The sequence below is a fragment of the Streptomyces odontotermitis genome, assembly GCF_050510915.1.
GTDB lineage: Bacteria > Actinomycetota > Actinomycetes > Streptomycetales > Streptomycetaceae > Streptomyces.
The window spans coordinates 112,347-226,570 of record NZ_JBNJLS010000009.1; the positions used below are offsets into that span (position 1 = coordinate 112,347).

The following is a 114,224-nucleotide window of genomic DNA, read 5'->3' on the forward strand; positions in this document are numbered from 1 at the left end:
GGCTTGAACCCCTCACCTCAGGGTCGCGGCCGCCTCCAGGGATGAGATCACGCCACCCCGGTTCACCGGACAGCACGACGAGGACCACCCCGCCCCCGCCCTAGCTTCAGGGCCATGGGGAATGTCATGGGCAAGGCACACCGCGATACGCGGGACACACGGGTACGGGGGTTCGCCGCGCGGGCCGGGGGCTGGAGCGCCCGGCACCGCTGGGCGGCCGTGGGAATCTGGGTGCTGTTCGTCGTCCTGGCGATGGGGCTCGGCTCGGCCGCGGGCCGGGTCGACGCGGACGACGACGGCGGGCTCAAGGGGGAGACGAGCCAGGCGTCCCGGATCGTCGACGACGCGGGACTCAAGGAGCCCGCGGGCGAGACCGTGCTGATTCAGGCCAAGGGTCGACTCACCGCGAAGGCACCGGAGTTCCGGGCGGCCGTCACCGACGTGATGGAAGCAGTGGACGCCACCGGCAAGGTCGCCTCCGTGACCTCGCCCTACAAGAGCGGCAGCGTCTCCAAGGACGGCCGCAGCGCCCTCGTCCGCTTCGACGTGCGCGGCGACGCCGACACGGCGGGCGACCGGGTCGAGCCGGTCCTCAAGGCCGTGGACGGGGTGGAGAAGAGGCACGACGGACTGCGGATCGAGGAGATCGGCGGCGCCTCCATGCAGAAGACGTTCGACGACGCCTTCGGCAGCGACTTCCAGCGGGCCGAGTACTCGGCCGTGCCCGTCGCGTTCGGCATCCTGCTGATCGCGTTCGGGGCGCTCGTCGCGGCGCTGCTCCCGGTGGCCCTCGCGGTCACCGCGATCATGGCGACGATGGGCCTGATGGGCGTGGTCAGCCACCTCCAGCCGATGAGCGAGACCGCCAACTCCGTGATGCTGCTCGTGGGTCTGGCCGTCGGCGTCGACTACTGCCTCTTCTATCTGCGCCGCGAACGCGAGGAGCGCGCCAAGGGCCGCGACCCGCAGGCCGCGCTGCGCATCGCGGCGGCCACCAGCGGCCGCGCCGTGGTCGTCTCCGGCGTCACGGTGTGCGTGGCCATGGCGGGCATGCTCTTCACCGGCATCACCGACTTCGTGGCGATGGGCCTGGCCTCGCTGATGGTGGTCGCGGTGGCCATGGTCGGCTCGGTGACCGTGCTGCCCGCGCTGCTCTCGCTGCTCGGCGAGCGGGTGGAGAAGGGCCGACTCCCGTTCCTGCGGCGGCGCGCGCAGGGCGCCCCGAGCGAGAGCAGGCTGTGGCGGGCGGTCGTCGGCGGCGTCCTCAAGCGCCCCGCCGTCTCCGTGGCCGTGGCGGCGGGCGTCCTCGCGGCGATCGCTCTGCCCGCGCTCGGCATGAAGACCCAACAGCTCACCCTGGACCAGGAGTTCGGTGACTCGCTGCCGATCGTGGCGACGTACGACCGGGTCAACGAGGCGTTCCCGGGCGGCACGGAACCGGCCGAGGTCGTCGTCAAGGCGAAGGACATCGACTCCCCCGAGATGAAGCGGGCGATCGCCGACTTCCGCGCCCAGGCGGTGAGTTCGGGCGCGACCCGCGGCCCGGTCGACGTGACCGTGCACAGGGCGCAGAACGTCGCGACCCTCTCGGTGCCCCTGGTCGGCGGCTCCGACCAGGGCAAGGCGGAGAAGAGCCTCGATCTCCTGCGGGACGAGGTGCGTCCGGCGACGCTCGGCAAGGTCGACGGGGCAGAGGCGCCCGTGACCGGGCAGGTCGCCGGGTCGAAGGACTTCAACGACCAGCTGAGCTCGGCGGTGCCGCCGGTCTTCGCCTTCGTCGTCGCGTTCGCCTTCCTGCTGATGCTGCTCTCGTTCCGCTCGCTGACCATCGCCCTCACCTCGATCGTGCTCAACCTGCTCTCGGTGGGCGCCGCCTACGGGATCCTGGTCATCGTCTTCCAGCACGGCTGGGGCGCCTCGCTGGTCGGCGCGGAGGGCGTGGGCGCGATCATCGCGTGGCTGCCGCTGTTCCTCTTCGTGATCCTCTTCGGGCTCTCCATGGACTACCACGTGTTCGTGGTGTCCCGGATCCGGGAGGCGCGCCTGCAGGGCCGTACGACGAAGGACGCGATCACGCACGGCGTCGTCACCACGGCGGGCGTGGTGACGAGCGCCGCCGTCATCATGGTCGCGGTCTTCGCCATCTTCGGGACGCTGTCCATGCAGTCCATGAAGCAGATGGGCGTGGGCCTCGCGGCGGCGGTCCTCATCGACGCGACGGTGATCCGTGGGGTGCTGCTGCCCGCCGTGATGGCGCTGCTCGGCGAGCGGAACTGGTATCTGCCGCGCTGGATGCGGAGGTTGCCGGACCTGACGCACGACGAGTCGGCCCCCGAGGCCCCCGAGGCCCCCGCGCCCCCGCGGGTCCCGGTCCCCTAAGGGCGCGCCACCCGCAACAGAAGGGTGTGCAAGGTCTCGCGCTCCTCGGACGACAGCGACGAGGTCAGCTCATCGGTCACCCGATGGCTGGCCTCGTCGCTGTCGCGCAGATACGCCCGCCCCTTGTCGGTGAGGACGACGACGCGGGCGCGCCGGTCGGTGGGGGCCGGGCGGCGCTCCACGAAGGCGAGCTTCTCCAGGTCGTCCACGAGCCCGACGATCGCGCTCGGGTCGTAGCCGAGCACGGTGCTCAACTCCCGCTGCGGGGCGCCCTCGACGGTGGCGAGGTAGCGCAGCAGCGCGTAGTGGCGCAGGCGCAGGCCGGACTCCTGGAGCGCGGCGTTGAAGAGCTGCCCGGAGCGCAGGCCGAGCCGGTAGAGGAGGTAGCCGGTGTCGGCGTGCAGCGCACGCATCCACGGCTCGTCGGCGTCGACCGGTTCAGGGATGTGGCGTGACGTCATGGTCCCAGGATGCCTCAACATCCATTACGACGACAATCATTGACGTCAACAATAATCTGCCTTAGCTTCCTTTCGCAGATCGACCCGGCACGGGGCGTGACCACGCCGCCGCCGTGAACTCCGGGGATGCCGCGGCCCGTTGTGCCGCCCGTCGAAGGGAAACCCATGCTCGACCTCACCGGAAAAGCCGCCGTCGTCACCGGCTCCGGCCGGGGCCTCGGCCTCGCCTACGCCCACGCGCTCGCCGCGCACGGCGCCTCGGTCGTCGTCAACGACGTCGACGAGGACGCCGCCGAAGCCGCCGCCACCTCCATCACCGAGGCGGGCGGCACGGCCGTCGCCGAGGTGGTCCCGGTCGGCACGGCCGAGGCCGCCGACCGCCTCGTGGCGCGCGCGGTGGACGCCTTCGGGCGGCTCGACGCGCTGGTCACCAACGCGGGCATCCTGCGCGACAAGGTCCTGTGGAAGATGACCGACGACGACTTCGACGCCGTCGTCACCACCCACCTCAAGGGCACCTTCACCTGCGCCCGCGCCGCCGCCGTCCGCATGCGCGAGCAGGGCGAGGGCGGCAGCCTGATCCTGGTGGGCTCGCCCGCGGGCCAGCGCGGCAACTTCGGACAGACCAACTACGCGGCGGCCAAGGCCGGGATCGCCGCCATGGCCCGTACGTGGTCCATGGAGCTGGCCCGCGCGCACATCACGGTCAACGCGATCGTGCCGGTCGCCGCGACCGCGATGACCGAGACGATCCCCGCCTTCGCCCCGTACATCGAGGCCCTGAAGAACGGCGCGCCGCTGCCGTCCTTCCTGCGCAAGGGCGAGGGCTTCGGCACCCCGGAGGACTGCGCGGCCCTCGTGCCCTTCCTCGCCTCGGCGGCCGCCCGCGACATCACCGGCCAGTGCGTCGGCATCGGCGGCGACCGGCTCACCCTCTGGTCGCACCCCCAGGAGGTCAACACGGCCTACGCGGACGGGGGTTGGTGCCCCGAGACGATCGCCGAGGCGTGGCACTCCAGCGTGGGCAGCGCGCCCCAGTCGGTCGGCATCCCCGCGCCGAAGGTCCCGGCCGCGTGAGCGCCGCCGCCATGGACGTGAGCAGGCTGGCCGCCATCGACGTCCACACCCACGCCGAGGTCTCGTCCCGGGGCGCCGCCTCCCTCTCCGCGGAACTCGACGCCGCCTCCAGCTCGTACTTCAAGGTCGAGGGCCGCGACCGCAAGCCCACGCTGCCCGAGATCGCCGCGTACTACCGCGAGCGGAAGATGGCCGCCGTCGTCTTCACCGTGGACGCCGAGTCGGCCACCGGCACCGAGCCCGTCCCGAACGAGGAGGTCGCCGAGGCCGCCGCCGCCCACCCGGACGTGCTCATCCCGTTCGCCTCCATCGACCCGTTCCGGGGCCGGGCGGGGGTGCGGCGGGCCCGGCGCCTGGTCGAGGAGTACGGGGTGCGGGGCTTCAAGTTCCACCCGAGCATCCAGGGCTTCTTCCCCAACGACCGCTCCGTGGCCTACGCGTTGTACGAGGTGATCGAGGAGACCGGCGCCATCGCCCTCTTCCACACCGGCCAGACCGGCATCGGCGCGGGTGTGCCCGGGGGCGGCGGCATCCGCCTGAAGTACTCCAACCCCCTGCACGTCGACGACGTCGCCGCCGACTTCCCGCACCTGAAGATCATCCTCGCGCACCCGTCCTTCCCCTGGCAGGACGAGGCCCTCGCCGTCGCCACGCACAAGCCGGGCGTGCACATCGACCTCTCCGGCTGGTCGCCCAAGTACTTCCCGCCGCAGCTCGTCCAGTACGCCAACACGCTACTCAAGGACAAGGTCCTCTTCGGCTCCGACTACCCGGTCCTCACGCCCGACCGCTGGCTGGCCGACTTCGAGAAGCTGCAGATCAAGGACGAGGTCCGCCCCAAGATCCTCAAGGAGAACGCCGCCCGGCTCCTCGGGCTCGCCTGAAAGGGGCATCCCATGCGCAACGAGGGAACCGGCTCCTGGCCCGCACGCCGGGCCCGCAGGACCCCCCACCACCCCGCCCTCCACCACGAGGGCACCACCACCTCGTACGCCGAACTCCACGCCCGCACCGTCCAACTGGCCCGCGCCCTGCGGGAGTCGGGTGTGCGGCACGGCGACCGGATCGCCCACCTCGGCCCCAACCACCCCGCCTTCCTGGAGACGTTCTTCGCGGCGGGCACCCTCGGCGCGGTCTTCGTCCCGCTCAACACCCGTCTGGCCGTCCCCGAACTCGCCCACCAGCTCACCGACTCCGGCGCGGGCACTCTCGTCCACGCCCCCGCACACGGGGAGGCCGCAGGCGAGCTGCGCGGCCTCGTGCCCACGCTCCGCCGCACCGTGCAAGTCGGCACGGAATACGAGGAGTTGCTGGCCTCCGCGAGCCCGGAGCCGCTCGACGAACCCGTCACCGGCGACGACATCGCCCTCATCATGTACACCTCGGGCACCACGGGCCGCCCCAAGGGCGCCATGCTCACCCACGCCAACCTCACCTGGAACGCCGTCAACGTCCTCGTCGACGCCGACCTCACCTCCACCGCCACCGCCCTCGTGACGGCCCCCCTCTTCCACACGGCGGGCCTGAACATGCTGACCCTGCCGATCCTCCTCAAGGGCGGCACCTGCGTCCTCGTCGAGTCCTTCGACCCGGCCGCGGCCCTCGCCCTCGTCGAACGCCACCGCGTCACCGCGATGTTCGGCGTCCCCACGATGTACGAGCAGATGGCCCGTCAACCCCTGTGGCCCCGCACCGACTTGAGCACCCTGACCGTCCTGATGTGCGGCGGCGCCCCCGTCCCCCGGCCGCTCATCACCACGTACGCGGAGCGCGGCCTCGCCTTCCAGCAGGGCTACGGCATGACCGAGGCCGCGCCCGGCGTGCTCTACCTCGACGCCGCGCACGCCGTCGACAAGGCGGGCTCGGCCGGGGTCCCGCACTTCTTCACCGACGTGCGGGTGGTGCGCCCCGACCTCACCGAGACGGACACCGGCGAGGTGGGCGAGATCCTGGTGCGCGGGCCCCATGTCATGCCCGGCTACTGGGGACTGCCGCAGGAGAGCGCGGCCGCGTTCGCCGACGGCTGGCTGCGCACGGGCGACGCCGCGCACCGGGACGCCGACGGCTGCGTCACCATCGCCGACCGCCTCAAGGACATGATCATCTCCGGCGGCGAGAACATCTACCCGGCCGAGGTCGAGAGCGCCCTGCTCGCCCACCCCGACGTCGTGGAGTGCGCCGTCATCGGCGTGCCCGACGCGAAGTGGGGCGAGGTGCCGCGCGCCGTGATCGTCCCGCGCGCGGGCACGGCCCCCGACCCGGCGGAGCTGCTCGCCTCGCTCACGGGCCGCCTCGCCAAGTACAAGATCCCGAAGTCCGTGGCGATCGCCGCCGAGCTGCCGCGCACCGCCTCCGGAAAGCTCCTCAAGCCCGCGCTGCGCCACCGCTACGGCAACCCCAACCACCTCTAGGAGTACGTGAGATGAGCACCCCCGCGACCCACACCACCACCGTCGACGGCCTCGACGCGCTCAAGAAGCTGGCCGGCACCGACCTCGGCGCGAGCGCCTGGACCGAGGTCACCCAGGAGCGGATCGACACCTTCGCCGACGCCACCGGCGACCACCAGTGGATCCACACCGACCCCGAGCGCGCGGCGTCCGGCCCCTTCGGCGCCCCCATCGCGCACGGCTACCTCACGCTCTCCCTCTTCATCCCCCTGTTCACCGAACTCCTCGACGTCCGGGGCGTCACCACGAAGGTCAACTACGGCCTGGACAAGGTGCGTTTCCCCGCCCCGGTGCCGGCCGGCTCGCGCATCCGGCTGGTCGGCCGCCTGGCCGCCGTCGACGAGGTGCCGGGCGGCGTGCAGATCGCCGTGGACGGCACCGTCGAGATCGAGGGCGCCGCCAAACCCGCCTGCGTGCTGCGCAGCCTCTCCCGCTTCTACCAGTAGCCCCCACCCACCAGCCGCCCTCAGGAGCCCGCCATGCCCGTCGCCCAATCCGCGCACGGCACCCGGCAGTTGCGCAGAGTCGCCCTCTCCGGCCTGCTCGGCACCGCGGTGGAGTTCTACGACTTCCTGGTGTACGGAACGGTCGCCGCCCTCGTCTTCGGCGACCTGTTCTTCCCCGAGGCCGACCCCGCCGTCGGCACCGTCGCGGCCTTCGGCACCTTCGCCGCGGGCTATGCCGCCCGGCCCCTCGGCGGCATCCTCTTCGGACACTTCGGCGACCGGCTCGGCCGCAAGTCGATGATGCTCCTGACCATGGTCCTGATGGGCACGGGCAGCTTCCTCATCGGCCTGCTCCCGACGTACGACGCCATCGGCGTCTGGGCGCCCGTCCTGCTCGTCCTGCTGCGCGTGGTGCAGGGCGTCGCGATCGGCGGCGAGTGGGGCGGCGCGACCCTGATGGTCGCCGAGCACGCGGGCGACCGGCCGCGCGGCCTGTGGACCAGCTTCACGCAGCTGGGCGCGCCGCTCGGGACGGTCCTGTCGACGTCCGTCGTCACTCTCGTGTCGACGCTGCCCGACGAGCAGTTCCGGGCGTGGGGATGGCGCGTCCCCTTCCTCCTCAGCCTGGTGCTGCTGGCCGCCGGGCTCTACATCCGCCTGAAGGTGGACGAGAGCCCCCTGTTCACGGCCGAGAAGAACCGCCGACGGGACGCCCCGCGCCTCCCCCTGCTCGACGTGCTGCGCACGCCGCGCACCGTGCTGCTCGCCGCCTGCGTCGGCATCGGCCCGTTCGCGGCCCAGTCCCTGATGACCACCTTCATGATCTCGTACGCCGTCGACTCCGGGTACGCGCGGCCGCAGGTCCTGACCGGCGTCACCGTGGCCTCCTGCACGGCGCTGCTCGTGATGCCGCTCGCCAGCGCGCTCTCCGATCGGGTCGGACGCCGCCCCGTGGTCCTCACGGGCGCGCTGCTCTCGGCGGCGACCGCCTTCCCGGTCTTCGCCCTCGCCGACTCCGGCCGCCCGGGCCTCCTCGTCCTGGCCTGCGTGCTCGGGCACGGCATCGCCCAGTCCACGATGTACGGGCCGCTGGGCGCCCTGCTCACCGAGATGTTCGGCACCCGCGTCCGCTACACCGGTGCCTCGCTCGGCTACCAGACGGCGACGCTGCTCGGCGCCGGGTTCTCCCCGCTCATCGCCGGCTCGCTGCTCGCCACGTACGACTCGAGCACCCCCGTCGCCCTCCTGCTCACCACCGGGGCCGCCGTCACGGCGCTCACCGTCTGGCGGCTGCGGGAGACGAGCGGCACCACGCTCGGCGACACCCCCACCGACGTCCGCCCCACGGAAGGAGCGCACCCCTGATGCGCACGGCTTCCCCGGCACTCCAGACTTCCCCGGCACTCCAGACATCTCCGACATCCTCCCGCATCCAGCGCGTCAGAGGCACCGTGGCGGCCCTCGCCGTCCTCGCCACCCTCGCGTCGGTGACCGCCGGGGCAAGCCCAACTGCCCTCGGGGGCACCGCTGTCGGCCACTTCGAGGGCACCCTGCCCTCCGGCGCCGCGTACACCATCGACGCCCCGGAGCACTGGAACGGCACGGTGCTCCTGTTCAGCCACGGCTACCGGCCCGCGGGCTCCCCGAACCCGGCGCAGAACGCCCCCGACGACGCCGCCAGGAAGCTGCTCCTGAAGGAGGGGTACGCGCTGGTCGGCTCCTCGTACGCCACCACCGGCTGGGCCGTCGAGCAGGCGGTGCCCGACCAGCTCGGCGCCCTGGACGCCTTCACCGCCAGGGTGGGCGCGGCCCGGCGCACCCTCGCCTGGGGCCAGTCGTACGGCGGCCTGGTCACCACGGCGCTCGCCGAGCGGCACGCGGACCGCGTCGACGGCTCCCTCTCGATGTGCGGCCTGGTCCACGGCGGCGTCGCCAACTGGAACTCCACGCTCGACCCGGTCTTCGCCCTGCGCACGCTCCTGGCACCGCACTCCGGCATCCGGCTCACGCGGTTCTCGGACCCGTCGCAGGCCACGGCGAACGCGCGGAAGATGAGCGCGGTGCTCACCGGGGCCCAGTCGACCCCCACGGGCCGCGCCCGCATCGCCCTCGCCGCCGCCCTGCACGCCGTCCCCGGCTGGAACGACCCGAAGCAGCCGCGCCCGGCCCCCGGCGACCACGCGGCCAGGCAGGCAAACCAGTACGCGGCGTTGACGGGCCTGGTACAGGCACCCGCGTTCTCCTGGCGCCAGGAGGCCGAGGCGCGGGCCGGCGGCTCCATGTCCTGGAACACCGGCGTGGACTACGCGGCGATCCTCGCCCGCTCCTCCCAGTACGAGGAGGTCAAGGCCCTTTACAAGGCGGCGGGCCACTCCCTGGAGGCCGACCTGAACGCCCTCGCCTCGGCGCCGCGCCTCCAGGCCGACCGGCGCGCCGTCTCCTACATGAAGCGGAACGTCGCCTTCACCGGCCGCCTCACCAAGCCCCAACTGGACATCCACACCACGGGCGACGCCCTCGTCCCGGTCCGCGCCGAGAGCGCCTACCGGTCCGCGGTCACCAGGGCCGGACGCGGCGGCCTGCTCCGCCAGGCGTACGTGGGGAACGCGGGCCACTGCACCTTCAGCCCCGCCGAGGAGCTCGCCGCCGTCCACGTCACCGAGCGGCGGATCACGACGGGCCGCTGGGGCGACACGTCCCCCGCGGCCCTCAACGCCGAGGCGCGGCGCGCGGACCCGACGACGGCCGCGCGCTACGGGCCCTTCCGTCCGGGCCCGTACCCGCGGCCGTACGACCTGGCCCCGCCGCCGCGTACTAGGCAGCGGTGACGACCTTCTCCGCCTCCGCCTCGGCCGCCGCCTTCTCCTCCTCGAAGGAGTCGATGGTCCGCGTGAAGTCCCGCGTCGACAGCAACAGCTTGTAGACGATGGCGAGTTCGAAGACGAGGAGCAGCGCACCGGACACGATCGTCGCGGGCAGCACCACGTCGAAGAGCGGGCCGATGATGAAGACGCCCATCTGGAACTCGATGCCGCTCACCAGGTGGGCGCGGATGCGGTGGCGCAGCAGGAAGGAGCGGGCCCGCAGGTACGCGGGGAACTTGCGCCGGAACTCCTGGTGCAGGTCGATGACCTGGGCCTTGGGCTTGCCGGTCGTGCCCTCCGCGGCACCCTCGCCGGGCACCGGACCGGCGGCCTCGGGCTCCCCCTGGCCCTGAGCCTGCGCCTCGGCGTCGACCTGCGCCTGCGCCTGGTCCTGCGCCTTCTGGAGGTCCTGCTCCACATCGGCCTCGGGGTTGTCCCGCAGCAGGTCCTCCATGAAGGCGAGCTCCGCCTCGTTCTGGGCGCGGCGGGCCGCCTTCATGCGGGCCTTGATCTGCTTCCGCATGGAGTGCCGGATCTTGAAGATCTCCAGCGAGTTGATGTAGCGCAGCGTGTCGAGCCCGACCACGGCGAGCGCGAGCCAGATGTAGAGGGTGTCGCCGGTGCGCTCGTACTGGCCGCCCATCAGCGCGACGCCGCACACCATCACGCGGATCCGGTCGAAGACGAAGTCCAGCCAGGCGCCGAACACCGAACCGGTGCCGGTGAGCCGGGCGACCTTGCCGTCCATGCAGTCGAGGATGAAGCTCAAGTGATAGATGACGGCGCCGAGGACCAGCCACTTCCAGTCGCCGAACGCGAAGCAGGCCGCGGAGCCGAGCCCGAGCAGGAACGCACCCCAGGTGATCTGGTTCGGAGTGATCCTCGTCCGCATCGCGGTCAGCCGCACGAGCGGCGTGGCGACCGGGTCGACGAGCAGCACGGTCCACCACGCGTCCCGCTTCTTCTGGGTGATGCGGCGCACCTCATCGAGGGGCGGTATGTCCTGTCGCATGGCTGCTGCACGCATGGGGGGTCAACTTCCTGGCGTTCGACTCGAGTTCACCTCACGCTAAGAAGCAGTTCGCGCAAGGAACAAGAAGCCGGGCGTGCAACCTTTGAGCGGGGATAAGGGTCCAACGGGGCAGAAGAGTCAATGGCGTTTCCAGGATGCTCCTGCGTTACCTGAGCGTTATGGAGCGACCGGTCCGTTATCCAATCACCACGCAATCACCTCCGGGAGCACCACAACCACCCCCGGAGGCCCCTCCCCCCCCCACTCACTGTCGCTTCGCGAGCTCCGCCTCGATCAGATCGGCGGCCCGCCGCGTGCCGCCCTCCGCCGCCATGTCCCGCTGGATCTCCGCGAGCCTCCGCGCGACCTCCGGGTCGTCGACGAGTGCGAGCACCGCCTCCCGCAGACCCTCCGCCGTGGCCTCCTCCATCGGCAGATGGCGGGCGACACCGAGCCCCTGCAGCATGTCGGCGTTGCCGAACTGGTCCACGGCCTGCGGCACCGCCACCATCGGCGTCGCGGTGGCGAGCCCTTCCTGGCTGCCGCCCGCCCCGGCGTGCGTGATGAAGGCGTCGGCCTTCTTCAGGACCGCCAACTGCGGTACCCACTGGCGCACTTCGACGTTCGCGGGGACCTCCCCGAGCTCGTCCGCCGTGACGTGCTTGCCGACCTGGAGCACCACGTGCCACCCGGGCAGCTCCCCGAAGGCCCGGATGCACGCCCGGTAGAAGTCGGGCTGCTTGGTGAAGGACGAGCCGAGCGAGACCAGCAGCACCTTCTCCGCCCCGGCGGGCCGCTCCCAGTCGCCCTGCGCCGCCCGGTCGCCCTGGCAGGCGCCGACGAAGGTGTGCACGCTCTCGTCGACCCGGTCGGCGTGCGGCTGGAGCGCCTTGGGGATCAGCACGAGGGAGCGCGGCGGCCGCCCCACGAACGGGTCGGGATGCTGGTCGACCCCGTTCTCCGTCAGCCAGCCGGTGAAGCGCTCGTAGTACGCCTTGCCGCGCTCGCTCTCCTTGAGCTCCGCGTACATCGGCTCGGCGACCTCCTCCTCGTACCCCTCCCAGGCCACGAGGTTGGGCGAGAGGGAGATCTCGGGGACGCCCCAGCGGCGGGCGAGCACCCGGGCCGGGTAGGAGGTGATGTCGTACAGGACGAGGTCGGGCTCGTCGCCCTCGTACGCCTTCGCCAGCTGCGGCAGGGCGCCCACGGCGTCGGCGAGGAACGGCTCGATGTTGTCGATCAGTTCGGTGCCCCACGCCTCGGGGTCGTCGTCCGGGCCCGGCAGGGTGGTGGTGTAGAGGACGGGCTCGGCCCCGGTCTCGGCGACCTTCTCCTCGAAGAGGTGCGGGATCGCGTACGTGACGCGGTGGCCCCGCGCGACGAGCTCACGGATCACTTCGAGGCTGGGGTTCACATGGCCGTGGGCGGCGATGGAGAACATGGCGACATGGGCGCGCGGGCGGCTGGTCATGCCGCCACACTAAGCGAGACGATACGTCTCGTGCAACCAATCTCCCGGCCGTGCACCCCCGCCGCCCCCTACCCTTACTCGATCACTCGATCTCGTCCGCCGACTCCCCCGCCGCCCGGTTGTAGCGGAGCAGATACTCGGCGAACCGCTCCAGGTCCGGCCCGCCCCAGTCCGCGAGCCGCTCCCGGAAGGCGACCCGGCGCGCGGCGGTGACCTGACCCAGGACCTCGATGCCGCGCTCGGTGAGGTGCAGCACGTGCACCCGGTGGTCGGTCGGGTCGAGCCGCCGCTCCACCAGCCCGGCCTTCTCCAGGGCGCCGACCTGTCTGCTGATCGTCGACTTGTCGAGGGTGTAGTGCGCGGCGAGATCCGTGGCCCGGCAGCCGCCCTGGTACTCGAGGTGGCTGAGCAGCGTGAAGGACACGAGCGAGAGCTCGGGGTGCATCCGCGCGGCGGTGGCGCGGGCCCGCCGGGCGAACGCCGTCATCTCCCGCTGGATGATCTCGATGGACTCGTCGCGTTCGGCCACGATTTCTCCCTTCCGAGCAATGGTTGTACAGTACAACATCGAAAGAGAGTTGCATAAGCCAACCATCTGGAAGTGATCCCCGCCATGGCCGAGCGGCCTGCCCCCACCGCACCCGCACCCTCATCCGCATCCGCATCCACCGCACCCGCCCACGCGCTGCGCGGTCCCCTGCGCCACGTGCTCCTCCATCTGGTCACGCCGCTGCTGATGTGCCTCGGCATGGGCCTGGCCTACATGGGGGCGTTCGTGACGCCGGAGCCTCATGAGCTGCCGATCGCCGTCGTCGGCTCGGGCCAGCAGACCCAGGTGCTCGCGCAGACCGTCAAGGACCAGGCGGGCGACGCCCTCGACGTGCGCACGGTGAGCTCGCGCGCCGCCGCCGTCGACGCCCTCAAGTCCCAGTCGATATCCGGTGCCTACCTGCCCGACAAGAAGGCGCCCGAGCTGATCGTGGCGTCCGCGGGCTCCGACATGAGCGCGCTCGCCGTCGAGAAGCTCTTCACACCCGTCGCCGCCGAGCAGGGCGTGCCGCTGAAGGTCACCAACGTGGCGCCCCCGGTCGACGACGACCCCACGGGCCAGGGCCTGTTCTTCCTCCTGGTCGCGGTGAGCATCGGCTCGTACGCCTCGGTCGCGGTCCTCGGCGCGGCGGGCGGCGCGCTGCGGATGCGGGCCCGCGCCGGCCTGGCCGTCGGGGTCTCCTTCGTGGTCAGCCTCATCGGCGCCGCGCTCGCCGGGCCCGTCTTCCACCTGGTGCACCAGGGGCTGTGGGGCGTGTGGGGCATGGCGTGGCTCTACTCGGCGGGCATCCTGCTGATCGGCGTCGGCCTGCACCCGTTCCTGAAGCGCTGGACGACGCTCGCCATGATGGTGCTCTTCGTGATGCTCAACTTCACGTCGTCCGGCGGCCTGTTCCGCCCCGAGCTCCAGAACGGCTTCTTCGGCTCCCTGCACGCCTTCTGGAACGGCGCGGGCTTCGTCGAGGGCATGCGCACCCACGTGTACTTCGGCGGCCACGGCCTCGCCCCGCATGTGTGGACGCTCGTCGCGTGGCTGGCCGTCGGCGTCCTGCTCACGGCGGTGGCGGGCCTGTCGGAGCGCCGGGGCCGGGTCGCGGAGAGCGCGGCCACCGCTCCGGCCCACAGCCACAAGCGGCTGCCCGTGGAGCCGACTTCGCAGGCCGAGGCCGAAGCCGAGGAGGAGGAGATGGAGGAGGAGATGGAGGAGATGGAGGAGTCGGTCGCGGTCTGACAACCGCCTTGTCCTGTCGGCACGTTGAGGGCCCCGCACCTGAGGTGCGGGGCCCTGGCCGTTGGTCAGCGAGTCGGCTGCTGGTGCCCCTGGTGCACGAGGCCCTCGGAGGCGGCCGCGAACGCCCCGTACGGCTCGGAGGCGTGCGCACCGTCCGGTGTGTCGTGGCGGCCCCGCGTCCGGCCCGACCTGCGCGGCCACCACAGCCCGCGCCCGAGCATCGCGGCCAGGGCGGGCACCAGTACGAGGGAGAGGATCAGCGACGACAGGATGATGCCCAGACCGGTGGCGAAGCCGATCTCTTGTGTGGCGGGGCTCGCGGCCAGGCTCGCGAAGGAACCGGCGAGCACGACGCCTGCCGTGGCGATGGCGGGCGCCGTGTGCCGCACCGCCTCGGCCACCGCGCGCCGGGCCGGTACCGGCTTCGCCATCTCCTCCCTGATCCGGTCGGTGATCAGGATGTTGTAGTCGGTGCCGAGCGCGACGACGAACAGGAAGAGGACCAGGGGAAGCGTGAAGGAGACCCCCGGCCGGTCGAGGCCGTGCTGGAAGAGCAGCGTGCTCGCCCCGAGGGTGGCCACGAAGCCGAGTCCGACGGCGATCATCAGCACGACCGGCGCGAGCAGGGAGCGCAGCAGCAGGAAGAGGATCACCGCGATCAGCAGGGCCGCGACCGGGAACACCAGGCGCAGGTCCTTCTCCACCGCCGTCGAGATGTCGGCGAAGACCGCGGCCGTCCCCGTCACGTACGCCTCGCTGCCCGCGGGGGCGCTGCGCGCCGCGGCCGACCTGATGGGTCCCGAGAGCAGGTCGCGCGCCTTCTGCGTATCGGACTTGACGCTCAGGAACAGATCGACCCGCGCGGCCGTGCGGTCCTTGCTGAGCACCGGCCTGCCCACCTCGCCGACGCCCTCCGCCCCGGCGAGGGCGCGGGTCATGCCGGTGAGTGAACTCTCCTTGATCTCACCGCCGTTCGCGCTCCGCACGTACACGGTGTGCGGGTCGGACACGCCCGCGGGCAGGCTGCGGGAGATCTGCTCGGCGGTCCTGACCGCGGCGGTCTCGTGCCGGCCCTGCTGGTCGTAGCTCATCTTCAGGCCGATCGCGCCCGCGCCGAGCGCGCCGAGCAGCACCAGGCTGCCGAGGGCGTACCGCAGCGGCCGGCTGCTCACCGCGTGCCCCAGGCGTGCGCCGAGCCCGTCGGTGCGCTCCTTCTTCCAGGCCCGAGCGGGCCAGAACATGCCGCGCCCGAGCACCGCGAGGAGAGCGGGCATGAAGGTGAGGCTGGCGAGGAGCATCACGAGCACAGCGATCGCGATCGCGGGGCCGAGGACCCGGAACTGCCCGAAGCTCGCGAGGCCGAGCGTCGCGAAGGCGGCCACGATCGTCAGTGCCGCGGACGTGATCGCGGTGCCCACCCGCCCGGTCGTCTCGGCCGCGGCCGTACGGGCGTCCTGCCCGGGATGGTTCCGCAACTGCTCCCGGAACCGGAACATCAGGAAGAGGAAGTAGTCGATGCCGATTCCCAGGAGCACGACACCGATCAGCGAAGGGGTGGACGGGTCGAGGCTGATGCCGAGGAGCTTCGCCGCGCCGACCACCGCTCCTGAGGCGACTCCGCCGATCAGCGCCACCGCTATCAGCGGCACGACGGCGGCCGCCAGGCTGCGGAACACCAGCACGTTCAGGAGGATGATGAGGCCCATCGTCAGGGCGGCGACGACTTCCCCCGTGGTCTTCTCGGCCTCCAAGTCGTCCACGGTGGAGGCGATGCCTCCGGTGAATCCGACCCGCATGTCCTCGCCGCGGAATTCCTTCTTCGCGGACTCACGGAATTTCTTGTAGACGTCCTGAAGCCCCGGGTCCTCGGGATTTCCGTCGAGCGACATCGTCAGAAGCCGGAAACTCCTGTCCGGGGCCGTGGCGCCCGCCGCGACGCGCGGGATCTGGGAATGATCCTTCATCAAGGGTTCCGGCTTCTGCGCGACGATCCGCCGATGCCCCAGACCGGCCGCGGTGTCGGCGATCCGCCGCTGGTCGCCCGGGGTGAGCTTCCCTCCGTCGTCCCTGGCGACGAGCACCGTCACGGCATTGCCGTCGGGCTTCGCGCCGAACTTCTCGTCGGCGATGCGCAGCGCCACGGCCGAGTCGTACTGCTTGGGCAGGAAGTTCCCCGACTGGGAATCGGTGACGTCGTACATCATCGATTGCCCCACGAAACTCAGCGCCGCGCCGAGGATGAGCCAGACGAGAACCGTCATCCATCGATGTCGGGTGGAGAACGAGGTCAGCTTGCGGATCATGGTTCCTTTTCCCTGCTTTCGAAGTCCTCAACAGGTCATCACGCACAGGCCCTTGAGAACGTCGGCCGCCGGAAGGGGAACCGTCCGGGACCCGGGTCCGGTACTCCGCCACGGGCAGTACTCCAGTACTGGTCGAAAGAACCGCCCCCGCGCCGATTCCCGGCCCGGCGGACCGGGATGTAATGGTGCGACCGACTGCTCGACCGCTCGTTTTGGAGGCGCCCGGATGGGACGCGACTTCTTCCCTCCGGTGCCGCCCACGGACAGGGCGCGGCCCACTCCGGGCGACGCGCTGGTCGCCGTCGTCGCGGTGGGGCTCGACGTACTGGCCTACCTCGCCCCGGGCGACGAGGCCCCGAGCGCTCGCGTCACCGTGTCCGGCGTCCTGCTGGTCGCCGTCTCCGTGTTCCCGCTGCTCTTCCGGCGCCATCACCCCGCCGCGGCGCTCGGCGCGGTCCTCGCCGTGCAGTCGGCCGCCAACCTGGGCCTCGCCGTCGACCCGGGCACACCGATGTCCAGCAGCTACGGCGGCGCCGTCGCGGTGGCGCTCTACACCGTGGCCAGGTACGGCGGGCGGCGCACCGTGGCGCTCGGAGTCGCGGCCACCGTCCCCGTGCAACTCGTGCGGTACGCCTACAACGACGTGCCCTTCTGGGGTGTGGGCATCACCGACGTGCTGGTCACCCCCTGCGTCATCGTCGCCGTGGGCCTGGCCGTGCGGCAGTGGAAGCGGCAGCTGGACATCAACAGGAAGCTCCTCGCCGACCGTGCGGTGACCGAGGAGCGGCGCCGCATCGCACGGGAGCTCCACGACATCGTGGCCCACCACATCACCACCATGTACCTGATGTCCGGCGGGGCCAGGTCGACCCTGGACCGCGACCCCGAGACGGCCCGCGAGGCGCTGGTGACCCTGGAGGAGTCAGGACGTACGGCACTGCACGAGATGCGGCAGCTCCTCGGGGTCCTGCGCAGCACCGACACCCCGGACGAGACGCCGTCGGAACCCCAGCCAGGGGTGGACGGCATCAAGCAGCTCGTCGCCGATTCGAGCGCCGCGGGGCTGCCGGCCGAACTCCACGTCACCGGGCGGCCGCGGCCGCTGCCGATGACGGTCGGCCTCACCCTCTACCGCATCGTCCAGGAGGCGCTGACCAACGCCCGCAAGCACGCGGGTCCCGCCCGCGCCACGGTGCGGCTCACCTATCTCGAAGGCCGCATCACCGTCCAGGTGACCGATGACGGTGCCGGTGCCGCCAAGGCACCCGGCGGGCTCGGCGGGGGCGACGGCGGCGGATACGGTCTCCTTGGCATGCGGGAACGCATCGCCCTGCACGACGGCACCCTGCACGCCGGCAGCCGTGCGGAAGGCGGGTTCGAGGTGGCCGCGAGCGTGCCGCTGCCCGCGGACACCTACGAGAACGACGGGACCCGATGACCTCTCCCACCGAGCCGAAGCCCGAGCCCGAATCCGAGCGGATCACCGTGCTCATCGCGGACGACCAGCCGCTGGTGTGCCGGGGCCTGTCGCTGATCCTGCGCTCGGACCCCGCCATCGAAGTGCTCGGCGAGGTGGGCGACGGCGAGCAGGCCCTGGCGGCGGCCCGCGAACTGCGCCCCGACGTGGTCCTGATGGACATCCGCATGCCGGTGCTCGACGGAGTCAGGGCCACCGAGCGGCTGACCGCCGAGCTGCCCCGGTGCCGGGTCCTCGCGCTGAGCACCTTCGACATGGACGAACACGTGGTCGGCGCGCTGCGGGCGGGCGCCTCGGGCTTCCTGCCCAAGGACGTCTCGCCCGAGGACCTGGTGGCCGCGCTGCGCACCGTCCACCGTGGCGAGGCCGTGGTCGCGCCTCGCCTGCTGACCCGCCTGCTCGCCACGTTCGTGACCCCGGCCCCCGCCGCGCACCCGCTGGGCTCGGACCTCTCCGAGCTCACTCCGCGCGAGGTCGAGGTCCTCCGTCTGATCGCCGCGGGCCTCGACAACGCCGAGATCGCACTGCGGATGGAGATCGGCGTCCAGACCGTGAAGAACCACGCCACCGGCATCTTCGCCAAGCTGGGCGTGCGCGACCGCGCGCAGGCGGTCATCGCGGCGTACGAGTCGGGCCTCGTCCGGGCCGGGCAGGGCAACGGAGCCCGACCCTGACACCGCCCGACGCCGATACAGCTGCCTCTGACACTGACCTCGACACTGCCTAACGCTGATACCTCGCGAGCACCAAGTTGCCGTCCTTCACGAGGCGTTTGCGCAGCTCGTCCAGGCCGATCGCGCCGCTGTAGTACTCCTGGAGCGCGGGCGTCGCGATCTTGTCCTTCCACTCCGCGTAGCCGCGCACCGACTGCGCGGGCGCCGAGCGGAGGTCGGCCGCGAGGGCCGTGCCCGTCGCCCAGTCGTCCTTGGCGGTGTGCAGGGCCGGGTCCTTCAGGGCCTCCTTGCCCGTCGGGAGCATCCAGTCGCCGCGGGCGAGGCGGACCATGTTCTCCGGCTGGAGGAAGAAGTCGATGAACTCGGCCGCCTCCTTCTTGTGGTCGCTGTCCTCGGCGACCGAGAGCGTCTGCGGGCTGACGCCCTGGGCGAGCCCCTCCGATCCCGCCGGGGCGGGCAGCACCTGCCAGTCGAAGCCCTTGGGGGCCTGCTGGACGATCTGCTGGCGGTAGGAGAAGCCGAGCGGCACCATCGCGTACTTGCCGCCGAAGAAGCCGGGCAGGGTGTCCGAGCCGCCCACGCCGAGGGTCGTGCTCGACGCGCTCTTGTCGGTGTTGACCTGGTCGTGGATGGTGCGCGGCACCACCTCGTCCGCCGCGTCGAAGCGGATCTCCACCTTGCCGTCCGCGCCCCGGTGGAACATCTGGCCGCCCGTGGAGAGGCTCAGGTTGAGCGTCGCGGAGACCGGCTCCTTGAGCGGCCAGGCCACCCCGTACTTCCCCTTGCCGTCGCTCAGTTGCCCGGTGATCTCGCGGAACTCGTCCCAGGACCACGGCTTCTCCGGCGTCGGGATGCGCACCCCCGACTCCTTGAGCCACTTCGCGTTGGCGATGAGGACGCGCGGCTCCTGGAGGAACGGGACGCCGTACACACCGTCGCCGCCGTCCTTCTTGGGGAACGTCGTGGTGTCCCAACTCCGCCCGGGGATGTCGGACTTGAGGCGATCGGGGAGCAGCGTCCGCAGATCCGCGAGGTAGCCGCCGTAGGCGAAGTCCGCGAGGTCGTCCGAGGCGTCGTGTATGATGTCCGGCGCCTCGCCGCCCTCGAAGGAGGTGAGCAGCTGGTCGTGGACGCTGTTCCAGTCGCCCTGGACGTACTCGACCTTGACGTCCGGATGGCTCGCGTTCCACTCCTTGACGAGCTCCTTGTTGGCGTCGACGGACTCCTTCTGCCAGGCCAGGGACTGGAAGCGGAGGGTCACCTTGCCGTCGTCGCTCCCGGAGCCGGAGCTGCACCCCGCGAGCAGCAGCGAGAGGACCGCCACCGCGGTCGTCAGCAGGCGTGCCGTGTGCCGTCGTCGCATCAGCTCTTCACCGCCCCGGCCAGCATGCCGCCCGTGATCCGCTTCTGGATGAGGGCGAAGACGACGAGGGACGGGAGGGTCGCGAGGAACGCCGCGGCCGCGAGCGGGCCGAGGTCGGCGACGCCCTCCGCACCGATGAAGTGCGTGAGGACGACCGGCAAGGTCTGCTTCTCCGGGGTCTTGAGCAGGACGAGGGCGAAGAAGAACTCGTTCCACGCGGTGATGAAGGCGAACAGCGCCGTGGCCACGATGCCGGGGGCGAGCAGCGGCGCCGTGATCGAGACGAGCGTGCGCGCCTTCCCGGCACCGTCGACCGCGGCCGCCTCCTCCAGCTCCGTCGGTACGGCGCGCACATAGCCGACCAGCATCCACAGCGCGAACGGCAGCGACCACACCACGTACACCATGATCAGCCCCGCAAGGGAGTTGATCAGGTGGAGGTTCTTCAGGACGAGGAACAGCGGGATGATGATGAGTACGAACGGGAACGCCTGGCTGACCACCACCCAGCCGGTCGCCGCCCGTGCGAGGAGCGTGCGGTGGCGCGCCATCACATAGGCCATGGGCGTCGCGATGACGACGGCGATGACGGCCGCGCTGACCGCCGCGATCAGGGAGTTGGCGGCGGCGTGCAGCAGCGGCTGCTCGTCGAACGCCTGCCGGAAGTTGTCGAGCGTCGGGTCCTCGGGGATCCAGGTGGGGTGCAGGCTGCCGAGCTCGCGCGGCGGCTTGAACGCCGTGGAGATCAGCCACAGGAACGGGAAGGCCAGGAAGACGAGATAGCCGAGCAGCGCGAGGTACTGCCCCACGCGCGCGGGCCTGCTCGCTCTCCGGGTGCCGGTGCTCATCGGTCCTCGCCTCCCCTCAGGCGGCCCACCAGGTAGACGGCGAGGCACACGGAGATCACGGCCACCATCACGCAGCCCATCGCCGCCGCGTAGCCGAACTGGCCGTAGCGGAACGCCTCTTCGTACGCGAAGAGCATCGGCAGCCGGGTGCGGCCGCCAGGACCGCCGTTGGTCAGGACGTAGACCAGGGCGAAGGAGTTGAAGTTCCAGATGAAGTTGAGCGCCGTGATGGCCAGGGCGATCGGCTTCAGGGCGGGCCAGGTGACGGTCAGGAAGCGGCGCCAGGCGCCCGCGCCGTCCATCTCTGCCGCCTCGTGCAGCTCGCGCGGCGTGTTCTGGAGCCCGGCGAGGAGCGCCACCGTGGTCTGCGGCATGCCGGCCCAGACGCCGACGACGATCACGGCGGGCAGCGCCGTGCCGAGCCCGGTCAGCCAGTCCCTGCCGTCGCCCAGGTGCAGATCGCGCAGCGTCTCGTTGAGGATCCCCGCGTCCGGGTTGTAGACGAGCCGCCACATGATGCCGACGACGACCTCGGGCATCGCCCACGGGATGATCGCGAGCGACCGGGCCAGCCAGCGGAAGCGCAGATTCTGGTTGAGCAGCAGCGCGAGCCCGAGCGCGAGCAGGAACTGCGGCACGGTGACGCCGACCGCCCACAGCAGGCCGATGCGGAACGAGTCCCAGAACAGCGTGTCGTGCAGCAGGTCCTGGAAGTTGAGGAGGCCGATCCACTGCGTCGGCTCCGTGCGGCCCGACTGGGAGTCGGTGAACGACAGCGCGATGCCGTAGAGGAGCGGCCCCACGCTGAGGACGAGGATCGGGATCAGCGCGGGCAGGACCAGGAACCAGGCTCCGTGGTCGGTGGGTCTGCGCGCGGGCGCGCCGGGTGTGGGCCGCTTCGTCGCGGCCGCCAATGTCACGGGATCGGCTCCTTCGGGCGGTTCGTCGGCAACGGCCGCCCCGGCGGCCCCCGTCATGATGCTGACGTGATCGTGCTGACGTGATCTTGATACGTCAAGCGTCCGCGCAGGCCCGGTGGCCTGTGGGAATGCGAGACTTGTGGCCGTGCGCGAGCCTGGCGGCGGACGCACGGGTGCCGTGCGAGAGCCGTGCGGCACACGGTGGCGCGGGAGGCGACAGATGGACGAGGCGCGGGCGCGCGAGGTACTGGCCGCGGCGGCCCTGCCGGCGGACGCTTCCCTGCTGGCGCTCGGCGAGAACGCGGTGTTCGCCGACGCCGAGCTGGTGATCAAGGTCGGCCGGGCCGCGCCCGAGCTCCTGGAGCGGGCCCGGCGCGAGCTGCGGATCGCGCACTGGCTGGAGGAGAGCGGTGTCCCCGCCGTGCGCGCCGCCGAGCCCAAGGCCCGTCTGGTGGACGGCCATCCGGTGACGCTCTGGCACCGCCTCCCCGACGCCGTGCGCCCGGCCGAACCCGCCGACCTGGCCCCGCTGCTGCGCCGCGTGCACACCCTTGCCTCCCCCTCCTTCGACCTGCCCCGGCGCGAACTGCTCGGCGGCGTCGAGCGCTGGCTGCGGCTCGCGGGCGACGCGGTCGACCCGGCCGACGCCGACTATCTGCGCGAGCGCCGCGACGGCTTCGCCGCGGCGGCGGCCGCCCTCACCCCGCATCTGCCGCCCGGCCCGATCCACGGCGACGCGCTGCCCCGCAATGTGCACGTCGGCCCGGACGGTCCCGTCCTCGTCGACCTGGAGACCTTCTCCGCCGACCTGCGCGAGCACGACCTGGTGGTCCTCGCCCTCTCCCGCGACCGGTACGGCCTGGACCCCGACGCCTACGACGCGTTCACGCGCGCGTACGGCTGGGACGTGCGCGAGTGGGACGGCTGCGCGGTCCTGCGCGGCGCCCGGGAGACGGCGAGCTGTGCGTGGGTGGCACAGCACGCGCCGGGCAACCCGAAGGCGCTCGCCGAGTTCCGCAGGCGCGTGGCGTCGCTGCGGGACGGGGACGCGACGGTGCGCTGGTACCCCTTCTGAGCCGCGGGCCCCCTCGCGGGGCCGATGCTCCCCCCGGCGCTCACACCCCCCTGGCGCTCACACCCGCGTAGCGCTGAACTCACCGCGCAGCGGCCACGTCCCGTCGACCACCGCGGCCGGGTCGCCCTTGCCGCGCAGGAACTTCTGGAAGTCCGCCGCCCACTGCGCGTACCACTCGATCTGGCGGCGGTGCAGCTCCGCCGGGCCGAGGGCCGCGACCTTCGGGTGGCGGTCGGCTATCGCACAGGCGAGCTCGGCCGCGGCCTGCGCGTCCGCCGCCGCGTCGTGCGCCGAGGACAGCACCACCCCGTACTCCCTGCAGACCGCCTCCAGGTTCCGCTTGCCCTTGCGGTAGCGCTCCACGGAGCGGTCGATCGTGTACGGGTCGATGACCGGGGCGGGCTCGGTGCCGAGGCGGTCGCGCAGCGACGGCAGGCCGTGCCGGTGCAGCTCGGCGGTCAGCAGGCTGAGGTCGAACGTCGCGTTGTACGCAACGACCGGGACGCCCGACTGCCAGTACGAGGTGAGGACGCCCGCGATCGCGTCGGCGACCTCGGCGGCGGGGCGGCCCTCCGCCGCCGCCCGCTCGTCCGTGATGCCGTGCACCGCCACCGCGTCGCCGGGGATCGGGACGCCGGGGTCGGCGAGCCACTCGCGGCGGCCGAGCACCTGCCGCGCTCTGACCTCGATCACCGCGCCCGTCACGATGCGCGCCTGCGCCGGATCCGTCCCTGTCGTCTCCAGGTCGAACCCGATCAGCAGCTCCCGGTGCCAGCCCATGGCCGCCCCCTTCTTCGGTGGTGCGTTCCCCCAATGACCACCACGATCCCATGCGCCACTGACAATCCGAGGGGCCCCTTCCGCTTGGCTCCCGCACAGCGGTTCAGGACACCGGCCGCGAGTCCGCCCAGGCCAGCTCGAACTCCTCCCGGTACGTCTCGAAGAGCCCGCCCTCACCCTGCTGCTCCGCGCGCACCACCCGGCCGCCGCCGCGCAGCACGAGCACCGGCGCCTCCATGCCGCGCGTCCGGCGCAGATACGACTGGACGACGGCGATCCCGTCCGCGCCGTCTCCGTCGACCAGATACGCCGTGAACCGGGGCGTCTCGTCGAAGACCTGGATCTCGAACGCGCCCGGGTCGCGCAGCCGGGCCCGCACCCGGCGCATGTGCAGGATGTTCATCTCGACGCTGCGGCTCAACTCACCGCGCTTCAGACCCAGTTCCCGCTCCCTGCGCTTGACCGCGCTGCTCGCCGGGTTGAGGAAGAGCAGCCGCACCCGGCAGCCGGACTCCGCGAGGCGGACGAGCCGGCGCCCGGAGAAGTTCTGCACCAGGAGATTGAGACCTATCCCGATCGCGTCCAGGCGCCGGGCCCCGCCGAAGAGATCCTCGGCCGGAAACTGACGGAGGAGGCGCACCCGGTCCGCGTGCACCCCCACCACGTCTCCGTAGCGGTCCCCGACCAGGTCCTCCACGGCGTCGACGGGCAGCCGGCGCGCGGAGGGCGTGTCGGAGCCCGCGCCGAGTATGTCCAGGAGCCGGGCCGAGGCGCGCTCCGCCTGGGCGAGCACGGCGGTGGACAGGGCGCGGTTGCGGGAGACGACGTTGCGCGTCACCTCCAGCTCGTCCAGGGCGAGTTCGACGTCGCGCCGGTCGTCGAAGTAGGGCTCGAAGCACGGCCAGTGCTGCACCATCAGCTCGCGCAACTGCGGCAGCGTCAGAAAGCTCAGGACGTTGTCGTCGGCCGGGTCGAGCAAGTAGCCCTTGCGGCGGCTGACTTCCCGCACGGCCACGGCGCGCTGGACCCACTCCTGGCCCGCGGGCCCGGCGGCGGCGACCACCCAGTCGTCGGCGTGCACCGGCTCATAGATGGGGCGCAGAACAGCGGCCACGACGGCGCGCAGCCGCTGTTCCACCAGGTTCAGCCAGATGTAGGCCCGCCCGGCGCGCTGCGCGCGCGTGCGCACCTCGCGCCAGGCGTCGGCGCCCCAGTCCAGCTCGGGGCCGATCTGGGCGCCGATCTCCATCGGCCGTGCCAGCGACACCGCTCCGGGCGGTCCGTCCGCGGAGCTCCCCTCGTGACCCTCGTCACCAGGGGGCAGCTCCCGTCCACCCGAGCTCACTCGCGCTACCCCTTCCGGTTCCCCGGTATACGCCGAATACCCCGTACCCCCGTTCAACGATCAAGGAAGGGTACTCCGGGAGCGGCGGCCGGTGCAGCCGGATGGGGATGAGCATTTCTCAACTTCCGCCCTGCGTATTGCCGTTCTGGTTCGCGAGGTCGGCCGGAGTGAGCGGATTCATAGCGGTCACGTCCCGCGGAGCGAGCGAGAAGCCCTGCCAGTGGACCGGCATCGGCTGCTGGTCCTCGTCCCGCGCGATGTGGTGGAAGCCGATGTTGACCCAGGTGATCGGGTGCGTCAGCGTCTGTCCGTTCACCCACTTGTCGACGCTCTTGGGGCCGCAGTTCTCGCTCAGATTGTCGCTGGCGTACTTCTCGCACTTCTTGTACTGCGTGAAGTACACGTCGTGGCTGGTGTAGCTGCGCCCGGGGAACTTGACGGTGTGGCCCGGCACGATCTCGTAGCTGCGCGGGTGGCCGTCCTTGTTCTTGCCTGCCGTGCTCACCACGCGCCACCAGCGCGCGCCCTTGGCGTCGCCGGCCAGCTCCTTGGTGATGGGCGTCCGCGTCGTCTTCGTCTTCGGGTTGCCCCGCCCGCTGGGCGCGGTCACCTTGGAGTCGTACTGCTCGACCTTCGACTTCGAAGAGCCGTCCAGGCCGAAGTTGAGCCTCCAGAAGACGTTGTGGCTGTGGCTCTCCGCGTAGTCGCGGGCGCCCTTGCCGATCGGCCAGCCCTTGCCGTCCGTGCCGTTGTAGTCGTACGGGGAGAGGCTGCCGGTGGCGCCCACGTTCGACGTGATCGTGCCGTCCGAGGAGAAGCGCCACTCGGTGATGTACTCGTACCAGGACGCCTTGTTGACCGTGTAGACGAGCAGGTCCTTGGCCTGGGCGCTGTAGGTCTTTCCGTTGCCGCCCGTGCTCGCGTCGTTGTAGAGGTGGTAGGCGTGGCCACGCGCGCGCGTGGTGGTGCACAGCCCGCCCTTCACGTTCTGGCCGTCGACGCCGACGGTCTTCAGGGTGCCGCCGGGGCAGTCACCGGGCTTCAGGGGCAGCAGATTGGACATCATGCTGGCCTCGGTCATGTCCTGGTACTCGTTCTCGCCGTCGTCGTAGGGCACGTGGACCTGCGCGAGGCGCGCGTCGGTCAGCACGGCTATCGGCTTCGGCTCGTTCTTCGGCTGGTACGAGATGTTGTCCAGGATCAGGCCCGCGGTGCTGTCGTAGCGCCAGCACATGCGCCACGTGGTGCCCCCGTCGACGGTCTGCTCGATGCGGTAGGCGGCACTGCAGGACGGGGCGGCCGCGGGGGCCTTCTTCGCGGCCTTGTTGGGCGCGGCCCCCGCCGGGCCCGCCGCGACGACGGCGGCACCGAGCAGCGCGGTGACCGCAAGGGCGGTGGCGGCGCGCTTGCGGGCGCGCACAACTCTTCTGACGTGCATGCGAGATGACTCCCTTGTACGGGAAAACTCGTGCGAATGGTGGTCTGTTGGCGGTCGGCGGCGGTCAGGGCAGCCGGGTGACCGAGCGGGCGCTGAGGTCGACGATCAGCTTCCTCGTGTCGATCCAGGGGCCGTTGACGACCTTGGTGACGAGGCTGATGCACCGGTGGTCGCCGCACTTGGACAGGGCGGCGGGCAGCTGCTCCACGTTCTGCTTCTTGAAGACGAAGGAGCTCAGGCTCAGCTGGTCGGGCGAGGTCAGCTCCTTGCCCATGGCGTGCTTGTAGTCCTTCTTGAGGTCCGCGCCGAGCGGATCGGCGATCAACAGCTGCGCGGCCTCGGTCTGTTCGTCCTTGGCGGCGGGTGGCTGCACGCCGTGCGACGTGTCCGTGTTCTCGACCTTGCCGGTGGAGAGGTTGACCGTCTTGGTGACCAGGACGTCGTCCTTGTAGTCGTAGTAGACGATGTCGGCGCGACGCGCTGCGGCGGTCCCCGCGGCGGCGGCCGGATCGGCGTCCTCGGTCAGGTTCGTGGAGAGCAGCTGCGGGCCGCGGTCGCCCTCCACGTCTCGGGCCGACAGGCGGACGTTGCCCGCCGTGGCGATGCTCTTCGCGCGCTTCACCTCGTCGGGCGTCAGCGGGTCGCTGCCGACGCCCTTGGCGCCCTCCGCGGGCGCGTCCTCGTACACACCGTCCTTGGGAATCGCGTTCTGTTCGGCCGATCCGGCGCCGGTCGTGCGGTCCCCCGACCCGCCCGAACCCGGCAGGACCAGGCCCACCGTCACCGCGGCGGCCGCGACCGCCACCGCCGTGCCTGTGATCAGCTTCCCGAGGTGGCGTCTGACTGTCTCGCGCACATCCTCCCCCTACTTCCCCTGTTACCCCATTGAATGGGCATAACGAGTATGTGGTCGGACGGTTAGACGGACGGAACTCGTGGGTGGTTGCCCCACTTTCGGGGAGACTCTGGCCAAAGTGGCCCCAAGCCGAGGGGGCGTTAGTGGAAGAGTCGAATCCATGCAGGTCTGGCCAGGACAGCCGTACCCACTGGGTGCCGCGTACGACGGCGCCGGCACGAATTTCGCGGTCTTCTCCGAGGTCGCCGAGCGCGTGGAGCTCGTGCTGCTGCACGACGACGGCTCGGAGACGGCGGTGGAGCTGCGCGAGTCGGACGCGTTCGTGCGCCACGCCTATCTGCCCGGCGTCATGCCCGGCCAGCGCTACGGCTTCCGTGTGCACGGCCCGTACGCACCCGCGCGCGGGCACCGCTGCAACTCCGCGAAGCTGCTGCTCGACCCGTACGCGCGCGCGGTCAGCGGCGCCGTCGACTGGGGCGAGGAGGTGTACAGCTACCACTTCGGCGCCCCGGACAAGCGCAACGACCTGGACTCGGCGCCGCACATGATGACGTCGGTGGTGGTCAACCCGTACTTCGACTGGGGCGACGACCGGCCGCCGCGCACCCCGTACCACGAGACCGTGATCTACGAGGCCCATGTGAAGGGCCTGACGATGCTGCACCCGGAGCTCCCGGAGGAGGCACGTGGCTCGTACGCGGCGCTCGCGCACCCCGCGGTCCTCGAACACCTCACGGAACTGGGCGTCACCGCCCTGGAGTTGATGCCGGTCCACCAGTTCGTGAACGACCACCGGCTCGCCGACGCGGGCCTGTCGAACTACTGGGGCTACAACACCATCGGCTTCTTCGCGCCGCACAACGCGTACGCCTCCTGGGGCGACCGCGGCGAGCAGGTCCTGGAGTTCAAGCAGGCCGTGAAGGCGCTGCACGAGGCGGGCATCGAGGTCATCCTCGACGTCGTCTACAACCACACGGCCGAGGGCAACCACCTGGGCCCGACGCTCTCCTTCAAGGGCCTCGACAACGCCTCGTACTACCGCCTCACGGACGACCCCCGCTACTACATGGACACCACGGGGACGGGCAATTCACTCCTCATGCGCTCGCCGCACGTGCTGCAGCTGATCATGGATTCGCTGCGGCACTGGGTGACCGAGATGCACGTGGACGGCTTCCGCTTCGACCTCGCGGCCACCCTCGCCCGCCAGTTCCACGAGGTGGACCGGCTCTCGTCGTTCTTCGACCTGGTGCAGCAGGACCCGGTGGTGAGCCAGGTGAAGCTGATCGCCGAGCCCTGGGACGTCGGCGAAGGCGGCTACCAGGTGGGCAATTTTCCGCCGATGTGGACGGAGTGGAACGGCAAGTACCGCGACACCGTACGGGACTTGTGGCGAGGCGAGCCGCGCACGCTCGCGGAGTTCGCGTCCCGGCTCACGGGTTCGTCGGACCTCTATCAGGACGACGGGCGGCGCCCCTTGGCGTCGATCAACTTCACCACCTGCCACGACGGCTTCACGCTGCACGACCTGGTCGCCTACAACGACAAGCACAACGAGGCCAACGGAGAGGACAACCAGGACGGCGAGAGCCACAACCGCTCCTGGAACTGCGGCGCCGAGGGCGAGACGGACGACCCGGACGTACTCGCCCTGCGCGAGCGGCAGATGAGGAACTTCACCGCCACGCTGATGCTCTCCCAGGGCGTGCCGATGCTCAGCCACGGGGACGAGTTCGCCCGCACCCAGGGAGGCAACAACAACGCCTACTGCCAGGACAGCGAGATCTCCTGGGTGCGGTGGCCGGAGGCGGCCGACGGCGACGGCGCGAGCGCGGAGGACGGGCGCGCGCACTCCCAACTGGCCTTCACGCGCGCGATGGCGTGGCTCCGGCGCGACCACCCCGTCTTCCGAAGGCGCCGCTTCTTCCACGGCCGCCCGGTCGAGGGCACCCACGACGAGCTGTCGGACATCGCGTGGTTCACGCCGGAGGGCGAGGAGATGACGCAGCAGGACTGGGACGCCACGCAGGCGCGGGCCCTCACGGTGTTCCTGAACGGCAACGCGATCTCGGAGCCGGGCCCGCGCGGCGAGCGCATCACCGACGACTCGTTCCTGCTGATGTTCAACGCCTCGGACCAGCCACTGGAGTTCACGGTTCCGGTCAACCACGGGCGGCAGTGGAAGGTCGTCGTCGACACCGCCCACGCGGACGGGGTGCCGCCGGAGGCGGGGCAGAAGACACGGGCCGGTGAGCGTCTGACGCTGCCCGACCGAAGTCTCACGGTGCTGCAGCGCCCGGCGTAGGAGTCCCGGAGGGCCCGGGTGGCACGAAGGTGACCCCGGTGGCACGAAAGCCGCGCATCCGGGTACGTACGTTCGCATGACGTCCACGCGCTCTGAGTCCCCGGTGTTCCCGGTGCCCGCGCCCCCGACGGCCACCTACCGCTTGCAGCTCCAGCCCGGCTTCCCGTTCCGGGCCGCCGCCGAGGCCGTCCCGTACCTGGCCGGCCTCGGCGTCTCCCATCTGCACCTGTCGCCGGTCCTGGAGGCGGTGCCCGGCTCGACACACGGCTACGACGTGGTCGACCACGCGCGCGTGCGGGCCGAGTTGGGCGGCGAGGACGGCCTGCGCGCCCTCGCCCGCACCGCGCGCGAGCACGGCCTCGGCCTGGTCGCGGACATCGTGCCGAACCACATGGCGGCCGTCCCGCGCCACAACCACGCCCTGTGGGAGGTGTTGCGGGAGGGCCCGCGCTCTGCGTACGCGCGCTGGTTCGACATCCGCTGGGGGGCGGGCCGCGGCCGGGTGCTGCTGCCGTTCCTCGCCCACCGGATCACCGACGAACTGGAGCACTTCAGGGTCGACGGCGACGTACTGCACTACAAGGAGCACACGTTTCCGCTGCGCGCGGGCACCGAGAAGCTGCCGCTGCCGCAGCTGCTGTCCGCGCAGTGGTACCGCCTGTGCTGGTGGCGGCTGGCCCGCACCGAGCTCAACTACCGGCGCTTCTTCACCATTTCGGACCTCATAGGAGTACGGGTCGAGGACCCGGAGGTCTTCGACGCGACCCACGCCACCATGCTGCGGCTGCTGCGCGAGGGCGTCCTGGACGGGCTGCGCGTCGACCACCCCGACGGGCTCGCCGACCCCGGCGCGTACCTCCAGCGGCTGCACGACGCCACCGACGGGCGCTGGACGACCGTCGAGAAGATCCTCGCCGACGGGGAGAGACTGCCCGCCGCCTGGCCCGTCGCGGGCACCACCGGCTACGACGCGCTGCGCCACGTCGACGGCGTCCTCACCGACCCGGCGGGCGCCGCCGAACTCCTCGACCACTACCGGCGGTTCGCCGCCCCGCCCGACGACCGGGGCGGCGACTGGCGGGCCACGGTGCGCCGGGCCGCGTACAAGGTCCTCACCCACGAGCTGGCCACCGAGGTGGCCGCCCTCACGCGCGCGGCGGCCTCGTTCTGCGCGGCGGACCCGGCGCTGCGCGACCACGCTCCGTGGGCGCTGCGCACGGCCCTGTGCGAGCTCCTGGTCCGCCTGCCCGTCTACCGGCCGTACGCGCGCGGGGGCGACGACCCGGCGGCGGTCCTCACCCTGCGCGACGCCGACGAGGCCAAGGCCGTGTTCGCGGTCCGCGAGGAGGCCGAAGCGGTCGACGTCGTACGGGACCTGGCGCTCGGCAGACTCGGCACGGGGGCCGGGCACGGGATGTTCCGGACCCGGTTCGCGCAGACCGCGTCCGCGCTGCGCGCCAAGTCGGTCGAGGACACCGCCTTCTACCGGTACACGCCACTCCTGTCGGCCACGGAGGTGGGCGGCGCCCCGGAGCGGCCCGCGCTGCCTCCGGAGGAGTTCCACGCGTACTGCGCGCGCGTGCAGCGCGACTGGCCGTACTCCGGCACCGTCCTGACCACGCACGACACCAAGCGCAGCGCCGACGTACGGGCGGGCATCGCCGTCCTCACCCAGTGCCCCGAGGAGTGGGCCCGCCTCCTGGCCGACGTCACCGGGCGCACCGCGCGCGACGGCGGCACGGCCGCGCCCGACCTCCAACTGGCGTGGGCGGCCTGGCAGACGGTGGTCGGCCTCGGCCCCGACGCCCCGGCCCCGGACGCGTACCGCCCGCCGCAGCCCTACGAAGAGCGGCTGCGCGAGGCCCTGTTGAAGCATGCGCGCGAGGCGGGCCTGCACACCAGCTGGACCGAGCCGGACGAGGCGTACGAGAACGCCGTACGGGACTTCGTCGGGGCGTGCCCCGGCGGCCCGCCCGGACGCACCGTGGCCGAGTGGGCGCGACGCCTTGACCCCCATGTGCGGGCCAACGTCCTCGGGGCGGTCCTGCTGCACCTGACGATGCCGGGCGTCCCCGACCTCTACCAGGGCACGGAGCGCACGTACCGGGCCCTGGTGGACCCCGACAACCGCGCCCCCGTCACCTTCGAAGGGCCGGTCCCCGCGGACGCCCGGGAGGCCGGGGGCGACTCCGCGCGCAAGACGGCCGTGACGGTGGCGGCACTGCGGCTGCGGGCGCGGCGGCCGGAGGTGTTCGGCGGCACGGGGAGCTACGAGCCGCTGGCGCCGGACGGTCCGGGCGCGGCGCACTGTCTGGCCTTCACGCGCTCCGGGGCGGTGCTCACGGCGGTCACCCGGCTCTCGCTGCGGCTCGCCGAGGCGGGCGGCTGGCGGGACACGCTGCTGCCGCTCCCGGAGGGCCGGTGGGTGGATCTGCTGTGTCCCGGGCGGGAGTTCACGGGGCACGCGCGCGTGGCGGAGCTGTTCGCGGAGCTGCCGGTGGCGCTCCTGGAGCGGGCGTGAGACGCCCGGGCGTGACGGCCCGCCCCGTGACGGCCCGCCCCGAGGCGGCCGAGGCGTCAGCGGGGACGTATCGACAGCAGGCGCGGAGCCCGCGCCAGGAGCCCGCGCGGGACCGGCCTGAACCCCGGCGTCCAGCGCAGCCCCGGCAGGGCGTCCAGGAGGGCCCGCAGCCCCCGCTCCGCCGCGAGCGCGGCCAGGTCGGCGCCGAGGCAGGCATGCCGGCCCGCGCCGCCCGCGAGCCGGCCCGTGTCGGCACGGAAGACGTCGTAGCGGTCCGGGTCGGCGAACCGCGCGGGGTCGCGGCCCGCCGCGCCGATCAGGCAGGCGACGCGCGCCCCCGGCGGCAGCGGCGTCCCGGCCACGGTCACGGGGGCGACGGCGCGGCGCAGCACGACGGGCCGCGGCGGGTCGCGGCGCAGCGACTCCGCCCAGGCCGCCGGTATCAGCCCGGGCCGCTCCCGCACCAGCTCCAACTGCCCCGGATGGTCGAGGAGGTTGGCGAGGAACGAGGCGAGCCCCAGGGCGGCCGCCTCGCCGCCCGCGCCGAGGACCTCCCCGACGAGGCCCGTCACGGCCTCGTCGGACAGCGGCCGTCCGCCGGGCTCCGCCGTGCACAGGACGGACAGCAGGTCGGTCCCGGGGTGGGCGCGGCGGCGCGCGATGTGGGGACGCAGGCAGGCGTCGAGCCCGGGGTGGCGGCCCGCCGCGTGGGTGAGGCCGGTGCGGCACCACTCCTGGAGGCGTGCGGTCTCTTCGTAGGGCAGCCCCAGGGCGGCGACGACCGCGGCGGCGGGCAGCCACTGGCAGAACTCCGCGACGAGGTCGGCCTCCTGGCGGGCGGCGATGCGGCGGGCCAGCACATGGGCGGTGCGCTCCACGCCGGGGGCCAGGGCGGCGAGGGCGCGCCCCCGCAGGGCCGGTTCGAGGAGGGCGCGGTGGGCGTCGTGCGTGGCGCCCTCCTGGTGCACGAGGGTGCGCCCCGGGGGCGGCGCGAGCAGCCGGGGCTCCGCGAGGGCGGCGCACACCTCCGCGTACCGGCTGACCAGCCACGCCCCGAAGGGCTCGTCGTGGCGCAGGGGGTGTTCCTCGCGGAGGGTGCGGAAGAGCGGGTGCGGGTCGCGCTCGACGGCGGGGGCGAGGAGGCTCGGGACGGCCCTGCGTACGGGGGGCGGCTGCACCCTGCGCACGGGGAGCGGCTCCGGCGCTCCCGCGCCCGAGGGGGCGCGGGAAACTCCAAGAACTCCGAGACCACCAGGAAGGCACAGCACCGCCGGGCTCCCACCTGTGCGTCAGCGCGCCTGATGCCCGCGCCGGTGTGCCCTCAGCGGACCATTCCGAGGCTCCCGCAGCAGCTCACGTACGCCCGAACGGGTGAGGCACGGGGTGGCTGTGACCTCCCGGATCCCACCGGGCGGCCGGGGGTGCCGGCACTCCGGCACAGCCTGCGGCAGCCGCTTGACACTCGTCCCGGCGCGTGGCGTACTGCGGATTGCGTCAGTGGGCGGACCAGACGGGGGTGAGTCAACTGACGACTCAGCGCTATCTCAATGTGGCCGAACTACTGCTGTCCGCCCGCGCGTTAGCGGCACACCGGCCGGAACTGACCGCCCTGCGGCAGATCGGCACCTCACGGGCGGGGCGGCCGCTGCATCTGCTGTCCATCGGCCACGCCCCGCGCGCGGTGCTCGTGGTCGCGGGCGCGCACGCCAACGAGCCCACCGGGGGCTCGACGCTCCTGCACCTGGCCGAACGGGTCCTGAACGAGCGGGAGTTGCTCGACGGCACGTCGTGGCACTTCTTGTTGTGCGCCGACCCGGACGGCGCGAGCCTGCACCGCACTCCGGCGCCGCGCACCCTGTTCGACTACCACCGCCACTTCTTCCGTCCTGCGGGCCCGGAGCAGCCGGAGTGGTCGCCCTCGGTGCTGCCGCCCGACCGGCTGCCGCCGGAGACCCGCGCGCTGACCCGCGTCATCGACGAGGTACGGCCCTACCTGCAGGTGTCCCTGCACGGGACCGATCTCGGGGGCAGCTGGGTGCAGTTGACCAAGGACATCCCGGGGCTCGCGGAGCCGTTCGCCAAGTCGGCGGCGGAGCTGCACATTCCGGTGGAGACGGGGGCGTCGGACGCGGCGGGCTGGCCGGTCTCGGGGCCCGGGGTGCACGTCCTGCCGGGGCCCGGCTCCGGCGCCGCCTACCCGAGCCTCCCGGAGGACGCCCGGCACACCACCTGGCACCACGCCCACCGCTACGGAGGGCTCACCGCGATCGTCGAAGTGCCCATGTGGGCCAGCGATCTCGTGGACGACCGGACCGCGCACCCGGCGCCCGGCACGGCGCTGCGGGCCGTCGCGTGGCGGCTGCGCCGGGACGCCCGCGTCGTCGAGGACGTGTTCGCCGAGGCGCTGCCACGCCTGCCGAATGCCGAGGGGCCGCTGCTGCGGGCCGCGCGGTGGGCGCTGGACCTGGTCCCCGGGCTCGTGCACGACTGGGCGCGGCTGCCGCCCGCGGACACGACGCGGGCGTACATCGGCAGTGTCGACGCCTTCGGGCGGCGCCTTCCGCTGCGTGCGGCGGCGATGCTGATGCGGGTGCTCGAGGAAGCGGACGACCGGGCCGCGCCCCGCCTGGAGAGGCTGGTCGCGCACTGGAGCGAGGGGTTCGCCGAGCGGTTCAGGGCCCGCTGGGTGCCGTTGGAGCACCAGGTCGAGCACCAGTCACGGACCACGGTGGCGGCGGCGCGGCACGCGCGCGTGCGGACGTGAACGGCCGCACGCGCGCGTGAGGGACGGAGATGCCCTCCCTGGGCGCCTACTTGTCGTGCGTCCCGAAGATCCCGCCGGTGCGGTCCTTCATCACGCAGGAGTTGGGGAAGTTCTGCGCGAAGACCTGCCGGCGGCCGTTCCAGACGCCGTACGCGACCGCCGTCACCGGCTTGTAGATCATGGGGCAGGCGATGTTGAGCGGCTCGGCCCTGCCGATGTCGCCCTTGGCCTTCTTCAGCGCCGCGCAGGCCGCCTCGTCCCCGGCGGCGTGGTCGCCCTTCGGCGGGCAGCGCAGGAGGTGGCCGTCGAGGTCGCCGATGACGCTCTCGCCCTGCATGACCGCGAGGTACATCCAGTTGCCCGGCAGCGACTGCCCGGCGGGCGGCTCCTGGGTGTCCGCCTGGGCCGGGCCCGCGCCCGTCGCGAGCAGGGTGCCCGCCGCCGCGGCCGCCAGCAGAGCGTTCCGTAGCGCCTTCGCCTTCACCATGTCCGTTCACCGTTCCTTGCGTTCGGGGTGCGCGCGGACGTGCGTCCGCACCGCTGCATCCATCGGCACAGCGGGGCCCCGAGCGCACCCGTGGTGCCCCCGGACTCACTCGAACGGGATCATGTGACGGCGAGGCGGAACGCCATCCGGCCGAAGCTCACCTGGTCGCCCTCGCGCACGACGGCGGCGCCGACGACCCTGCGGCCGTTCACGGACGTGCCGTTGGTCGAGCCGAGGTCGCGCAGCACCCACATGCCGCCCTGGCGGCTCAGCTCGGCGTGCACGCGGGAGACGGTGTCGTGGCTCAGGCGCAGGCCGTTGGCGGGGTCGCGGCCGATCCGCAGCGGGTAGGGGCTCGGCGTCGGCAGGAGCAGCTTCGGCAGGCGCTCGGCCTGCCAGGCCCGGCGCAGCCGGACGGTGAACCCGGAGACCGCCTCGACGGCCCCGAAGAACCGCCGCGACCAGCCGCCCTCGCCGGCCAGATCGGCGGTCAGGACGGCCAGTTCCTCGGATCTGCGGGCGGCGAGCGCGAGCTCCATGCGGCGCACGAACGTCTCGTGCGACAGCTTGCCCAGGGCCGCGCCCTCCCTGAGCACCTCCAGGGCCCGGTCGCGCTCGGCATCCGACACGCGCGCGGGATAGGTGTGGAACTCGTAGGAGGACGTCACCCGCCGATTGTCGGGCAGGGGGTCCGGGGTGTCCAGAAACCTTCTTCCGACCACGTGGCGATCACATCTGTCGCACCATGGACGGGCGTTGGGGGCAACGAACGGATCGACGAGCGGACCTTCGAGGGGGAACGTCAGTGGAGTTCGAGGTGTGGGCGCCGGACGCGGGACACGTGACGCTGGTGTGCGAGGGCACCACGCGCGCGTTGGAGCGCGATCCAGGGCGGGACGGCTGGTGGACGGGCGAGGCGGAGGCGGCGGACGGGGCGCGGTACGGCTTCGCGCTCGACGGCGGGCCCGAACTGCCCGATCCCCGCTCGCGACGGCAGCCGGACGGGCCCGACGGGCTCAGCGCCGTGGTCGACCACGAGCGGTACGCGTGGCGGACCGAGTGGGCGGGGCGCGGCCTGCGGGACGCGGTCCTGTACGAGCTGCACGTGGGGACGTACACCCCGGAGGGCACGCTGGACGCGGCGGCACAGCGCCTCGGCCACCTCGCGGAACTGGGCGTCACACACGTCGAGTTGATGCCGCTGTGCCCGTTCCCGGGGCGGCACGGGTGGGGGTACGAGGGGGTGTCCCTGTGGGCCGTGCACGAGCCGTACGGCGGCCCCGAGGCGCTGAAACGATTTGTCGACGCGGCGCACGCGCGCGGCCTCGGCGTGCTGCTCGACGTGGTGCACAACCACCTGGGCCCGTCCGGCAACCACCTCCCCGCCTTCGGGCCCTACTTCACCGACACGCACCAGACGCCGTGGGGCTCGGCGGTGAACCTGGACGCGCCGGGCTCGGACGAGGTGCGCGCGTATCTGATCGGCAGCGCCCTGGCCTGGCTGCGCGACTACCGGATCGACGGACTGCGGCTCGACGCGGTGCACGCGCTGCGCGACACACGCGCGTGCCACTTCCTGGAGGAGCTCAGCACCTCCGTGGACGCGCTCGCCGAGGAGCTGGGCAGGCCGCTGGCGCTGATCGCCGAGTCGGACCTGAACGACCCGCGGCTCATCACCCCGCGCGCGGGCGGCGGTCACGGCCTGCACGCGCAGTGGAACGACGACTTCCACCACGGCCTGCACACCGCCCTGACCGGTGAGGCGCAGGGCTACTACGCGGACTTCGCCGCGGCGCCGCTCGCCGCGCTCGCCAAGACGCTCACGTGCGGCTTCTTCCACGACGGCACGTACTCCAGCTTCCGCGGCCGCCACCACGGCCGCCCCGTGGACCGCGCCCGCACCCCCGCCCACCGCCTCCTCGGCTACTCCCAGACCCACGACCAGGTCGGCAACCGCGCCCAGGGAGACCGGCTCTCCGCCGCGCTCTCCCCCGGCCTGCTCGGCTGCGCCGCCGCCCTGACGCTCACCGCGCCCTTCACGCCGATGCTGTTCATGGGCGAGGAGTGGGGCGCGGGCACCCCCTGGCAGTTCTTCACCGACCACACCGATCCGGAGCTCGCCGAGGCCGTACGCCGGGGCAGGCGGCGGGAGTTCACGGCGCACGGGTGGGCGGAGGAGGACGTGCCGGACCCGCAGGACCCGGCGACCCGGGACCGCTCCGTGCTCGACTGGTCCGAGCCGGAACAAGAGCCCCACGCGCGCGTGCTCGCCTGGTACCGGAAGCTCATCGCACTGCGCCGCGAGCGGCCGGACCTCCTGGACCCCGATCTCGCGGCGGTGCGCGTCGCGTTCGACGAGCGGGCCCGCTGGCTCGCGTTCCGGCGCGGGGACCTGCGGATCGCGCTGAACCTCGGCAAGGAGGAGGCCGCGATCCCCGTCGGCGGCCGCCGCGCGCGCGTACTCGCCTCCTGGGAGGAGGTCGAGCCGCCCGGCGCGGACGGCGTGCTGCGGCTGCCTCCGGAGTCGTGCGCCGTGCTCGCGACGTCCTGAGAGCGGCCGCCGACGGGCGGGCGCCGTCGGTCAGTCGACGACGGCCAGCTCGCGCGCGGTGGCGTTCAGACGGCGGCCGCCGTCCTCCGTGACGGTCACGATGTCCTCGATGCGCACGCCGAAGCGGCCCGGCAGATAGACGCCTGGCTCCACGGAGAAGCACATGCCCGGGACGAGCGGCCGCTCCTCGCCCTCGATCATGTACGGCGGTTCGTGCGTGGTGACGCCGATGCCGTGGCCCGTGCGGTGGATGAAGTACTCGCCGTAGCCGAACTCGGTGATCACGGCGCGGGCGGCGCGGTCGACGTCCTGGCAGGCCGCGCCGGGGCGGACCGCCGCGCAGCCCGCGGCCTGCGCCTCACGCACCACGTCGTGGACGCGCTGCTCCTCCGCGGTCGGCTCACCGACGTGCACGGTGCGGGAGGTGTCCGAGCCGTAGCCGTGCTTCAGGCCGCCGAAGTCGAGGACGACCATGTCGCCGTGCTCGATGACGCGGTCGCCCGCCTCGTGGTGCGGATTGGCGCCGTTCGGCCCGGAGCCGACCACCGTGAAGTCCACCTGGGAGTGCCCGAACTGCCGCAGCAGATCGGCGAGATCACCCGCGACGTCGGTCTCCCTGCGGCCCGCGAAGGAGACCTTCTTGATCTCCTCGTACGTGGCGTCGGCGGCCGCCCCCGCCGCCGCGAGCCGCTCCAGCTCGGCGGCGTCCTTGACGGCGCGCAGCATCGGCAGGGCCTCCGTGAGCGACACGTACGACGTGGTGGGCAGCGCCTTCTGGAGGCCGAGAAGGTGCATCGCCCAGGCGTTGTCGCTCACTCCGAAGCGGCCCGCCACGTCCAGGAGGGGCGCCGTCACCGCGTACGGGTCCTTGCCGTCGGTCCAGTCGCGCAGCGTCAGGGCGGGCGCGCCCGCGGCCTTCTCGGCGTCGGGGGCCTCCAGGGTGGGCACCACGAGGACGGGGTCCTGTCCGGCGGCGAGCACGAGGAGGGTGAGGCGCTCGGTGTCGGCGGTCGGCTTGTAGCCGGTGAGCCACACCATGTCGGGGCCGGGCGCGACGAGCACCCCGGCGAGTCCCTCTTCGGCGGCGGCCCGGGCCGCGCGGTCCATGCGCGCCCGGTAGTCGGCGGCGGTGAAGGGGGCGGGGGCGGACGTGTCCGGATTGCGGGGCGTGTTGTCCATGAGCCGATCCTCCCTGAACACGGCTCAGCTCTCCAGCGCGAGCCGCGCACCGAGGAGCAGCAGCACTCCCCCCGGAGACCTGCTCCGGCCTGCGCCGCACCCCGGCCCGCGAGAGCACGCCCTTCATGCGCGCGGTGAGCCCGAAGGCCGCGCACAGGCCCCGGATGAAGACCCCGGTCTCCTTGCCGGGCACGGCCGGAAAGCCCGAACACCTGCTGCGCAGCGACTGCTTGACGATCAGGACGGTGCCCGTCCCGGCCGGTGGTTTCCGGTGGGCCGCCCCGACCAGTGGTTTCCGGTGGGCCGCCCCGACCAGTGACTCCCGCACCGCCCTAATGGTTAGATGACGTCAATCCATTAGCAATGAGTGGACCATGAGCGATGAGCGGACGGAAGGCGGCCACGACGATGCTCGTGCTGGCGCAGATCAGCGATCTCCACCTCGACGGCACTCCGCGTGCGACGGAGCGCGCGGAGCGCGTCATGGACCATCTGCGGGCGCTCCCGGGCCCCCTGGACGCCCTCCTGGTCACCGGCGACATCGCGGACCACGGCGCTGAGTCCGAGTACGCCGAGGCGGCCGCCCTGCTCAAGGCCCCCTTCCCCGTCCTGACCTGCCCCGGCAACCACGACCGCCGCGGGCCCTACCGCACCGCGCTGCTCGGCGAGCCCGCGGCGGACGGGCCCGTCAACAGCGCCCACCACGTGGGCGGTTGCGTGATCCTGATGCTCGACTCCACCGTCCCCGGGCGCGACGAGGGCCTCCTGGACGGGGAGACGTACGCCTGGCTGGAGGCCACGCTCGACGAGCTGGACGGCGAGACGCCGGTCCTGCTCGCCTTCCACCACCCGCCCGTCGCCCTCCACCACCCCTTGCCGGACTCCTACCAGCTGGGCCGCCCCCACGCGCTCGCCGCCCTGTTGGAGCGCCGCCCCGAGATCGTCGCCGTGCTCACCGGGCACGCCCACTCCCCCGGGGCCACCACCTTCGCCGGCCGGCCCCTCCTTGTCGGGCCCGGCGTGACCTGGACGCTGCGGCTGCCCTGGGAGGGCGAGGCCGCGGCGGACCGGGACGCCCCGGTGGGGCTCGCCTTCCATGTGCTCGACGACGAGCGGCGGTTGACGACGCACTTCAGGGTGGTGTGAGGGTTCCGCTTCAAGGTGAGGTGAGAGCTCCGCTTCAGGGGGGTGCGAGGGCCCCGCGCGCGAGGCGGCGTCAGGTCACCACCCCGGGAGTCACCGAAAGGGCCTGGTGGTCACCGCTCTTGTGGCGGACGGTCAGCGTGACGTCGCGGCCGGGGCGCGCTGCGGCGACGGCCTGCGCCAGGTCTCCGGCCGAGCGGATCGGGGTCTTGCCGAACGCCACCAGGACGTCGCCGCGGACCAGGCCCGCGGTGTAGCCCGGTCCGGGGTCGTGCACGCCGACGAGCAGAGCACCCGCGCGCGTGGGGGCGTCGACGGCCTCCACTCCGAGGGTGAGCCGGGCGCTCTTGCGGGCGGGCTGTTCCGGGGCGCCGCCACCGGGCGGGGCCTGGCCCGAAGCGGCGCCTTCGGAGGGCGACTTGCTGCTCCCCGGGGACTGGCTCGCCCCGGGCGGCTGCCCCGTCCCGCCCGGCTGCGCACCCTGCTGCTTCTGCATGTCGGCGAGCTTGCTCATCCCGATGACGGTGGCGCCCACGGTGCCGAGGCCCACCCCGGAGAGCACCAGGACCGTCGCGAAGAGCAGGCCGAAGCCCAGGGTGAGCAGGCGTCTGCCGCGGCGCCGGGCGGCGTGCGGGCGGCGCCCGGACGGGGGCGGGGGGTTCGTGTTCGTAGGGGAAGTGCCGGACGTTCTGGCTGAGTTGGCCTTGCCGAACCTGCTGAACTTTTTGCCGTTGCGGGGCTCTCGGCCCGGCATCGGCTTGGGACGCAACGCGGTCTGTTCCATGGCTCGCCTCCGGCCACAGCTCTACCCGGCGTGACCCCGCGCGACGATTCACGAACGAGTGACGTCCCCGCGCTCCCCGGCCATCAGTTCGGCCAGGGCCGCGGCGGGCCCGCGCACCACTCCGGAGTGCACGAGTTCGGTGCGGTGCACGACCCGGGGCGCCGTCAGGGGCACCGCGACCGCCCCGCCTCCGGCAGCGCCCCCTGCGGCACCCCCTGCGGCGCTCTCGGCGGCCAGCGAGGACGGCAGCAGGGCCAGCCCGTGCCCGGCCCCCACGAGCGCCACCAGCGTGCGCAGATCGCCGCCCTCGTAGCGCAGGGCCGGACGGAAGCCCACAGCCCCCGGGGAGCCGTGCGCGGCCCGCAGCTGCTCCAGGCAGACCCCCGCGTCGGGCGCGTCCAGCCAGCGGGCGTCCACGAGGTCGCCGAGGCGGAGTCCCGCGCGGCGGGCCAGGGGGTGCGCGGCGGGCAGCAGCACGGAGACGGGCTCCTCGGCGACGCCGCGCACGGTGAGCGGTGCGACGTCGGGCAGGCGCAGCGGGTCGGTCGGCGCGGCGAGGCCGTCCACAAGTCCCAGGTCGGCGGCGCCCGTTGCGACCGCCGCGGGCATCTCCGCGCGCGGGAGGACGCACAGGGTCACGCCGGTGGCGGGCAGGGCCTCGGCCGTACGGCGCCGCAGCGCCGTCGCGGTCGTCGCGAGGGTCAGGCCCGGCGCGGGCTCGCCCGCCGACCGCGCGACCTCCGCCCGCGCCGCCTCCAGGCGCAGCAGCAGCGGACCCGCGTGCTCCAGGAGCCGCTCCCCGGCCGGGGTCGGCGCGACCGGGCGGCGGGTGAGCAGGGTCGCGCCCAGGTCCTGTTCCAGCGCCGCGATGTGCTGGGAGACGGCGGACTGGGTGTAGCCGAGCTCCCGCGCGGCCTCCGAGAAGGAGGCGAGGCGGGCCACCGTGACGTACGTGCGGAGCAGGTGCGGATCCATGCCTCCATGATCGCGCGGCCCATCAGAGATGCTTATGGAGGGTGCAGATTTCATCGTTGGACGTGAACGGGGATGCCCGCCCAGGATGGTCGGCATGGCACAGAACACCCACTCCGTGGGACAGCACACCGGCCCCGACGGACAGCACAGCAGCCCCGTGGCCCGCATCGCCCTCGTCGGCGACCGCTCCCCGAACGTCGTCTCGCACACCCGCGTCCCGCTCCTCCTGGAGGCGCTCGCCGCCCGGGAGGGGCTGGTCCTCGACGCCTACTGGATACCGACCGAGGACGCCGAGCAGGAGGGCGCCGTGCGCGGCTTCGACGCCGTGTGGGTGCTGCCCGGCAGCCCCTACCGGAGCGAGGCGGGGGCGCTCGCCGCGATCCGCACCGCGCGCAAGGACCGCGTCCCCTTCCTCGGCACCTGCGGCGGCTTCCAGCACACGCTCCTGGAGTACGCCCGCGACGTCTGCGGCCTCACGGAGGTCGCCCACGCCGAGAACGACCCCGACGCGGACGACTTCCTCATCGCGCCCCTGTCCTGCTCCCTCGTGGGCCACGAGGGCACGGTGACGCTCGCCCCCGGCTCGCTCGCCGAGTCCGTCATCGGGGCCGACAAGTCCCTCGAGCGCTACCACTGTTCGTACGGCCCGAGCGCCCACACCGAGACGCTGAGCGCCCACGGACTGCGCTTCACCGGGCACGACGAGGAGGGCCTGATCCGCGTCGCGGAACTCCCCGGCCACCCCTTCTTCCTGGCCACGCTCTTCCAGCCGGAGCTGTACGGCGACGGCACGCGCCCGCACCCGGTCGTGCGCGCCCTGGCCCGTGCGGCGGTGGACCACGCGCGCGTGTCCACCACCGCCTGAGCCCAGGAGCGACCCGCCCGGCGGTCAGCCCGCGTGACCACCCCCGTGGCCGCCGTCGTGCCCGCCGTGGCCCGCCCCGTGGTCGAACTTCATGGCCTCCGCGGGCATCACCACGAAGGGCCGCATCATGCCCATGTCCTCGTGCTCAAGGAGGTGGCAGTGGTACATGAAGCGGCCGTACGCCCCGTCGAACCGGCCCATCACGCGCAGCAGTTGGCCGCCGGGGACGCGGAAGACGTCCTTCAGGCCGCGCTCGTTCGGGGCGAGCGGGATGCGCCGGGCGGGGTCGAACGCGATCGGGGCGCGGGTGCCGCCGACCGCCGCGTCGAAGCCCGAGGCGTCGTACGCGTCACGCCCCATGAGCTGGAAGTCGGCGAGGTGGATGTGCATGGGGTGGGTCACCTCGGGCTGCACCGCGAGGTTGAGGAAGCTCCACTGCTCGTAGCTGCCCTCGGCGATGGTGAAGCCAAGTCCGTCGTTGAAGGTGCGCGAGATGCGGCGGTAGGTCTTCACCTTGCCGTCCTCGCCGCGCAGTTGGATCACGCCGTCGGTCGGGACCTGGACGTCGCCCGGGTGCTCGACCTCGACCATCTCCCAGATCTCCGGGTGGCCGCCGCCGCCCTTCGTGGCGGGCGGGGTGAGGACGATCAGGCGGTGGCCGTGCGGAATGTCGTGGGTGATCGGCCGGAAGGAGCCGGACAGGATCTCCGGGAGCTCGAAGGAGTCCTCGCACCCCCCGCTCTCCCCCACCCGGAACTCCATGACGTGCGGATACCGCACGTCGTTCGCCAGGTCCGGGACGCCCGGCGCCTCGCCCGCGCCCTTGTTGACGAGCCGCAGACGGCGGCCCGCGAAGGCACGGAAGTCGATGAGCAGGTCCATGCGTTCGGCGGGCGCGACGGTGAGGGTGGGCAGCGCCTCGTCGAAGTCGACCGGCACGGGGCGGGGCAGCAGCCCGCCGTCGCTGCCGATCTGCTTGATGGCGCCCGGCACCGGGTTGTCGTCCTCGTCGATCAGGACCAGGTCGTAGATGCGGGCGTTGGACGCGTTGACGAGGCGGAAGCGGTACCAGGCGTCATCGACGTCCGCGTACGGCCAGATGCGCCCGTTCACGGTGGTGTACGGGCCCGTGAAGGGCAGGGAGACGGGCTTGCCCGTCTCGGGGTTCTTCGGGTCGATGATGACGGTCTTGTGCAGCAGCCGGCCGTTGAGCCGTCCGTCCTCGTCCGTGTCCAGGTTGCGGTCGGCGAGCAGCAGCGGGATCTCCCGCTCCCCGGAGGGGAGATGGAGGGCGTCCTCCTCGTCGTCGCGCACCAGGTAGGTGCCGTACAGGCCCGTGTGGACGTTCCACCGCGTGATGTTCATGGCGTGGTCGTGGTACCACCACTGCACCGCCTGGTGGTCGTTCGGATACTCGGAGAGCTGTGCGTCCCCGAAGCCCACCGCGTTGTCCGCCCAGCCGTCGTTGCCGCCGCCGGTCTGCGCGCCGTGCAGGTGCGTCACCGTCCACGCGGGCAGCGCGGCCACGTCCTTGTTCGGCTCCACCCCGTCGCGGCCCGCCTGGGTGCTCGGCCGGGGCGTGCCGTTCGGCACCTCGACCGAGGTGACCGGGAACTCGCTCTCCTTCGGGATGCGGTTGGTCCACGCGATGCGGATGCGCTCGCCGCGCCGCACCTCGATGGTGGGGCCCGGCACCGAGCCGTCGTACCCCCACATCAGGGTGGGCGGCAGCTGTGGGTGCAGCCGCACCCACGTCGGCCGCAGCGCGATCTCGGTCTCCTGTCGTACGTCGTCGGAACCTGGGCGCAGCACCGGCGGCACGGTCAGCGGCGCGACGTACGGAGCGAGCTCCCCCGAAGCCCGTGCGTCCGTCACCAAGTCCGCGAGTCCGTCGGCGATACGTCCGATGATGTCGGTCACGTGTGAACACCCCCGTGTTCGGCCCGGTCGGGCGGTCCCCCTTCGCGCGGCACCTCAACGGCCGCGCCCTACACATCAGAAGACCTGTCCCGCATCACCGAGGTTCCCTGAATGTCACCTTCCGTGTAGGAAGCGACGAAAATCGGACACACCCCGGATTCGCCCCGCTTGGCCCGGTCGGGCGCGGAGATCCGGTTGTCAGTGGGCGCTGTTACGTTCTCGGGCATGAACGATCACGCCCTGCGGCGGCTGAGGCAGGACCGACACCTGGCCGAACTGGCCGCGTTCCCCTTCAACTTCGACCTGGACCGCACGGACCACGTCGAGCCGGTCAGGCTGGCCTCGGGCGGCCCGCTGGAGCCGATAGCGGGGGACGACACGGGCGGCACGTACTTCGCGTGCGCGGACGGCGCCGTGCTGTACGCGGACTCCGAGGGCTCGGCGGGCGTCGTCGGCCTGAGCGTGGACGAGGCGATCGAGCTGACGATCGGCACGCTCGGCTGGGAGGACTGGGCCGGATTCCCGCCCGGCGCGAGCGCGGACGAGGAGGCCGACCTGCTCGCCGGGATCGCCGAGACGGAGGCGGACCTGCGCGAGATATGCGCTCCCGAACTGGACGCGCAGCGGGCCGAGTTGCAGGCGGCGCTCGGCTTCCCGGACCGCCCGGTGGTCGAGCTGGTGCGCCGCCTGCACCGCGCCCTGCTCACCACGGAGCCCGACCACCTCCTGCTGAACGCGGAGGAGGGCGTGGCCTACGAGCGCCTCGACCCCTACCCGCGCCCCGCCCTGTGGGAGCAGGTCCTCTCCCCGGGCCGCGCCGACCTCGCCGCGATGCGGTCCGGCCGCGCCGCGTGGGACGCGGTGGTGGCCGACCCGGTGCGGCTCCTGACGACGCTGCGGGCCGCGCAGTACGACCGCCGGGACACCGATCTCCCGCTCCTGCGCCACCTGTTGCGCCACCAGGCGCGCACGTGCGCGATGTCCGACGACCTCCGCCTCGCCGTCGTCCTGGTGGGCCTGCACGGCCGCGAGGAGGACCTGCCCCTCCTCAGGGAGGTCCACGAGACGACGTACGACACCTGGTGCGGCCTCGCGGGCCTGCCCGACCGGGCCGACCAGGTCCGCACCTGGGCGCAGGAGTTCGACGCGTCCCACCACGGCACGGACCCGGCGGACGAGGGCGAGGACACCTGGCTGGAGCTGGCGCGCGAGCAGGGACGCCCCGAGGTGGCCCGCGTCCATCTGATCCGCGAGCTGGACGTGCAGGACCGCCGCGCGTACCGCATCGCGAGGGGCCGCACCGGGACGGCCCCCAGCAGCCCCCGACTCCGCGAGCTCATCGAGGAGTTGACGGCCCTGGGCGACTACACCCAGGCGATACGGGCGCAGCGCCTGCACCTCACGCTCCAGGACGCGGAGCACAACGCGGCGGCGGCACGGGCGAACCTGGAGCGCCTGACGGAGCTGGAACGGGAGGCGAAGCTGGAGCGGGAGGCGGAGCGGGAGGCGGAGCTGGAGCGGGAGGCGGAGCGGGAGGCGGAGCTGGAGCGGGAGGCAGGCGACGCGCGCTGACCGCGCGGGCCCACTCGCATCGCCTGACCAACCAGAAGCCCCAAGCCGCACATCCCGAGCACTCAGCACCGAGCACCGAGCACCGAGCACCGAGCACCGAGCACCGAGAGGAGAAGCCCATGGACCTGTTGTCCCTGCGCTACTTCCGCACCGTCGCGCGCCACGAGCACATCAGCCGCGCCGCCGACGAACTCCGCGTCGCCCAGCCCTCGGTGAGCCGCACCATCGCCCGCCTGGAGGCCGAGCTCGGTGTCCCGCTCTTCGACCGGCGCGGCCGCCGCGTCCACCTCAACCGCTACGGGAGGCTCTTCCTGCGCCACGTCGAGCGGGCCCTCGGCGAGCTCGACGACGCCCGCCGCGCGGTGCGGGACGCGGCCGAGGCGGACGCGGGCAGCGTGACCGTGGCCTCCGAGGCGCTGGTGACACTCACCTACGCGCTGGCCCGCTTCCGCACCGCGCACCCGGACGTCGAGGTCCGCCTCTCCCAGGCCGGCGCCGAGGAGATGAGCCGCCAACTGCGCGCCCGCGAGGTCGACTTCTGTGTCGCCTCGCAGCCTCTGACGGGGCCCTCCCTCCAGACGCTGGAGCTGCTGCGCGAGGAGGTCCTGCTCGCGCTGCCGCCCGGCCACCGCCTGGCCGGACGCGACCGCGTGACCGTCGCCGACGTGGCCGACGAGCCGTTCATCACGACCCGCCCCGGGCTGTGGCCGCGCGCCCTGCTCGACCGGCTGTTCACCGAGGCCGGCCTCACCCCGCACATCACGTGCGAGAGCGACGAGCCGAGCGCCACCGGGGACCTGATCGGCGCGGGCCTCGGCGTGGGCCTGGTTCCGGCCATGTCCCGCGCCTCCACCCTGCGGGCCACGGGCGCCTGGGTGCGCCTCGACGCACCCGGCTGCGAGCGGACGCTGACCCTCGTATGGCGCGCGGACGGCTATCTGTCGGAGGCGGCACGGAAGTTCAAGGAGTCGATAACCGGGACGCCGCTGACCTCACCGGAGCCCGCGGGGCCCCGCCCGCTTCGGCCGGACTGAGCGCCCGCACCCTTGCGGCACAAGGGAGTTGCGGCAACTGTGGTCGCGGCCCGAGTACCACCCCGCGCGCCGGACCGATTCGACAGGAGTCACCGTGGCCTCCTTCCACCTCCCCCACGAACTGCGCGGGCACGGCCCGCACAAGGTGATCGCCGTGCACGGCTGGTTCGCCGACCGCACCGCCTTCGCCCCCGTGCTGCCCGACCTCGACGGCGAGTCCTTCCAGTACGCCGCCGTGGATCTGCGCGGCTACGGCGCGGCCAAGGACGCGGTGGGCACGTTCACCACGGCCGAGGGCGCATCCGACGTCGTGGACCTCGCGGACCGGCTCGGCTGGGAGCGGTTCTCGCTGATCGGCCACTCCATGGGCGGCAGCGTGGCCCAGCGCGTCCTGGCGCTCGCCCCGCACCGGGTCCGCCGCCTGGTCGGCGTCTCACCGGTGCCCGCCTCCGGCCTCCAACTCCCGCCCGAGCAATGGGAGTTGTTCTCCGGCGCCGGACACCTGCCGCGCAACCGCCGCACCATCCTGGACATCACCACCGGCGGCCACCGCCCCGCGGCCTGGCTCGACCGCATGGTGGACCGCTCGCTGAGCCACAGCGACGCGAAGGCGTTCCGCGCGTGGCTGGACTCCTGGGCGACCGAGGACTTCCACGCCGACATCGAGGGCTCGACGGTGCCCGCCCTCGCGGTGGTGGGCGCGCTCGACCCGGCGCTCTCCGCCGAGCTGATGCGCACGACGTGGCTGCGCTGGTACGCCCGCGCCGAGCTGGTCGAGCTGCCCTCCGCGGGCCACTACGCGATGGACGAGACGCCGCTCGCCCTGATCCGCACGGTGGAGGACTTCCTGCGCGCCGACGAGGGCGACGGATGAAGGCACACACATCCAAGGCCCCCGACGTCCCCGACGTCCCCGACGTCTTCGACCCCCGCCCGTACGCACACGGCGTCCCGTACGACAGCTACCGCACCCTCCGCGACCACCACCCCGTGGCCTGGCAGGAGGAACCGGAGATCATGGGGTGGCCCGCCGGGCCCGGCTTCTGGGCGGTCACGCGCCACGCCGACGTCGTCCGCGTCCTGAAGGACTCCGCGACCTACTCCTCCCACCTCGGCGCCACCCAGATCCGCGACCCCGACCCCGCCGACCTGCCCTTCATCCGCCGCATGATGCTCAACCAGGACCCTCCGTCACACCAGCGCCTGCGCACCCTCGTCAGCCGCGCCTTCACCCCCCGGCGGGTCGACCGGTTCGAGGCCGTGGCGCGGCGCCGGGCCCGCGACCTCCTCGGCGCCGCGGTCGCCTCGGCCCGCGACAGCGACGGCACCTGCGACCTCGTCCCCGCCGTCACCGACGACTACGCCCTCCTCAACCTCGCCGACCTCCTCGGCGTACCGGAGAGCGACCGCGGCCTCATGCTGCACTGGACCCGGCGCGTCATCGGATACCAGGACCCGGACGAGGCGGGCGCCGTCGTGCGCGACGCCGACGGCAAGCCGGTCAACCCGCGCTCGCCCGCGCTCCTTGCGGACATGTTCGCGTACGCCCAGTCGCTCGCCGCCTACAAGCGGCGCCACCCCGCGGACGACGTGATGACCTCCCTGGCGACCGCCGCCGAACTCTCCTGCCCGGAGCTGGAGATGTTCTTCTTCCTGCTCACGGTCGCGGGCAACGACACGGTCCGCAGCGCGGCCCCCGGCGGCCTGCTCGCCCTGGCCGAGGCCCCCGACGAGTACGGCCGCCTGTACACCGGCGCGGCCGCCCTCGCCCCGGCCGTCGAGGAGTTGCTGCGCGCCCATCCGCCGGTGCTCAGCTTCCGGCGCACCGCGGCCCGGGACACGGTCCTCGCCGGTACCCGTATCAGCGCCGGGGACAAGGTCGTCGTCTTCCACGCCTCGGCCAACCACGACGAGCGCGTCTTCGCCGACCCGCACCGCCTCGACCTGTCCCGCGACCCGAACCCGCACGTCTCGTTCGGCGACGGGCCGCACGTCTGCCTCGGCGCCCACTTCGCCCGCCTCCAGCTGCGCGTCCTGTACGAGGAGGCCCGGCGCGCCCTGCCGCCCCGGCTCCGTCTCGCGGCCCCGCCCCGGCGGCTCGTCTCGCACTTCATCAACGGCCTGAAGTCGCTCCCGGTCCACCTGTCCGGGCCCCCGTCCGGCCTCCCGTATCGTTGACGTACCCAAAACGACGTACGCGAAGGTGAGCAGAGGGGAGGGGCGATGACACCGGGACCGACGCCGGGGCCGACACCAGGTCCGACGCCGGGACGCGACGCGCACGTGGGCGCCACCGTCGCCCTGCGCGCCGTGCTCGCCCTGCTCGTCGCCGTGGTCACGCTGCTCTGCGTGTACGGGCAGGTGGGCAGCCGCTCCACGGCTGAGGCGCCGCGGCGGACGGTCGCCGCAGCGTCGACGGCGCCGCAGCACGCGTCGGCCGACACGGCGATCACCACCGCCTCCGCCCCTACCTCCGTATCCGCATCCACCTCCGCATCCACCTCCGCCTCCACCTCCGTCTCCGTCTCCACTTCCGTCTCCGGGCACACGGCGATCGCCACCGAGGACGACCGCCACCCCGCCCCCTGCAAGACGAAGATCGTTTCCGAGTCGAACGGCGGCGGCGCCCTCCGCGGCGACGGCCACCCGACGCAGTCGGGCCCCGCCCTGTCCCCCGCGACGGACCCGGCGACCACGCCCCTCGCCACCCGCGCCCCGCCCGGCATACCGTCCGTCTCCTCCGGGCCCCTCGCCCCGCCCCCGCGCGAACTGCTCTCCATCCTGCGGATCTAGGACACCGGCCACGCCCCCACGTCCTGGTCCATCCCTCGCATGCCCACACCCACGCACGCACCCGCGCACGCGCGCGTGCCCGCATGCACCACCGCACGCAGGAGAGCTCTGCCATGCCGAAGCCCGGCACCACCCGCACGTCCACCACCCGCACGTCGACGTCCCGTTCCCGTACCCGCACCAAGGTCATCGCCTCGGTGGTCCTCGTCGCCGCCGCGGCCACCGCCGTCTTCGCCTTCACCCTCGACTCGGGCTCGGACTCGCCCGGCGCGAAGAGCGAGGACCCGGCCGTCACCGAGGAGGGCCCGGCGGTGCCCGAGGCCGTCCCGGAGCTGGTGGGCCTGGCCCGCCGCGACAAGGGCGACGCGCTCGCCACCGGCCCCGCCGACGCCCCGGTCGTGATGATCGAGTACTCCGACTTCCAGTGCCCCTACTGCGGCCGCTTCGCGCGCGAGACCGAGAAGGAGCTGATCCGCAAGTACGTCGACAAGGGCGTCCTGCGCATCGAGTGGCGCAACTTCCCGATCTTCGGCAACGAGTCGGAGCAGGCGGCGAAGGCGTCCTGGGCGGCGGGGCAGCAGAAGAAGTTCTGGGAGTTCCACGAGGTCGCGTACGAGAAGCAGCGCAAGCGCAACTCCGGCGAGTTCAGCAAGGACAACCTGGTGGCGATGGCCAAGAAGGCGGGCGTCCCCGACCTCGACCGGTTCCGTGACGACCTCGCCTCCGACAGGGCCGGCGCGGCGGTGGACAAGGACCGCAAGGAGGGCTACGGCCTCGGCGTCTCCAGCACCCCGGCGTTCCTGATCAACGGCAGGCCGGTGCTCGGGGCGCAGCCCACGGACATGTTCACGCGGACCATCGAGGCGGCGGAGCGCGCGGCGGCCCAGAAGGACAACAAGAAGACGGACGAAAAGAAGACGGACGAGAATCAGCCGGACGACAACAAGGGCGACGACAAGGGCGACAACAGGGCCGACCACAAGGCGGGCGACGGCCGATGAGCGACGCAAGCCTGCTCATGGCGTTCCTCGGCGGGCTGCTCGCCCTGCTCAGCCCGTGCAGCGCCCTGCTCCTGCCCGCGTTCTTCGCCTACTCGTTCAACGGCGGCCGCCTCCTCGGCCGCACCGCCCTGTTCTACGCCGGTCTGTGCACGACGCTCGTGCCGCTCGGCGCGGCCGGTTCGTTCGCGAGCAAGCTCTTCTACGGCAACCGGGACCTGCTCATCACCATCGGCGGCTGGACGGTGATCGCGCTCGGCGTCGCGCAGATCCTCGGCCTCGGCTTCGGCTCGCGGCGGCTCCAACAGGCGGCGGGCGCGCGCCGGTCGGGCTCCGCCGTCTCGGTGGTGGCGCTCGGCGCGGTCTACGGCCTGGCCGGGTTCTGCGCGGGCCCGATCCTCGGCAGCATCCTGATGGTGGCCGCGCTCGACGGCGAACCGGTGCACGGCGGACTGCTGCTCGCGGTGTACGCGCTGGGCATGGCGCTGCCGATGTTCGTGCTCGCGCTGCTCTGGGACCGCTTCGACCTCGGCCACAGGCGCTGGCTGCGCGGCCGGACGCTGAACCTCGGCCGGCTGCGGCTGCACACGACGTCGCTCGTCGGCGGTGTCCTGTTCATCGCGCTCGGCGCCGCGTTCCTGCTCTTCGACGGGACGTCCGCGCTGCCGTCGCTGCTGAGCGTGGACACCGAGTACAGCCTGGAGGAGCGGTTCCGCGAGATCGGCGCGGCGGTCCCGGACAAGGTGGCGCTGCTCGTCCTGGCGGGGGCGGTGGCGATCCCCGCGCTGATCGTGCTGCTGCGCGGGGCGCGGACCAAGGAGGAGAGCGAGGAGCCGTCACCGGACGGCACGTCGTAGGCGACGGGCCGTCCGGGTCATGCGGGTCATGCGGGTCATGCGGACCAGACCCTAGTCCTCGATCCAGCCGTGGTTCTCGGCGTGCCGGAGGAGGCGGTCGCGGGCCTGGAGGATCTGCGCGGAGGTCATGGTGGGAACCGCGGCGAGGAGCACTTCGGTGACCTCGTCGCGGTACTCCTTGGCGGAGAGCGAGTCGCACAGGACGTTGTCGTCGTAGTCGACGCCGCGCGCGGAATGGCCGCCGCCGGACCGCACCGGGATTCCGGGTTCGCTCACCAGACGCACCTCGGACGCCTTCAGACCGCGGTCGCCCTCCTCCACCCGGAACTCCACGATGGCCCCCGGGGTGAGCAGACTCTTGTCCACCTCGAGGTCGTTCGCGTGCACGAAGACGTCCTCGCCGCCGGTCTCCGCGGCGACGAACCCGAAGCCGCGCACGGTGTCGAACCTGATGATCTTGCCCTGAACCCTCACAGCACCCTCACCCTCGAACCCACAAAGCAGTTGAACGCCTCCCCTAATTCTACGGAGTTGCCGTAGCGTCGTTTGACCAGCACGTAACTGGAGGACGCAGTCACATGAGCATCGCCGCAGTCACGGACAAGTCCCAGTGGATCCGCCACTACGCCGTCGCTTCCGTCAACGCGCCCCGGCTGGTGTGTCTGCCCCACGCGGGCGGCTCCGCCAGCTACTACCTGCCGACCGCGAAGGCCCTCGCCCCGCACGTCGAGGTGCTCGCGATCCAGTACCCGGGCAGGCAGGACCGCCTCCTGGAGGACTGCGTCGACAACATCCACGATCTCGCGGCGCTCATAGCCCAGTTCGTGCAGCCGCTGGCGGCGGAGAAGCCGCTCGCCCTGTTCGGCCACAGCATGGGCGCGGGCGTGGGCTTCGAGGTGGCCCGGCTGCTCCAGCAGGCCGGGACCCCGGCGGCCCATCTCTTCGTCTCGGGCCGCCAGGCCCCGCACCGCCACGAGGTCACCTACGCCCACCTCCTGGACGACCTCCAGTTCGTGGCCGAGATCCGCCAGCTGAACGGCTCGGACGACGACGTCCTGGACGACCCCGACCTGCGCTCCCTGGTGCTGCCCGCGATCCGCTCGGACTACAAGGCGGCGGAGACCTACGAGTACCGCCCCGGCCCCCGGCTGACCTCCCCCATCACCGCCCTGACCGGCGACAGCGACTCGGGCATGACCCTGGACGCGGTCCGCGCCTGGTCGGACCACACGTCGGGCGCCTTCAACTTCAAGGTCTTCGCCGGCGGCCACTTCTTCCTCAACGACCACCAGGGGGCGATCCAGCGGGGGATCAGGGCGGCGCTGGGGGTCTAGCGGCCCCAGGGGATCAGAAGAAGGAACTGTCCCCGAGCTGCTGCACCGCCGTCAGCATGATCGTGGAGTGGTTGTGGCACTCCTCCCACACATCGGGCAGCCCCTCGTACTTGTCCTTGCAGATCCGGTCCATCTCCTCGCCGAAGCGCGCGTCGATCCAGTTCTTGGTCTCGCGGGTCGGGCTGAGCTTGAGGGCGTAGTGGTTGCCGAAGTTGCGGTAGCCGAAGTCGTGCAGGTTGCACGCCGGGATCATGTCTGGGTCGTAGATGGGCGCACTGCAGCCGTCCGCACTCCACTCGAAGGGCGGCTCGTGCGGGGTGGTGGCGAACTGCTGATAGGTGAGCCCCATGATCTCCCTGGCCCGGACGGCCGGATCGGGGTCGGCCGCCGCCGGTGCGGCGTGCACGGGCAGGGCCGCGAGGATCAGCCCCGCACAGACACCGAGAACACGAGAACCACGCATGGACGCACACTCCCTCAAGTCACCGAACGTCGGTAACTGCCTGCATCGGCAGGCCGGCCACGGGACTTGAGGGAGACGGCGGGGGCGTCAGCCCTCGTCCGGAACCAGCGTCAGCGAGATCGAGTTGATGCAGTACCGCTGGTCCGTGGGCGTCGGGTAGCCCTCGCCCTCGAAGACATGGCCGAGGTGCGAGCCGCAGCGTGCGCAGCGCACCTCCGTGCGCACCATGCCGTGCGACGTGTCGGAGATCAGCTCGACCGCGTCGGTGTCCTTGGGGTCGTAGAAGCTCGGCCAGCCGCAGTGGGACGCGAACTTCTCGTGGGACGTGAAGAGTTCGGCGCCGCAGGCGCGGCAGGCGTAGACGCCCTTGGTCTTGGTGTCGGTGTACTCGCCGCGGAACGCGGGCTCCGTGCCGGACTCGCGCAGCACCGCGTACTCAGCGGGGGTCAGCTGAGCGCGCCACTCCTCGTCCGGCTTCTCGACCTCGTACGGCATGACGCGCCATCCCTCACTTCGGCTGGTTCGACAGGTGGTCCAGGATCTGCGGGCCCAGGTCCGTGACGTCGCCCGCTCCCATGGTGAGAACGAGATCGCCGGGCTTCGCCATTCCCGCGATCGCCCGCACGGCCTCCGCCTTGTCGTGCGCGGCGGCCACCTCGGCGCCCGCGGCGCGCGCGGCGTCGATGATCACGGCGCTGGTGATGCCGGGGATCGGGTCCTCGCGCGCCGGGTAGATGTCGAGGACCACCGAGGAGTCGGCGAGGGCGAGGGCGTCGCCCATCTCCTTGCCCAGCTCCTGGGTGCGCGAGAAGAGGTGGGGCTGGAAGAGGACCAGCAGGCGCGCGTCCCCGGCGGAGGAGCGCATCGCCTCCAGGTCGGCCGTCATCTCGGTCGGGTGGTGGGCGTAGGAGTCGATGACCTGGACGCCCGCGGCCTCGCCCTTGAGCTGGAGGCGGCGCTTGACGCCGGTGTACGACTTCAGGACGGCGGCCAGGTTCCGGGACGGGATGCCGAGCGCGATGCCCGCCGCGAGAGCGGCGACCGCGTTGCCTGCGTAGTGACGGCCGGGCACCGAGACGGTGAAGGTGAGCAGCTTGCCGTCGAGCAGGACGGTGACCTCGCTGGTCAGACCGCGCGCAGTGATCTTGTGGATGCGCAGGTCGGCAGCGTCGGACTCGCCGTAGGTGACGACCTTGAGCTCACCGAGGTCCCGCACGCGCTTGGTCAGCTCGATCGCACCGGGCTGGTCGGCCGAGATCACCAGCGTGCCGCCCGGCTTCACCTTGCCGACGAACGTCTCGAAGGACTCGTAGATCTCGTCCATGGACGCGTAGTTGGCGTGGTGGTCGAGCTCCACGTTCAGGATGATCGCGACCTCGGGCGCGTACTTGTGGAAGCTGCGGTCCGACTCGTCCGCCTCGGCGACGAAGATCTCGCCGTCGCCGTGCAGGGCGTTGGAGCCGGGCGCGTCCAGGTCGCCGCCGATCGCGTACGAGGGGTCGAGGCCCAGGGAGGAGAGGGCGACCGCGAGCATCGAGGTCGTGGTCGTCTTGCCGTGGGTGCCCGCCACCGCGATCGGGCGCAGGCCGTCCATCAGGGAGGCGAGGGCGTCCGAGCGGTGCACGACGGGGATGCCGAGCTCGGTGGCGCGGGCCAGCTCGGGGTTGTCGGCGCGGATCGCGGAGGAGACGACGACGCTGGAGGCGTCGGCGGCCAGGTGCGCCGCGTCGTGGCCGATGTGGACCGTCACGCCGAGCGCGCGCAGGGCCTCGGCGGTGGCGGAGTCGCGGGCGTCGCTGCCCGCGACCTTGGCGCCGCGCTGGGCGAGGATCTTCGCGATGCCCGACATTCCGGCGCCGCCGATGCCGATGAAGTGCGGTCGGTCCATGGCGGTAGGAAGGCCGGGTGCCATGCGTGTGTCTCCCCTGGTGTAACGGCGAACGAGCGCCGCCCAGCCTAGTCGGTCGGACCCGGGGGCCTCACGCCTCGCTGTGCGGGAGTCTCACGCCTCGCTGTGCGAGAACAGCTTGAGGACGGGGACGCCGACCTTGTGCCGGGCGCGCGAGGCCCAGTCGCGGTGGAAGAACTCCTCCACGTAGTGGGGGTCGGTGAGCACGATGACCTCGTCGGCCCTGACCTCGTCGACCAGCTCCTTGAGGGCGTCCAGCGGGTGGTCCTCGATGAGCCGCCCCTGGGCCTCGCAGCCCGCCGCGCGCAGCGCCGTGAGGGAGACCTGGAGGGCCTTCTCGCCGGGTCCGGTCGCGTCCTGCCCCTCGGGGGTCTCGCCCTCGCGTACCGCCTCGTCGAGCTCGCCGAGCGCCACGTCGTCGATCGCCCGCAGCAGGCGGTCCGCCTGGTCGCCGCGGGGCTGCAGCAGGACGTGGAAGACGACCGTCTCCTCGCCGTGCAGGGTCGTGACGAACTCCACGTCGGCGGACGTCAGGGCCTTCTCGATCATCAATACGCTCGTGAACACGCCAGGCGCCCTCTCGTCCGGGGGCCGTTCCCTGGCCCCTGCGGAAACCATCCTGCCCCGTGCCCGCACGGGGTCTGCGAGTTTTAGTGTGCCCAACCGACGGCAAACGGAACGGCACATTCCGCTGATTGTCAGGTTCGACGGTAACGGGTGTAGAGGAACCCGGCCTCCTCCAGTACCCCCGCGAGCCCGAACCTTTCCGGCACCGCCATCGCCGGCCCGCCCGCGATCCGCTGGGCGTCCCCGGCGACGAGCATCGGCGAGACGGTCAGGCACAGCTCGTCCAGGACCCCCGCCGCCACGAACTGGCCGAGCATCCGGGGCCCGCCCTCGGTGAGCTGCCGCGTCAGGCCGCGCTCGGCCAGGGCGGCCACCACCCGCGCCGGGTCCGCGCCCGCACCCTCCCCGGCGAAGACCACGACGGCGCCCGCCTTCTCCGCGGCGGCGACCCGGTCGGCGGGGGCCGCGGCGCCGGTCACCACGAGGGTGGGCACCAGGGGCGAGGCGAAGAGCGGAAGGGAGAAGTCCAGTTCGAGGCTCGCGCTGACGACGGCGATCGCGGGCACCGCAGACTGCCCGGCCGCCGCCCTGCGCCGCGCGAACGCGTCCCGCGCGCGGGCGGGTCGGTACCCCTCCAGACGTACCGTTTCGGCGCCGACGACCACGACGTCCGCGAGCCCCCGCAGGGTCCCGAAGATCCGCATGTCCGTGGCGGTGGAGATGGGCTGCGAGCGGCCGTCGTGCTGGGCGGCGCCGTCGAGCGTGGCGACCATGTTGGCCCGCAGCCACGCGCGCGCGGCCGGGCCGCCGGGCTCCCCGCCCGCCACGACGTCCTGCGGACGCACGCCGCTCGCCGCAAGGTCCTGCGGCCGCACCCCCGTGTCCTGCGGAGACTCCCCCGCGTCCTGGGGATACGCGTACGCGTCGGCCAGCTCCTCCAGCTCCCACTCGCGGTCCGTCTCGGCGGCTGTCTGATCGGTCACAGGGAACAGGCGTCGCATGTCCAGCAGTCTGGCACGGCGCTTAGAGTTAGGAACCGTGTCGTCCTCCACCGCCGCCTCCGGGCCGAGTTCCATAGCCGAAGCGGCCCCGCTGTCCCTGTGCGCCCGCGAACCCCACGTCCCCGCGGACCGGCTCGTCGCCGAGATGGTGCCGCCGCCGCGCTTCGACTCGGTCCGCTTCGACACGTACATCCCGGACCCGAACCAGCCCAGCCAGACCGAGGCCGTGCAGGTCCTCTCCGGCTTCGCGGCCGGGCTCGGCGGGGCGCACTCGAGCGGCGCGGGCAAGGCCGCCAAGCGGCGCTGGTTCGCGAAGAAGGAGACCGTCCCGAAGGGCCCGCGCGGCGTCTACCTGGACGGCGGCTACGGCGTCGGCAAGACCCACCTCCTCGCCTCGCTCTGGCACGCCACGCCCGCGGCCCCCGAGCAGAAGGCGTTCGGCACCTTCGTCGAGCTCACCAACCTCGTGGGCGCGCTCGGCTTCCAGCAGACGGTGCGCACCCTCAGCGGCCACCGGCTGCTCTGCATCGACGAGTTCGAGCTCGACGACCCCGGCGACACCGTCCTGGTGTCGTCGCTGCTCGCCAAGCTGGTCGAGCAGGGCGTGGCGCTCGCGGCGACCTCCAACACGCTGCCGGGCAAGCTCGGCGAGGGCCGGTTCGCGGCCGCCGACTTCCTGCGCGAGATCCAGGGCCTGTCCGCCCACTTCCGCGCGCTGCGCATCGACGGCGAGGACTACCGCCACCGGGGCCTGCCCGAGGCTCCGGCGCCGTACACCGACGAGCAGGTCACCCGCGCCGCGTACGCGACGGACGGCGCCTCGCTCGACGACTTCCCGCACCTGCTTGCGCACCTCGCCCGCGTCCACCCGAGCCGGTACGGCGCGCTCACCGACGGCGTCCGGGCGGTCTGCCTCACGGACGTCACCCCGGTCCCCGACCAGTCGACCGCGCTGCGCCTGGTGGTCCTCGCCGACCGCCTCTACGACCGCGAGGTGCCCGTGCTCGCGTCCGGGGTGCCCTTCGACAAGCTGTTCAGCGAGGAGATGCTGAACGGGGGCTACCGGAAGAAGTACTTCCGAGCCATCTCCCGGCTCACGGCGCTCGCGCGCGACGGCAAGTCGCTCGTCGGCGCATAGCGCCCGAAGTTACGCGTGTAACCGTTCTGTGCACCGCAAATGACGGAGCGCGGTAACGAAGCTCTGCGCGCGTAGTTCCCGCGCCCCCGATCGCGTGGTACACACATCCGGTCATTTCCTGTCCGCCAGCAGGAGGTAGTTGCCGTATGTCTGCTACACGACGTCAAGTTCTCGCTCGCACCGGTGCGTTGGGGGCCGGGATAGCCTTCACGGGAGCCCTCTCGGAGCTCTTCGCGGGCACCGCGACCGCCGCCGCGCAGGGCAAGGCCGGATACGGCCCGCTCGTGCCCGACCCGGACGGCCTGCTCGACCTTCCCAAGGGCTTCCGCTACAAGGTCCTCTCCCGGGAGGGGGACGACCTCAGGTCCGGCGAGGGCAAGGTGCCCAGCAACCACGACGGGATGGCCGCCTTCGCCGGCAGACACGGCCGCGTCCACCTCGTGCGCAACCACGAGAACCGCGTCACCGGCAAGATCCCGGTGCCGACCGTCGAGGGTCTCACCTACGACCCGATGGGCAAGGGCGGCTGTACGGCGCTCGCGCTCGACCCGCACAACGACGTCCTGTCGGAGCGCGTCGCGATCGCCGGGACCGCCGTCAACTGCGCGGGCGGGCCCACGCCTTGGGGCACCTGGCTCACCTGCGAGGAGACCGAGGACAAGGCCGGCACGAACGGCTACACCAAGGACCACGGCTTCATCTTCGAGGTCGACCCGGTGGATCCGCGCCGCACCGGCGCCGTACCGCTCACCGCGATGGGCCGATTCCAGCACGAGGCGATCGCCGTCGACCCGCACCGCGGCATCGTCTACGAGACTGAGGACGCCTTCCTCAAGCCCTTCGGCCTCTTCTACCGCTTCCTGCCCAAGAAGCCGGAGGGCGGCCGCGGTTCGCTGCGCGCGGGCGGCAGGCTCCAGGCGATGCGCGTGCCGGGCGTGCCTGACCTCTCCTCGATCCAGGAGCCGGGCGCGACCTTCGACCGCATCGAATGGGTCGACGTCCCCGACCCGCTCGCCGCCCAAACCCCCATCCGCCTCCAGGACTTCGGGCCCAAGGGCATCACCCACGCCCAGAAGCTGGAGGGCTGCTACTGGGGCGGCAGCTCCGTCTACTTCGTCTCCTCCTTCGCGCACAGCGCCGAGGGCTCCGCCGCCGACCACTTCGGCCAGATCTGGAAGTACGACCACGCCCGGCGCCGCCTCACCCTGGTGATCGTCTTCGGCCCGGACACCGACGTGCAGCTGCCCGGCGAGTCCCCCGACAACATCACCCTCGCACCCAGCGGCGGCCTGATGGTGTGCGAGGACGGCGAGGGCGCCCAGCACGTGTTCGGCGTGACCCGGCGCGGCGAGGTGTACTCGATGGCCCGCGGCGCCCAGAACATCGGCACCCCCGACAAGCCCGAGTGGGGCGAGTTCGCGGGCGTCACCTTCTCGCCCCGCAAGGACACGATGTACGTGAACTGCTACACGCCGGGGACGACGTTCGCGGTGACGGGGCCGTGGCACCGCTAGCGCCTCACCCAGCGCCTCGCGCGCACGAGTAGCGGCCCCCGGTCCCCCGTCGCACGATCGAGGGACACGACCGGAAGGGGTGCGCGGTGGCGAAGGCCAAGAAGGACACGAAGAAGCCGGGCAAGAGCGCCAAGCGGAGCACCGGGCGGAGCACCGAGAAGGGCGCGAAGAAGGGGACCGCGAAAAAGGGGGCGAAGAAGGGCCCGGCTCCCCTCCGTGACCTGCTGCGCATCCCCGAAGGCGAGCGCGTGGACCTCTCGTCGTTCGACGCCGCCGCGACCCCCGCCGGCCCCCGGGACAAGGCCGCGGGGCTCGCGGCGACCGCCCAGATGGGTGAATCCCTCGCCGACCTCCAGGAACGGCTGTGGGCGGCGAGCACGGCGGGTGACCGGCGGCGGCTCCTGCTGGTCCTCCAGGGCATGGACACCAGCGGCAAGGGCGGCACGGTCAAGCACGTCATCGGCCTGTTCAACCCCAGCGGCTGCCGCATCCGCGCCTTCAAGGCGCCCACACCGGAGGAGCAGAACCACCCCTTCCTGTGGCGCATCATGAAGGCTCTCCCGCAGACCGGCGAGATCGGCATCTTCGACCGCTCGCACTACGAGGACGTGCTCATCGCCCGCGTCCGCGAGCTGGCCCCGCGCAGCCAACTCGGCCGCCGCTACGGCCAGATCAACCGCTTCGAGAAGTCCCTCGCCGACGACGGCGTCACCGTCGTGAAGTGCTTCCTCCACATCTCGTACGAGCAGCAGCGCCGCCGCCTCCTCGAACGCCTCGACAACCCCGACAAGCACTGGAAGTTCAACCCCGGCGACATCGACGAGCGCGCGCTGTGGCCCGACTACCAGGAGGCGTACGAGATCGCCCTGGAGCGCTGCTCCACGGAGGCGGCCCCCTGGTACCTGATCCCGGCCGACCGCAAGTGGTACCGCAACTGGGCCATCAGCAAGCTCCTGTTGGAGCACCTGGAGGCGCTCGACCCCGCGTACCCGAAGGCGGACTTCGACGTGGCGGAGTGCAGGAAGCGGCTGCTGAGCCAAGGTTGAGGCTCCCGTCCTCCCGTCCTCCCGTCCTCCAGTCCTCCCGTCCTCCCGTTCTCCCGTCCTCCCGTTCTCCCGTCCTCCCGTTCTCCCGTTCGGCCTGCCCCGAGTCGCCACCCCGCGGTCGCGCTCCTAGCGTCGGTGAAAGGCACGACGCCGTCAGCGTCGAGCCGTCAGCAACGAACGGAGGGGTGAGCCGCTGTGCGCTCCCTGCAGTCCCTGTCCTCCCGTACCGTCTCCACCGCCTCTGCCGCCCTGCTCGCCACCGCCGCCCTCTCCCTGTCCGCCCCGGCCGCCCTCGCCGACAACGGCCACGCGGGCAACGCAGGCCACGCGGGCAACGCAGGCCACGCGGGCAACGCAGGCCACGCGGGCAACGGGAGCAACGACAGCGGCGGGGTCGACTTCAGCTTCGCCGACGGCGGGAATGACGGCGGCTCGGTGCCGGGCGTCACCTCCTTCGGCTACACCGTCACGCCCGACAAGGTGGGGCCCGGCGGCACCGTCACCCTCAACACCACCGGCTGCGAGGTGCCGAGCGTGAGCGTCGAGGCCCCGGTCTTCGACAACGTCACCCTCAACGAGGGGCACTCGGCGACCGCCACGGTCTACCCCGACGCCAAGCCCGGCGCGCAGTACGACGTGACCTTCGACTGCAAGGGCGAGAAGGGCGTCGCGAAGCTCACCATCGCGGACGGCGGCGCCTCCCACCACCCCGGCCTCGCCGACCACAAGGGCGTCAAGGCGGGCTCGGGCGCCGCACTCGGCGCGGGCGACGTGACACAGCTGGCGGCGGGCGCCGCGCTCGTCGTGGGCACGCTCGGGGCGGGCGTCTACTTCGCGGTACGGCGGCGGGGCGGCGGCAGCGGTGGCAGTGGCAGTGGCAGTGGCAGTGGCAGCAACGGCGGCAGCTGAACAACGGGAGTAGGAAACCGGGAATCGGAAACCGGGAATCGGGAGTCAGGAGTCGGGAGATGGCCAAGAAGTCCGGGATATCCGGGGCGGCCCGCGCCTCCGGCCCACCCCAGCGGCGCGGCTCCTGGCTGCTGGTCGCCCTGGCCCTGCTGGCCGGGATCCTGCTCGTACGCAATGGCGCCTCGCACGCGGGTGAGGGTCCCCCGCAGCCCGAGCCCGGCGCCGCGCGGCTCGGCACCACGACCCCGCCCGCCGACCCGCTGGCCCGCTCCGTGCCGCGCCGGGTCCGCATCCCCGAGCTGCGCGTCGACGCCCCGCTGACCCGCGTCGGCCTGGACGCCGAGGGCTGGCTGGACGCGCCGCCGCCCACCGAGCGGAACCTCGCGGGCTGGTTCGGCGGCGCCGTCACGCCCGGCGAACGCGGCACCGCCGTGATCGACGGCCACGTGGACAACGCCGCGGGCCGCGCCGTCTTCTACGGCCTGGGCGCCCTGAAGAAGGGCCAGCACATCGAGGTCGACCGGGCCGACGGCCGTACCGCCGTCTTCGAGATCCACGGCATCGAGGTCGCCCCGAAGCGGAACTTCCCCGCCCGCCGCGTCTACGGCGACACGGGCCTGCCGGAGCTCCGCGTGATCACGTGCGGCGGCACCTTCTCGAAGCGGTCCGGATACGCGGGCAACGTGGTGCTGTACGGGCTGCTGACGGACGTGCGGTGACCACCCGAGGGCGGAGAGCCCGGGACTTTGGTCCCTGGATCGAAAGGGCCACACTGCCCAATATGGTGCGAATAGCCTGATTCCCGATCCGGAGACGTTCCCGCCTTATGCGCCGCAACCCCGCCAGCAGCACCACCCGCCGCATACCCATGGCCGCCCGTGTGGGCATCGCCGCGGGCCTCGGGGTCGGCGGCGCCTACGTCCTGGCCCTCGCGTCGGCCGGGAACGAGATACCCGACGGCACGACCGTACGGGGCGTGAACATAGGCGGCCTGAGCCAGAGCGCGGCCGCGGACCGGCTCGACACCCAGCTCGGCCCCCGCGCGAACGACCCGCTGAAGGTCAAGGTGGGCGACGGCGACGCCACCGTCGACCCGCGGACCGCCGGACTCTCCCTCGACAGCGCCGCGACCGCGGAGCGCGCCGCGCGCCCCGGCATCAGCCCGGTGGCGGTCTTCAACCGCCTCTTCTCCGACGGCGACGAGATGGACCCGGTCGTCCGCGTCGACGAGAAGAAGGCCCGGACGGCGCTGGCCGCCGCGGCCAGGAAGCACGAGCGGAAGCCCCAGGACGGCGCCATCTCCTTCAAGCAGGGCGAGGCGACGGCGAAGGCGCCGCAGAACGGGCTCCGCCTCGACGTCGACGCCGCCGTGGGCGCGCTGCGCGAGGCCCATCTGAGCACCGACGGGCGCCCCGCCCAGCTGCCCGTGAAGGAGACCGAGCCCAAGGTCGGCAAGGACCGCACCGAGCACGCGCTCAAGAACGTCGCACGGCCCGCGGTGTCCGCGCCGGTCACGCTCACCGTCGAGGGCAAGAAGGTCACGATCAGCCAGGCGCTGCTCGGCACGTACCTGAAGATGAAGCCGAACGCCGAGGGCGACCTCAAGCCCCAGCTGAACGCGAAGGGCCTCCTGGCGGACCCCGCCCTCTCCTCGCAGCTCTCCTCCGTCACGACGAAGGCCACGGAGGCCACGCTCGGCGTCGAGGGCAACCGTGTGGTCGTGCAGAAGGACGGCAAGGCGGGCCGCGAGATCACCGAGAAGGCGCTGCGCGAAGCCGTGCTCCCGCTCCTCACCAAGACCGGCGCCGAGCGCACGGGCACGGTGGCCGTCCAGACCGTGCAGCCCAAGGTGACGAGCAAGACCATCGGCAAGCTCGGCATCAAGGAGAAGATCTCGGAGTTCACGGTGAACTTCGAGCCGGCCCCCTACCGCACCAAGAACATCGGCCGCGCCGCCGAGCTCCTGAACGGGTCGGTGGCGCTTCCCGGGCAGACCTGGAGCTTCAACAACACCGTGGGCGAACGCACCAAGGAGAACGGCTTCGTCGACGGCATCATGATCAACAACGGCCGGTACGAGCGGGCCGCGGGCGGCGGCGTCTCGGCCGTGGCCACCACCGTCTTCAACGCCATGTTCTTCGCGGGCGTCAAGCCCGTCGAGTACGGCGCCCACTCCTTCTACATCGAGCGCTACCCCGAGGGCCGCGAGGCCACGGTCGCCTGGGGCAGCCTGGACCTGCGCTTCCTCAACGACTCCGGCAACGCGATCTACGTCCGGACGAAGGCCACCGACCGGTCGATCACGGTGACCTTCCTCGGCACCAAGAAGTACGACGAGATCAAGTCCGAGAAGGGCCCGCGCACGAACGTGCAGCAGCCGAAGAAGCGGGACGGCGCGAAGGGCGCCAAGTGCGAGCCGCAGACGCCGCTCGAGGGCTTCGACGTCACGGTGCAGCGGATCTTCATGAAGGACGGCAAGGAAGTGAAGCGGGAGCCGTTCCGCACGCACTACACGCCGCGCGACGAGATCTCCTGCTCGTGACGGCTCGTCGTCCTTCAGCCGCCCCTGACGGGTTCCCGTTCTTCAGCCGCCTCTGACCGGTTCCCGTTCTTCAGCCGCCTCTGACCGGTTCCCGTTCTTCAGCCGCCTCTGACCGGTTCCCGTTCTTCAGCCGCCTCTGACCGGTTCTCGTTCCTCAACTGCTCCTGACAGCCCTTCTCGTCACTTGTCCCGTACGAGAAGTCGCTTGCCAGGTACCGGGATCCGCTTGCTCAGCACGGGAACTCGCCTGATCCGTACGGGAATCGGGGCCAGCACCTGCGCGAATCCCCACCACACGAACAGCGTCATCCCCGCCCCGGCCAGCGCTCCCGCCGCCGTGTCCGAGAGCCAGTGGGCGTGCAGCCAGGTGCGGCTCCACATCATCGCCAGGGTGAGCAGCACACTCACCGGCCACCACCAGCGGCGGCGGGCCGCCGCCGGGACGAACAGGGCGCCCAGGACGATCACCGTCATGGCCATGGTGGCGGCGTGCCCCGAAGGGAACGAGCCGTGGTCGACCGTGACCAGCGGGTGCGCGGGGCGGGGGCGGTCGACGAGGTGCTTGAGGGACTGCACCGCCAGTTGTGTGGCGAGGACGGCGGTGAGGAGGAAGAGGGCCGGCCACCAGCGCCGCAGCGCGAGCAGGAGGACGAGGAGCGCGAGCGGCACCAGCGAACCGGCGGGCCCGCCGAACCAGTTGAGCCCCGAGGCCAGAGCTTGCGGCGCTCCGTCGTGCGGGCCGCCCATCCAGTCGAGCCAGGTCTCGTCCAGGCCCTGAAACGGGGGGTGCGCGGTGCGGGCGCGGACGATGAGGCCGACGGCCACGGGGAGGAGGAGCAGGAGCGCCGCGAGGGCGAGGGTTCGCCGGGGTCGGGCGGGTGAGGGCGTGGTCATGGGCAGAGATAGTGACACGTGTAATCAGCGCTGACTAGGTACCTGCTTCAACTAAATGCGGGGCTGTGGGCGAGCTGGTGGGGGTGGGGTCCGCTGGTGGGTGCGGGTGGTGGGCGGGTGCGGGTGGGCGGGTGCGGGTGGGTGGTGGGGCGGGGTGGGGACGCGGCGGTATGTCCGTCCTCGAAACGCCTCGGGCGCTGTGCGAGTACACGAGTACTGGCCTGGGTGGGGTGCTGTACTGCGGGCGGACATACCGCCGCGTCCCCACCCCTCCCGCCGGTCCTCCGTCTGCAGGCCGTCCCAACCTTCCCGCGCGAGGCCCTCCCCCAGTCCCGCGCGAGGGCGGGCCCTTCAGCCTCGGGGGGGTGCCTATTCAGCCTCAGGGGGTGCCCTTCAGCCCGTCCGGCGTTTGAGGACGAGGCCGTTCAGGCCGATGAGGGGTCTGGGGGCGCAGCCCCCGGGTGGGTGCGCCAGGGCGACGGAGGCGCCGTATCGGGAAGGGGCGCCCGCGCGCGGAGCGCGCTAAAGGATGCAGCGGGGAAAAGACCCCGCAGGGACCACCCGCGCTAGCGCGAAGACTCCCGCTCAACGATCCGCGCCGAAGACCCGAAGTGCACCACCGGCTCCGCCTCCGGCTCCCGGATCAGCCGGTCCACCAGCGCCGCCACCTCCGCAGGAGTGGGCAACTCGAGCCGCACGGACGTGAGACGCGGCCGCAGCAGACGCCCCAGGAGCAGGTCGTCCGCGCCGACGACGGCGGTCTCGCCGGGGATGTCGACGCCCGCGTCCTGGAGGGCGCGCATCAGAAGCATCGCGTACTCGTCGTTGTAGGCGAAGGCCGAGTCCAGGCCCAACCGACCCCAGCGGGAGGCGAGTTCGGCGGCGGACTCCTCCGTGTAGTCGAGGGGCAACGGCTCGACCCTGGCGCCGGGGAACGCCGCCGCCGCGGCCCGCACCCCGGCCAGGCGCGGCCCGCTGAACATCTCCAGGCCGGGCTCGGTCGGCGTCACGACGCCGATGGCGCGGCGCCCGGACGAGAGGAGGTGCGCCGCCGCCACCGCGCCCGCCTCCTCCTGGTCCATGGCGATGCCGTGCGCACCGGGCGCGGGCGGCGGGCCGTAGGAGAGGACCGCCGAGGTGCCCGCACGGCGGAGCAGCGCCACCGACTGCTCGGTGAGCGGGCTGCCGAACAGGGCCATCACCACGGCGGGACGCAGCTCGGCCCAGGTGCGGGCGGTCTCCAGCGCACTGGTGCCCGTGCTCGCGCCGTGCAGGACGCCCGTGTACCCGTACGACTGGAGCTCCGTCTGGAATCCGGCGAGGAAGCTCGCGAAGAGAGGGCCGAAGGCCGGGACGGTGTCCGCCGGCACCGCGATCAGGACGATGCCGCTGCTGCCGGAGCGCAGGGAGCGGGCGGCGGCGTGCGGGACGTAGCCGAGCTCCTCGGCGGCGGCGCGGACCTTGTCCTGGGTGGCGGCGCTGACCCGGCCCGCCGCCAGGCCGTTGAGGACATAGCTGACCGTCGCGCGCGAGACACCGGCGTGCCGGGCCACGGCCGTGCTCGTGGGGGGCGCCGTCGAAGCCGCCGAAGCCGCCGAGGAGGGGGACTTCGGTGGGTTTTCGGGGTTCGGAGTGTTGTTCATCCTGCTGTGGATCCTTTCACAGCAGCCAATTCGGGTCGGGGTCTGGTGGTGGCCGCGGGGCTAGTGCTACACATCAGTTACACGTGTCAGGTTACACGTGTCATGAATCGCCTTCGGTCACCCCTGTCGTGCGTGACCGACCATCCGACGAGGAGGGCACCGTGGCCCTTTCCGCCCGCCGGGACCAGCGTCCTCCGGTCTCCATCAATACGGTCGATGTGGCCGATACGGCCGATATGGCTGATGCGACGGCAGCAGACAGTTCGGGTATCCCTGGCTCCGCAGCGTCCGGGCCCGATCGCGCACCCCGTGGCCTCATGCCGCTCCTCATGCTCGGCAACACCGCCATGTTCACGCTCTACATCGGCGTCGGCGGCGTGCTGCTCCCCCTGCAGATCGAGCACATCGACAAGGCCGACAAGGTCGCCATGCTGGGGCTCGTCTCGGGAGTCAGCGCCGTCTTCGCCACCCTCTTCAACCCGGTGGCGGGGGCCCTCTCCGACCGCAGCGGGCGGCGCAATCCGTGGATCCTGGGCGGTGGGCTCGCCGCGGTCGGTGCGATGGCGCTGCTCGGTGGCGTGAAGACGGTGCTGCTCGTCGCGATCGCCTGGTGTATCGGGCAGGCCGTGATGAACGTCTACCAGGCCGCCCTCACCTCCGTGGTGCCCGACCGGGTGCCGCTGGGCGCCCGCGGCAAGGCGTCCGCCGCGGTCGGGCTCGGCATGCCGATCGGCTCGACTCTGGGCGCCGTCATCGGCTCGGCCTTCGCCGACCACATCTCCACCGGCTATCTGGTGCTCGGGCTCTTCGTCGCACTGGCCGGGGTGCTCTTCACCTCGCTCGCCCGGGAGACGCCCCGGAGCGCCGCCGAGCGTGGCCGACAGGTGCCGCTGAAGGGGCAGTTCGCCGCCTTTCTGGGGGCGCTGCGCAACCATGACTTCCGGTGGGCGTTCATCGGGCGTGCGCTGCTGGTGCTCGGCTACTTCTGCGTCTTCGGCTATCAGCTCTACATCCTCCAGGACCACATCGACCTGCCCTCGGGCATCGAGCCGGAGGGCGCCGTCGCGATCCTCACGCCCATCTCGTCGGCGGCGATGGCCGTGTCGACCGTCGTCGGCGGGCTGCTCTCGGACCGGCTCGACCGGCGCAAGCTGTTCGTCGGCGCCTCCGCGCTGATCTCCGCCGTGGCCCTCGCCGTCCCTGCCGTCTCGCCGACCTGGCCCGCGATGCTGGTCTTCGCCGCCCTCAACGGCCTGGGCTTCGGCTGCTTCATGGCCGTCGACAACGCCCTGGTCTCGATGATCCTGCCGAGCGCCGAGGACGCCGCCCGGGACCTGGGCGTCCTCAACATGGCCCAGTCGGGCCCCCAGATCCTGGCGCCGTTCGCCGCCTCCGTCATCGTCTCGGTCTGCGGCGGCAGCGGTGGCGGCGGGTACACGGCGCTGTTCGTCGTCGGCGCGGCGCTCTCCGTCCTGGGTGCGCTCGCCGTCCGTCCGATCCGTGGCGTGCGGTGATCCGGTTCCCGAAACCCCCGGGTACCGTCGCGTCGTCGCGGCCGGACCAGGGCCCGACCCACGAGGCGGGCCCTGGGCTCCCACTCCGTAAGAAAGGCACCACCATGAAGCTGCACACCCACACCTGGGGCTCCGGCGACCGGGTCGCCGTCCTGGTCCACGGGATCATGTCGGACCACCGGAGCTGGCGTCGGGTGGGACCCGCCCTCGCCGACCGGGGCTACCGGGTGATCGGCGTCGACCTGCGCGGCCACGGGGCCAGTGGGCGTGGACCGTACTCCGTGGAGAGCTTCGCGGACGACCTCGTCGAAACCCTGCCGGTGGGCGTGGAGTTGGCGCTCGGGCACTCCCTCGGCGGCCTCGCCCTGTCGCTCGCGGTGGAGCGGCTCGGCCCGCGCCGGGCCGTGTACGTGGACCCGGCCTGGGCGCTCGGGCAGGCGGAGGTCGACCCGGCGCTGTTCGCCGAGTTCAAGTCGGCGCCGCGGCAGGCCATCGTCAACTTCAACCCGCGCTGGGAGGACGAGGACGTCGACATCGAGCTGGCCACGCTCGCCGCCTGGGACGCCGACACCTCGGCGGCCGTCGGCGGCGAGCACGCCGTCGACCGCATCCCGGACGTGCCCGTCGTGCCCTCCCTCGTGCAGGTCGCCGACCCGAGCTTCCTCATCTCGGACGCCCTGAAGAAGGACCTCGCGGGGCGCGGCTTCGAGGTGCGCACGGTCACGGGCGCGGGCCACGTCATCCACCGCGACGACTTCGCGGGCTTCATGGACGCCCTGGACGGCTGGGTGTGAGCGACATCAGCGATACGCGCGACATGAGCGGCCCGAGCGACGCGGGCACCCGGACCGAGGTGACCGTCCTCACCGTCGGCGGCACCGTACGCGGAGAGCAACTCGGCCCCGTACAACGGTACTTGGGCATACCGTACGCCGCCGACCCGGTCGGCGACCTGCGGCTGCGGCCGCCCGCGCGGCCCGCCTCCTGGGACGGCGTGCGCGACTGCCGCGCCCCTTCGCCCGCCCCGCCGCAGGGCGGTGACCCGCTCCTGGAGTCCGTCGTCGGCTATGAGCGGATCGTCTCCGACGAGGCGGACTGTCTGACCGTGAACGTCTGGACGCCCGGCGCCGCGGGCCGCCGCCCCGTCCTGGTGTGGGTGCACGGCGGCGGCTATGTGCAGGGGCGCGGGCTGCAGGTGTGGACGGACGGGGCGCGCCTGGCCGAGCGGTACGACATGGTCGTCGTCTCCTTCAACTACCGGCTGGGCGCGCTGGGTTGGCTGTACGTGGCGGAGCTGCTCGGGGAGGAGTACGCGCAGTCGGCCAACCTCGGTCTGCAGGACCAGATCGCGGCGCTCGGCTGGGTGCGCGACAACATCGCGCGCTTCGGGGGCGACCCGGAGTGCGTGACGGTGGCCGGGGAGTCGGCGGGCGGCGGCAGCGTCGCGATGCTGCTCGCGGCCCCGGCGGCGCGCCCGCTGTTCCACCGGGCGATCCTGCAGAGCCCGCCCGCCGACACGCTGCGGAGCCCCGCCGAGGGCGCCGAGGTGGCGGCGGACTTCGCGGCGGTGCTGAGTGAACTCGCCGATGGCGACCCGGAGTCGGGGGACATCCGGACGGCTCCCGCTGAGTTGCTGCTCGCCGCGCAGGAGCGGCTGGCGGCCCGCTATCCGCTGGCCCGCATCCCCTTCGCCCCGGTCGTCGACGGCGCCGTCCTGCCCCTGTCGCCGGTGCAGGCGCTGCGCAACGGCGCCTGCGCGCACATCCCCGTCCTCGCGGGCACGACCGAGCACGAGGGCCGCCTCTTCACCGGGCTCGGGCCGCAGGTGACGCCGGAAGCGTTCGACGCCGCCTTGGCCGACGCCTTCCCGGACCCGGAGCGGGCGGCGCGGGCCCGGGAGGTGTACGCGGCCCACGAGGGCACGGACTCCCCCGCGCGCTCACTGGCCGCCCTCATCACCGACCAGCTGTTCCGCTCGCAGACGGACGCGCTGCTCGACGCCCAGGCGGCCGGCGGCGGCCCGGCCTGGTCGTATCTCTTCCGGGAGCCGACGCCCCGGCTCGGCGGCGGGCTGGGGGCCGCGCACACCGTCGACATCCCGTACGCCTTCGACCTCCTGGACGCGCCGGGCCTCGACCGCTGGATCGGCGAGGCCCCGCCGCAGTCGCTCGCCGACGCGATGAGCGGGGCGTGGGCGCACTTCGCCCGGCACGGTGAGCCTCGGCATCAACTCCTGCCCGACTGGCCGGAGTTCGAGCCGTCCGGGCGCCCGGCCATGCAGCTCTCGGCCCGGCCGGAGGTGGCGTACGACCCGCTCTCCGACCGCCGGAGGCTGTGGCAGGGCTGACCGGGCGGGCGGGGCGGCGGGCACAGGGGGTCCGCCGCCCCGCCATCAGGGCCTCCTCGTGTCGCCCCGCCGTCGGCCCTCCCCGTGACGGCTCACCCGTGCCCCGCACGACCCGGCGGTGCCCCGAGCGGCCCAGCCGCGTCCTGATTTGCGGCAATTGCGCTCTTCATACGGATACGGTCGCCGCGTGATCACTCTCGTACGCCGATGCGCCGCCCTCTGCGCGCTCGGGGCCCTCACCACCGCCCTCGCGGCCTGCGGCGCCGACACCGCACCGCAGCAGCCGAGCCCGCACGCCCGCCGCCTCGCCACCGCCGCGCCGTCGAAGCCGGCCGCGCCGCCGACCCTCGCCCCCGGCCCGGCGGGCCTCACCCCCGTCTTCAAGAACGGCCCCCGCGCCCAGGCCGCCCGCACCGTCGCGCTCACCTTCGACGCCGACATGACCGCGGACCAGGGCCCGCGCGCCGCGTCCGGCGAGCACTTCGACAACCCGCAGCTCGTCGCGACGCTGCGGCGCCTCAAGGTGCCCGCGACCTTCTTCATGACGGGCCGCTGGGCCGAGGAGTACCCGGACCAGGCCAGGGACATCGGCCGCGACCCGCTCTTCGAGGTCGCCAACCACTCGTACAGCCACTACGCCTTCACCGGCAGCTGCTACGGCCTGCCGACCGTCCCCGCCGCCAAGATGCGCGCCGACATGGAGCGCGCCTTCGCCGCCTTCAAGAAGGCGGGCGTCGAGCACCGGGTGCCGTACTTCCGCTTCCCCGGCGGCTGTTACGACCGGCGGGCGCTGCGCGCGCTCGCGCCCGGCGGCGTGACCGCGGTCCAGTGGGACGTGGTGAGCGGCGACGCCTTCGCGACGGACGCGGCGGCGGTGGCCCAGCAGGTGCTCGACGGGGTGCGGCCCGGCTCGGTCGTGGTCATGCACTGCACCCGCAGCGCGGCCCCCGCCACCGAGCGCGCCCTGCGCACGGTCGTGCCCGCGCTGCGCGCGAAGGGGTACCGCTTCGTGCGGGTCTCGGAGCAGATCGGGGCGGTCCGGGGGCGGAGTTAGCCTGAGGGCATGCCCAAGGAATCGCCTCAGGACCCGCCTCAGGACCCGCCTCAGGAGACGGACGACGACGGCGCTTACTGCGCACCCGCGGACCGGCCGCACCCCGCGGCGGCGGCCGGTCCGCCGTACGCGGAGTGCGTGCTGTGCCGGGAGCCCACCGAGTACCCGGAGTCGGTCAGGGGCGCGACGCTCTGCCCGCGCTGCGACTGGCAGGAGGCGCAGCGCACCGCCTGCTCCGGCTAGCCCCGCCGAGCCTCGGAGTCCCCGTCTCAGCCGCGTCGCCCGCTCAGCGCGCACGCCGCCCACGTCGCGAGCGCCGCCGCTGCCGCCGCGCCCGCCAACGGCAGCAGCGGCACCGGCACCACCCCGTCCCGCGACCCCGCGGTCAGCTGGGTGAGGACGACGCGCGCCGGGGAGCCCACGGTCACCAGGGCGAGGAGCGCGACGATCAGCATCGCGGGCACCGAGCGGCCCGGTGAGCGCAGCAGCGGGCGGTTGGTGAGGGCGCCGATGGCCGTGCCGAGGAGCGCGGAGACCAGCATTGCGAGCAGCCCGGCGGCACCCGCCGCGAACCGGTTCAGGTCCACGCGGTGGTCGATGTCCGAGGCGTCGCTGATGGCCGTCACCACGACCGTGCCTGCGGCCCCGAGCGCGGCCGCCGCGAGCAGCGCGGCCAGCAGACAGGCGAGGTGCGCGCGGCCCGGACCGGCCGCGGCGGCGGTGCAACTGCGCGCCGCGTCCGGCTCGTTGGTGGCGCAGATCCGCACCAGCCAGGCGGTCACGGGCAGCAGCGCCGCCGCCGCGTACGCGAGCGAGTCGAGCACCGGCTGCCCGCTCTGTACGCCGATGGCGAGGAACGCCCCGTACAGGATGACGGGCGGCAGCCAGCGCTGGGAGCGCAGCAGGAGCGCGCAGTGATAGCGGAGCAGGGCGGTCACCGGGCCTGCCCTCCTTGGGAGTCGGCGGTTTCGAGGGCGCCCACCGCCACCACGTGCCAGGGCGGCCGCGCCGTCAGCAGGGCGCGCAGCACGACGTCCGAGTGCGTGGCCGGGACGGTCAGGCGCACCGCTCCGCCGAGGCCGCCGCCCACCGTCGCGGCGGCGGAGGCTACGGGCTCGGGCAGCGCGGCGTCCGGCGGGCCGAGCACGTCGATGACCGTCACCGGGCCGGGTGCGGGATCGGCGGCCGAACTCTCCGAAGGCGTACGGAGGTTGAGCCCCGTACCGGATATGGCGTACGTGGTGTCGGGGGCGCCCGCGAGGCGGCGCGGGTCGTGGTCGACGAAGACGACGGCGCCGCCCGCCGCGGTGCGCTCGGCGACGGCGCGGTCCAGCTCGTCGCGGGCGGCGGCGTCCAGGCCCGTCCACGCCTCGTCCAGGACCAGCAACTCCGGTTCCCCGAGGAGGGCTTGGGCCACCGCGACCTTCTGGCTGCTGCCCTTGGACAGCTCGGACAGGGGCGTGCCCGCATAGGCGGCGGCGCCGAAGCGCTCCAGCCACTCCCCCGCGGCCCGCTCCGACGCGGCGGCGCCCAGGCCGTGCACCCGGCCGAGGTGGGTGAGGTAGCCGGTGGCGGTGAACGGCAGGGCGGCCGGGAAGCGTTCGGGGACGTAGGCGGTGCGCGGGCGTCCGGTGGCGCGGCCCTCGGAGGGCGCGTCGATCCCGGCGAGCAGCCGCAGCAGCGTCGACTTGCCGGTGCCGTTCGCGCCCTCGATCCGCACCAGGGTGCCGCCGCGCACCGCGAGGTCGACGCCGCGGAGCACCCAGGGGCCGCCGAGTCCGTAGCGGCGCCCCACCCCTTCCAGGGCACGGAGCGGCGGCCGCCCCGTGCCTCCCCCATGATCACTGGTCATGCGGGCCATCCTCCCGCATGCGCCGGCCACCCGGACAGGGCCCGATCTTGGGCCTGGCAGACTGGACGGGTGAGCAGCGACGACGGCACCCACGGCGCCACCCCGACCGGCGACAGCCCCTTCCGGACCGAGCCCACCCCGCGCGACGAGGCCCCGCAGTTCGTGCTGCCCCTCGTGGTGCGGATCGAGCGGGCCGAGCCGCCGTCGCGCACGGACGCCCTGGAGACCGCCGCCCGCGCGGTCCTGGTCATGCTGAGCGACGAGCGTTCGCTCGGCGAGGGCGAGTGGGCGCAGGCCGTGCGGGACTGGGAGGACGCCCGGATCCGCAAGGTCGTCCGGCGGGCGCGCGGCGCCGAGTGGCGCCGGGCCGAGGCCCTGCCCGGCATCACGGTCACGGGCAAGTCGGCGCAGGTCCGCGTCTTCCCGCCGGTCCCCCTCGACGGCTGGCCCAAGGACCTGGCCCGCCTCCAGGTCTCCGGCACCGACCTCACCGATCCCGAGCCCCCGCAGGACCCGGACCCCGCGGCCCCGACCCTGTGGCTGAGCCCCGGCGTCGAGATGTCGGCGGGCAAGTCCATGGCCCAGGCCGGGCACGGCGCCCAGCTGGCCTGGTGGGAGCTGTCGGACACGGAGCGCGCGGCCTGGCGCGGCGCGGGCTTCCCGCTCTCGGTGCGCACCGCGGACCCGGCGTACTGGCGGCAGTTGGAGACGAGCGGCCTCCCGGTGGTCCGGGACGCGGGCTTCACGGAGATCCCGCCGAGCAACACGGTCGTGTCGGAGGGCCCGAGGCTCGGCGACGCGATGCCGGGCCTCGGGCACCTCTGAGCACCCGGGCGGGTCAGACCGCGCCGCCCCACACACAGAACGTGTGCCAGTCGATGTTGCTGACGCAGACCCGGGCCTTGTAGCCGCGGTGGTCCCAGTAGTACGCGGTCTTGGCCTGGCCGTAGCGCCCGCTCGTGGTGGTGGTCAGGACGGTCCAGCGGCCGTTGTGGTAGCGCTCCAGGTCGACCGCGCACCGGGAGCCGCCGGCCTGGACGACCCCTTGGGCGTACCAATGGCCGTTGCGCTTCGTGGTGTTGATCCATGCCTTGCAGTCGGCGGTGTCGTACGTGACGGTGCTCGGTTCGTAGCCCGCCGGCCGCACGTCGGCGGAGGCGGCCGGGGCGGTCGCGATCCCGGCGACGAGTCCGGCCGTGACGGCGGCCATGGCCAGGGCCTTCCGTGTCTTGCTCACCGTGCTCGCCGTGTTCTCCGTGTTCTCCGTGTTCGCCATGTCGAATCCCCCGATTCGTCAGGAGTGGTGGTGAGTGGCGCGGAAGCCGAATGTAGGGACGCGCGCCGACCGCGTCAGTCAACGAGCGGTGGATTCCCGGGCCCCGGCTACAACCAGCGCGGTACGCGCCGCGCCCGCCGTGCGACACTGACCGACGCCCGCGAGCGGTGGGCCACGGGCACGAGAGGGGCGGTCATGGCGGCGGAGACGACCCGGATGGACGGCAGGGTCGAGCGCGGCAACCAGACCCGGCGCCTCGTCCTGCGGCGCACGGTCGACATCGCGTCCGTGGAGGGCCTCGACGCCCTGTCCATCGGCCGCATCGCGACCGAGCTGAGCCTCAGCAAGAGCGGGGTCTTCGCCCTCTTCGGCTCGAAGGAGGAGCTGCAGCTCGCCACCATCAGGGCGGCCTCCCGCATCTACGACGACACGGTCGTCCGCCCGGCCATGGAGCTCCCCGAGGGCGTCGGCCGCGTGACCGCGCTGTGCGCGCACTGGCTGGACTACTCGCAGGGGCGGGTCTTCCCCGGAGGGTGCTTCTTCTACGGCGTGCTCGCCGAGTACGACGCCCGCGAGGGCGCCGTCCACGACGCGCTGGTGCAGGCCGAGCGGTGGTGGGTGGCGCACATGGAGCGCTGCCTGGCCGAGGCGCGCGCCTGCGGCGAGCTGCACGCGGACACGGACGTGCCCCAACTCGCCTTCGAGCTCATCGCGTTCATGGAGGCGGCGAACGCGCACTCGGTGCTGCACGGCGCGGGCGACTCCTACGTCCGGGCGCGCGCGGCCATCGTGGGGCGGCTGCGCGGGGCGGCGACGGTTCCGGTGGAGCTCTGAGTCCAGCAGACGGAGACACGAGGCCACTTGTCGCCGAAAACTACTAGCACGACCGTTCGCACAGTTTTATGCTCGCGGGTATGTCCACACCCAAGTCCCGCCTCCTGCGCTCCCCTTGGCGCCCCGGACCGGCGCACGCCGCCTCCGGCACCCCCGTCCTCGTGAGCGTCACCGACTTCACCGCCCTCGGCCACGGGCAGGCGGGAGCCATCGCGCTCGCCGGGCTCCGGCTGCGCCGGACCTGGGCGCGCACGCCCGGCGCCGTCGGTATGTGGCTGTGGGCGGACCCGCGGGGCAAGCGCTCCGGGTCCGTCTCCGTCTGGGCCGACGAGCGGTCGCTCGGGGACTTCGTCGCGCGCCCCGACCACCTGCGGACCGTCCGCGCCCACCGCGGCCGCGGCACGATGCGCGCCACCTCCTGGACCACCGAGCGCTTCGACCCGCAGGACGTCTGGGCCGCCGCGCGCCTCTTCCTCACCCGCACCGCGAAGGGCATCTCATGACCGACGCCGGCCACGACCGCACCACCGCCTCCCACGACCGCACCACCGCCCCCCCCTCGGTCACGTCGCCGCCTCCACCGACCTGATCAAGCTCGACCACCTGGCCGTCGAGGAGTCCCTGCGCCTCCTCGCCGCCGCCCGCGGCGACGACTGGGACCGGCCCACCCCGTGCGCGGGCTGGACGCTGCGGCGGCTCGTGGCCCACATGACCGCCCAGCACCACGGGTTCGCGGCCGCCGCGCGGGGGTCGGGGGCGGACCGGACGTACTGGTTCGAGCCCGATCTGTCGCGCGAGTACGGGCAGGATCCGCTGAAGATCTACGAGGAGTCGGTGCGGCACGTGCTGGCCGCGTTCGCCGAGGACGGCGTGCCGGAGCGGCTGTTCGTCCTGCCGGACTTCGGCGCGAGCTTCCCGGGGCGGATCGCGGTCGGCTTCCACTTCCTCGACTACGCCGTGCACGCGTGGGACGTCGCCGTGACCGTCGGCGGGGAGCTGCGGCTCGCGGACGACGTCGTCGAGGCGGCGCTCGCCGTGGCGCTGCGGGTGCCGACGGACCCGGAGCGGCGCGGGCCTGGCGCGGCCTTCGCACCGCCCCGCCAACTCCCGGACGACGGCGGCCCGTTGGCGCGCATGCTGGCCCACCTGGGCCGTGACCCACATCACGGCAGGAACCCCACCGCTCACTGAACACCGCCCCCTCCTCCTCCGTACCACGGGTATGCGGAGCGAGGGATCACAGCGAGCACAGGAGTCACGAGGGTTACGGAGATCACGGGGGTCACGGGGGTCACGGGGGTCACGGGCAGCGCAGAGGCCACAGGGATTGCGGGTCAACAGCACGGCTCTGATCATCGTCGCCCTCGTCGCCACGCTCGGCGCGCTCGCCTTCCCCGTCTGGTCGTACGCGGACCGCTCCGGGACCGGGCAGGCCGATCTCGCCGCCGGGACCGTGGCCACCCGGTGGGGTCCGCTCTCGGCGGCCGACCGCGATCTGCTGGTGAAGGTGCGGCTCGCCGGGCTGTGGGAGATCCCGGCCGGCCAGCAGGCCATGGAGCGCGCGCCCACCAAGGCGATCGCGGCCGCGGGCGACCACCTGGTCGTCGGCCACACCGACCTGGACCAGCGGGTGCGGGCGGCCGCCGGGCAGCTGGGCGTGGAGCTGCCGAGCCAGCCCAACGCCCAGCAGCAGGGCTGGCTGCGGGAGTTGACGGCGGCGAGCGGCGAGACGTACGAGCGGAAGTTCGCGAACCTGCTGCGCTCCTCGCACGGCAAGGTGTTCGCCGCGATCGCCCAGGTCCGCGACAGCACCCGCAACTCCCTGGTGCGCCAGCTCGCCACCGACGCCAACCAGACCGTGCTCGACCACATCACGATGCTGGAGGCCACCGGCCTCGTGGACTTCGACGACATCGCGACCGGCCGCGCCGCCACCGCCACCGCGAGCCCCACCGGACCGCCCCCGCCGTCCGGCGCCGCTCCCGCACCGGCCGCGCCCGCGCACCCCGGCGACGGCGTCACCCCCACCTCCCGGCCCTCGCCCGCTCCGCCCGGCGAGGTCGACACCGACCGCCCGGCGCCCGGGGAGAGCCCGCTGCCGTGACCCCGCCCGCGGAACCTCAAATAATCCTCTGAAGCCGCCCACCACATGATTCGGCGGACCCCTGCGTGGCATGAGAACGAACGACGACACCGGTCCGCACATCGGCGGTGGAGGAGGGGGACCATGCGGCATCTGGAGCGGAAGAGGGACCTGGGGCGGCTCGGTACGGGGACGGGCCCGCGGCTCGGTACGGGGACGGGCCTGCGGCTCGGTACGGGGATCGGCTGGCGGCCCGAGATCGCGGACGCCGTCGAGGCGATGCCCGGCATCGACTGGGTCGAGGCCGTCGCGGAGAACGTCTGTCCCGGGCACATACCCGAGTCGCTGCTGCGGCTGCGCGAGCGCGGCGTCACCGTGGTGCCGCACGGGGTCTCGCTGGGGCTCGGCGGCGCGGACCGGCCCGCCGACGCGCGGCTCGCGGACCTCGCGGCGCGCGCCGAGGCCCTCGGCTCCCCCCTGGTCACCGAGCACATCGCGTTCGTACGGGCCGGGGGCACGCTGACCGCGTCGCAGGCGCTGGAGGCCGGTCATCTGCTGCCCGTGCCGCGCACCCGGGACGCCCTGGACGTGCTGTGCGAGAACGTCCGGATCGCCCAGGACGCGCTGCCCGTGCCGCTCGCCGTGGAGAACATCGCGGCCCTGTTCTCCTGGCCGGGCGAGGAGATGACCGAGGGGCAGTTCCTGTACGAGCTGGTGGAACGGACCGGCGTCCGGCTCCTCATCGACGTGGCGAACCTGCACACCAACCACGTCAACCGCGGCGAGGACCCGGCCGAGGCGCTCGACGAGCTGCCGGTCGAGGCGATCGCGTACGTCCACGTGGCGGGCGGCTTCGAGCGGGACGGCGTCTGGCACGACAGCCACGCCCACCCCGTGCCCGAGCCGGTCCTCGGCATCCTCGCCGACCTGGCGTCCCGGGTGACGCCGCCCGGCGTGCTCCTGGAGCGCGACGAGAACTTCCCCGAGCCCGCCGAGCTGGAGCGGGAGCTGGCGGCGATACGGGAGACGGTGGCGGCGCCGCGCGAACTGGTGGGGGCGGGGGTCGGTGCCTCCGTCACGAAGGGCTCGGCCACCCGGCAGGCGCCCGCTCCCCGTGCTCCGGAATCCGCGCCGCACGTCCGGGAGAAGAACGGGATGGACGGGGAGAGCAGGGAGAGCAGGGTTAACGGGGAAAGCGGGGAGAGCAGGGTGAACGGGGAAAGCGGGGCAAGCGACGGCCGCGGCACCGAGCCCGCCCGCCAGCGCCTCGCCCTCGCCCAGGTCGCGCTGCTCTCCGCCCTGGTCGCGGGCACCCCCGCGCCGGAGGGGTTCGACCGGGGGCGGCTCGGCGTGCAGAGCCGGGCGCTCGCCCGCAAGCGGGCCGACGTCGTCGCGAAGGTCGCGCCCGAACTCCCCGGCATCCTGGGCGAGTCGTACCGCGAGCGCTTCCTCGCGTACGCGCAGGACCGGCCCATGACGTCCGGGTACCGCCGTGACGCGCTCTCCTTCGCCGAGCACCTGCTGCACGCCGGGCAGCCCGAAGAGGCGGGCGCCCGCGAGGAGTTGACGGACTGGTGGCTGGCCCGTTCGGGGCCCGCGCCGCTCGACGGGCGGCCGCTGGCGCGGTGGCTGCGCCAGGCGCGGTTCGCACTGCTGCGGCGGTAGGACACGGGCGTGGACGTGGAGGCCGTCGCCGTCTGCTACCTCGTCCTGGTCGCCGCCTCTTCGGTGGCACTCGTGCGGGGGCTCGTGCGCGCCCGCAGGTCCCGCGTCGCCCGCCCCGGCATCGACCCGGGCTCGGTGACCGACCCCTACGACGCCGCGTTCCTCGCGGGCGGCCCGAGCCGGGTGGTGGACGCCGCGATCGCCGCGCTGCACGAGGACGGGCGGCTCGTCGTGGCGGGGCCCGGAATCGTGGCGGTGCGCCGGCCGACGGCCCGTAATCCCGTCGAGGGCGCGCTGCTCACGGAGTATGCGGCGGCGCCGAGCGGCTCCCTGCACCGGCTGCGCCTCGGCGTGATGGGCAGTGCCGCCGTGCAGTCGGTGGGCGACGCGCTCGCCGCCCGCGGACTCATGGTGCACCCGGTCGCGGTGCGGCCCTGGCGGCGCCGGGCCGCCCTCTACAACACCCTCGTCGTCGCGGGCATCCCGCTGGGTGTCCTTCTGGCCACGGCGCTGGAGCCGGACGGGGGCCGGGCCGGTGCCGCCGACGCGGCCGCGCGGTCGCTGGCCCCGCCGATCCTGCTGGTCCTGCCCGCGATCCTGCTGGGCGCCCTGATCGGCGCGGCCTGCACCCGGGCCGCGCTGACCCGGGTGACGGCGCCGGGCCGGGCCGCCCTGCGGGACTACCGCTGCCAGGACTTCCCGCACGGCGCGGCCCGGCACGTGGCCCTCGACGGCATCGACGGCGTACGGGACCCCGGCCTGCGCGCCCAGCTCGCGGCGGCCCACCGCCTGCGCCCGGGCCGCGCCCTGCCCGGCAGCAGGGCCTGGGCGGCGTCGACGGCGCCGTGGGGCGGCGGCTGCGGGGAGGCGGGCGAGGAGCCCGACGCGGAACACTCGCTCTGAGCGAGGCAGCCGGGACGGCCGGGACAGCCGGGGCAGACCTCCGCACCACGGCACGGTCCGCCCGGCGCACCGGCGCGCCCCCGCCCGCTCCCCCACTCTCCGGGGCGCCGCCGGGACAGCAACACCCGTGCCCCGTACGGAAGTTGGCGTACTCCCTGCGGTATGGGAACGCGAGGTGCCCCGGGCGCACTAGCGTGCGGCGGTGCGACAGGAGGCACCATGCGATCCATCAACGGCACCGGCCTGATCGTGGCCGGACTCGCCGCGACCCTGGCCGCGCTGCTCTTCCCCCTCTGGTCCTACGCGGACCGCTCGGGCACCGGCCTCGACGCCCTCAACTCCCAGACCGTGTCGACCCGGTTCGGACCGCTGTCCGCGCTCGACCGGGACTTCGTCACCAAGGTGCGGCTCGCGGGCCTGTGGGAGCTGCCCGCCGGACAGCAGGCGCAGGAGCGCGGCACCAGAGCCTCCGTGCGGCGCGCGGGCGGGCACCTCGTGACGGGCCACACGTTCCTGGACGCCCGGGTCCGCGAGGTCGCGGCCCGGCTGAATCTGGAGCTGCCCAACCAGCCCAACCCCCAGCAGCGGCAGTGGCTCGGCGAACTCGACGCGGCGCACGGGGACGCGTACGACGAGAAGTTCGCGAACATCCTGCGCGGCGCCCACGGCAAGGTCTTCTCCGTGGTGGCCCAGGTCCGCGCGACCACCCGCAACTCGCTGGTGCGGGAGCTCGCGGACGACGCCAACACCACCGTCCTCGACCACATCAAGGTCCTGGAGGCGACCGGGCTCGTCAACTTCGACGACCTGGCGCGGGACGCGGCGAGCGCCCCGCCCCCGGCCCCGGCGACCAGCACCCCGCCGCCACCGGGCCCGACCGACTCCCCCGCCCCGGCGACCCCGGCCACCCCCTCCCCGACCTACTCGCTGCCCCCGGCGGCGTCCCGCCCCAAGCCCTCGCACCCCGAGAAGCAGCAGAAGCAGAAGAAGCAGCAGCAGCAGCCACAGAAAAAGCAGAGAGAACAACAGGACGAGCAGAAGGGGCAGAAAGTACAGAAAGAGCAGCAGAAGCGGCACAAGGCGTCCACATCGTGAAAAGGATGTGGCGCGAACCCATCGCTCTCGCATAGAAACTCGCCATGTTCTGGGTCCCGTTCCTCCTGCTGGCCTGCGCCGTCACCGCGCTCTCCTGCGGCCGCCTGTGCCTGGCCGCGGCGCGCGCCGCCTCCGGCCACGCGGCCCCGTCCGGGGGGCGTGAACTCACGCTCCACGAGGCCGCGTTCCTGTCCGGCGGTCCCGCGCGCGTGGCCGACGTGACGCTGATATCGATGGCGCGCGGGCGGCGGCTGCTGCTCGCGCACACCGGCTGGGCGACCGTCGTCGACCCGGTCGGCGGGGACGACATGGAGCGCTCGGTGCTCGGCGCGATCGGCCCGGAGGGCCAGTCGCGGATAGCGCCGCTGCGCCGGGCCACGGCCACCGCCGACGCGGTGCGCGCCCTCTCCGACCGCCTCGTCGCGGCGGGCCTAGCGGTCCCGGACGGCGCCTGGTCGGACATCGCGGCCGGGGTGCGCCAGGTGCGCTCGGCGGCCGTGGCGGTGGCCGCGCTCGGGGCCGTCGCCACGCTGCTGCCGAGCCAGGACGCGGGCGGCAACGTCCCCGTCGCCCTCTGGTTCGCGCTGCCGCTGCTGCTCTGCCTGAGCTGCCTCGCCATCGCCCGCGTCGAGGTCCACCCGTACTCGCGCTGGGCCTCGCCCGCCGGGCAGCGCCTCCTCGCGGCGATCCCGGCGACCCGGGACAGCCTCCACGCGGTGGCCGTGCGCGGCGTCCGGGCCCTCGGCGACCCGGCGCTGCGGGCGGCCTTCGCGCACCGCGACGCGCCCCGGAGTCACTGAAAGGGTCATCGGCCGGAAAAGGAGCACTGACTGAAAGGGTCATTGAACCGACACCGGCAGGCCGGTGCTTTACATCGCCAACTACCGCACGAAGTATCCCCTTTGTTGCGAGTCGCTCCCGGTGACTCAGGCATGTCCGAACGAAGGGAAGCACAAGCGCGATGAGAGCAGCCGCCCGCTACACAGCCGCCGGATCCCTGGTCCTGACCGCACTCGTCGCCGCGCCCGCGGAGAGCGCGTCCGGCGCCCCGCCGTCGCCGGAGACCCACGGCACCGCGGTGGCCGCCGCCCGCGCCGAGGCCGCCGGGATCCACTGGGGCGCCTGCGCCAAGGAGGAGAGCCTGCCGCCGACCGTGCAGTGCGGCACCGTCTCGGTCCCCCTCGACTACGCCCACCCCGACGGGCGGCGCATCAACCTGACGGTGAGCCGGGCCAAGGCGACCGGCAAGGCCGAGGGCGGCGCGAAGGTGCGGCGGCAGGGCTCCTTCGTGTTCAACCCGGGCGGCCCCGGCGGCTCCGGCATGTACTTCCCGATGGTCGGCATGATGCCCGAGTGGAAGCGCATCGCGGCCGCGTACGACCTCGTGGGCTACGCCCCGCGCGGTGTGGGCCGCTCGGCGCCGCTGTCCTGCCAGGACCCGAAGCAGTACGCGAAGGCGCCCACGCAGGCGCCGAGCCACCCCGACGCCTCGTACAAGATGGAGCGCGTCGCCCAGGCGAAGTCCTACGCGCGCGGGTGTGCCCGGAACGCGGGCGACGCCCTGCGCCACTACACGTCGCTCAACAACGCCCGCGACCTCGACGTGCTGCGCGCGGCGCTGCACGAGAAGAAGCTGACCTTCATGGGCGCCTCCTACGGGACGTACTTCGGCGCCGTGTACGCGACGCTGTTCCCCTCCCATGTGCGCCGCATGGTCTTCGACTCGGCGGTCAACCCCGACCCGGACCAGATCTGGTACGACAACAACCTCGACCAGTCGGTGGCCTTCGAGCGCCGCTGGGCGGACTTCCGCGCGTGGGTGGCCAGGCACGACAAGACGTACCACCTGGGCACGACGCCCGACGAGGTCCTGGAGAGCTACGAGAAGGTGCGCGCCGAGCTCTCCCACAAGCCCGCGGGCGGCAAGGTCGGCCCCGGCCAGCTCCAGGCCGCGTATCTCCAGGCGGGCTACTACGACGACTACTGGCCCATGCGCGCGTACGCGCTGTCCGCGTACCTGAAGGGCAACCCCAAGCCGCTGGTCGAGCAGGCCGCGCCGGAGCCGCAGGCCGCCGCCGAGGAGGAGAACGGCAACGCGGTCTACACGGCCGTGGAGTGCAACGACGCGTCCTGGCCGACGGACTTCAAGGTGTGGGACCGCGACAACTCGCGCCTCTCGCGGGTCGCGCCGTTCGAGACCTGGGACAACGCCTGGATGAACCTGCCGTGCGCCTACTGGAAGGCTCCCCGGCAGCGCCCGGTCGACGTGCGCACCGAGCCCGGCGCGCTGCCCCCGACCCTGATCCTGGCCGCCGAGCGGGACGCGGCCACGCCGTACGAGGGCGCGCAGGAGCTGAACCGGCGGCTGCCGGGCTCGGTCCTGGTGACGGAGCAGGGCGCGGGCACGCACGGCATCGGCGGCGGCGCCAACTCCTGCATCAACGGGCACCTGGACGCCTACCTCCTGGAGGGGCGCCTGCCGGTGCGGCGGGCGGCGTGCGCCCCGCACCGGGAGCCCGAGCCGCTGTCGGGCGAGCGGGCGGCGGAGCTGCCGAAGGGCGTCTGAGCGCCCGAGCACACCGGCAACGATGAAGGCGGGCCCTGAGCGGGGCCCGCCTTCTCCGTTGTCCGCGTGTCCGCGTGTCCGCGTGTCCGCGCTTACGCGAGCGACGCCACCAGGTCCGCCACCGACTTGCGGCGGCCGGTGTAGAACGGCACCTCTTCACGGACGTGCATGCGGGCCTCGGAGCCGCGCAGGTGACGCATCAGGTCGACGATGCGGTACAGCTCGTCGGCCTCGAAGGCGAGCAGCCACTCGTAGTCGCCGAGGGAGAACGACGCGACCGTGTTGGCGCGCACGTCCGGGTAGCCGCGGGCCATCTTGCCGTGGTCGGCGAGCATGCGGCGGCGGTCCTCGTCGGGCAGCAGGTACCAGTCGTAGGAGCGCACGAAGGGGTAGACCGAGACGTAGTTGCGCGGCGTCTCGTCGGCCAGGAAGGCCGGGATGTGCGACTTGTTGAACTCGGCGGGGCGGTGCAGCGCCATGTTCGACCAGACCGGCTCCAGGGCGCGGCCGAGCTTGGTGCGGCGGAAGAGGTTGTACGCCTCCTGGAGCTCGTCCGCGGTCTCGGCGTGCCACCAGATCATGACGTCGGCGTCGGCGCGCAGACCCGACACGTCGTACGTGCCACGCACGGTGATGTCCTTGGCGGCGAGCTGGTCGAAGAGCTCCTGGACCTCGTCGGCGAAGCCGGTGCGGTCCTCGGGGAGCACGTCGCGCAGCTTGAAGACGGACCACAGCGTGTAGCGGATGACCTCGTTGAGGTCCTTGGCCTTCTTGCCGGCGTTCGGGGTCTTGGCGGGGGCGTCGTCAGTCATGCCGCTATTGTCCCGCGCCGCCGTGCAGACTCTGCACCGGGTTCTCGCTCAGCTGATCCATCCCGGCACGGTCGCCGCCCAGGTCATCCACGGCGGCGTAGGCCCCGGCGATGCAGGCCGGGATGCCCACCCCGTCGTACGCCGCTCCGCACACCGCGAGCCCCGGCACCTTGGCGACGTGCTCGCGGATGCGGGCCACGCGCGCGTGGTGGCCGACGGGGTACTGGGGCAGCCCGTCGGTCCAGCGGGTGACGCGGGCGGCGACGGGGGCGGCGTCCAGGCCGACCGCCGCGCGCAGGTCGTGCCGCGAGACGTCGACGAGCTCGGCGTCCTCGCGCTCCAGATCCTTGGTGTCCCCGTAGCGGCCCACCGAGGTGCGCAGGACGAGCAGGTCCGGGTCCTCGTCGGCGATCCAGCCCCACTTCTGGGAGGCGAAAGTGGACGCCTTGATGGTGTGCCCGTCGATGGGCGGGACGAGGAAACCGCTGCCTTCGGGGAGGGCGATGTCGACGCGACGGAAGGCGAGGGTCATCAAGGCCATGGAGGCGTACTCGACGGAGCGGAGCTCGGCGGCGGCCCCCGGTACGTCGTGCTCCAGAAGGCGGGCGGCGTGCGGGGCGGGCACGGCCAGGACGACGGCATCGGCCTCCAGGTCCCAGTCCTCGACGTACACCTCCCAGCCTTCCTCGACCTTGCGCAGCCCGTGGGCCTGACAGTTCAGCAGGATCTCCGCGCCCCGCGCGCGCAGCGACTCCGCGACCGCGAGCGGGAGTTGGCCGACGCCGCCCTCGATGCCCATGAAGACGGGCCCGGTCTGCTGGTTCTTCGCGGCGCGGGCCTGGATCTCGCGGACGCCCTCCGTGAGGGAGTCGTGGGTGCGGGCCGCTTCGAAGAGCTGGGGCACGGCCGAGCGCATCGAGATGCGGTACGCGTCCCCGGCGTAGACCCCGCCGAGGAGCGGCTCCACGAGCCGGTCGACGACCTCGCGGCCGAGGCGGGCGGCCACGTACTCGCCGACGGCGACGTCGTCGCCGACCTCGGTGGGCGGCAGGTCGCGGTCCCGCTCGATGCGGTGCAGGCCCTCGTCGGAGAGGACTCCGGAGAGGGCGGCGGCGTCGCCGGGCACGCCCATGACGTGACCCTTCGGCATGGGGCGCAGCGCGCCGCGGGTCCAGATCGCGGCGGTCGCGGTGGCCGGGGCCTGCAGCCGGTCGGCGAGACCCGCCTCGCGGGCCAGGGCCACCGCCTCGGGGCGGCGGGCCAGCATCGACTCGGCGCCCAGGTCGACCCGTACGCCCTCGATCTCGCCCGCGTGCAGCTTGCCGCCGAGCCGCCCCGACGCTTCCAGGACGGTCACCCGGGCCCCGGTGCCGAGCAATCGGTGCGCGGCGGCGAGACCGGCGATCCCGCCTCCGATGACGACGACGTGGGGCCGCCCCGCGGGGCTCGTACGAGTGTCCGTTTCGCGCATGCCTCCACTCTCTCAGACCGCGCACGGAGCGCCGACGAGTCCCGATCGTGACCCCATCGGAACCGCTCGGCGACCGCCGAACTGCCCTCCTCCGGCGTCAAAGGAGCAACCGGCAGCACCCACTTCACGACCTCGGGGAGTACGGCGAGATGCATGCGATGAGGATGAGGACGTCCAGGCACCGTTGTACCCGCTGGGGCGCGGGCATTCTGCTCGCCGCCGCGCTCGCCCTCACGGGGTGCAGCGGCACGAGCGGCGACGAGTCCGCGAAGGCCGACGGGGGCGGCAAGGCGGCGGCCCCGGAGGGCGGCGCGGCGGACCAGGACCAGAAGCAGGGGACGGGCGCGGCCGACGGGACGGGGGCGGACGGCGGCGCGGACAAGAGCCGTGTGCGCAAACCCCCGAAGGCGCTGGGCGCGCACGTCATCCGGACCGCGCACCTGACCGTGCGCGTCAAGGACGTCCCGAAGGCCCTGGACGAGGCGCGCACGGCGGCCGAGGGCGCGGGCGGCTTCGTGGGCGACGAGTCCACGGACCGCGACTCCCGCGGCCACGAGCGCTCCCGCGTCGTCCTGCGCGTGCCGCAGGACGCGTACAAGGAGGTCCTCGCCGACCTCCAGGGCACCGGGAAGCTCCTCAGCCGCACCGCGAAGGCGCAGGACGTCAGCGACCAGGTCGTGGACGTGGAGAGCCGCGTGAAGTCGCAGCGGGCGAGCGTCGCGCGGGTGCGGGAGCTGATGGACCGGGCCACCAAGCTGAGCGACGTGGTGTCCCTGGAGGGCGAGTTGAGCACCCGTCAGGCCGATCTGGAGGCGCTGCTCGCCCAGCGGGACTCGCTGAAGGACCGCACCACCATGGCCACGATCACGCTCACGCTGCGCGAGACGTCCGCACCGGCGGCCGAGACGAAGGACGACGACCCGACGTTCGTGGACGCGCTGTCGGGCGGCTGGGGCGCGTTCCTCGCGATGCTGCGCTGGCTGGCCGTGGCGCTCGGCGCGGTGCTGCCGTTCGCGGCGCTCGCGGCGCTCCTGGTGGTGGCGTGGCGGCGGTTCGCGGGCCCGCGCCTGACGCGCCGTCCGCAGCCCGCGGTGGCACCCGCCGGGGAAGCCCCGGACCCCAATGCGCCCGAAGCGCCCGCGACTTCACAGGCTCCGGAGAAGTGACTGTCGGTGCCGCGCCGTAGCGTGTCCTCATGAGCGCTGCACTGGAACGGTTGGTGGTCGTCGGTGGCGACGCGGCGGGGATGTCCGCCGCGTCCCAGGCCCGCAGGCTGAAGAGCCCCGAGGAGCTGGAGATCGTGGCGTTCGAGCGCGGGCACTTCAGCTCGTTCTCGGCCTGCGGCATCCCGTACTGGGTGGGGGGTGACGTCCCGGAGCGGGACCAGCTCATCGCGCGCACGCCCGAGGAGCACCGGGCCCGCGCCATCGACCTGCGGATGCGCACGGAGGTCGTGGAGCTCGACCCGGCCGGGCGCCGGGTGCGCAGCCGGGACCTGGAGACGGGCGCCGAAGAGTGGACGGCGTACGACAAGCTCGTCATCGCCACCGGCGCCCGCCCGATCCGCCCGCAGCTGCCCGGCATCGACGCCCCGGGCGTGCACGGCGTGCAGACCCTGGACGACGGCCAGGCGCTGCTCGACACCCTGTCCCGGACGACGGGCCGCCGCGCCGTGGTCGTCGGCGCGGGCTACATCGGCGTGGAGATGGCCGAGGCCCTGGTCAACCGCGGCTACGAGGTCACGGTCGTCAACCGCGGCGCGCAGCCGATGTCCACCCTCGACCCGGACATGGGACGCCTGGTCCACGAGGCGATGTCGGGCATGGGCATCGGGATGGTGAACGACGCCGAGGTGACGAAGATCCTCACCGGCGAGGACGGCCGCGTCCGCGCGGTGGCCACGGAGGACGCCGAGTACCCGGCGGACGTGGTGGTGCTCGGCATCGGCGTACGTCCCGAGACCGAGCTCGCGCGCGCGGCGGGCCTGCCCCTGGGGGAACACGGCGGTCTGCTCACGGACCTGGCGATGCGCGTGCGCGGCTTCGACGACGTCTGGGCGGGCGGCGACTGCGTGGAGGTGCTCGACCTGGTCTCGGGCCGCGAGCGCCACATCGCGCTCGGCACGCACGCGAACAAGCACGGCCAGATCATCGGCGCCAACGTGGGCGGCGACTACGCGACGTTCCCGGGCGTCGTGGGCACGGCGGTGAGCAAGGTCTGCGCCCTGGAGATCGCCCGCACCGGTCTGCGCGAGAGGGACGCGCACGCGGCGGGCCTGCGCTTCGAGAAGGTCACCATCGAGTCGACGAGCCGCGCCGGCTACTACCCGGGGGCGGCCCTGATGACGGTGAAGATGCTCGCCGAGCGCCGCACGGGACGGCTGCTCGGGGTGCAGATCGTGGGCCGCGAGGGGGCGGCGAAGCGGGTCGACATCGCGGCGGTGGCGCTGACGGCGCGCATGACGGTGGAGCAGATGACGGCCCTGGACCTCGGCTACGCACCGCCGTTCTCACCGGTGTGGGACCCGGTCCTGGTGGCCGCGCGCAAGGCGGCGTCGGCGGTGCGGGCGGCGGGCTCCTAGCCCGCCGCCCCGAACCGGGCCCCGGCTCAGCGCGCGGTGCGCGTGTGCACGTACTCCACGAGACGGGTCAGGGCGTCCGGGTCGGTGGTCGGCAGGACGCCGTGGCCGAGGTTGAAGACGTGTCCTTCGAGACCGGCGGCGGCGTCGAGCACCTCCTGGGCCTTCTCCTCGACGGCCCCGGGCGTGGAGAAGAGGACCGCCGGGTCGAGGTTGCCCTGCAGCGCCTTGCCGGGGCCGACGCGGCGGGCCGCCTCGTCCATGGGCACCCGCCAGTCCACGCCGACGACGTCCGCGCCCGCCTCGCCCATGAGCCCGAGCAGCTCACCGGTGCCGACGCCGAAGTGGATCCGCGGCACCCCGTACCCGGCCACGGCGTCGAACACCTTGGCCGATGCGGGCATGACGGACCGCCGGTAGTCGGCGGGAGCGAGGGCGCCCACCCACGAGTCGAAGAGCTGCACGGCGCTGGCGCCCGCCTCGATCTGCACCTTGAGGAAGGCGGCGGTGATCTCCGCGAGCCGGTCGAGCAGATCGGCCCAGAGCTGCGGGTCTCCGTACATCAGGGCCTTGGTGTGCTCGTGGTTACGGCTCGGACCGCCCTCGACGAGGTAGCTCGCGAGAGTGAAAGGCGCGCCCGCGAACCCGATGAGCGGCGTCGCCCCGAGCTCACCGGTGAGCATCCCGATGGCCTCGGTGACATAGGAGACGTCGTCCGGCGTGAGGTCCCGCAGCTGGGCGAGGTCGGCGCGCGAGCGGATCGGGTTGGCGACGACGGGGCCGACGCCCGGCTTGATGTCGAGGTCGATGCCGATGGCCTTCAGCGGGACGACGATGTCGCTGAAGTAGATCGCGGCGTCCACCTTGTGCCGCCGCACCGGCTGCAGCGTGATCTCCGTGACCAGCTCGGGCCGCATGCACGACTCCAGCATCGCGGTGCCCTCGCGGACCTTGCGGTACTCGGGAAGGGAGCGCCCTGCCTGCCGCATGAACCAGACCGGCGTGTGCGGCACGGGCTCGCGCCGGCACGCCTTGAGGAAGGCTGATTCCTTGACGTCGTGCGTCACTGCGTTCTGCGGGCCCGTCGGGCTGTTGGCGGTCACCCCGAAAGTCTGCCACGCCCTCCAGGTCCCCCCGCACGGGTGTCTCTCCCTGCACGAAGCCGCCGTTCCCCTTAATCTTCCCCGCATGGCTGCGGTTCTGGGACAACAGTCGGACGGCGCTGGCGAGATGGACGAGACGGAAGGGTCAGGGACGAAGGTGGCGGATTCGACTCCTGTGCCGTTTCGCGCTGCGGTCGACGCACTGCGCGGAGCGAGGCTGCGGCCGGAGATCGAGATCGATCCGACCCGCGCGCCCCAGCGGCTCGCCCCGCACGCGTACGCCTTGGAGGCGGCGGTCGTCGACGGCGACGAGGACCTCGCGGACGGCCGTCTGGTCCTGCTGCACGACCCGGCCGGGCACGACGCCTGGCGCGGCACCTTCCGCCTGGTGACCCTGGTGCGCGCGGAGCTGGAGCCGGAGATGGCCGCCGACCCGCTGCTCCCCGAGGTCTGCTGGTCCTGGCTGACCGGCGCCCTGCAGGCCCGCGGCCTGAGCTGCGGCGAGCCCAGCGGCACCGTCACGCGCGCGAGTTCGCACTACTTCGGCGGCATGAGCGAGCGGCCCCCCGCCTCCCAGATCGAGATCCGCGCGTCCTGGACCCCGCGCGAGGGCGCGGGCGGGGTGCCGGACACCGCCGCGCACCTCGCCGCCTGGTGCGACCTGCTCTGCCAGATCGCGGGCCTGCCGCCCGCGGGCCCGGCGGACGGCTCGGTGGTCTCGCTGCCCCAGCGCAGGGGCCCGCGCACCCCGTGACCGGGGGCGGGCGACTCGGTTCGATCTTCGGATGATCGATCACGCGTCCGAATCGCCCCAATTGTTACTCACCAAATCGTGATCATTCTCTAAAGGCGGACGCGTTTGGTGCCGAAGACGTCTGTGACCTTGAAAGCACGGTTCGTCCCGGCTTCATCCCCAGAGCCGGTCCCCGTCCCGCACCCCAGGAGGCCTGGTGTCCGTTCTCCTCGAGCAGCCCGCAAGCCTGGTCGCCTACCGCCCGAACAAGCCGACCGCCATGGTCGTCGTGGCCGACCCCCGCGTCCGTTCCACCGTCACCCGCCACCTGTGGGCGCTCGGTGTGCGCGACGTCATCGAGGCCTCGTCGATCGCGGAGGCTCGTCCCCGCATCGGCAACCCCCGTGACATCTGCGTCGCAGACGTCCACCTCCCCGACGGCTCCGGCCTGACCCTCCTCTCCGAAACCCGCGCCGCGGGCTGGCCCAACGGGCTCGCCCTCTCCGCCGCCGACGACATCGGCGCCGTGCGCAACGCCCTCGCGGGCGGCGTCAAGGGCTACGTCGTCACCGGCACCCGTACGAACGTCGGTCTCCCCACCCGCCCCGGCGCCGCCCCCATCGGCTCGGCCGCGGCCCGCATGCACCGCCGCCCCCCGGGTGCCCCGAGCCACCCGGGCGGCTACCGCGAGCTGTCGGGCCGTGAGGTCGAGGTGCTGCGCCTCGTCGCCGAGGGGCAGTCGAACAAGGCGATCGGCGTCTCCATGGGGCTCTCGGCCCTCACCGTGAAGAGCCACCTCGCCCGCATCGCGCGCAAGCTCGGCACGGGCGACCGGGCCGGGATGGTGGCGGTGGCGCTGCGCACCGGAATCATCCACTGACCGATTTACAGCCCTCGCGCGCCCGTCGACGGAACGTTCCGTCGACGGGCGCCGTGCATACACCTATACCCTTGACAGGTGACCGACGCCCAAGAGACCGCAGCAGACAGTTCACTGCGAACCACCGGAGGCGCTCCTCCGGACGACGACGGACTCGCTCCCGAAGCGGCGCCGATCCCGTTGCTCGAGCCTCGTGACGGCATCCCTCCGGTGATCGCGGACGACTCCGCGCTCGCCGAAGTGATCGCCGCCTTCGCCGCGGGCACGGGCCCCGTCGCCGTCGACGCCGAGCGTGCCTCCGGTTACCGCTACGGCCAGCGCGCCTATCTGGTGCAGCTGCGCCGCGAGGGAGCCGGCAGCGCGCTCATCGACCCCGTCGCCTGCCCCGACCTGTCCGGGCTCGGCGAGGCCATCGGCGGTGTGGAGTGGGTGCTGCACGCCGCCACCCAGGACCTGCCCTGCCTGCGCGAGATAGGCATGGTGCCGAGCCGGATCTTCGACACCGAGCTCGCCGGGCGCCTCGCCGGGTTCCCGCGGGTCGGCCTGGGCGCGATGGTCGAGAGCGTGCTCGGCTACGTACTGGAGAAGGGGCACTCCGCCGTCGACTGGTCGACCCGGCCGCTGCCCGAGCCCTGGCTGCGGTACGCGGCGCTCGACGTCGAGCTGCTCGTCGACCTGCGGGACGCCCTGGAGAAGGAGCTCGACCGGCAGGGCAAGCTCGACTGGGCGCTGCAGGAGTTCGACGCGATCGCCTCGGCGCCGCCCGCACCGCCCCGCAAGGACCCCTGGCGCCGCACCTCGGGCATGCACAAGGTCCGGCGGCGACGGCAGATGGCGGTCGTACGGGAGCTGTGGACCGCCCGGGACCGGGTCGCCCAGCGCCGGGACGTCTCGCCGGGCAAGGTGCTCAGCGACGGCGCGATCGTCGAGGCCGCGCTCTCGCTGCCGCCCAATGTGCACGCGCTCGCCGGGCTCTCCGGCTTCGGGCACCGCATGGGGCGCCGTCAGCTGGAGCAGTGGCAGGCCGCGGTGGACCGGGCCAAGGCGCTGCCCGACGCCGAACTCCCGCAGCCGGGGCAGGCGGTGAGCGGTCCGCCGCCGCCGCGGTCCTGGGCGGACCGCGACCCGGCGGCCGCGTCGCGCCTGTCGGCGGCGCGCGCGGCGGTCTCGTCGCTCGCCGAGCAGCTGAACATGCCGCAGGAGAACCTGATCACGCCGGACACGGTGCGGCGGGTGTGCTGGGAGCCGCCTTCTCCGGCGACGCCGGAGGCGGTGGCCGAGGCGCTCGCCGCGCACGGGGCACGGCGCTGGCAGATCGAGCAGGTCACGCCGGTCCTGACGGCCGCGCTGGGCTAGGTCCCGGCGGGGCCGGCGGGCGGGGCGGCCAAGTGTGACGTTCGCCTCTGGTGGGTGCCCCTTGGCCGTTTAGTTACCGACAAGTAGCATGACTCCAGGAAGCGCGCCGAAGGCGCAGCGCACCCGCACCCTGGAGGAGAGCCATCGTGCCTCGTACCGTCAGGGACGTCGTCTTCGTCGACGGCGTCCGCACCCCGTTCGGCAAGGCGGGCCCGAAGGGCATCTACCACGAGACCCGGGCCGACGACCTCGTCGTGAAGGCCATCCGGGAGCTGCTGCGCCGCAACCCGGACCTCGACCCGAAGCAGATCGACGAGGTCGCCATCGCCGCGACCACGCAGATCGGTGACCAGGGGCTGACCCTGGGCCGGACGGCGGGCATCCTCGCGGGCCTGCCGCAGTCCGTGCCGGGCTACTCCATCGACCGGATGTGCGCCGGCGCGCTGACCGCCGTGACGTCGACGGCCGGTTCGATCGCCTTCGGCGCGTACGACGCCGTCATCGCCGGTGGTGTCGAGCACATGGGCCGTCACCCCATGGGTGAGGGCGTCGACCCGAACCCGCGCTTCGTGAGCGAGAAGCTCGTCGACGAGTCCGCCCTGTTCATGGGCATGACCGCCGAGAACCTGCACGACCGCTACCCGAGCATCACCAAGCAGCGTGCCGACGAGTACGCGGTGCGCTCGCAGGAGAAGGCCGCGAAGGCGTACGCCAACGGCAAGATCCAGCAGGACCTGGTGCCGATCTCGATCCGCAACACCAACGCCGAGGTGGGCGAGACCGGTTGGGGCCTCGCGACGGCCGACGAGCCGATGCGGCCGGGGACCACGCTGGAGAGCCTCGCCGGGCTGAAGACGCCGTTCCGTACGCACGGGCGCGTCACCGCCGGCAACGCCGCCGGTCTCAACGACGGTGCCACCGCCTCGATCATCGCCTCCGAGGACTTCGCCCGCGAGAACAACCTCCCGGTGAAGATGCGGCTCGTGTCCTACGCCTTCGCCGGTGTGGAGCCCGAGGTCATGGGCTACGGCCCGATCCCCGCGACCGAGAAGGCGCTCGCCAAGGCGGGGCTCGGAATCGGGGACATCGGCCTCTTCGAGATCAATGAGGCGTTCGCGGTCCAGGTGCTCGCCTTCCTGGAGCACTACGGGATCGCCGACGACGACGCGCGCGTCAACCAGTACGGCGGCGCCATCGCGTTCGGCCACCCGCTGGCGTCCTCCGGTGTGCGCCTGATGACGCAGCTGGCGCGGCAGTTCGAGGAGCAGCCCGAGGTCCGCTACGGCCTCACCACCATGTGCGTCGGCTTCGGCATGGGCGCGACGGTCATCTGGGAGAACCCGCACCACAAGGACGCCGGAGGCGACAAGTGAGCACCACCACCACTGAGCTCCTCAAGGGCGCCGCAGAGCTGTTCCCCGACGAGGTCGTGACGTCCGCTCAGGTACGCCACCTCGACCTGCCGTACGGGGCGGGCCGGTTCGCGCTCATCACGCTTGACAACGGCTTCGACCACACCAAGCCCACCACCTTCGGCCCCGGCTCGCTCGCGAACCTGAACGCCGCGATCGACCAGGTCGAGAAGGAGGCGGCCGAGGGCACCATCGTCGGTGTCGGCATCACCGGCAAGCCCTTCATCTTCGCCGTCGGCGCCGACCTCAAGGGCGTCGAGATCCTCAAGAAGCACGAGGACGCGCTGGCCATCGGCAAGGGCGGGCACGACGTCTTCAAGCGGCTCTCCGGCCTGGCCGTGCCGACCTTCGCCTACTACAACGGTGCCGCCATGGGCGGTGGCGTCGAGGTCGGGCTGCACTGCTCGTACCGGACGGTGTCGAAGGCGCTGCCCGCGTTCTCGCTGCCCGAGGTCTTCCTCGGTCTCGTTCCGGGCTGGGGCGGCTGCGCGCTGCTGCCGAACCTGATCGGCGCGGACCGAGCGGTTTCGGTCATCATTGAGAACTCGCTCAACCAGAACCGTCAGCTCAAGGGCAAGCAGGTCTTCGAACTCGGCATCGCCGACGCGATCTTCGAGGGCGCGGACTTCCTGGAGCAGTCGCTGAACTGGACCGCGACCGTCCTCAACGGCTCCGTCACCGTGGAGCGTCCCGAGGTCGACCGCGGTGAGGCGTGGGACGCCGCCGTCGCGCGCGGCAAGGCCATCGCCGACTCGAAGGTGCACGGCGCGGCCCCGGCCGCCTACCGCGCGCTCGACATCATCGCGGCGGCCAAGGACGGCGACCTGGAGGCCGGGTTCGCGGCCGAGGACACGGCGCTCGCCGACCTCATCATGGGCGGCGAACTCCGCGCCGGCATCTACTCGTTCAACCTGGTCCAGAAGCGCGCCAAGCGCCCGGCCGGTGCGCCGAGCAAGGACCTGGCGCGCCCGGTCACGAAGGTCGGCGTCGTCGGCGCCGGTCTGATGGCCTCGCAGCTGGCCCTCCTCTTCCTGCGCCGCCTGGAGGTCCCGGTCGTCCTCACGGACATCGACCAGGCCCGCGTGGACAAGGGCGTCGGCTACGTCCACGAGGAGATCGACAAGCTCCTGCTCAAGGGGCGCGTCAACCAGGACAAGGCCAACCGCCTGAAGGCGCTGGTCACCGGTGTCCTCGACAAGGCCGAGGGCTTCTCGGACGCGGACTTCATCATCGAGGCCGTCTTCGAGGAGATCGGCGTCAAGCAGCAGGTGTTCGCGGAGGTCGAGGCCGTCGCCCCGGCGCACGCGATCCTCGCCACCAACACCTCCTCGCTGTCGGTGACCGAGATGGCGTCCAAGCTGAAGCACCCGGAGCGGGTCGTCGGCTTCCACTTCTTCAACCCGGTCGCGATCCTGCCGCTCCTGGAGATCGTGCGCGGCGAGCAGACCGACGAGGCGTCCCTCGCCACGGCGTTCGGCGTCGCCAAGAAGCTGAAGAAGACGGCCGTGCTCGTGAAGGACGCCCCGGCGTTCGTCGTGAACCGCATCCTCACCCGCTTCATGGGCGAGATCCAGAACGTCATCGACGAGGGCACCCCGGTCGAGGTCGCCGAGAAGGCCGTCGAGCCGCTCGGTCTGCCGATGTCGCCGCTGGTGCTGCTCGAGCTGGTCGGCCCGGCCATCGGCCTGCACGTCTCGGAGACGCTGCACGGCGCCTTCCCGGACCGCTTCAAGGTCTCCCCGAACCTGAAGGCGGTCGTGGAGGCGGGCAAGCGCGGCTTCTACGTCTACGACAGCGGCAAGCCGGAGCTGGACCCGGAGGTCGCCGCCCTCCTCAAGCAGGGCGACACCGTCCTGACCGAGGAGCAGACCCGCGACCGCGTCCTGGACGCCGTCGCCCAGGAGATCGGGCTCATGCTGGAGGAGGGTGTCGTCGCCGAGGCGCAGGACATCGACCTCTGCCTGATCACCGGTGCGGGCTGGCCCTTCCACCTGGGCGGCGTGACGCCGTACCTGGACCGGGCGGGCGTGTCCGAGCGGGTCAACGGGAAGCGGTTCCTGGCGCAGGGCGTGGCGAGCGTCCCGGCGTAACGCTTCCTCACCCCGCAGCAGTACGAACGTTGCCCGGCACACCAACTGGTGTGCCGGGCAACGGCGTTGAGGAAGCTTTCGGCCGTCGGCTCACGCCAGCGCGGACGCCTCCGCCTCGGCCAGCGGGAGGCGGGCGTCGGCGCGCGGGTCGTACACGAAGCGCCGCACCCGGAAGCCCTCGGCCTCCTCCACGCCGGACTGGAAGCCCCGCACCCGCATGAGCGCGTCCACGGCCCGCAGGTCCACCTTGCGGCTCCCGGAGACCTGCGAGGCGTGCGCGCGCAGGGACTGGAGCTTCGTCTCGGCGCAGCCGCTCACGTCTATGTAGAGCTGCGGCTGGAAGTTCACGGACGAGGGCGACTCGAAGAAGAGCAGCCGCTCCGCGTGGCGGGCCGCCGAGGAGGCCGCGCGCGAGGCGGCCCGGTGGTCCTGGTGGGTGTCGTCGGGGCCGTGCGTGTAGACGGTGGTCGCGCCGGTCTCCTTGAGGACGCCCTCGATCGTACGGATGGTCTCCAGGCCGTCGCCCAGCTCACCGTCGCGGAAGCCGCCCCAGCGCACCTCGGCGCCGATCCGGCGGGCCGCCCGGTCCTGCTCGGTGCGGCGCAGCTGGGCTCCGGCTCCGGGGCCGTTGCAGCCGTCGGTGAGGATCAGCATGACGACGCGGTCGCCCGCGAGGACGTGGGCGCGCAGGGTGGCGGCGCAGCCGAGCTCGATGTCGTCGGGATGGGCGCCGACGGCGAGAACGGTGCGGCCGCTGCGCGCGGGAGCCGGCGGATCGCGGTCGATCTCCGGCGCGTCCACGCTGTACAACATTCCGTCCATCTCCCCGGTGCTGTCGCCGATTTCCCCGACTTCTCCGACTTCACTGAAAAACATCAGGCTTTACCTTACACAGCGCATTGAAAGGGTTCGGAGTCGAAAGGCTCAGGCGATTCGGGACCAAAGTCCCGGCACCTTTTCCAACTCCCCTTGCTATTTCCGGGAATTGCCGTATCGAATTCTCCGGCGTTTTCTGCATCACGTCTCGGTGAGCGCGAGGGCCGTGGCCACTTCGCGTTCGGTCGTCTCGCCGCCCCATTCGCCCGTCGGCCGGTTGGCGAGCCCGCCGCCGACCGCCATCGTGGTGGAGCCGCCGCCGTCCAGGGCGAGCGCGTCCGAGGCGCCCAACCAGCGCAGGACACCCGCGAGTTCATGGAGCGTCGCGCCGACGGAATGATCGGGGCTCCGCCCGTCGACGACCGCCAGGAGGAGCCGCCCGTCGGGTGCCGTGCCCACGGCGGTGCGCGGCAGGCGCTCGGTGAGCACCGTCGAGGGGCCGCCGGTGGCGGGGTCGACCATGCCGTTGGCGCGGGTGTTGAGCCAGGTCTCGCCGTGCCGCAGGAGCGCCGGACCGCCCGCCACCGCCGAGGTGTCCGGACCGTCCGCGCGGGCGCCCTCGGCGTCGCGTACCTCCGTGGTCACGGTGAGCCGCCGACCGGTCGTGGCGTGGTCGCGCAGCCAGTGGGCGGCGGTGCCGATGCCGTGCAGGACACGGCCGCCTGCGGGCACTTCGCCGCCCGCCGGGGAGCGCAGTTCGCGCACGGTGCCGTCGGGGCCGAGGACCGCCTCCACGGCGCCGTCCGCGACGCGTGGGGTGCGCGTGCCCCAGCCCTCGTCGAAGAGGACCAGGTCGTCGGGGTCCGTGCAGAGCACGAAGTTCTGCGGCAGCCTCGCATCGGCGCCCTCGACCGGGGAGCGGCCGCCGGTGCCGCCGCAGCCGAGGATCCGGCCCGGCACGCGGTTGATCCCGCCGACCGCCCGCCGCTGCCCGTCCGGCGTGAACACGGCGCATTCGGTGCGGAGTTCGGCGATCCGGGTGTCCGCCGGGCCGGCGCCGAACAGTGCGGCCGTCCTGCCGTTGTTCGCCTCGCTGAGCACGTGGCCGCGGTCCATGAGGATGCCGAGCGGATCGCCCTCGTACCCGCCGAACTGCGCGTTCGTGCGGATGTCGAAGTACGCGGCGTTCACGGCGGCGAGCGCGTCGTGTTCGCGGGCCAGCTCCCGGACCGTCCGGGCAACGGCCATGTTCCCGCTGGTGAGGTTGCGGGCCCGGACCTGCGCCCAGGGCTGTGCCTCGACGACGTACAGGCTCCAGGGCCCGGTCGAGGGAGTGCCCACGGCCGCGCTGTGCGTCACCTCGCCCGCGGCGCCCGTCGACTCCAGGCGGCGCAGCGCCCGTTCGGCGTCGGCGCGGGCCGCGTAGGAGCCCGACCAGACGTCGTACCCGGCGGTCCCGCCGCGCGCGTCGGCGGACTCCGGCGCCGCGCGTTCCCGTACGCGGGCGGGGAAGCCCTGCCGGTGCAGTCCGGCCGCCGTGGCGTCGGCGGCGTCCCGGTCCGGGGCGAGCACGGCGTCCCCGGTGTGCACGGCGACCGTCCAGTGACCGGAGGCGTGACCGCGCGTGAAGGAGCGCAGGACGACGCCGGGCGCGACCTCCCGGACCGGTCCCTCGCGGGTGGTGAGGCCCGCGGGTCCCAGCGGCAGCTCCCCCGCGGGCGGCGGCAGCCAGCGGCCTCCGCGCAGCAGCAGCGGCGTCACCGCCGCACCGAGCCCGAGAGCCTTGAGCACCCGTCGGCGGGCCACCCCCGTCACGCGGCCCGGGTCAGCCGGGAGATGGCCCGGGTGGCGCGGGCGCAGTTGCCGCGGTCCTGGTAGGCGAAGACCTCCTGGGCGCGGCGGGCGTACTCGGGCTCCCGGACGCAGCCGGAGTCGAGGTAGCGGATCACCTCGGTGACGACCTCGTCGACGGTGCCGCACACCGGCCCGAAGCCGTCGCGCTGGGCATCGAACCAGCTCCTGCGGGAGTGCTCGCCCCAGTACTCGTCGGGGTCGAACTGGGCGTGCACGAGCGGCGTTCCGAGGTAGGCCACGTCGAACATCACCGAGGACCAGTCCGTGACGAACAGGTCGCAGCCGCGCAGCGCGTCCTGCACGCCCACCTCCCGCTGGTCCAGGCGGCGCACCCGGCCCTGCTCGGGCAGCACGCCGTCGACCATGTCCCGCATCTCGTAGTGCGGCAGGAACTCGAAGACGTAGTCGTGCCGTTCCAGGGCCGCGTGCAGCCTCGGGTCGTGCAGCAGACCCACCAGGAACTCCCGGTAGTTCGACGCCTCGAAGCGGGCGCGTGCCGCGGCCACGTCGTCGGCGCCGTCCTTCAGGTACGAGGGCGCCGCGAGGTAGCTGCGCCAGGTCGGCATGAACAGGATCTTGCGGTGGCCCCGGTCGGGCTGGAGCGCGTCGAAGCGGGGCAGGCCGAGGACCTGCACCTGGTCCTTGTAGTCCATGTACTCGGAGAAGAAGCGGCCCTCCTCGGGGCTGCTGGCCAGGGCCAGGTCGACGCCGGTGCGGTTGCGGTGCAGGCCCTTGCTGGCGTCCTCATTGAGCACGCCGTGCTGGAGGAAGACGCGGCGGGCGCCGACCCGCCAGCTCAGGTGCTTCAGGTAGGAGGTGCGGTCCCAGTCGTCCGGGATCATGTAGGCGTCGATGTCGTACGCGTTGATGAGCACGCTCGCGTGCAGCATCAGGAGCTTGTGCTTCCAGGAGCTGTGCGCGACGACGTGGCCGAGCTTCTTCAGCTTGGCGCGGTCGGGGCTGTCCTTGTCGATGACGTAGTAGGCGCCGCGGCGCTTCTCGACCTGGCGGGCGTAGCGGAACAGGTGCCAGCCGTTGTCCTGCGCGGTGTCCTTGCGCTCGCCGAACAGCCAGACCTCGCGGCGCGCGAACAGCGGCCGGGTGGCGAGCCGGATCAGGCGGGCCCGCCAGAACGGGGCCCTGCGCCTGCGCTGGTCGCGGTCCATGGAGCGGATGAGGGCGCGCCATGCCTTGCGGCTGGCGGGGGTGGTGGCGTCGCGGACCACGAGGGCCGCGTGGTTCTTGCCGCGGACCACGGGCAGCACCCGGCGGTCGGCGACGCGCATGCTGCGGGCGCCGCGCAGCAGCGCCGTGGTGGTCATGCACGGGCGGGAGACGTCACGGCCCTCGGTGCAGAAGACGAGCTTGAGCGGGAACTCCCCGTCCTTGAACTCGCCGACGGGGACGACCGCTTCGAAGCCGCCCCACTCCAGGTCCTCGCGGGTGGCCTTCAGGTCACCACGGCGCACCACCGAGGCGGGGACCGTGCGGCCGCTGTTCTCGATCCACATCTTGAGCCGGTTGTGCAGGGGCCGGTTCAGCGGCAGCCCGTTGACCGCGAAGCGCCCGGAGACCACCAGGCCGCCCGCGGCCTTCACCGCCCGCACCCGCTCCAGGTGCACATGCGCGGCCGTGACCTTGGTGAGCGGCAGCAGCTCGCCGGGGACCTGGACGTCCAGGTACAGGTCGGTGCCGCGCCCGTACACGCCGCGGATCACCTCTCCCGGGCGCGCGAAGAGTTCGAAGGAATTCAGGTACAGGGCGAGGAAGGGCACCCGGTGGCGGGTGTCGATGGTGGACCGCATGATCGTGTCCGGCGTCATCCGGGCGTAGAGGTTCCGGCACCGCTGGAAGAGCTGCCACAGCTCCTCTTCGGTCATGACGTCGGGGGCGCGCAGCGCGAAGCCCTGGTAGGTGCGGACGAGGAAGCGGTCCGCGACCTCCTGGCGGTGCCCGGAGAGCCGGGGCCGCAGGGCCAGCACGTGCTCCTCCAGGGCGAGGTGGTCCCAGTAGTTCTCCGTGCGGTTCCACAGCTGGTCCATGGTGGAGTCGCCGGTGGCCCGCTTCCGGTACTGGTACACCGTCTCGGGCACCACGGCGATCCGGTCGGCGAGCAGCATCGAGGGCACCACGAAGAAGGCGTCCTCGAAGTGCACGCCCTCCTGGAAGCGCAGGTTGTTGCGCCGGACGAAGTCGAGATCGAACAGCTTGTGGGCGGGACCGGCGGCATAGATCATGTCCGGGATGTTCTCCATGCCCGGGTAGACCTGGGGGCCGCTCCCGAAGTACTTGAGCCAGGGCCACTCCGTCGGCACGGGGAAGGTCTCCATCCGGCCGATGGTGAGCGGCACGCGCTCCTTGGTCGCCGTGCGCCACAGCGTCTCGATCGCCGTCTCCGGAAGGATGTCGTCGGAGTCGCAGAAGGCCACGTAGCGGGCGCTCGCCAGGTCCATGCCCGCGTTCCGGGCGCCGCCCGCCTTTCCGTACGGATAGGTGTACGCCCACACGTTCAGGTGCTGCTCGGCGAAGGCCGCGGCGATGTGCGGCGAGCTGTCGCTGCTGCCGTTGTCGACGAGGATGATCTGGCAGCGGTCGAACATCGTCTGCGCGGCGAGGGAGTCGAGGCTCTCCTGTAGGTATCCCTCGACGTTGAAGATGGGGACGACTATCGCGACGTCGTAGACGGGCTCGTACATTCTCGGCTCCTGCTTCTGTTCTCTGAATCCTGCTGACTGCTCCATTTCTGGAGGGAATTCACGGATTTCACGGATGTCATACGGTGGCGAAGGCGCTCGCCGTGGTGAGGACGGCGCCCTTGCCGTCCCCGTGGACGCGGGCCTGCCGGCCGCCCGCGGTGACGGGCCCGTCCCGGTCGACCTGGGGCGCGGCCGTGCAGGGCCGGGAGACGTCGCGGCCCGCCGTGCACACCACGACCCGCAGCGGGAACGTCCCCTCGCGCATCCCCTCCAGGTCCACCACCGCGGAGAACCCCACCGCCGTGTGCTCGGCGGCGAGCCCCTCGGGCCGCCCCAGGTTGCGGGCGTCGAAGGTCCTGCCGCTGCGTTCGGGCCACAACTTCAGTTCCACACCGTCGAGTTGGGCCTGCGGCAGCCCGCTGATGTCGACGGTGCCGCGCACCTCGACACCGCCCGGCACCGGGGTGAGCCGCTCGACGCGGGCGAGCACCCCGCTGACCTTCGTCAGGGGCAGCGACCACGCCCCCGCCCCGTACTCCAGGTACAGGTCACTCTGGCGCCCGAAGACGCCGCGGACCGCGTTCTCGGGGCGGGCGAACAGCTCGAAGTCGCCGGCGCACAGGGCGAGGTAGGGCAGGCGGTGGCGGGTGTTGTGGGTGGCGCGGGCGAGCTGTTCGGGCGTGATGCCCCGGTACACGGCGCGGCTCCGCTCGAAGTAGACGCGCAGCGCCTCCTCGTCCAGGATCCGCGGGGCGCGCAGCAGGAAGCCCTGCATGGCGGCGACCAGCCACCGCTCCAGGGTCTCCTGGTGGTACGGGGACAACTGCGGGCGCAGCGCGGCGAGTTGCTCGACGAGCAGGAGGTGGTCCCAGTAGTTCTGCGGGTGCTGCCACTGGGTGTCGGTGATCGAGGTGCCGTCGCCGCGCACCCGGTACTCGTAGACGAGGGCGTCGACGAGCGCGATGCGGCGCGAGAACAGCAGCGCGGGCAGCGCCACGAAGGCGTCCTCGAAGTGCACGTCCTCGGCGAAGCGGATGGAGCAGGAGCGCAGGAACTCCAGGTCGAACATCTTGTTCCAGCAGGCCGCCGAGTGGATGAGGTCGGGCACGTCGGCGACGTTGGTGACGACCCTGTTGCCGGCGCCGAAGCTCTTCTGCCAGGCCCAGGAGGCCGCCTGCGGGAACCTCTTGGCACGCCCCACCGCGACCGTGGCGCCGGTCTTCACCAGCTCGCTCCACAGGAGTTCGAGGGCGTCGGCGGGGGCCACGTCGTCGGCGTCCCAGAAGGCGATGTGGCGGGTGTCGGCCAGGTCCATGCCCGCGTTGCGCGCACCGCCCGCACGGCCCCGCGGCCAGGAGATCAGGTCCACGTTCGGGTAGCGCGCGGCGAAGCCCTGGGCGATCTCGACGGAGCGGTCCGCGCTGCCGTTGTCGACGAGCACGACCCGGGTGCGCTCGAACATCGTCTGCGCGGCGAGGGAGCCGAGGCACTCGCGGAGGTACTTCTCCACGTTGAGGACGGGGACGACGACGGTGACGTCGTACGGCTTGGTGGTGGCGTGCGGCATGTGGCTTCCCGTGGCGGTCATGGAGGGCGGCTCAGGTGTGGGCGAGTTCGGCGATGGCGGCGGCTGCCCGGGAGCAGTTGTCTCGGTCCTGGAAGGCGAAGAACTCCTGGGCGCGGCGGGTGTACTCGGGCTCGCGCACGCAGCCGTTCTCCAGGTAGCGGACGAGCTCGTCGACCACCTCGTCGACCGTGGCGCACACGGGTCCGAAGCCGTCCCTGCGCGCGTCGAACCAGCCCTTGCGGTAGTGGCCCGCCCCGTACTCGTCGGGGTCGAACTGGGCGTGCACCAGCGGCGTGCCGAGGTAGGCGACGTCGAAGGCGGTGGACGACCAGTCGGTGACGAACAGGTCGCAGCGGCGCAGCGCGTCCTGCACCCCGGTCTCGCGCTGGTCGAGCAGGACCACGCGGTCGTCGGCGGGCAGCACGTCGCGGGCGGTGTCCCGCATCTCGTAGTGCGGCAGGAACTCCAGGACGTAGTCGTGCAGGCGCAGCGCCGCGCGCAGCCGCGCGTCGTGCAGGAGGCGGATGAGGAACTCCCGGTACGTGGAGGAGGCGAAGCTCTCCCGGGCGGCCGCCGCCGACGCGGCGCGCTCCCCGGGCCGCTGGTAGGAGGGCGCGGTCAGATAGGCGCGCCAGGTCGGCATGAACAGGACCGTCCGGTGGCCCGGCTCGCGGCGCAGCGCGTCGAAGCGCGGGAAGCCGAGGACCTTCACCTCGTCCCGGTAGGCGAGGTGCTCGCTCAGATAGCGGGCCTCGCGGTCGCCGGCCGCGAGCACCAGGTCGAGGCCGGTGCGGTTGCGGTGCAGGCCGCGGCTGACGTCCTTGTCGGTGACCCCGTGCTGCAGGAACACCCGCCGTGCCCCCACCCGCCAGTTGAGGTGTTTCAGGTACGAGGTGCGGTCCCAGCCGTCGGGGAGCATGTAGGCGTCGATGTCGTACGCGTTGACGAGGACCGTGGCGTGCAGCATCAGGAGCTTGTGCTTCCAGGAGCTGTGCGCGACGACGTGCCCGAGCCCCTTGAGGCGGGCCCGGTCGGGGCTGTCCGCGCGGATCACGTAGTAGGCGCCGCGGCGGCGCTCGACGGCGCGGACGTGCCGGAACAGGTGCCAGCTGTTGTCCTGCGCGGTGTCGGGCCGCTCGCCGAACAGCCAGATGTCGCGGCGCGCGAACAGCGGCAGCGTGGCGAGGCGGACGAGGCGGGCCCGCCAGAAGGAGCGGCGTCGCACGGCCTGCTTGGCGTCCTTGGCGAGCAGCATGCGCCAGGACCGCAGCCGCCGGGGCAGCGTGCCCTCGGCGACCGTCACGAGGACCGCCCGGTTGCCGCCGCGCCAGTGCGGCAGGACCCGGGTGCGGCCGTCGGACAGGGCGCGGGCGCCGCGCAGGAATCCGGCGTCCACCCGGCACTCGGCGCTCACCCGGCCGCCGTGGCCGCCGTCCGCCTGGCCGCCGTCGAGGTCGAGCACGAGCCGCACGTCGTGGGCGCCGGGGCGCAGCGCGTCGAGGGGCACGCGTGCCGTGAAGCCCGCCCACTCCAGGTCGGCGCGGCGCGCGGCGAGGTCACGGCGGCGCACCTGGCGGGCGGGCACGGTGAGGCGGCAGCCCCGTACGCGTACGGACAGGCGGCCCGGCAGCTCGGCGGTGACGGGGAGGCCGGGCAGCTCGAAGCGGCCCGCGAGCTCGATGTCGCCGGTGCCCTTGACCCGCCGTACGCACTCCAAGTGGGCTTCCAGAGCGGAGAGTTCGGCGAGCGGGCGCAGCGCCTCCGGCATCTCGCGGACGGTCTGGAGGTAGAGGCGGCCGCCCTCGGCGCGCGGGCCGCACAGGGCCGCCTGCGGGTCGGCGAAGAGCGTGAAGTCGCCGGCGAGGAAGGCGAGATAGGCCACGCGGTGCCTACTGTCGGCGGTGCTCGCCACGATCGTCGCCGGGTCCACGCCCGCGTACACCGCCCGGCAGCGCGCGAAGAGCTCGCGCAGCTCCGCCTCGCCGAAGAGGCCGGGCGCGCGCAGCGCGAAGCCCTGGTAGCTGCGGACCAGGAAGCGGTCGAGGACCTCCTGCCGGTGGGCGGGCAGCCGCGGCCGCATGCGCCGCAGATACTCCTCCAGGGCCAGGTGGTCGTGGTAGTTGCGCGGGCGCGTCCACAGGGAGTCCATCGTGGAGTCGGCGGCGGCGCGCTTGCGGTAGCGGTAGACGCAGGCGTCGACGAGGGTGAGACGGTCGGCGAGGAGCAGCGCGGGCACCGCGAAGTACGCGTCCTCGAAGTGGGTGTCCTCGGCGAAGGCGATGCGGTGGGCGCGGACGTGGTCGAGGGCGAAGAGCTTGTTGCAGGCGCTCGCGCTGTGCACCAGCTCGGGCAGCTCGGCGAGGTCGGTGACGGTGCGGTCGCCGTGCCCGAAGTACGCGCGCCAGGCCCAGTTGGTCCTCTTCGGGAACGTCTCCATGGCGCCGACGACGACCTGCGCCCGCGTCTCGACGGCCGCCTTCCACATCCGCTCGACCGCCCCCGGCGGCAGCACGTCGTCGGCGTCGCAGAAGGTCACGTAGGGGGCGGTGGCCCGCTCCAGGCCCGCGTTGCGCGCCGCGCCCGCACCGCCGCCGCGCCGGTAGAGGACCTCGACGTTCGCGCGGGACGCGGCGAACTCCTGGCAGATCTTGTACGAGCGGTCCCGGCTGCCGTTGTCGACCAGGAACACCTGGATGCGGCCGAACATCGTCTGCGCCGCGAGCGAGTCCAGGCACTCCTGGAGGTACGGCTCGACGTCGTGCACGGGCACGACGAGCGTCACCCGGTAAGGGGACGGCCCGGCGGCGGAGAGGGGCACGGACATGGGCTGTGTCACTTCTCGAACGAGCTGGGGACGGGGAAGTAGCCCTCGAGGAACTGCCGCAGCATCGCCGTCTGCTGCTCCCGGCGCGCGCGTCCTGCCCCGGACTCCGTGCCGGTGTCGTTCAGGCAGAAGACGTCCTTGTCGCGGCGGGCGAGCATGCTGGTGAGCCGCCGCGGGGTGTTGCGGTGCGCCAGGTCGGCGTAGGCGTAGTCGAGTTCGCCCGGGACGCAGTGGCCCGCGAAGTAGCCGTAGTACTGGTGCAGGGACGAGGTCACCGAGACGTCGCCGGGGTGGCGGAAGCGGTGGCTCGCGGTCTCGGCGTGCGCGCCCGGGTAGCGGTCCTCCAGCTCCTGCAGGACGCTGCGGCGCAGCGGGTGCGGGGTGTGCTTCATCTTCTGGGTGAGGACCCGGCCGAAGGACTCGGCGATCAGCTGCCGGTTGTTCTTGCCCGCGGCGACCACCGGGGAGTCCGCGACGCTCGGGGTGCCCATGTCGACCAGCGAGGGCGAGCGGAAGAACTTGGCGACGCCGTTGGCGTGGAAGAAGGTCTGCGGGGTCAGCGCCGCGCCCAGGAACACGTCGTCGTTCATGTAGAGGAAGTGCTCGCTGAGGCCCGGTATGCGGTGCAGCTGGCTCTCGATGGCGTGCGAGTTGAAGGTCGGCAGACAGCCGGGGTCGCCGAAGATCTCGGTGTGGTCGACGACGGTGACCCGCGGGTTCGACAGGTCGAGCCAGTCGGGCACCTGGCGGTCGGTGACCAGGAACACCCGGCGCACCCAGGGCGCGTACATGTCGAGGGAGCGCAGCGAGTAGCGCAGCTCGTCGCGGTTCTCGTAGCGGGCGTCGCTGGCGGCGTGCGCGTTGACCTCGCGCGCGCCCGAGACCTGCGCGAGCGTCGCGTCCCTGCGCGCCCGCCACTGGGCGTCGTCGCCGTCGACCCAGGTGTAGACGACGTCGATGGGGAAGAGCACGTCGTCGACGAAGTACGCGGCGAACTGGGCGCGCGTCGGCTCCTGCGGCAGCACGGGCCGGTGCACCGAGGCGAGCGGGCAGAACAGCTCGCCGGGCACGATGACGGTGGCGTCGTGGCGGGGCAGGCGCTGGGTGACGGTGTTGCGGCGGGGCGCGGCCAGCTCGTCGCGGCGCACCTCCCAGAACTCGATCTCGCAGCCGAACGCGTCGCCGAAGACCGGTCCGCCCCGGCTCGTGGTGACGTACCAGACGAGGCGCACCACCCCGGCGTCCCGGAACCGCTTGGCGGACGCCGCGCGCCCCAGGGGCAGCAACGGCCGTGCCGAGCCGGTGAGTTCGTCGATGACGCGGGCGTAGCCGGGCAGCTTGCGGGCCAGCTCGGCGAGGGCCTTCAGGACCCGGCCGCGGTGCTCGGCGGAGACGCCGAGGACGGTGCGGGACGGCGAGGAGCCGCGGACGGTGAAGAACTCGACGCCCGCGGCGCCGAGCGCGCGCCGGGCGAGGTCGCCGTTGTACTGCCGTACGGAAAGGGGCGTGGCCGCCGGGTCGACGCGCGCCACCCGGACCTGCCCGGCGGCGCGCACCGCGGTCCAGGTGCCCCGGGCCCAGCGCCGCTCGCGCAGCCCCAGGAGCGCGCGGCAGGCGGCCTCGCGGCCGACCCCGGAGCGGACGGCGGCCATGCGCAGCAGCATGCGGTTGCGGGTCTCGGGCTGTACGGCCGCCGCGATGAACCGGCGCAGCGCCACGGGGGCGACGCGACGGTACGTCCGCACCAGACGGGAACCCTCTGCCCGGGTCACCACGCTCATGGTCGATGGCTGCGTCACCGTCACGGCCTGCGCACTGCCTTCCCCGTCCGTGCCTCTGCTTTTAAGAATTCGATGAGAAGCCTAAACCGGCGATTTCATGATCACTGAGGACTTTTGGACAGATAGTCGGGACTTTCGTCCCAGAACGCATTGCGCCGCGACACCGTCGAATTGAACGGGGAGTCGTATGACTTCCCTTGATCACGTTCCTGGAGCCCTCACGACTTCAGGTACACGAAAAGCGGAAAGCAGAAGACAGAAACCCATGGCCAGGAAACCCCGCGGACGGAAGATCCGCCGAGTCGTGTGCTGGACGCTCGCCGGAATCATCGTCGTAGGCGGCGGCCTCGGCTTCGTCGCGTACCAGCACCTCAACGGCAACCTCAGCAGCGTCGACATCGACGCGGCGCTCGGCAAGGACCGCCCCGCCGACACCGACAACGGCTCGCAGGACATCCTCGTCCTCGGCTCCGACTCCCGCTCCGGCGACAACAAGGGCCTGGCCGGCGGCGACACCGGCGGCACCGCCCGCTCGGACACCGCCATGGTGGTCCACCTGCCCGCGGGGCGCGCCAAGGCGACCGCGGTGAGCATCCCCCGCGACACCCTCGTGACCCGGCCGCAGTGCACCACGGACTCCGGCAAGCAGCTGCCCGAGGCCCAGCGCGTGATGTTCAACTCCGTTTACACCAGCGGCGGTCCGGCCTGTGTCGTGAAGACAGTCGAGTCCATGACGGGCATCCGCATGGACCACTACGTGGAGATCGACTTCGCCGGGTTCAAGGACCTGGTGGACGCGCTCGGCGGCGTGACCATCACCACGGACAAGCCCATCAACGACAAGGACAGCGGGCTGCACCTGGACGCCGGCACGCACAAGCTGAACGGCACCGAGTCCCTCGCCTTCGTGCGCACCCGGCACGGCATCGGCGACGGCAGCGACCTCGGCCGCATCGGGCTCCAGCAGAAGTTCATGCTGGCGGCGCTCTCCGAGATCAAGCAGCAGGGCATGCTCAGCAACCCGGCCAAGCTCTACAAGATCGCCAACGCCGCGACGAAGGCGCTGACCACCGACTCCGGTCTCGGCTCGCTCACCGACCTCGCGGACTTCGCCCGCAGCCTCAACAAGCTCGACCCGAGCACCATGCAGACGCTGATGCTCCCGGTCGAGTACGACAAGAAGGACCCGAACCGCGTGGTGGCCGCACAGCCGCAGGCGACGGAGCTGTGGAACGCCCTGCGGGCGGACCAGCCGGTGCCGGAGGCGGCGCGCAAGTCCCCTGCGCGCGGCGGGAGTTCGTAACCCGCGCGGCGGGAGTTCCTACCTCGCGCGGCGGGAGTCCGTCACTCGCGCGGCGGGAGTCCGTCACACCCTCCGAGCCGGAACGGCGTCAGACCCGGGCCCACGCCGCGAGCGCGAGCCCGGGTTCCGCCTTCTGGCGGGCCACCCGCAGCGTCCCGTCCGTGCCGATCGCCGCCATCACCACGCGGCCGCGGCCGTCGAGCGCCAACGCCGGGGAACCCAGGCAGGGTTCACCGGTCGCGGTCCACCACACGCCCGCCTCCTCGTCCTCCGTCGGGTACGCGGCGATGACCGGGCGTCCGGCGAGGGTGCGGTGGGCGAGGACGGTGCAGTCGTGCCCCTCGATCTTCGTCCGCAGGGCCGAGCCCGGGTTGTCGTCGGGGGTGGAGCCGAGCTCCGTCGGACCGTCGTCGCCGGGGCGGTGGGCGAGGACGCCGGTGCCGATGATGTCGCCCGCGAAGTACGTGATGCGGTCGGGCGCCGTCTCCAGGGCGGTGACGCACCCGGCCGCCGGGGTCATGGCCATGTCGTCCGCGCGCCGGAACGCGCCGCCCGGCTCCTCCTGGGCCCAGCGCAGCATGCCGTTGCGGGCGGGCGCCACGAGCTCGACGCGGCCCGTCGAGGTGGCCACGGCGGTGAGCCCGTCGAGGCACTGGCTGCCCTTGAGGTCGGTCCACGCCTCCCACTTGCCGCCCTTGCCCTCACGGCGCATCCGGACGCTGCCGACCGCGTCGCGCACGAAGACGTGCACGGAGCCCGCTCCGTCCACGGCGGCGCAGGGCACGCCGAGGGAGGGCGCCCGGTCCAGGCGCTTGGTGTGGGGGTTGCCGAGCGAGCGCCAGTCCATGAGGGGGCGGCCGGTCTGGTACTGGACGTTGTGCACGAGGTCCACGGTCTTCGCGCCCTCCCCGTCGACCCGCTCCCGCCTCCCGAGGAAGTGCACGTATCCGTCGGCTCCTTGGGCCAGCGTGAGATACGTGATGTCGGGCGCCGCGAAGAAGTCGGGGCCGCTCCACTCGGGGCCGCCCCTCCGCGTCTCGGTCCAGCGGAGCAGCCCGCCGGGGGTGCGGGCGTACGCGGTGAGCCTGCCGTCCTTGCCCCGCAGCAGCCAGCGGCCGGTGGCGGGGGCGCCGGTCGCGAGGCGGTCGGAGGTGTGGGGACGACCGGGAGGCGGGGTCCTCCGCTCGGGCTTACGGGCGGACCTCGGCGGCATGGCTCGGCGTCACCCTTTCTTCGTGGGGGTACGAGGTCCGTGCGCGTACGGGACTCTTCTCCGTACGGGACCGCTTTGCTTCGGCTTATTAGTCTACGTTTGCCGCAAACCGGAACCGACCAGGGCTCTGTGCCAGGCTTGCCCCCATGAACCCCCTGTCCCCCTTGCCCGACGCCCTGCCCACTCTGCTCGTCGTGGACGCCGCCAATGTCATGGGCTCCGTCCCGGACGGCTGGTGGCGGGACCGGCGGGCGGCGGCGGAGCGGGTGCGCGACGCGCTGGTGCCGTACGCGACGGAGGGGGTGCCGGGCCACCCCGGTCCCCTGTCCATTGTCCTGGTGGTCGAGGGCCGGGCGCGGGGTGTGGAGGCGGTCGACGGTGTCCGGGTGGACGAGGCGGCGGGGAGTGGGGATGACCGGATCGTGGAGCTGGCCGGGGAGGCGGGGGCGGCGCCCCGGGCGTGTGTCGTGGTGACGGCGGACCGTGAACTGCGGCGGCGGGTGGGTGAGTTGGGGGCGGAGTGTGTGGGGCCGCGGACGGTTTATGGCTGACGGTTGAGCCTCCGGCGGTTCTTTCCCCAGTCCCGCCCCTTCCCGAATCAGCCGACTCCGTCGGCCCTGAGGCACCCGATATCGCCCTAAGGGCTCGTCCTCAAACGCCGGACGGGCTGAGTGTGCTCGGCCTCGGCGGGGGTATTTCAGCCCGTCCGGCGTTTGAGGACGAGGCGCGTTCAGCGCCGATAGGGGGTCTAGCGGCGCAGCCCCAGGAGGCCCGCCCAGGGCGACGGAGTCGCGGATTCGGGAAGGGGCGGGGTTGGGGAAAAAGCCCCGCAGGGCCCCCTACCCCACCCTCCGGTACACCACCGCCCCCTCCACCCTCCCCACCGGCTCATACCCCTCCCGCAGCACCCGCCCGAGCGACGCCACCCGCCCAGGCGCGAACGGCTTGCCCCGAGAGTCGTCGACGATCACCACCGGCGCCCGCCGGGCCAGCTCCGCGCGGAACACCGGCCACGCCCCCGGCACCCCGTACCGCTCCCCCACCTGCGGCCCGTTCCGCCCCCCGCTGTAGTTCGTGAGCAGCCCCGCCGTGAGGAAGCGGCTCGCGGGCGCCCGGTCCGCGAGCCAGTAAGCCTCCGGGTGCATCCCCCAGAACAGCACCCGCTCGTCCGGCGCCGTCCGCGCCCGCACCACCTCCGCGAGCCGCTCCGCGTGCGCGAGCTCGGGGCGCGGTGCCAGCACCCCCCACGCCACGAAGAGCCCGCACGCCACCACCGACGCCAGGACCGCCGTCACGGTCCGCTCCCACGGCAGGATCTGCAGCGCCGCGGCGCCCAACAGGGCGAGCGGCGGCATGAGTTGAAGGTAGTAGTGGCCGAAGAAGTGGAAGCCGAGCAGGACCGCGGCGGCGGACGCGGCCAGCCACAGCCACAGGTCGGCGGAGCCCGTCCGGGCGACCCGCAGGACCCGTACGACCGGCGGCAGGATCCCCGCGCAGGCCGCGGCCAGGAGCGCCGCGTTGGCCAACCCCCGCCACAGCACGTGGAGTTCGGAGCCGGTGAAGGAGGCGTACGCGCCGGACCCGGTCACCGTCCAGAAGAGAAAGCCGGACGGGTCCGTGGCGAGAGCAGCGGCAAGGACGGGGCCGCAGACCCCAACCCCCAGTCTCAGAACGTCACTTCGGCGCACGGCCCCACGCTCTCCCTGCTCCCCGCACCTCCCGCGCCCGCCACGCTCCCCGCGCGCCCCGCACCACAGCGCCCAGACCACCGGCAGCAGCACCGCACCCCCCGTCTGCTTCGCCAGGAACGCACCCGCCACCGCGACCCCCGCCGCCCCCCAACGGCGCCGGTCCGCGCACCACATGGCGGCCGCCGTGCAGGGCAGCATGAACACCTCGAACCCGGCGGCCTGCGCGTCCTCGGGGTTGAGGCCCACCGACACCAGGAGGTAGAGGACGCCCGCCGTGCGGCCCGCGTCGTCGCCCCAGCGGCGCCTGGCGAGCGCGGCGAGGAGCACGGCGGTGAGCAGCTGCGCCGCGACCGCGAGCACCTTCAGGGGCAGCAGCGTCGCGTCCCCGAAGAGCGCGAAGGCCCCCTCGTACAGCCAGGGCACGAGCGGTGGCTTGCGGTCGACGACCGTCTCGTAGAGCGCGCCGCCGTCCGCCAACATCCGCGCCTGGACGGCGAGATAGCCCTCGTCGGGGTTCCACAGCGGGCGCAGGAAGGAGGGGATCCTCGTCACGCAGGCGAGCGCGGCGAGGACCGGCAGCAGCCGCGGCCAGTAGCGCGCGGGGGCCGGCGCACCGGGCACGTACTCCGTGCGCGGGCCCGGCACCCGGAACGGGTCCCTGGCCCGCGTCTCGCTTACCGAGCGTGGTGACTGGGTGGGCGGGGCGTGCATACCGTGCACGCTATCCGGCCCCGCAGTCCCCTACAGAGCGGGACATACGGGGCCGGAAGATCAAGTCAGCGGTTACGGAAAGCTACTCGGCGAACTCCTCGGCGGCGCCGCGCTGCAGCCTGCTGTGCGACCGCCCGTACACGAAGTAGAGGACCACCCCGAGGACCATCCAGACTCCGAACCGGAGCCACGTCTCGGCGGGCAGGTTCAGCATCAGCCAGAGCGAGGCGAGGACGGAGAGGATCGGCACGTACGGCACCAGCGGGGTGCGGAAGGAGCGCGGCAGGTCGGGGCGCTGCTTGCGCAGGATGATGACGCCGAGCGCGACCACGACGAAGGCGAACAGGGTGCCGATGTTGACGAGTTCGGCGAGCTCGTCGATGGAGGTGAAGCCCGCGACGACGGCCACGATCACGCCGAGCAGGACCGTCGAGCGGTACGGGGTGCCGAACGTGGGGTGGACCTTGGAGAAGCCCTTGGGAAGCAGCCCGTCGCGGCTCATCGCGAAGAACACCCGGGTCTGGCCGAGGAGCAGGATCATGCAGACCGAGGTGAGGCCGACGGCCGCGCCGAAGCTGATGAGGCCCGCCCAGAAGGGGTGCCCGACGGCCTTGAAGGCGTCGGCGAGCGGGGCGTCCGTGGAGAGTTCGCTGTACTTCTGCATGCCGGTCACGACGAGCGAGACGGCGACGTAGAGGACCGTGCAGACGAAGAGCGAGCCGAGGATGCCGCGCGGCACGTCGCGCTGCGGGTTGTGGGTCTCCTCGGCCGCCGTGGCGACGATGTCGAAGCCGATGAAGGCGAAGAAGACGACGGCCGCCGCGGTGAAGATGCCCATCACGCCGAAGTGCGAGGGCGTGAAGCCGAACATGAGCTGCACGAGCGGCGCGGTCAGGGTGTTGCTGTCGGCGCCCGCGGACTGCGACGGCGGGATGAACGGGTCGTAGTTGGAGCCCGTGATGTACAGGGCGCCGACGATGATCACGAGCAGCACGACGGTGACCTTCACGGCCACGATGACGTTCGTGACGCGCGAGGAGAGCTTCATCCCGGCGACGAGGATGGCCGTGAGGACCAGGACGAGGACGCAGGCCAGCAGGTCGAAGCCGAACTTCCCGTCGTGGGTGCCGCTCAGCGCCTGCGGCATGTGGAAGCCCGCCGTCTCCAGGAGCGAGCGCAGATAGCCGGACCAGCCGACCGCGACCACCGCGCAGCCGAGCGCCAGCTCCAGGATCAGGTCCCAGCCGATGATCCAGGCCGGGAACTCCCCCAGGGACGCGTACGAGAACGTGTACGCGGACCCGGCCACCGGCACCGTCGAGGCGAACTCGGCGTAGCAGAGGGCCGCGAGCGCGCACACGAGGCCCGCGACGACGAAGGAGAGCGCGACGGCCGGGCCCGCGGACTCCTTGGCGAT

General features: G+C 72.7%; 97 protein-coding genes (1 of these 97 only partly in view). 55 read left to right on the top strand and 42 right to left on the bottom strand.

Features of this window, described 5'->3' with window-relative positions; translation table 11 throughout:
- The first annotated feature begins 114 nt into the window (after positions 1-114).
- Positions 115-2,379, top strand: a complete 2,265-nt coding sequence (locus ACQB60_RS25020) for an MMPL family transporter (RefSeq protein WP_496928358.1) — start codon at positions 115-117, stop codon at positions 2,377-2,379.
- Here the strand turns inward: ACQB60_RS25020 and ACQB60_RS25025 are convergent.
- Complete coding sequence (locus ACQB60_RS25025; protein ID WP_496928359.1) at positions 2,376-2,840, bottom strand: MarR family winged helix-turn-helix transcriptional regulator; 465 nt, start codon at positions 2,838-2,840, stop codon at positions 2,376-2,378. The genes ACQB60_RS25020 and ACQB60_RS25025 overlap by 4 nt on opposite strands.
- 165 nt (positions 2,841-3,005) lie before the next feature.
- On the opposite strand from ACQB60_RS25025, the gene ACQB60_RS25030 reads away from it, so the two are divergent.
- Genes ACQB60_RS25030 through ACQB60_RS25055 form a run of 6 tightly spaced genes read left to right on the top strand, consistent with a single transcriptional unit; the run spans position 3,006 to position 9,641 of the window.
- Complete coding sequence (locus ACQB60_RS25030; protein WP_496928360.1) at positions 3,006-3,917, top strand: SDR family NAD(P)-dependent oxidoreductase; 912 nt, start codon at positions 3,006-3,008, stop codon at positions 3,915-3,917.
- Between the two features lie 11 nt (positions 3,918-3,928).
- Positions 3,929-4,801 carry an amidohydrolase family protein gene (locus ACQB60_RS25035; protein WP_496928500.1) on the top strand — a complete coding sequence of 291 codons (873 nt, stop codon included), beginning with the start codon at positions 3,929-3,931 and terminating at the stop codon, positions 4,799-4,801.
- A gap of 12 nt (positions 4,802-4,813) precedes the next feature.
- Positions 4,814-6,328, top strand: a complete 1,515-nt coding sequence (locus tag ACQB60_RS25040) for an acyl-CoA synthetase (protein WP_496928361.1) — start codon at positions 4,814-4,816, stop codon at positions 6,326-6,328.
- 11 nt (positions 6,329-6,339) lie between these two features.
- On the top strand, positions 6,340-6,813 hold the full coding sequence (locus ACQB60_RS25045; protein WP_496928362.1) for a MaoC family dehydratase: 474 nt from the start codon (positions 6,340-6,342) through the stop codon (positions 6,811-6,813).
- Positions 6,814-6,846: 33 nt separating this feature from the next.
- Positions 6,847-8,178 carry an MFS transporter gene (locus ACQB60_RS25050; RefSeq protein ID WP_496928363.1) on the top strand — a complete coding sequence of 444 codons (1,332 nt, stop codon included), beginning with the start codon at positions 6,847-6,849 and terminating at the stop codon, positions 8,176-8,178.
- Positions 8,178-9,641 (top strand): alpha/beta hydrolase family protein, encoded by a 1,464-nt coding sequence (locus ACQB60_RS25055; protein WP_496928364.1) that lies wholly within the window; start codon positions 8,178-8,180, stop codon positions 9,639-9,641. The genes ACQB60_RS25050 and ACQB60_RS25055 overlap by 1 nt, the downstream gene beginning before the upstream one ends.
- Here ACQB60_RS25055 and ACQB60_RS25060 read toward each other — a convergent pair.
- From ACQB60_RS25060 to ACQB60_RS25070, 3 genes are all read right to left on the bottom strand, one after another.
- The gene (locus tag ACQB60_RS25060) at positions 9,628-10,689 is read right to left on the bottom strand and encodes a CDP-alcohol phosphatidyltransferase family protein (RefSeq protein WP_496928501.1); all 1,062 of its coding nucleotides are present in this window, start codon (positions 10,687-10,689) and stop codon (positions 9,628-9,630) included. The genes ACQB60_RS25055 and ACQB60_RS25060 overlap by 14 nt on opposite strands.
- Positions 10,690-10,954: 265 nt before the next feature.
- Positions 10,955-12,160, bottom strand: coding sequence for a macrolide-inactivating glycosyltransferase (mgt, locus tag ACQB60_RS25065; protein ID WP_496928365.1), 1,206 nt, complete (start codon positions 12,158-12,160; stop codon positions 10,955-10,957).
- An 82-nt stretch (positions 12,161-12,242) separates the two neighbouring features.
- Entirely contained in the window at positions 12,243-12,689 is a 447-nt protein-coding gene (locus ACQB60_RS25070; protein ID WP_496928366.1) for a MarR family winged helix-turn-helix transcriptional regulator, read from the bottom strand.
- Positions 12,690-12,773: 84 nt separating this feature from the next.
- Here ACQB60_RS25070 and ACQB60_RS25075 point away from each other — a divergent pair, with 84 nt between their 5' ends.
- Positions 12,774-13,940, top strand: coding sequence for an ABC-2 transporter permease (locus ACQB60_RS25075; RefSeq protein WP_496928502.1), 1,167 nt, complete (start codon positions 12,774-12,776; stop codon positions 13,938-13,940).
- Between the two features lie 65 nt (positions 13,941-14,005).
- On the opposite strand, the gene ACQB60_RS25080 is transcribed toward ACQB60_RS25075, so the two are convergent.
- Positions 14,006-16,243 carry an MMPL family transporter gene (locus ACQB60_RS25080; protein WP_496928367.1) on the bottom strand — a complete coding sequence of 746 codons (2,238 nt, stop codon included), beginning with the start codon at positions 16,241-16,243 and terminating at the stop codon, positions 14,006-14,008.
- Positions 16,244-16,469: 226 nt separating this feature from the next.
- Between ACQB60_RS25080 and ACQB60_RS25085 the strand changes: the two genes are divergently transcribed.
- Together ACQB60_RS25085 and ACQB60_RS25090 are read left to right on the top strand one after the other, a co-directional pair.
- On the top strand, positions 16,470-17,681 hold the full coding sequence (locus ACQB60_RS25085; RefSeq protein WP_496928368.1) for a sensor histidine kinase: 1,212 nt from the start codon (positions 16,470-16,472) through the stop codon (positions 17,679-17,681).
- Positions 17,678-18,394, top strand: coding sequence for a response regulator (locus ACQB60_RS25090; RefSeq protein WP_496928369.1), 717 nt, complete (start codon positions 17,678-17,680; stop codon positions 18,392-18,394). The genes ACQB60_RS25085 and ACQB60_RS25090 overlap by 4 nt, the downstream gene beginning before the upstream one ends.
- A 49-nt stretch (positions 18,395-18,443) precedes the next feature.
- Here ACQB60_RS25090 and ACQB60_RS25095 read toward each other — a convergent pair whose 3' ends face one another.
- From ACQB60_RS25095 to ACQB60_RS25105, 3 genes are read right to left on the bottom strand one after another with little or no spacing between them, the layout of a single operon-like run.
- Complete coding sequence (locus tag ACQB60_RS25095; protein WP_496928370.1) at positions 18,444-19,757, bottom strand: ABC transporter substrate-binding protein; 1,314 nt, start codon at positions 19,755-19,757, stop codon at positions 18,444-18,446.
- On the bottom strand, positions 19,757-20,605 hold the full coding sequence (locus tag ACQB60_RS25100) for a carbohydrate ABC transporter permease (protein ID WP_496928371.1): 849 nt from the start codon (positions 20,603-20,605) through the stop codon (positions 19,757-19,759). Before ACQB60_RS25100 ends, ACQB60_RS25095 begins: the two co-directional genes overlap by 1 nt.
- Complete coding sequence (locus tag ACQB60_RS25105) at positions 20,602-21,525, bottom strand: carbohydrate ABC transporter permease (protein ID WP_496928372.1); 924 nt, start codon at positions 21,523-21,525, stop codon at positions 20,602-20,604. The genes ACQB60_RS25100 and ACQB60_RS25105 overlap by 4 nt, the downstream gene beginning before the upstream one ends.
- A gap of 220 nt (positions 21,526-21,745) precedes the next feature.
- On the opposite strand from ACQB60_RS25105, the gene ACQB60_RS25110 reads away from it, so the two are divergent.
- A complete protein-coding gene (locus tag ACQB60_RS25110) occupies positions 21,746-22,600 on the top strand; it encodes a phosphotransferase enzyme family protein (protein ID WP_496928373.1) in 855 nt (284 codons plus the stop codon).
- Between the two features lie 57 nt (positions 22,601-22,657).
- On the opposite strand, the gene ACQB60_RS25115 is transcribed toward ACQB60_RS25110, so the two are convergent.
- The 4 genes from ACQB60_RS25115 to ACQB60_RS25130 form a co-directional block, all read right to left on the bottom strand.
- Positions 22,658-23,380 carry a 3'-5' exonuclease gene (locus ACQB60_RS25115; protein ID WP_496928374.1) on the bottom strand — a complete coding sequence of 241 codons (723 nt, stop codon included), beginning with the start codon at positions 23,378-23,380 and terminating at the stop codon, positions 22,658-22,660.
- A gap of 103 nt (positions 23,381-23,483) precedes the next feature.
- Positions 23,484-24,725 carry a DUF5919 domain-containing protein gene (locus tag ACQB60_RS25120; RefSeq protein ID WP_496928375.1) on the bottom strand — a complete coding sequence of 414 codons (1,242 nt, stop codon included), beginning with the start codon at positions 24,723-24,725 and terminating at the stop codon, positions 23,484-23,486.
- Positions 24,726-24,843: 118 nt separating this feature from the next.
- Entirely contained in the window at positions 24,844-26,163 is a 1,320-nt protein-coding gene (locus ACQB60_RS25125; protein WP_496928376.1) for a copper amine oxidase, read from the bottom strand.
- A gap of 64 nt (positions 26,164-26,227) precedes the next feature.
- Positions 26,228-27,019: a Tat pathway signal sequence domain protein gene (locus tag ACQB60_RS25130; RefSeq protein WP_496928377.1), complete on the bottom strand. Its 792-nt coding sequence runs from the start codon at positions 27,017-27,019 to the stop codon at positions 26,228-26,230.
- A gap of 160 nt (positions 27,020-27,179) precedes the next feature.
- Here ACQB60_RS25130 and glgX point away from each other — a divergent pair, with 160 nt between their 5' ends.
- Positions 27,180-29,324: a glycogen debranching protein GlgX gene (glgX, locus tag ACQB60_RS25135; RefSeq protein ID WP_496928378.1), complete on the top strand. Its 2,145-nt coding sequence runs from the start codon at positions 27,180-27,182 to the stop codon at positions 29,322-29,324.
- Positions 29,325-29,400: 76 nt separating this feature from the next.
- Complete coding sequence (gene treY, locus ACQB60_RS25140; protein ID WP_496928379.1) at positions 29,401-31,845, top strand: malto-oligosyltrehalose synthase; 2,445 nt, start codon at positions 29,401-29,403, stop codon at positions 31,843-31,845.
- 56 nt (positions 31,846-31,901) lie between these two features.
- Here the strand turns inward: treY and ACQB60_RS25145 are convergent, their stop codons facing one another.
- Positions 31,902-33,032, bottom strand: a complete 1,131-nt coding sequence (locus tag ACQB60_RS25145) for a cytochrome P450 (RefSeq protein WP_496928380.1) — start codon at positions 33,030-33,032, stop codon at positions 31,902-31,904.
- A gap of 329 nt (positions 33,033-33,361) precedes the next feature.
- Between ACQB60_RS25145 and ACQB60_RS25150 the strand changes: the two genes are divergently transcribed.
- The gene (locus tag ACQB60_RS25150) at positions 33,362-34,609 is read left to right on the top strand and encodes a M14 family zinc carboxypeptidase (protein ID WP_496928381.1); all 1,248 of its coding nucleotides are present in this window, start codon (positions 33,362-33,364) and stop codon (positions 34,607-34,609) included.
- Between the two features lie 46 nt (positions 34,610-34,655).
- Here ACQB60_RS25150 and ACQB60_RS25155 read toward each other — a convergent pair whose 3' ends face one another.
- Positions 34,656-35,096: an SSI family serine proteinase inhibitor gene (locus ACQB60_RS25155; protein ID WP_496928382.1), complete on the bottom strand. Its 441-nt coding sequence runs from the start codon at positions 35,094-35,096 to the stop codon at positions 34,656-34,658.
- A gap of 119 nt (positions 35,097-35,215) precedes the next feature.
- Positions 35,216-35,764, bottom strand: a complete 549-nt coding sequence (locus ACQB60_RS25160) for an FHA domain-containing protein (RefSeq protein WP_496928383.1) — start codon at positions 35,762-35,764, stop codon at positions 35,216-35,218.
- A 137-nt stretch (positions 35,765-35,901) separates the two neighbouring features.
- On the opposite strand from ACQB60_RS25160, the gene treZ reads away from it, so the two are divergent.
- On the top strand, positions 35,902-37,647 hold the full coding sequence (gene treZ / locus ACQB60_RS25165) for a malto-oligosyltrehalose trehalohydrolase (protein ID WP_496928384.1): 1,746 nt from the start codon (positions 35,902-35,904) through the stop codon (positions 37,645-37,647).
- Between the two features lie 30 nt (positions 37,648-37,677).
- Here the strand turns inward: treZ and ACQB60_RS25170 are convergent, their stop codons facing one another.
- Positions 37,678-38,826, bottom strand: a complete 1,149-nt coding sequence (locus ACQB60_RS25170) for an aminopeptidase P family protein (RefSeq protein WP_496928385.1) — start codon at positions 38,824-38,826, stop codon at positions 37,678-37,680.
- A 408-nt stretch (positions 38,827-39,234) separates the two neighbouring features.
- On the opposite strand from ACQB60_RS25170, the gene ACQB60_RS25175 reads away from it, so the two are divergent.
- Complete coding sequence (locus ACQB60_RS25175; RefSeq protein WP_496928503.1) at positions 39,235-39,972, top strand: metallophosphoesterase; 738 nt, start codon at positions 39,235-39,237, stop codon at positions 39,970-39,972.
- 70 nt (positions 39,973-40,042) lie between these two features.
- Here ACQB60_RS25175 and ACQB60_RS25180 read toward each other — a convergent pair whose 3' ends face one another.
- Positions 40,043-40,753, bottom strand: coding sequence for a PDZ domain-containing protein (locus tag ACQB60_RS25180; RefSeq protein WP_496928386.1), 711 nt, complete (start codon positions 40,751-40,753; stop codon positions 40,043-40,045).
- Between the two features lie 48 nt (positions 40,754-40,801).
- On the bottom strand, positions 40,802-41,728 hold the full coding sequence (locus tag ACQB60_RS25185) for a LysR family transcriptional regulator (protein WP_496928387.1): 927 nt from the start codon (positions 41,726-41,728) through the stop codon (positions 40,802-40,804).
- A gap of 94 nt (positions 41,729-41,822) precedes the next feature.
- Here ACQB60_RS25185 and ACQB60_RS25190 point away from each other — a divergent pair, with 94 nt between their 5' ends.
- Positions 41,823-42,593: a CTP synthase C-terminal region-related (seleno)protein gene (locus ACQB60_RS25190; RefSeq protein ID WP_496928388.1), complete on the top strand. Its 771-nt coding sequence runs from the start codon at positions 41,823-41,825 to the stop codon at positions 42,591-42,593.
- Between the two features lie 24 nt (positions 42,594-42,617).
- On the opposite strand, the gene phsA is transcribed toward ACQB60_RS25190, so the two are convergent.
- Positions 42,618-44,513 (bottom strand): O-aminophenol oxidase PhsA, encoded by a 1,896-nt coding sequence (phsA, locus tag ACQB60_RS25195; RefSeq protein WP_496928389.1) that lies wholly within the window; start codon positions 44,511-44,513, stop codon positions 42,618-42,620.
- Between the two features lie 225 nt (positions 44,514-44,738).
- Between phsA and ACQB60_RS25200 the strand changes: the two genes are divergently transcribed.
- The 7 genes from ACQB60_RS25200 to ACQB60_RS25230 all read left to right on the top strand — a co-directional run bounded on the left by ACQB60_RS25200 (position 44,739) and on the right by ACQB60_RS25230 (position 51,767).
- Positions 44,739-46,085: a hypothetical protein gene (locus ACQB60_RS25200; RefSeq protein WP_496928390.1), complete on the top strand. Its 1,347-nt coding sequence runs from the start codon at positions 44,739-44,741 to the stop codon at positions 46,083-46,085.
- A 119-nt stretch (positions 46,086-46,204) separates the two neighbouring features.
- A complete protein-coding gene (locus ACQB60_RS25205; RefSeq protein ID WP_496928391.1) occupies positions 46,205-47,119 on the top strand; it encodes a LysR family transcriptional regulator in 915 nt (304 codons plus the stop codon).
- A 94-nt stretch (positions 47,120-47,213) separates the two neighbouring features.
- A complete protein-coding gene (locus ACQB60_RS25210; protein ID WP_496928392.1) occupies positions 47,214-47,993 on the top strand; it encodes an alpha/beta fold hydrolase in 780 nt (259 codons plus the stop codon).
- Positions 47,990-49,297, top strand: a complete 1,308-nt coding sequence (locus tag ACQB60_RS25215; protein ID WP_496928393.1) for a cytochrome P450 — start codon at positions 47,990-47,992, stop codon at positions 49,295-49,297. The genes ACQB60_RS25210 and ACQB60_RS25215 overlap by 4 nt, the downstream gene beginning before the upstream one ends.
- Before the next feature lie 45 nt (positions 49,298-49,342).
- Complete coding sequence (locus ACQB60_RS25220; protein ID WP_496928394.1) at positions 49,343-49,912, top strand: hypothetical protein; 570 nt, start codon at positions 49,343-49,345, stop codon at positions 49,910-49,912.
- Between the two features lie 113 nt (positions 49,913-50,025).
- Positions 50,026-50,913 carry a DsbA family protein gene (locus ACQB60_RS25225; protein WP_496928395.1) on the top strand — a complete coding sequence of 296 codons (888 nt, stop codon included), beginning with the start codon at positions 50,026-50,028 and terminating at the stop codon, positions 50,911-50,913.
- Positions 50,910-51,767 (top strand): cytochrome c biogenesis CcdA family protein, encoded by an 858-nt coding sequence (locus tag ACQB60_RS25230; RefSeq protein ID WP_496928396.1) that lies wholly within the window; start codon positions 50,910-50,912, stop codon positions 51,765-51,767. Before ACQB60_RS25225 ends, ACQB60_RS25230 begins: the two co-directional genes overlap by 4 nt.
- 51 nt (positions 51,768-51,818) lie before the next feature.
- On the opposite strand, the gene ACQB60_RS25235 is transcribed toward ACQB60_RS25230, so the two are convergent.
- Positions 51,819-52,241, bottom strand: a complete 423-nt coding sequence (locus tag ACQB60_RS25235) for a cold-shock protein (RefSeq protein ID WP_496928397.1) — start codon at positions 52,239-52,241, stop codon at positions 51,819-51,821.
- Between the two features lie 104 nt (positions 52,242-52,345).
- Here ACQB60_RS25235 and ACQB60_RS25240 point away from each other — a divergent pair, with 104 nt between their 5' ends.
- Positions 52,346-53,101 carry a thioesterase II family protein gene (locus tag ACQB60_RS25240; RefSeq protein ID WP_496928398.1) on the top strand — a complete coding sequence of 252 codons (756 nt, stop codon included), beginning with the start codon at positions 52,346-52,348 and terminating at the stop codon, positions 53,099-53,101.
- A gap of 13 nt (positions 53,102-53,114) precedes the next feature.
- Here ACQB60_RS25240 and ACQB60_RS25245 read toward each other — a convergent pair whose 3' ends face one another.
- The 5 genes from ACQB60_RS25245 to ACQB60_RS25265 form a co-directional block, all read right to left on the bottom strand.
- Positions 53,115-53,564, bottom strand: a complete 450-nt coding sequence (locus ACQB60_RS25245) for a phospholipase A2 (RefSeq protein ID WP_496928399.1) — start codon at positions 53,562-53,564, stop codon at positions 53,115-53,117.
- Between the two features lie 87 nt (positions 53,565-53,651).
- On the bottom strand, positions 53,652-54,059 hold the full coding sequence (gene msrB / locus ACQB60_RS25250; RefSeq protein WP_496928400.1) for a peptide-methionine (R)-S-oxide reductase MsrB: 408 nt from the start codon (positions 54,057-54,059) through the stop codon (positions 53,652-53,654).
- A gap of 13 nt (positions 54,060-54,072) precedes the next feature.
- On the bottom strand, positions 54,073-55,476 hold the full coding sequence (gene murC / locus ACQB60_RS25255; RefSeq protein WP_496928401.1) for a UDP-N-acetylmuramate--L-alanine ligase: 1,404 nt from the start codon (positions 55,474-55,476) through the stop codon (positions 54,073-54,075).
- 90 nt (positions 55,477-55,566) lie between these two features.
- The gene (locus tag ACQB60_RS25260) at positions 55,567-56,040 is read right to left on the bottom strand and encodes an indole-3-glycerol phosphate synthase (RefSeq protein ID WP_384836639.1); all 474 of its coding nucleotides are present in this window, start codon (positions 56,038-56,040) and stop codon (positions 55,567-55,569) included.
- A 131-nt stretch (positions 56,041-56,171) separates the two neighbouring features.
- On the bottom strand, positions 56,172-57,041 hold the full coding sequence (locus ACQB60_RS25265) for a pyrimidine reductase family protein (protein ID WP_496928402.1): 870 nt from the start codon (positions 57,039-57,041) through the stop codon (positions 56,172-56,174).
- A gap of 37 nt (positions 57,042-57,078) precedes the next feature.
- On the opposite strand from ACQB60_RS25265, the gene zapE reads away from it, so the two are divergent.
- The 6 genes from zapE (at position 57,079) to ACQB60_RS25295 (ending at position 64,190) form a co-directional block, all read left to right on the top strand.
- Complete coding sequence (zapE, locus tag ACQB60_RS25270) at positions 57,079-58,179, top strand: cell division protein ZapE (protein WP_496928403.1); 1,101 nt, start codon at positions 57,079-57,081, stop codon at positions 58,177-58,179.
- Positions 58,180-58,325: 146 nt separating this feature from the next.
- Positions 58,326-59,693, top strand: a complete 1,368-nt coding sequence (locus ACQB60_RS25275; protein ID WP_496928404.1) for a PhoX family protein — start codon at positions 58,326-58,328, stop codon at positions 59,691-59,693.
- 221 nt (positions 59,694-59,914) lie between these two features.
- A complete protein-coding gene (locus tag ACQB60_RS25280) occupies positions 59,915-60,739 on the top strand; it encodes a PPK2 family polyphosphate kinase (RefSeq protein ID WP_496928504.1) in 825 nt (274 codons plus the stop codon).
- A 195-nt stretch (positions 60,740-60,934) separates the two neighbouring features.
- Positions 60,935-61,648, top strand: coding sequence for a hypothetical protein (locus tag ACQB60_RS25285; RefSeq protein ID WP_496928405.1), 714 nt, complete (start codon positions 60,935-60,937; stop codon positions 61,646-61,648).
- Positions 61,649-61,707: 59 nt separating this feature from the next.
- Positions 61,708-62,367, top strand: a complete 660-nt coding sequence (locus ACQB60_RS25290; RefSeq protein ID WP_496928406.1) for a class F sortase — start codon at positions 61,708-61,710, stop codon at positions 62,365-62,367.
- Between the two features lie 107 nt (positions 62,368-62,474).
- Entirely contained in the window at positions 62,475-64,190 is a 1,716-nt protein-coding gene (locus ACQB60_RS25295) for a VanW family protein (protein ID WP_496928407.1), read from the top strand.
- Positions 64,191-64,370: 180 nt separating this feature from the next.
- On the opposite strand, the gene ACQB60_RS25300 is transcribed toward ACQB60_RS25295, so the two are convergent.
- Together ACQB60_RS25300 and ACQB60_RS25305 are read right to left on the bottom strand one after the other, a co-directional pair.
- On the bottom strand, positions 64,371-65,084 hold the full coding sequence (locus ACQB60_RS25300; protein ID WP_496928408.1) for a phosphatase PAP2 family protein: 714 nt from the start codon (positions 65,082-65,084) through the stop codon (positions 64,371-64,373).
- 566 nt (positions 65,085-65,650) lie between these two features.
- The gene (locus tag ACQB60_RS25305) at positions 65,651-66,727 is read right to left on the bottom strand and encodes a LacI family DNA-binding transcriptional regulator (RefSeq protein WP_496928409.1); all 1,077 of its coding nucleotides are present in this window, start codon (positions 66,725-66,727) and stop codon (positions 65,651-65,653) included.
- 317 nt (positions 66,728-67,044) lie between these two features.
- On the opposite strand from ACQB60_RS25305, the gene ACQB60_RS25310 reads away from it, so the two are divergent.
- From ACQB60_RS25310 to ACQB60_RS25330, 5 genes are all read left to right on the top strand, one after another.
- Positions 67,045-68,241: an MFS transporter gene (locus tag ACQB60_RS25310; RefSeq protein ID WP_496928410.1), complete on the top strand. Its 1,197-nt coding sequence runs from the start codon at positions 67,045-67,047 to the stop codon at positions 68,239-68,241.
- Between the two features lie 104 nt (positions 68,242-68,345).
- Positions 68,346-69,035 carry an alpha/beta fold hydrolase gene (locus ACQB60_RS25315; protein WP_496928411.1) on the top strand — a complete coding sequence of 230 codons (690 nt, stop codon included), beginning with the start codon at positions 68,346-68,348 and terminating at the stop codon, positions 69,033-69,035.
- On the top strand, positions 69,032-70,588 hold the full coding sequence (locus ACQB60_RS25320; protein ID WP_496928412.1) for a carboxylesterase/lipase family protein: 1,557 nt from the start codon (positions 69,032-69,034) through the stop codon (positions 70,586-70,588). The genes ACQB60_RS25315 and ACQB60_RS25320 overlap by 4 nt, the downstream gene beginning before the upstream one ends.
- A gap of 187 nt (positions 70,589-70,775) precedes the next feature.
- Positions 70,776-71,642, top strand: a complete 867-nt coding sequence (locus ACQB60_RS25325) for a polysaccharide deacetylase family protein (protein WP_496928413.1) — start codon at positions 70,776-70,778, stop codon at positions 71,640-71,642.
- Positions 71,643-71,651: 9 nt separating this feature from the next.
- Entirely contained in the window at positions 71,652-71,885 is a 234-nt protein-coding gene (locus ACQB60_RS25330; RefSeq protein WP_496928414.1) for a hypothetical protein, read from the top strand.
- A 26-nt stretch (positions 71,886-71,911) separates the two neighbouring features.
- On the opposite strand, the gene ACQB60_RS25335 is transcribed toward ACQB60_RS25330, so the two are convergent.
- Both ACQB60_RS25335 and ACQB60_RS25340 read right to left on the bottom strand, forming a co-directional pair.
- Entirely contained in the window at positions 71,912-72,580 is a 669-nt protein-coding gene (locus tag ACQB60_RS25335; protein WP_496928415.1) for an ABC transporter, read from the bottom strand.
- Positions 72,577-73,494, bottom strand: coding sequence for an ABC transporter ATP-binding protein (locus ACQB60_RS25340; RefSeq protein WP_496928416.1), 918 nt, complete (start codon positions 73,492-73,494; stop codon positions 72,577-72,579). The genes ACQB60_RS25335 and ACQB60_RS25340 overlap by 4 nt, the downstream gene beginning before the upstream one ends.
- 69 nt (positions 73,495-73,563) lie before the next feature.
- Between ACQB60_RS25340 and ACQB60_RS25345 the strand changes: the two genes are divergently transcribed.
- Complete coding sequence (locus tag ACQB60_RS25345; RefSeq protein WP_496928417.1) at positions 73,564-74,319, top strand: peptidyl-tRNA hydrolase; 756 nt, start codon at positions 73,564-73,566, stop codon at positions 74,317-74,319.
- Positions 74,320-74,332: 13 nt separating this feature from the next.
- On the opposite strand, the gene ACQB60_RS25350 is transcribed toward ACQB60_RS25345, so the two are convergent.
- Entirely contained in the window at positions 74,333-74,770 is a 438-nt protein-coding gene (locus ACQB60_RS25350; RefSeq protein WP_496928418.1) for a hypothetical protein, read from the bottom strand.
- Between the two features lie 195 nt (positions 74,771-74,965).
- On the opposite strand from ACQB60_RS25350, the gene ACQB60_RS25355 reads away from it, so the two are divergent.
- The 9 genes from ACQB60_RS25355 to ACQB60_RS25395 all read left to right on the top strand — a co-directional run bounded on the left by ACQB60_RS25355 (position 74,966) and on the right by ACQB60_RS25395 (position 83,916).
- Positions 74,966-75,604 carry a TetR/AcrR family transcriptional regulator gene (locus tag ACQB60_RS25355; RefSeq protein WP_496928419.1) on the top strand — a complete coding sequence of 213 codons (639 nt, stop codon included), beginning with the start codon at positions 74,966-74,968 and terminating at the stop codon, positions 75,602-75,604.
- A gap of 80 nt (positions 75,605-75,684) precedes the next feature.
- Positions 75,685-76,107: a hypothetical protein gene (locus ACQB60_RS25360; RefSeq protein WP_496928420.1), complete on the top strand. Its 423-nt coding sequence runs from the start codon at positions 75,685-75,687 to the stop codon at positions 76,105-76,107.
- A 100-nt stretch (positions 76,108-76,207) separates the two neighbouring features.
- Complete coding sequence (locus ACQB60_RS25365; protein ID WP_496928505.1) at positions 76,208-76,795, top strand: TIGR03086 family metal-binding protein; 588 nt, start codon at positions 76,208-76,210, stop codon at positions 76,793-76,795.
- A 136-nt stretch (positions 76,796-76,931) separates the two neighbouring features.
- On the top strand, positions 76,932-77,708 hold the full coding sequence (locus tag ACQB60_RS25370; RefSeq protein ID WP_496928421.1) for a DUF4142 domain-containing protein: 777 nt from the start codon (positions 76,932-76,934) through the stop codon (positions 77,706-77,708).
- A gap of 258 nt (positions 77,709-77,966) precedes the next feature.
- On the top strand, positions 77,967-79,352 hold the full coding sequence (locus ACQB60_RS25375; RefSeq protein WP_496928506.1) for an MbnB/TglH/ChrH family RiPP precursor modification enzyme: 1,386 nt from the start codon (positions 77,967-77,969) through the stop codon (positions 79,350-79,352).
- A gap of 9 nt (positions 79,353-79,361) precedes the next feature.
- On the top strand, positions 79,362-80,255 hold the full coding sequence (locus ACQB60_RS25380) for a TIGR04222 domain-containing membrane protein (RefSeq protein WP_496928422.1): 894 nt from the start codon (positions 79,362-79,364) through the stop codon (positions 80,253-80,255).
- Positions 80,256-80,474: 219 nt separating this feature from the next.
- Entirely contained in the window at positions 80,475-81,350 is an 876-nt protein-coding gene (locus ACQB60_RS25385; RefSeq protein WP_496928423.1) for a DUF4142 domain-containing protein, read from the top strand.
- A gap of 44 nt (positions 81,351-81,394) precedes the next feature.
- Positions 81,395-82,150, top strand: coding sequence for a TIGR04222 domain-containing membrane protein (locus ACQB60_RS25390; protein WP_496928424.1), 756 nt, complete (start codon positions 81,395-81,397; stop codon positions 82,148-82,150).
- 161 nt (positions 82,151-82,311) lie between these two features.
- Positions 82,312-83,916 (top strand): alpha/beta hydrolase, encoded by a 1,605-nt coding sequence (locus ACQB60_RS25395; protein WP_496928425.1) that lies wholly within the window; start codon positions 82,312-82,314, stop codon positions 83,914-83,916.
- Between the two features lie 92 nt (positions 83,917-84,008).
- Here the strand turns inward: ACQB60_RS25395 and hemQ are convergent, their stop codons facing one another.
- Both hemQ and hemG read right to left on the bottom strand, forming a co-directional pair.
- Complete coding sequence (gene hemQ / locus ACQB60_RS25400) at positions 84,009-84,728, bottom strand: hydrogen peroxide-dependent heme synthase (RefSeq protein WP_496928426.1); 720 nt, start codon at positions 84,726-84,728, stop codon at positions 84,009-84,011.
- 4 nt (positions 84,729-84,732) lie between these two features.
- Positions 84,733-86,199 (bottom strand): protoporphyrinogen oxidase, encoded by a 1,467-nt coding sequence (hemG, locus tag ACQB60_RS25405; RefSeq protein ID WP_496928427.1) that lies wholly within the window; start codon positions 86,197-86,199, stop codon positions 84,733-84,735.
- Positions 86,200-86,363: 164 nt separating this feature from the next.
- On the opposite strand from hemG, the gene ACQB60_RS25410 reads away from it, so the two are divergent.
- Complete coding sequence (locus ACQB60_RS25410) at positions 86,364-87,365, top strand: DUF4349 domain-containing protein (protein ID WP_496928428.1); 1,002 nt, start codon at positions 86,364-86,366, stop codon at positions 87,363-87,365.
- A 29-nt stretch (positions 87,366-87,394) separates the two neighbouring features.
- The gene (locus ACQB60_RS25415) at positions 87,395-88,780 is read left to right on the top strand and encodes an FAD-dependent oxidoreductase (protein WP_496928429.1); all 1,386 of its coding nucleotides are present in this window, start codon (positions 87,395-87,397) and stop codon (positions 88,778-88,780) included.
- A 26-nt stretch (positions 88,781-88,806) separates the two neighbouring features.
- Here ACQB60_RS25415 and hemE read toward each other — a convergent pair whose 3' ends face one another.
- A complete protein-coding gene (gene hemE, locus ACQB60_RS25420; RefSeq protein WP_496928430.1) occupies positions 88,807-89,880 on the bottom strand; it encodes a uroporphyrinogen decarboxylase in 1,074 nt (357 codons plus the stop codon).
- Between the two features lie 85 nt (positions 89,881-89,965).
- Between hemE and ACQB60_RS25425 the strand changes: the two genes are divergently transcribed.
- The 5 genes from ACQB60_RS25425 (at position 89,966) to ACQB60_RS25445 (ending at position 96,351) form a co-directional block, all read left to right on the top strand.
- Positions 89,966-90,634 (top strand): DUF3000 domain-containing protein, encoded by a 669-nt coding sequence (locus tag ACQB60_RS25425; protein WP_496928431.1) that lies wholly within the window; start codon positions 89,966-89,968, stop codon positions 90,632-90,634.
- A gap of 196 nt (positions 90,635-90,830) precedes the next feature.
- On the top strand, positions 90,831-91,493 hold the full coding sequence (locus ACQB60_RS25430; RefSeq protein WP_030687574.1) for a response regulator transcription factor: 663 nt from the start codon (positions 90,831-90,833) through the stop codon (positions 91,491-91,493).
- A 78-nt stretch (positions 91,494-91,571) separates the two neighbouring features.
- Positions 91,572-92,849: an HRDC domain-containing protein gene (locus ACQB60_RS25435; RefSeq protein WP_496928432.1), complete on the top strand. Its 1,278-nt coding sequence runs from the start codon at positions 91,572-91,574 to the stop codon at positions 92,847-92,849.
- Between the two features lie 146 nt (positions 92,850-92,995).
- On the top strand, positions 92,996-94,222 hold the full coding sequence (locus tag ACQB60_RS25440; protein ID WP_496928433.1) for a thiolase family protein: 1,227 nt from the start codon (positions 92,996-92,998) through the stop codon (positions 94,220-94,222).
- Complete coding sequence (locus tag ACQB60_RS25445) at positions 94,219-96,351, top strand: 3-hydroxyacyl-CoA dehydrogenase NAD-binding domain-containing protein (protein WP_496928434.1); 2,133 nt, start codon at positions 94,219-94,221, stop codon at positions 96,349-96,351. Before ACQB60_RS25440 ends, ACQB60_RS25445 begins: the two co-directional genes overlap by 4 nt.
- 90 nt (positions 96,352-96,441) lie before the next feature.
- Here ACQB60_RS25445 and ACQB60_RS25450 read toward each other — a convergent pair whose 3' ends face one another.
- The 6 genes from ACQB60_RS25450 to ACQB60_RS25475 form a co-directional block, all read right to left on the bottom strand.
- The gene (locus tag ACQB60_RS25450) at positions 96,442-97,173 is read right to left on the bottom strand and encodes a PIG-L deacetylase family protein (protein WP_496928435.1); all 732 of its coding nucleotides are present in this window, start codon (positions 97,171-97,173) and stop codon (positions 96,442-96,444) included.
- 195 nt (positions 97,174-97,368) lie between these two features.
- Positions 97,369-98,958 carry a phosphodiester glycosidase family protein gene (locus ACQB60_RS25455; RefSeq protein ID WP_496928436.1) on the bottom strand — a complete coding sequence of 530 codons (1,590 nt, stop codon included), beginning with the start codon at positions 98,956-98,958 and terminating at the stop codon, positions 97,369-97,371.
- A 20-nt stretch (positions 98,959-98,978) separates the two neighbouring features.
- Entirely contained in the window at positions 98,979-101,717 is a 2,739-nt protein-coding gene (locus tag ACQB60_RS25460) for a bifunctional glycosyltransferase/CDP-glycerol:glycerophosphate glycerophosphotransferase (RefSeq protein ID WP_496928437.1), read from the bottom strand.
- Positions 101,718-101,793: 76 nt separating this feature from the next.
- Positions 101,794-103,305: a glycosyltransferase family 2 protein gene (locus tag ACQB60_RS25465; protein WP_496928438.1), complete on the bottom strand. Its 1,512-nt coding sequence runs from the start codon at positions 103,303-103,305 to the stop codon at positions 101,794-101,796.
- Positions 103,306-103,315: 10 nt separating this feature from the next.
- A complete protein-coding gene (locus ACQB60_RS25470; protein WP_496928439.1) occupies positions 103,316-106,108 on the bottom strand; it encodes a CDP-glycerol:glycerophosphate glycerophosphotransferase in 2,793 nt (930 codons plus the stop codon).
- 8 nt (positions 106,109-106,116) lie between these two features.
- Positions 106,117-107,889, bottom strand: a complete 1,773-nt coding sequence (locus ACQB60_RS25475; RefSeq protein ID WP_496928440.1) for a stealth family protein — start codon at positions 107,887-107,889, stop codon at positions 106,117-106,119.
- A gap of 187 nt (positions 107,890-108,076) precedes the next feature.
- Here ACQB60_RS25475 and ACQB60_RS25480 point away from each other — a divergent pair, with 187 nt between their 5' ends.
- The gene (locus ACQB60_RS25480) at positions 108,077-109,192 is read left to right on the top strand and encodes an LCP family protein (protein WP_496928441.1); all 1,116 of its coding nucleotides are present in this window, start codon (positions 108,077-108,079) and stop codon (positions 109,190-109,192) included.
- A gap of 88 nt (positions 109,193-109,280) precedes the next feature.
- On the opposite strand, the gene ACQB60_RS25485 is transcribed toward ACQB60_RS25480, so the two are convergent.
- Entirely contained in the window at positions 109,281-110,405 is a 1,125-nt protein-coding gene (locus ACQB60_RS25485; protein ID WP_496928442.1) for a PLL family lectin, read from the bottom strand.
- Positions 110,406-110,551: 146 nt separating this feature from the next.
- Between ACQB60_RS25485 and ACQB60_RS25490 the strand changes: the two genes are divergently transcribed.
- A complete protein-coding gene (locus tag ACQB60_RS25490; RefSeq protein ID WP_496928443.1) occupies positions 110,552-110,956 on the top strand; it encodes an NYN domain-containing protein in 405 nt (134 codons plus the stop codon).
- A gap of 288 nt (positions 110,957-111,244) precedes the next feature.
- On the opposite strand, the gene ACQB60_RS25495 is transcribed toward ACQB60_RS25490, so the two are convergent.
- Positions 111,245-112,807 (bottom strand): ArnT family glycosyltransferase, encoded by a 1,563-nt coding sequence (locus tag ACQB60_RS25495; protein ID WP_496928444.1) that lies wholly within the window; start codon positions 112,805-112,807, stop codon positions 111,245-111,247.
- A gap of 82 nt (positions 112,808-112,889) precedes the next feature.
- Positions 112,890-114,224 carry the 3' portion of an amino acid permease gene (locus tag ACQB60_RS25500; protein WP_496928445.1) on the bottom strand. Its footprint extends 159 nt past the window's final position, so the window shows 1,335 of its 1,494 coding nt (coding positions 160-1,494); the start codon falls outside the window, past its right edge; its stop codon occupies positions 112,890-112,892.

What these genes read in the sequence shown, in the direction of transcription:
- ACQB60_RS25020 (WP_496928358.1), top strand. Translation starts at nt 115, where the DNA reads ATGGGGAATGTCATGGGCAAGGCACACCGCGATACGCGGGACACACGG.
- ACQB60_RS25025 (WP_496928359.1), bottom strand. Translation starts at nt 2,840, where the DNA reads ATGACGTCACGCCACATCCCTGAACCGGTCGACGCCGACGAGCCGTGG.
- ACQB60_RS25030 (WP_496928360.1), top strand. Translation starts at nt 3,006, where the DNA reads ATGCTCGACCTCACCGGAAAAGCCGCCGTCGTCACCGGCTCCGGCCGG.
- ACQB60_RS25035 (WP_496928500.1), top strand. Translation starts at nt 3,929, where the DNA reads ATGGACGTGAGCAGGCTGGCCGCCATCGACGTCCACACCCACGCCGAG.
- ACQB60_RS25040 (WP_496928361.1), top strand. Translation starts at nt 4,814, where the DNA reads ATGCGCAACGAGGGAACCGGCTCCTGGCCCGCACGCCGGGCCCGCAGG.
- ACQB60_RS25045 (WP_496928362.1), top strand. Translation starts at nt 6,340, where the DNA reads ATGAGCACCCCCGCGACCCACACCACCACCGTCGACGGCCTCGACGCG.
- ACQB60_RS25050 (WP_496928363.1), top strand. Translation starts at nt 6,847, where the DNA reads ATGCCCGTCGCCCAATCCGCGCACGGCACCCGGCAGTTGCGCAGAGTC.
- ACQB60_RS25055 (WP_496928364.1), top strand. Translation starts at nt 8,178, where the DNA reads ATGCGCACGGCTTCCCCGGCACTCCAGACTTCCCCGGCACTCCAGACA.
- ACQB60_RS25060 (WP_496928501.1), bottom strand. Translation starts at nt 10,689, where the DNA reads ATGCGACAGGACATACCGCCCCTCGATGAGGTGCGCCGCATCACCCAG.
- mgt (WP_496928365.1), bottom strand. Translation starts at nt 12,160, where the DNA reads ATGACCAGCCGCCCGCGCGCCCATGTCGCCATGTTCTCCATCGCCGCC.
- ACQB60_RS25075 (WP_496928502.1), top strand. Translation starts at nt 12,774, where the DNA reads ATGGCCGAGCGGCCTGCCCCCACCGCACCCGCACCCTCATCCGCATCC.
- ACQB60_RS25080 (WP_496928367.1), bottom strand. Translation starts at nt 16,243, where the DNA reads ATGATCCGCAAGCTGACCTCGTTCTCCACCCGACATCGATGGATGACG.
- ACQB60_RS25085 (WP_496928368.1), top strand. Translation starts at nt 16,470, where the DNA reads ATGGGACGCGACTTCTTCCCTCCGGTGCCGCCCACGGACAGGGCGCGG.
- ACQB60_RS25090 (WP_496928369.1), top strand. Translation starts at nt 17,678, where the DNA reads ATGACCTCTCCCACCGAGCCGAAGCCCGAGCCCGAATCCGAGCGGATC.
- ACQB60_RS25095 (WP_496928370.1), bottom strand. Translation starts at nt 19,757, where the DNA reads ATGCGACGACGGCACACGGCACGCCTGCTGACGACCGCGGTGGCGGTC.
- ACQB60_RS25100 (WP_496928371.1), bottom strand. Translation starts at nt 20,605, where the DNA reads ATGAGCACCGGCACCCGGAGAGCGAGCAGGCCCGCGCGCGTGGGGCAG.
- ACQB60_RS25110 (WP_496928373.1), top strand. Translation starts at nt 21,746, where the DNA reads ATGGACGAGGCGCGGGCGCGCGAGGTACTGGCCGCGGCGGCCCTGCCG.
- ACQB60_RS25115 (WP_496928374.1), bottom strand. Translation starts at nt 23,380, where the DNA reads ATGGGCTGGCACCGGGAGCTGCTGATCGGGTTCGACCTGGAGACGACA.
- ACQB60_RS25125 (WP_496928376.1), bottom strand. Translation starts at nt 26,163, where the DNA reads ATGCACGTCAGAAGAGTTGTGCGCGCCCGCAAGCGCGCCGCCACCGCC.
- glgX (WP_496928378.1), top strand. Translation starts at nt 27,180, where the DNA reads ATGCAGGTCTGGCCAGGACAGCCGTACCCACTGGGTGCCGCGTACGAC.
- treY (WP_496928379.1), top strand. Translation starts at nt 29,401, where the DNA reads ATGACGTCCACGCGCTCTGAGTCCCCGGTGTTCCCGGTGCCCGCGCCC.
- ACQB60_RS25155 (WP_496928382.1), bottom strand. Translation starts at nt 35,096, where the DNA reads ATGGTGAAGGCGAAGGCGCTACGGAACGCTCTGCTGGCGGCCGCGGCG.
- ACQB60_RS25170 (WP_496928385.1), bottom strand. Translation starts at nt 38,826, where the DNA reads ATGGACAACACGCCCCGCAATCCGGACACGTCCGCCCCCGCCCCCTTC.
- ACQB60_RS25175 (WP_496928503.1), top strand. Translation starts at nt 39,235, where the DNA reads ATGCTCGTGCTGGCGCAGATCAGCGATCTCCACCTCGACGGCACTCCG.
- ACQB60_RS25180 (WP_496928386.1), bottom strand. Translation starts at nt 40,753, where the DNA reads ATGGAACAGACCGCGTTGCGTCCCAAGCCGATGCCGGGCCGAGAGCCC.
- ACQB60_RS25185 (WP_496928387.1), bottom strand. Translation starts at nt 41,728, where the DNA reads ATGGATCCGCACCTGCTCCGCACGTACGTCACGGTGGCCCGCCTCGCC.
- ACQB60_RS25190 (WP_496928388.1), top strand. Translation starts at nt 41,823, where the DNA reads ATGGCACAGAACACCCACTCCGTGGGACAGCACACCGGCCCCGACGGA.
- ACQB60_RS25200 (WP_496928390.1), top strand. Translation starts at nt 44,739, where the DNA reads ATGAACGATCACGCCCTGCGGCGGCTGAGGCAGGACCGACACCTGGCC.
- ACQB60_RS25205 (WP_496928391.1), top strand. Translation starts at nt 46,205, where the DNA reads ATGGACCTGTTGTCCCTGCGCTACTTCCGCACCGTCGCGCGCCACGAG.
- ACQB60_RS25215 (WP_496928393.1), top strand. Translation starts at nt 47,990, where the DNA reads ATGAAGGCACACACATCCAAGGCCCCCGACGTCCCCGACGTCCCCGAC.
- ACQB60_RS25220 (WP_496928394.1), top strand. Translation starts at nt 49,343, where the DNA reads ATGACACCGGGACCGACGCCGGGGCCGACACCAGGTCCGACGCCGGGA.
- ACQB60_RS25225 (WP_496928395.1), top strand. Translation starts at nt 50,026, where the DNA reads ATGCCGAAGCCCGGCACCACCCGCACGTCCACCACCCGCACGTCGACG.
- ACQB60_RS25230 (WP_496928396.1), top strand. Translation starts at nt 50,910, where the DNA reads ATGAGCGACGCAAGCCTGCTCATGGCGTTCCTCGGCGGGCTGCTCGCC.
- ACQB60_RS25240 (WP_496928398.1), top strand. Translation starts at nt 52,346, where the DNA reads ATGAGCATCGCCGCAGTCACGGACAAGTCCCAGTGGATCCGCCACTAC.
- ACQB60_RS25245 (WP_496928399.1), bottom strand. Translation starts at nt 53,564, where the DNA reads ATGCGTGGTTCTCGTGTTCTCGGTGTCTGTGCGGGGCTGATCCTCGCG.
- msrB (WP_496928400.1), bottom strand. Translation starts at nt 54,059, where the DNA reads ATGCCGTACGAGGTCGAGAAGCCGGACGAGGAGTGGCGCGCTCAGCTG.
- murC (WP_496928401.1), bottom strand. Translation starts at nt 55,476, where the DNA reads ATGGCACCCGGCCTTCCTACCGCCATGGACCGACCGCACTTCATCGGC.
- ACQB60_RS25265 (WP_496928402.1), bottom strand. Translation starts at nt 57,041, where the DNA reads ATGCGACGCCTGTTCCCTGTGACCGATCAGACAGCCGCCGAGACGGAC.
- ACQB60_RS25275 (WP_496928404.1), top strand. Translation starts at nt 58,326, where the DNA reads ATGTCTGCTACACGACGTCAAGTTCTCGCTCGCACCGGTGCGTTGGGG.
- ACQB60_RS25290 (WP_496928406.1), top strand. Translation starts at nt 61,708, where the DNA reads ATGGCCAAGAAGTCCGGGATATCCGGGGCGGCCCGCGCCTCCGGCCCA.
- ACQB60_RS25295 (WP_496928407.1), top strand. Translation starts at nt 62,475, where the DNA reads ATGCGCCGCAACCCCGCCAGCAGCACCACCCGCCGCATACCCATGGCC.
- ACQB60_RS25300 (WP_496928408.1), bottom strand. Translation starts at nt 65,084, where the DNA reads ATGACCACGCCCTCACCCGCCCGACCCCGGCGAACCCTCGCCCTCGCG.
- ACQB60_RS25305 (WP_496928409.1), bottom strand. Translation starts at nt 66,727, where the DNA reads ATGAACAACACTCCGAACCCCGAAAACCCACCGAAGTCCCCCTCCTCG.
- ACQB60_RS25310 (WP_496928410.1), top strand. Translation starts at nt 67,045, where the DNA reads ATGCCGCTCCTCATGCTCGGCAACACCGCCATGTTCACGCTCTACATC.
- ACQB60_RS25315 (WP_496928411.1), top strand. Translation starts at nt 68,346, where the DNA reads ATGAAGCTGCACACCCACACCTGGGGCTCCGGCGACCGGGTCGCCGTC.
- ACQB60_RS25330 (WP_496928414.1), top strand. Translation starts at nt 71,652, where the DNA reads ATGCCCAAGGAATCGCCTCAGGACCCGCCTCAGGACCCGCCTCAGGAG.
- ACQB60_RS25340 (WP_496928416.1), bottom strand. Translation starts at nt 73,494, where the DNA reads ATGACCAGTGATCATGGGGGAGGCACGGGGCGGCCGCCGCTCCGTGCC.
- ACQB60_RS25350 (WP_496928418.1), bottom strand. Translation starts at nt 74,770, where the DNA reads ATGGCGAACACGGAGAACACGGAGAACACGGCGAGCACGGTGAGCAAG.
- ACQB60_RS25355 (WP_496928419.1), top strand. Translation starts at nt 74,966, where the DNA reads ATGGCGGCGGAGACGACCCGGATGGACGGCAGGGTCGAGCGCGGCAAC.
- ACQB60_RS25360 (WP_496928420.1), top strand. Translation starts at nt 75,685, where the DNA reads ATGTCCACACCCAAGTCCCGCCTCCTGCGCTCCCCTTGGCGCCCCGGA.
- ACQB60_RS25375 (WP_496928506.1), top strand. Translation starts at nt 77,967, where the DNA reads ATGCCCGGCATCGACTGGGTCGAGGCCGTCGCGGAGAACGTCTGTCCC.
- ACQB60_RS25385 (WP_496928423.1), top strand. Translation starts at nt 80,475, where the DNA reads ATGCGATCCATCAACGGCACCGGCCTGATCGTGGCCGGACTCGCCGCG.
- ACQB60_RS25390 (WP_496928424.1), top strand. Translation starts at nt 81,395, where the DNA reads ATGTTCTGGGTCCCGTTCCTCCTGCTGGCCTGCGCCGTCACCGCGCTC.
- ACQB60_RS25395 (WP_496928425.1), top strand. Translation starts at nt 82,312, where the DNA reads ATGAGAGCAGCCGCCCGCTACACAGCCGCCGGATCCCTGGTCCTGACC.
- hemQ (WP_496928426.1), bottom strand. Translation starts at nt 84,728, where the DNA reads ATGACTGACGACGCCCCCGCCAAGACCCCGAACGCCGGCAAGAAGGCC.
- hemG (WP_496928427.1), bottom strand. Translation starts at nt 86,199, where the DNA reads ATGCGCGAAACGGACACTCGTACGAGCCCCGCGGGGCGGCCCCACGTC.
- ACQB60_RS25410 (WP_496928428.1), top strand. Translation starts at nt 86,364, where the DNA reads ATGAGGACGTCCAGGCACCGTTGTACCCGCTGGGGCGCGGGCATTCTG.
- ACQB60_RS25415 (WP_496928429.1), top strand. Translation starts at nt 87,395, where the DNA reads ATGAGCGCTGCACTGGAACGGTTGGTGGTCGTCGGTGGCGACGCGGCG.
- ACQB60_RS25425 (WP_496928431.1), top strand. Translation starts at nt 89,966, where the DNA reads ATGGCTGCGGTTCTGGGACAACAGTCGGACGGCGCTGGCGAGATGGAC.
- ACQB60_RS25450 (WP_496928435.1), bottom strand. Translation starts at nt 97,173, where the DNA reads ATGGACGGAATGTTGTACAGCGTGGACGCGCCGGAGATCGACCGCGAT.
- ACQB60_RS25460 (WP_496928437.1), bottom strand. Translation starts at nt 101,717, where the DNA reads ATGTACGAGCCCGTCTACGACGTCGCGATAGTCGTCCCCATCTTCAAC.
- ACQB60_RS25465 (WP_496928438.1), bottom strand. Translation starts at nt 103,305, where the DNA reads ATGACCGCCACGGGAAGCCACATGCCGCACGCCACCACCAAGCCGTAC.
- ACQB60_RS25470 (WP_496928439.1), bottom strand. Translation starts at nt 106,108, where the DNA reads ATGTCCGTGCCCCTCTCCGCCGCCGGGCCGTCCCCTTACCGGGTGACG.
- ACQB60_RS25475 (WP_496928440.1), bottom strand. Translation starts at nt 107,889, where the DNA reads ATGAGCGTGGTGACCCGGGCAGAGGGTTCCCGTCTGGTGCGGACGTAC.
- ACQB60_RS25480 (WP_496928441.1), top strand. Translation starts at nt 108,077, where the DNA reads ATGACTTCCCTTGATCACGTTCCTGGAGCCCTCACGACTTCAGGTACA.
- ACQB60_RS25485 (WP_496928442.1), bottom strand. Translation starts at nt 110,405, where the DNA reads ATGCCGCCGAGGTCCGCCCGTAAGCCCGAGCGGAGGACCCCGCCTCCC.
- ACQB60_RS25490 (WP_496928443.1), top strand. Translation starts at nt 110,552, where the DNA reads ATGAACCCCCTGTCCCCCTTGCCCGACGCCCTGCCCACTCTGCTCGTC.
- ACQB60_RS25495 (WP_496928444.1), bottom strand. Translation starts at nt 112,807, where the DNA reads ATGCACGCCCCGCCCACCCAGTCACCACGCTCGGTAAGCGAGACGCGG.